Annotated in this window: 94 protein-coding genes (1 of these 94 only partly in view); 63 read left to right on the plus strand and 31 right to left on the minus strand. The window is 40.7% G+C overall.

Features of this window, described 5'->3' with window-relative positions; genetic code table 11:
* Positions 1–9: 9 nt before the first annotated feature.
* The 3 genes from egtD to R2S10_RS01360 all read left to right on the plus strand — a co-directional run bounded on the left by egtD (position 10) and on the right by R2S10_RS01360 (position 1,888).
* Positions 10–987 carry an L-histidine N(alpha)-methyltransferase gene (egtD, locus tag R2S10_RS01350; RefSeq protein ID WP_316838631.1) on the plus strand — a complete coding sequence of 326 codons (978 nt, stop codon included), beginning with the start codon at positions 10–12 and terminating at the stop codon, positions 985–987.
* A gap of 23 nt (positions 988–1,010) precedes the next feature.
* Positions 1,011–1,391: a VOC family protein gene (locus R2S10_RS01355; protein ID WP_316838632.1), complete on the plus strand. Its 381-nt coding sequence runs from the start codon at positions 1,011–1,013 to the stop codon at positions 1,389–1,391.
* A gap of 122 nt (positions 1,392–1,513) precedes the next feature.
* Positions 1,514–1,888: a hypothetical protein gene (locus tag R2S10_RS01360; RefSeq protein WP_316838633.1), complete on the plus strand. Its 375-nt coding sequence runs from the start codon at positions 1,514–1,516 to the stop codon at positions 1,886–1,888.
* A gap of 317 nt (positions 1,889–2,205) precedes the next feature.
* Here the strand turns inward: R2S10_RS01360 and R2S10_RS01365 are convergent, their stop codons facing one another.
* Both R2S10_RS01365 and R2S10_RS01370 read right to left on the minus strand, forming a co-directional pair.
* Positions 2,206–2,562: a PleD family two-component system response regulator gene (locus R2S10_RS01365; RefSeq protein ID WP_316838634.1), complete on the minus strand. Its 357-nt coding sequence runs from the start codon at positions 2,560–2,562 to the stop codon at positions 2,206–2,208.
* An 8-nt stretch (positions 2,563–2,570) separates the two neighbouring features.
* Positions 2,571–5,186: a PAS domain S-box protein gene (locus R2S10_RS01370; RefSeq protein ID WP_316838635.1), complete on the minus strand. Its 2,616-nt coding sequence runs from the start codon at positions 5,184–5,186 to the stop codon at positions 2,571–2,573.
* 291 nt (positions 5,187–5,477) lie between these two features.
* Here R2S10_RS01370 and R2S10_RS01375 point away from each other — a divergent pair, with 291 nt between their 5' ends.
* Positions 5,478–7,982, plus strand: coding sequence for a glycoside hydrolase family 2 TIM barrel-domain containing protein (locus R2S10_RS01375; protein ID WP_316838636.1), 2,505 nt, complete (start codon positions 5,478–5,480; stop codon positions 7,980–7,982).
* Between the two features lie 85 nt (positions 7,983–8,067).
* Here R2S10_RS01375 and R2S10_RS01380 read toward each other — a convergent pair whose 3' ends face one another.
* On the minus strand, positions 8,068–9,483 hold the full coding sequence (locus tag R2S10_RS01380) for an alanine/glycine:cation symporter family protein (protein WP_316838637.1): 1,416 nt from the start codon (positions 9,481–9,483) through the stop codon (positions 8,068–8,070).
* 440 nt (positions 9,484–9,923) lie between these two features.
* Between R2S10_RS01380 and R2S10_RS01385 the strand changes: the two genes are divergently transcribed.
* The 5 genes from R2S10_RS01385 (at position 9,924) to R2S10_RS01405 (ending at position 20,821) form a co-directional block, all read left to right on the plus strand.
* On the plus strand, positions 9,924–11,807 hold the full coding sequence (locus R2S10_RS01385) for a 7TM diverse intracellular signaling domain-containing protein (protein ID WP_316838638.1): 1,884 nt from the start codon (positions 9,924–9,926) through the stop codon (positions 11,805–11,807).
* 304 nt (positions 11,808–12,111) lie between these two features.
* The gene (locus R2S10_RS01390) at positions 12,112–15,198 is read left to right on the plus strand and encodes a SusC/RagA family TonB-linked outer membrane protein (protein ID WP_316838639.1); all 3,087 of its coding nucleotides are present in this window, start codon (positions 12,112–12,114) and stop codon (positions 15,196–15,198) included.
* A 12-nt stretch (positions 15,199–15,210) separates the two neighbouring features.
* Positions 15,211–17,085 carry a RagB/SusD family nutrient uptake outer membrane protein gene (locus R2S10_RS01395; protein ID WP_316838640.1) on the plus strand — a complete coding sequence of 625 codons (1,875 nt, stop codon included), beginning with the start codon at positions 15,211–15,213 and terminating at the stop codon, positions 17,083–17,085.
* Positions 17,086–17,158: 73 nt separating this feature from the next.
* Positions 17,159–19,831: a glycoside hydrolase family 2 TIM barrel-domain containing protein gene (locus R2S10_RS01400; protein WP_316838641.1), complete on the plus strand. Its 2,673-nt coding sequence runs from the start codon at positions 17,159–17,161 to the stop codon at positions 19,829–19,831.
* Positions 19,832–19,915: 84 nt separating this feature from the next.
* Complete coding sequence (locus tag R2S10_RS01405) at positions 19,916–20,821, plus strand: SMP-30/gluconolactonase/LRE family protein (RefSeq protein ID WP_316838642.1); 906 nt, start codon at positions 19,916–19,918, stop codon at positions 20,819–20,821.
* Between the two features lie 136 nt (positions 20,822–20,957).
* On the opposite strand, the gene R2S10_RS01410 is transcribed toward R2S10_RS01405, so the two are convergent.
* Both R2S10_RS01410 and R2S10_RS01415 read right to left on the minus strand, forming a co-directional pair.
* The gene (locus R2S10_RS01410) at positions 20,958–21,311 is read right to left on the minus strand and encodes a hypothetical protein (protein WP_316838643.1); all 354 of its coding nucleotides are present in this window, start codon (positions 21,309–21,311) and stop codon (positions 20,958–20,960) included.
* Positions 21,312–21,482: 171 nt separating this feature from the next.
* Positions 21,483–21,731 (minus strand): hypothetical protein, encoded by a 249-nt coding sequence (locus R2S10_RS01415; protein ID WP_316838644.1) that lies wholly within the window; start codon positions 21,729–21,731, stop codon positions 21,483–21,485.
* Positions 21,732–22,067: 336 nt separating this feature from the next.
* On the opposite strand from R2S10_RS01415, the gene R2S10_RS01420 reads away from it, so the two are divergent.
* Genes R2S10_RS01420 through R2S10_RS01430 form a run of 3 tightly spaced genes read left to right on the plus strand, consistent with a single transcriptional unit; the run spans position 22,068 to position 23,181 of the window.
* The gene (locus R2S10_RS01420; protein ID WP_316838645.1) at positions 22,068–22,538 is read left to right on the plus strand and encodes a hypothetical protein; all 471 of its coding nucleotides are present in this window, start codon (positions 22,068–22,070) and stop codon (positions 22,536–22,538) included.
* Entirely contained in the window at positions 22,528–22,728 is a 201-nt protein-coding gene (locus R2S10_RS01425; RefSeq protein WP_316838646.1) for a helix-turn-helix transcriptional regulator, read from the plus strand. The genes R2S10_RS01420 and R2S10_RS01425 overlap by 11 nt, the downstream gene beginning before the upstream one ends.
* Positions 22,729–22,788: 60 nt before the next feature.
* Positions 22,789–23,181 carry an acyl-CoA thioesterase gene (locus R2S10_RS01430; RefSeq protein WP_316838647.1) on the plus strand — a complete coding sequence of 131 codons (393 nt, stop codon included), beginning with the start codon at positions 22,789–22,791 and terminating at the stop codon, positions 23,179–23,181.
* A gap of 154 nt (positions 23,182–23,335) precedes the next feature.
* Here R2S10_RS01430 and R2S10_RS01435 read toward each other — a convergent pair whose 3' ends face one another.
* Positions 23,336–24,676 carry an amidohydrolase gene (locus R2S10_RS01435; RefSeq protein WP_316838648.1) on the minus strand — a complete coding sequence of 447 codons (1,341 nt, stop codon included), beginning with the start codon at positions 24,674–24,676 and terminating at the stop codon, positions 23,336–23,338.
* A gap of 206 nt (positions 24,677–24,882) precedes the next feature.
* Positions 24,883–25,857, minus strand: a complete 975-nt coding sequence (locus tag R2S10_RS01440; protein WP_316838649.1) for an NADP-dependent oxidoreductase — start codon at positions 25,855–25,857, stop codon at positions 24,883–24,885.
* Between the two features lie 125 nt (positions 25,858–25,982).
* Here R2S10_RS01440 and R2S10_RS01445 point away from each other — a divergent pair, with 125 nt between their 5' ends.
* On the plus strand, positions 25,983–26,333 hold the full coding sequence (locus tag R2S10_RS01445; protein WP_316838650.1) for a helix-turn-helix domain-containing protein: 351 nt from the start codon (positions 25,983–25,985) through the stop codon (positions 26,331–26,333).
* Between the two features lie 51 nt (positions 26,334–26,384).
* Here the strand turns inward: R2S10_RS01445 and R2S10_RS01450 are convergent, their stop codons facing one another.
* Entirely contained in the window at positions 26,385–28,658 is a 2,274-nt protein-coding gene (locus R2S10_RS01450) for a family 20 glycosylhydrolase (protein ID WP_316838651.1), read from the minus strand.
* A 141-nt stretch (positions 28,659–28,799) separates the two neighbouring features.
* On the opposite strand from R2S10_RS01450, the gene R2S10_RS01455 reads away from it, so the two are divergent.
* A complete protein-coding gene (locus R2S10_RS01455; RefSeq protein WP_316838652.1) occupies positions 28,800–30,350 on the plus strand; it encodes a sulfatase in 1,551 nt (516 codons plus the stop codon).
* A gap of 27 nt (positions 30,351–30,377) precedes the next feature.
* Complete coding sequence (locus tag R2S10_RS01460) at positions 30,378–32,159, plus strand: SGNH/GDSL hydrolase family protein (RefSeq protein ID WP_316838653.1); 1,782 nt, start codon at positions 30,378–30,380, stop codon at positions 32,157–32,159.
* 4 nt (positions 32,160–32,163) lie between these two features.
* Here the strand turns inward: R2S10_RS01460 and R2S10_RS01465 are convergent, their stop codons facing one another.
* Together R2S10_RS01465 and efp are read right to left on the minus strand one after the other, a co-directional pair.
* Positions 32,164–32,367, minus strand: a complete 204-nt coding sequence (locus tag R2S10_RS01465; RefSeq protein WP_316838654.1) for a hypothetical protein — start codon at positions 32,365–32,367, stop codon at positions 32,164–32,166.
* Positions 32,368–32,494: 127 nt separating this feature from the next.
* Entirely contained in the window at positions 32,495–33,055 is a 561-nt protein-coding gene (gene efp / locus R2S10_RS01470) for an elongation factor P (RefSeq protein ID WP_316838655.1), read from the minus strand.
* Positions 33,056–33,380: 325 nt separating this feature from the next.
* Here efp and R2S10_RS01475 point away from each other — a divergent pair, with 325 nt between their 5' ends.
* From R2S10_RS01475 to R2S10_RS01525, 11 genes are all read left to right on the plus strand, one after another.
* Positions 33,381–33,992 carry an RNA polymerase sigma-70 factor gene (locus R2S10_RS01475; protein ID WP_316838656.1) on the plus strand — a complete coding sequence of 204 codons (612 nt, stop codon included), beginning with the start codon at positions 33,381–33,383 and terminating at the stop codon, positions 33,990–33,992.
* A 127-nt stretch (positions 33,993–34,119) separates the two neighbouring features.
* Positions 34,120–35,307, plus strand: a complete 1,188-nt coding sequence (locus R2S10_RS01480) for a FecR family protein (RefSeq protein ID WP_316838657.1) — start codon at positions 34,120–34,122, stop codon at positions 35,305–35,307.
* 274 nt (positions 35,308–35,581) lie between these two features.
* Positions 35,582–39,142: a SusC/RagA family TonB-linked outer membrane protein gene (locus R2S10_RS01485; protein ID WP_316838658.1), complete on the plus strand. Its 3,561-nt coding sequence runs from the start codon at positions 35,582–35,584 to the stop codon at positions 39,140–39,142.
* 10 nt (positions 39,143–39,152) lie between these two features.
* Complete coding sequence (locus R2S10_RS01490) at positions 39,153–40,712, plus strand: RagB/SusD family nutrient uptake outer membrane protein (RefSeq protein WP_316838659.1); 1,560 nt, start codon at positions 39,153–39,155, stop codon at positions 40,710–40,712.
* 18 nt (positions 40,713–40,730) lie between these two features.
* Positions 40,731–41,645: a hypothetical protein gene (locus tag R2S10_RS01495; protein ID WP_316838660.1), complete on the plus strand. Its 915-nt coding sequence runs from the start codon at positions 40,731–40,733 to the stop codon at positions 41,643–41,645.
* A 39-nt stretch (positions 41,646–41,684) separates the two neighbouring features.
* Positions 41,685–42,668: a TlpA disulfide reductase family protein gene (locus R2S10_RS01500; protein WP_316838661.1), complete on the plus strand. Its 984-nt coding sequence runs from the start codon at positions 41,685–41,687 to the stop codon at positions 42,666–42,668.
* Positions 42,665–43,825, plus strand: coding sequence for a retropepsin-like aspartic protease (locus R2S10_RS01505; protein ID WP_316838662.1), 1,161 nt, complete (start codon positions 42,665–42,667; stop codon positions 43,823–43,825). The genes R2S10_RS01500 and R2S10_RS01505 overlap by 4 nt, the downstream gene beginning before the upstream one ends.
* On the plus strand, positions 43,825–44,988 hold the full coding sequence (locus tag R2S10_RS01510; protein ID WP_316838664.1) for a hypothetical protein: 1,164 nt from the start codon (positions 43,825–43,827) through the stop codon (positions 44,986–44,988). The genes R2S10_RS01505 and R2S10_RS01510 overlap by 1 nt, the downstream gene beginning before the upstream one ends.
* 91 nt (positions 44,989–45,079) lie before the next feature.
* Positions 45,080–46,819 (plus strand): S8 family serine peptidase, encoded by a 1,740-nt coding sequence (locus R2S10_RS01515; protein WP_316838665.1) that lies wholly within the window; start codon positions 45,080–45,082, stop codon positions 46,817–46,819.
* A 26-nt stretch (positions 46,820–46,845) separates the two neighbouring features.
* A complete protein-coding gene (locus tag R2S10_RS01520; RefSeq protein ID WP_316838666.1) occupies positions 46,846–48,060 on the plus strand; it encodes a thioredoxin domain-containing protein in 1,215 nt (404 codons plus the stop codon).
* 114 nt (positions 48,061–48,174) lie between these two features.
* Positions 48,175–50,235, plus strand: coding sequence for a carboxy terminal-processing peptidase (locus R2S10_RS01525; RefSeq protein WP_316838667.1), 2,061 nt, complete (start codon positions 48,175–48,177; stop codon positions 50,233–50,235).
* Here R2S10_RS01525 and R2S10_RS01530 read toward each other — a convergent pair.
* Complete coding sequence (locus R2S10_RS01530; RefSeq protein WP_316838668.1) at positions 50,228–50,392, minus strand: hypothetical protein; 165 nt, start codon at positions 50,390–50,392, stop codon at positions 50,228–50,230. The genes R2S10_RS01525 and R2S10_RS01530 overlap by 8 nt on opposite strands.
* A gap of 607 nt (positions 50,393–50,999) precedes the next feature.
* On the opposite strand from R2S10_RS01530, the gene R2S10_RS01535 reads away from it, so the two are divergent.
* Both R2S10_RS01535 and R2S10_RS01540 read left to right on the plus strand, forming a co-directional pair.
* Positions 51,000–51,971 carry an NAD(P)H-quinone oxidoreductase gene (locus R2S10_RS01535; RefSeq protein WP_316838669.1) on the plus strand — a complete coding sequence of 324 codons (972 nt, stop codon included), beginning with the start codon at positions 51,000–51,002 and terminating at the stop codon, positions 51,969–51,971.
* 84 nt (positions 51,972–52,055) lie between these two features.
* Positions 52,056–53,024 (plus strand): metallophosphoesterase family protein, encoded by a 969-nt coding sequence (locus tag R2S10_RS01540; RefSeq protein WP_316838670.1) that lies wholly within the window; start codon positions 52,056–52,058, stop codon positions 53,022–53,024.
* Positions 53,025–53,045: 21 nt separating this feature from the next.
* On the opposite strand, the gene R2S10_RS01545 is transcribed toward R2S10_RS01540, so the two are convergent.
* The 6 genes from R2S10_RS01545 to R2S10_RS01570 form a co-directional block, all read right to left on the minus strand.
* Positions 53,046–55,202: a CocE/NonD family hydrolase gene (locus R2S10_RS01545; RefSeq protein ID WP_316838671.1), complete on the minus strand. Its 2,157-nt coding sequence runs from the start codon at positions 55,200–55,202 to the stop codon at positions 53,046–53,048.
* Positions 55,203–55,603: 401 nt separating this feature from the next.
* Positions 55,604–57,007, minus strand: a complete 1,404-nt coding sequence (locus R2S10_RS01550) for a DUF3472 domain-containing protein (RefSeq protein ID WP_316838672.1) — start codon at positions 57,005–57,007, stop codon at positions 55,604–55,606.
* Positions 57,008–57,089: 82 nt separating this feature from the next.
* Positions 57,090–58,382 (minus strand): hypothetical protein, encoded by a 1,293-nt coding sequence (locus tag R2S10_RS01555; protein WP_316838673.1) that lies wholly within the window; start codon positions 58,380–58,382, stop codon positions 57,090–57,092.
* Between the two features lie 378 nt (positions 58,383–58,760).
* Entirely contained in the window at positions 58,761–59,084 is a 324-nt protein-coding gene (locus tag R2S10_RS01560) for a zf-TFIIB domain-containing protein (RefSeq protein ID WP_316838674.1), read from the minus strand.
* Between the two features lie 208 nt (positions 59,085–59,292).
* The gene (locus R2S10_RS01565; RefSeq protein WP_316838675.1) at positions 59,293–59,676 is read right to left on the minus strand and encodes a hypothetical protein; all 384 of its coding nucleotides are present in this window, start codon (positions 59,674–59,676) and stop codon (positions 59,293–59,295) included.
* Between the two features lie 10 nt (positions 59,677–59,686).
* Entirely contained in the window at positions 59,687–60,712 is a 1,026-nt protein-coding gene (locus tag R2S10_RS01570; protein ID WP_316838676.1) for a glycoside hydrolase family 43 protein, read from the minus strand.
* A 415-nt stretch (positions 60,713–61,127) separates the two neighbouring features.
* On the opposite strand from R2S10_RS01570, the gene ccsA reads away from it, so the two are divergent.
* Entirely contained in the window at positions 61,128–64,571 is a 3,444-nt protein-coding gene (ccsA, locus tag R2S10_RS01575; protein WP_316838677.1) for a cytochrome c biogenesis protein, read from the plus strand.
* A gap of 58 nt (positions 64,572–64,629) precedes the next feature.
* On the opposite strand, the gene R2S10_RS01580 is transcribed toward ccsA, so the two are convergent.
* Positions 64,630–66,105, minus strand: coding sequence for a PLP-dependent aminotransferase family protein (locus R2S10_RS01580; RefSeq protein WP_316838678.1), 1,476 nt, complete (start codon positions 66,103–66,105; stop codon positions 64,630–64,632).
* Positions 66,106–66,189: 84 nt separating this feature from the next.
* Here R2S10_RS01580 and R2S10_RS01585 point away from each other — a divergent pair, with 84 nt between their 5' ends.
* Both R2S10_RS01585 and R2S10_RS01590 read left to right on the plus strand, forming a co-directional pair.
* Positions 66,190–66,795, plus strand: a complete 606-nt coding sequence (locus R2S10_RS01585; protein WP_316838679.1) for an FMN-binding negative transcriptional regulator — start codon at positions 66,190–66,192, stop codon at positions 66,793–66,795.
* Between the two features lies 1 nt (position 66,796).
* The gene (locus R2S10_RS01590) at positions 66,797–67,837 is read left to right on the plus strand and encodes a GNAT family N-acetyltransferase (RefSeq protein ID WP_316838680.1); all 1,041 of its coding nucleotides are present in this window, start codon (positions 66,797–66,799) and stop codon (positions 67,835–67,837) included.
* A gap of 61 nt (positions 67,838–67,898) precedes the next feature.
* On the opposite strand, the gene R2S10_RS01595 is transcribed toward R2S10_RS01590, so the two are convergent.
* Positions 67,899–68,882, minus strand: a complete 984-nt coding sequence (locus R2S10_RS01595; protein ID WP_316838681.1) for an aldo/keto reductase — start codon at positions 68,880–68,882, stop codon at positions 67,899–67,901.
* A 226-nt stretch (positions 68,883–69,108) separates the two neighbouring features.
* Between R2S10_RS01595 and R2S10_RS01600 the strand changes: the two genes are divergently transcribed.
* The 6 genes from R2S10_RS01600 (at position 69,109) to R2S10_RS01625 (ending at position 80,049) form a co-directional block, all read left to right on the plus strand.
* On the plus strand, positions 69,109–69,687 hold the full coding sequence (locus R2S10_RS01600) for an RNA polymerase sigma-70 factor (protein WP_316838682.1): 579 nt from the start codon (positions 69,109–69,111) through the stop codon (positions 69,685–69,687).
* Between the two features lie 54 nt (positions 69,688–69,741).
* Entirely contained in the window at positions 69,742–70,986 is a 1,245-nt protein-coding gene (locus R2S10_RS01605; protein WP_316838683.1) for a FecR family protein, read from the plus strand.
* 440 nt (positions 70,987–71,426) lie between these two features.
* Positions 71,427–74,750: a TonB-dependent receptor gene (locus tag R2S10_RS01610; protein ID WP_316838684.1), complete on the plus strand. Its 3,324-nt coding sequence runs from the start codon at positions 71,427–71,429 to the stop codon at positions 74,748–74,750.
* A gap of 20 nt (positions 74,751–74,770) precedes the next feature.
* A complete protein-coding gene (locus R2S10_RS01615) occupies positions 74,771–76,576 on the plus strand; it encodes a RagB/SusD family nutrient uptake outer membrane protein (protein ID WP_316838686.1) in 1,806 nt (601 codons plus the stop codon).
* A 19-nt stretch (positions 76,577–76,595) separates the two neighbouring features.
* The gene (locus R2S10_RS01620) at positions 76,596–77,720 is read left to right on the plus strand and encodes a glycoside hydrolase family 76 protein (RefSeq protein ID WP_316838687.1); all 1,125 of its coding nucleotides are present in this window, start codon (positions 76,596–76,598) and stop codon (positions 77,718–77,720) included.
* A gap of 31 nt (positions 77,721–77,751) precedes the next feature.
* Positions 77,752–80,049, plus strand: coding sequence for a GH92 family glycosyl hydrolase (locus R2S10_RS01625; RefSeq protein ID WP_316838688.1), 2,298 nt, complete (start codon positions 77,752–77,754; stop codon positions 80,047–80,049).
* On the opposite strand, the gene R2S10_RS01630 is transcribed toward R2S10_RS01625, so the two are convergent.
* Complete coding sequence (locus R2S10_RS01630; RefSeq protein WP_316838689.1) at positions 80,042–80,965, minus strand: DUF6266 family protein; 924 nt, start codon at positions 80,963–80,965, stop codon at positions 80,042–80,044. The genes R2S10_RS01625 and R2S10_RS01630 overlap by 8 nt on opposite strands.
* Before the next feature lie 380 nt (positions 80,966–81,345).
* Here R2S10_RS01630 and R2S10_RS01635 point away from each other — a divergent pair, with 380 nt between their 5' ends.
* Positions 81,346–82,086, plus strand: a complete 741-nt coding sequence (locus R2S10_RS01635; RefSeq protein WP_316838690.1) for an SDR family oxidoreductase — start codon at positions 81,346–81,348, stop codon at positions 82,084–82,086.
* A gap of 16 nt (positions 82,087–82,102) precedes the next feature.
* On the opposite strand, the gene R2S10_RS01640 is transcribed toward R2S10_RS01635, so the two are convergent.
* Entirely contained in the window at positions 82,103–82,552 is a 450-nt protein-coding gene (locus R2S10_RS01640) for a GNAT family N-acetyltransferase (protein WP_316838691.1), read from the minus strand.
* Between the two features lie 276 nt (positions 82,553–82,828).
* Between R2S10_RS01640 and R2S10_RS01645 the strand changes: the two genes are divergently transcribed.
* The gene (locus R2S10_RS01645) at positions 82,829–84,481 is read left to right on the plus strand and encodes a DUF6377 domain-containing protein (RefSeq protein ID WP_316838692.1); all 1,653 of its coding nucleotides are present in this window, start codon (positions 82,829–82,831) and stop codon (positions 84,479–84,481) included.
* 170 nt (positions 84,482–84,651) lie between these two features.
* The gene (locus R2S10_RS01650) at positions 84,652–86,802 is read left to right on the plus strand and encodes a glycoside hydrolase family 97 protein (RefSeq protein WP_316838693.1); all 2,151 of its coding nucleotides are present in this window, start codon (positions 84,652–84,654) and stop codon (positions 86,800–86,802) included.
* Between the two features lie 63 nt (positions 86,803–86,865).
* Here the strand turns inward: R2S10_RS01650 and R2S10_RS01655 are convergent, their stop codons facing one another.
* Complete coding sequence (locus R2S10_RS01655; RefSeq protein WP_316838694.1) at positions 86,866–87,144, minus strand: hypothetical protein; 279 nt, start codon at positions 87,142–87,144, stop codon at positions 86,866–86,868.
* Between the two features lie 9 nt (positions 87,145–87,153).
* Positions 87,154–87,753: a sigma-70 family RNA polymerase sigma factor gene (locus tag R2S10_RS01660; RefSeq protein WP_316838695.1), complete on the minus strand. Its 600-nt coding sequence runs from the start codon at positions 87,751–87,753 to the stop codon at positions 87,154–87,156.
* Positions 87,754–87,902: 149 nt separating this feature from the next.
* Here R2S10_RS01660 and R2S10_RS01665 point away from each other — a divergent pair, with 149 nt between their 5' ends.
* The 6 genes from R2S10_RS01665 (at position 87,903) to R2S10_RS01690 (ending at position 92,741) form a co-directional block, all read left to right on the plus strand.
* A complete protein-coding gene (locus R2S10_RS01665) occupies positions 87,903–88,367 on the plus strand; it encodes a YHS domain-containing (seleno)protein (protein ID WP_316838696.1) in 465 nt (154 codons plus the stop codon).
* A 30-nt stretch (positions 88,368–88,397) separates the two neighbouring features.
* A complete protein-coding gene (locus R2S10_RS01670) occupies positions 88,398–88,841 on the plus strand; it encodes a YHS domain-containing (seleno)protein (RefSeq protein ID WP_316838697.1) in 444 nt (147 codons plus the stop codon).
* 4 nt (positions 88,842–88,845) lie between these two features.
* Positions 88,846–89,238 (plus strand): hypothetical protein, encoded by a 393-nt coding sequence (locus tag R2S10_RS01675; RefSeq protein WP_316838698.1) that lies wholly within the window; start codon positions 88,846–88,848, stop codon positions 89,236–89,238.
* An 11-nt stretch (positions 89,239–89,249) separates the two neighbouring features.
* Complete coding sequence (locus R2S10_RS01680; protein ID WP_316838699.1) at positions 89,250–89,750, plus strand: hypothetical protein; 501 nt, start codon at positions 89,250–89,252, stop codon at positions 89,748–89,750.
* Complete coding sequence (locus R2S10_RS01685) at positions 89,738–91,555, plus strand: NRDE family protein (protein WP_316838700.1); 1,818 nt, start codon at positions 89,738–89,740, stop codon at positions 91,553–91,555. Before R2S10_RS01680 ends, R2S10_RS01685 begins: the two co-directional genes overlap by 13 nt.
* Positions 91,556–91,637: 82 nt before the next feature.
* The gene (locus tag R2S10_RS01690) at positions 91,638–92,741 is read left to right on the plus strand and encodes a class I SAM-dependent methyltransferase (RefSeq protein ID WP_316838701.1); all 1,104 of its coding nucleotides are present in this window, start codon (positions 91,638–91,640) and stop codon (positions 92,739–92,741) included.
* Here the strand turns inward: R2S10_RS01690 and R2S10_RS01695 are convergent.
* Complete coding sequence (locus R2S10_RS01695) at positions 92,738–93,655, minus strand: NADP-dependent oxidoreductase (protein WP_316838702.1); 918 nt, start codon at positions 93,653–93,655, stop codon at positions 92,738–92,740. The two genes, R2S10_RS01690 and R2S10_RS01695, sit on opposite strands and share 4 nt — an antisense overlap.
* A gap of 146 nt (positions 93,656–93,801) precedes the next feature.
* Between R2S10_RS01695 and R2S10_RS01700 the strand changes: the two genes are divergently transcribed.
* The 3 genes from R2S10_RS01700 (at position 93,802) to R2S10_RS01710 (ending at position 96,711) form a co-directional block, all read left to right on the plus strand.
* Entirely contained in the window at positions 93,802–94,779 is a 978-nt protein-coding gene (locus R2S10_RS01700; protein WP_316838703.1) for a DUF1080 domain-containing protein, read from the plus strand.
* 111 nt (positions 94,780–94,890) lie between these two features.
* A complete protein-coding gene (locus R2S10_RS01705) occupies positions 94,891–95,724 on the plus strand; it encodes a DUF6929 family protein (protein ID WP_316838704.1) in 834 nt (277 codons plus the stop codon).
* Positions 95,725–95,733: 9 nt separating this feature from the next.
* Positions 95,734–96,711, plus strand: coding sequence for a Gfo/Idh/MocA family oxidoreductase (locus tag R2S10_RS01710; protein WP_316838705.1), 978 nt, complete (start codon positions 95,734–95,736; stop codon positions 96,709–96,711).
* Here R2S10_RS01710 and tatA read toward each other — a convergent pair.
* Positions 96,708–96,890, minus strand: coding sequence for a twin-arginine translocase TatA/TatE family subunit (gene tatA / locus R2S10_RS01715; RefSeq protein WP_316838706.1), 183 nt, complete (start codon positions 96,888–96,890; stop codon positions 96,708–96,710). The genes R2S10_RS01710 and tatA overlap by 4 nt on opposite strands.
* A 24-nt stretch (positions 96,891–96,914) precedes the next feature.
* The gene (locus R2S10_RS01720) at positions 96,915–97,223 is read right to left on the minus strand and encodes a twin-arginine translocase TatA/TatE family subunit (protein ID WP_316838707.1); all 309 of its coding nucleotides are present in this window, start codon (positions 97,221–97,223) and stop codon (positions 96,915–96,917) included.
* Positions 97,224–97,501: 278 nt separating this feature from the next.
* On the opposite strand from R2S10_RS01720, the gene R2S10_RS01725 reads away from it, so the two are divergent.
* A complete protein-coding gene (locus R2S10_RS01725) occupies positions 97,502–97,672 on the plus strand; it encodes a hypothetical protein (protein WP_316838708.1) in 171 nt (56 codons plus the stop codon).
* A gap of 36 nt (positions 97,673–97,708) precedes the next feature.
* Here R2S10_RS01725 and R2S10_RS01730 read toward each other — a convergent pair whose 3' ends face one another.
* Positions 97,709–98,614, minus strand: coding sequence for an AraC family transcriptional regulator (locus R2S10_RS01730; RefSeq protein WP_316838709.1), 906 nt, complete (start codon positions 98,612–98,614; stop codon positions 97,709–97,711).
* 168 nt (positions 98,615–98,782) lie between these two features.
* Here R2S10_RS01730 and R2S10_RS01735 point away from each other — a divergent pair, with 168 nt between their 5' ends.
* Positions 98,783–101,239 (plus strand): alpha/beta hydrolase family protein, encoded by a 2,457-nt coding sequence (locus tag R2S10_RS01735; protein ID WP_316838710.1) that lies wholly within the window; start codon positions 98,783–98,785, stop codon positions 101,237–101,239.
* A gap of 75 nt (positions 101,240–101,314) precedes the next feature.
* On the opposite strand, the gene R2S10_RS01740 is transcribed toward R2S10_RS01735, so the two are convergent.
* On the minus strand, positions 101,315–102,904 hold the full coding sequence (locus tag R2S10_RS01740; RefSeq protein WP_316838711.1) for a M20/M25/M40 family metallo-hydrolase: 1,590 nt from the start codon (positions 102,902–102,904) through the stop codon (positions 101,315–101,317).
* A gap of 138 nt (positions 102,905–103,042) precedes the next feature.
* Between R2S10_RS01740 and R2S10_RS01745 the strand changes: the two genes are divergently transcribed.
* The 10 genes from R2S10_RS01745 to R2S10_RS01790 all read left to right on the plus strand — a co-directional run bounded on the left by R2S10_RS01745 (position 103,043) and on the right by R2S10_RS01790 (position 110,351).
* Complete coding sequence (locus R2S10_RS01745; RefSeq protein ID WP_316838712.1) at positions 103,043–103,726, plus strand: pseudouridine synthase; 684 nt, start codon at positions 103,043–103,045, stop codon at positions 103,724–103,726.
* Positions 103,727–103,750: 24 nt separating this feature from the next.
* Entirely contained in the window at positions 103,751–104,212 is a 462-nt protein-coding gene (locus tag R2S10_RS01750; protein ID WP_316838713.1) for a DUF4268 domain-containing protein, read from the plus strand.
* A gap of 257 nt (positions 104,213–104,469) precedes the next feature.
* A complete protein-coding gene (locus R2S10_RS01755; RefSeq protein ID WP_316838714.1) occupies positions 104,470–105,120 on the plus strand; it encodes a hypothetical protein in 651 nt (216 codons plus the stop codon).
* A gap of 98 nt (positions 105,121–105,218) precedes the next feature.
* The gene (locus R2S10_RS01760; protein WP_316838715.1) at positions 105,219–105,824 is read left to right on the plus strand and encodes a hypothetical protein; all 606 of its coding nucleotides are present in this window, start codon (positions 105,219–105,221) and stop codon (positions 105,822–105,824) included.
* Positions 105,825–105,924: 100 nt separating this feature from the next.
* A complete protein-coding gene (locus R2S10_RS01765; RefSeq protein ID WP_316838716.1) occupies positions 105,925–106,269 on the plus strand; it encodes an RHS repeat-associated core domain-containing protein in 345 nt (114 codons plus the stop codon).
* Between the two features lie 121 nt (positions 106,270–106,390).
* Positions 106,391–106,558 (plus strand): hypothetical protein, encoded by a 168-nt coding sequence (locus R2S10_RS01770; RefSeq protein WP_316838717.1) that lies wholly within the window; start codon positions 106,391–106,393, stop codon positions 106,556–106,558.
* Positions 106,559–106,726: 168 nt separating this feature from the next.
* Positions 106,727–107,374: a hypothetical protein gene (locus tag R2S10_RS01775; RefSeq protein ID WP_316838718.1), complete on the plus strand. Its 648-nt coding sequence runs from the start codon at positions 106,727–106,729 to the stop codon at positions 107,372–107,374.
* Between the two features lies 1 nt (position 107,375).
* Positions 107,376–108,218, plus strand: coding sequence for an RHS repeat-associated core domain-containing protein (locus tag R2S10_RS01780; protein ID WP_316838719.1), 843 nt, complete (start codon positions 107,376–107,378; stop codon positions 108,216–108,218).
* A gap of 3 nt (positions 108,219–108,221) precedes the next feature.
* The gene (locus R2S10_RS01785) at positions 108,222–108,692 is read left to right on the plus strand and encodes a hypothetical protein (RefSeq protein ID WP_316838720.1); all 471 of its coding nucleotides are present in this window, start codon (positions 108,222–108,224) and stop codon (positions 108,690–108,692) included.
* 1,035 nt (positions 108,693–109,727) lie between these two features.
* Positions 109,728–110,351 carry a hypothetical protein gene (locus tag R2S10_RS01790; RefSeq protein WP_316838721.1) on the plus strand — a complete coding sequence of 208 codons (624 nt, stop codon included), beginning with the start codon at positions 109,728–109,730 and terminating at the stop codon, positions 110,349–110,351.
* Positions 110,352–110,402: 51 nt separating this feature from the next.
* Here the strand turns inward: R2S10_RS01790 and R2S10_RS01795 are convergent, their stop codons facing one another.
* Positions 110,403–112,739, minus strand: coding sequence for a TonB-dependent receptor (locus R2S10_RS01795; RefSeq protein WP_316838722.1), 2,337 nt, complete (start codon positions 112,737–112,739; stop codon positions 110,403–110,405).
* Between the two features lie 103 nt (positions 112,740–112,842).
* Complete coding sequence (locus R2S10_RS01800) at positions 112,843–113,631, minus strand: LuxR C-terminal-related transcriptional regulator (protein WP_316838723.1); 789 nt, start codon at positions 113,629–113,631, stop codon at positions 112,843–112,845.
* Positions 113,632–113,860: 229 nt separating this feature from the next.
* Between R2S10_RS01800 and R2S10_RS01805 the strand changes: the two genes are divergently transcribed.
* Together R2S10_RS01805 and R2S10_RS01810 are read left to right on the plus strand one after the other, a co-directional pair.
* Positions 113,861–114,658, plus strand: a complete 798-nt coding sequence (locus R2S10_RS01805; protein WP_316839868.1) for a HipA family kinase — start codon at positions 113,861–113,863, stop codon at positions 114,656–114,658.
* Positions 114,636–115,019 carry a DUF3037 domain-containing protein gene (locus R2S10_RS01810; RefSeq protein ID WP_316838724.1) on the plus strand — a complete coding sequence of 128 codons (384 nt, stop codon included), beginning with the start codon at positions 114,636–114,638 and terminating at the stop codon, positions 115,017–115,019. The genes R2S10_RS01805 and R2S10_RS01810 overlap by 23 nt, the downstream gene beginning before the upstream one ends.
* Here R2S10_RS01810 and R2S10_RS01815 read toward each other — a convergent pair whose 3' ends face one another.
* Positions 115,020–115,343 carry the 3' portion of a DUF4159 domain-containing protein gene (locus tag R2S10_RS01815; RefSeq protein WP_316838725.1) on the minus strand. 306 nt of this gene lie beyond the right edge of the window, so 324 of the gene's 630 nt are visible here — the last part of the coding sequence; the start codon falls outside the window, past its right edge; its stop codon occupies positions 115,020–115,022.

Here is a 115,343-nt window from a genome sequence, read left to right on the forward strand (position 1 = left end):
GCTATATATATGGACAAAACTAAAATAGAAGTACAAGCAATTACGACTGCCCAATTCAGGAATGATGTTTTAACCGGATTAAATGCCAGTCCGAAATATATGCAGCCTAAATACTTTTACGACCATCAGGGCGACCTGCTTTTTCAGCAGATCATGGAAATGGAGGAATACTACCTGACCAATGCGGAGATGGAGATTTTTTCCAAACAAAGCGCTGCAATTGCCGACTTGATTACTGCTGAAAACACGCCATTCGACCTGATCGAACTTGGTGCCGGAGATGCCACTAAATCTATTCATTTGTTGAAAGAGCTGAGTCAGCGTAAACAGGAATTTACTTATTTGCCAATCGATATATCTGCCAATGTGATCGCTCATCTGGAAAGTCATTTGCCGAAAGAACTGCCAGGATTGGTTATTAAAGGACTGAATGGGGACTATTTTGAGATGCTACACCAAGGCACTGCGCTTTCCAATCGGAGGAAGGTGGTGCTTTTTATGGGCGCAAATATTGGGAATATGGAGCTGGAAGAAGCCCGCGATTTTTGTAAGGAACTGAATACTTCCTTGTCAACAGGAGACCTGTTGGTGATTGGTTTTGATTTGAAGAAAAACCCTAAACAAATATTAGCAGCCTATAATGATGCAAATGGCATTACTGCTGCCTTCAACCTCAACCTGCTTCATCGCATCAACAGGGAACTGGATGCAGATTTCGACCTGCAGAGTTTTGAACATTATGCTTCCTACGACCCGGAATCCGGTGCATGTAAAAGTTACCTCATTAGTTTGAAAGACCAGTTTGTTCGAATTGGAGGAGAAAATATTGTTCAGTTTGCGGTAAATGAACCTGTTTATATGGAGATTTCACAAAAGTATGCGCTTTCGGAAATGGAAGAAATGGCCATTTCCACCGGCTTTCATTGTACCTCCCGCTTTTTTGATGAAAACAAATACTTTGTGGACGCGGTTTGGAGAGTAGATTGATTTAATTATAAAAACAATAAGCCATGTTAAGAAATTCAAAATCATTTAGCTCATTTTCGGTCGATGACCTGGATAGAGCAAGAACGTTTTATGGAGGAATATTGGGTTTGGAATTAACAGATGATCCCATGGGGATATTGGAACTGCATGTCACAGGATCTACCCCTATAGTGATCTATCCCAAGTCCAATCATGAGCCTGCAACCTTCACTATTTTAAATTTTCCCGTCCCTAATGTGGAAGAAGCAGTAGATGTATTAATAAAAAAAGGAGTACAGTTTGAACATTATAATGAAGCAGATTTTAAAACAGATGAAAAGGGAATCTTTCGTGGAGAAGGTCCTGTAATTGCCTGGTTTAAAGATCCGGCAGGGAATATCCTTTCTATCATAGAAAATAATTAATTGTGCTTTTTTATAGCAAAAAACCGGCTTTTTAGGGCTCGACAAGGCAGTGGTAAAGAGGCTTGGAAACAGATGTTGGCACGGGCTTTGTAACTGATGTGTTACAATAAACACATCAAATTATGAAAAAAGCAATTAGAATTTTCAGTTTACTTTTAATCGCTACGACGATTATGATCGCCTGTAAGAAAGACAAAGATCCAGCTTCTACGGATTTATTTGTGGGTACCTATAAAGGTGATGTTTCTTACTCAAAAGATGGTGGCGTAATTACCAGCTCCGATGGGAAAATTACGGTAAGTAAAGTAGGAGAGACTTATAATTTCTTCTTCGGTAATAACATTCCTGATATCACAGGTGTGAAATTCGAGAAATCCGGAGACAATAGTTATGTAAGTGTTGGAAATGGGTTAACAGGTATTAAGATTGATGCCAGCACCCTTAAAATGTTAGTAAGCAAGGATGGAGCCACCTGGACTGCAAATTGCACCAGGTAAGAAATTCTGAAATATTTGATAAGCCCGCCTTAATGGTGGGCTTTTTTTTTGTACTTTTTATACCAATTACGGTAATGTAAGCACTCCATTTATCTGAAAGAGAAAGGAAAATTATATTTGCTTGCTTTTCGAAAATCAGAACATCCTGGAATAGCCATCCAAACGGTCAGACCTTGGTAGTCGCGAAAAACATTGGCATGGGGCAACTGCTACCACAGCGATGAGTCATGTCAGCGTTCAGGAAAAGGAAAATTGTTCATCCGTTAAATGCATGGCATTGGTAACGGACGAACAATATCAGAAATAAGGAATGCCGGTTATTGGCTGACCAGATTTTCTATTTTCTTTAGCAAAGATTGCATATCAAAAGGCTTAGCCAGGAAATCATCAGCCCCACTGGCTAATGCCGAAGCTTTAATCTCCCTGCTTGCAGAGATCATCAGGATAGGTAGGTTTTTTGTCTTCGGATCGGATTTAAGCTGTTTGCAAATGTCCCTTCCATCTACTCCCGATAGCCAGATATCGAGTAATAAAAGATCAGGAACAGATTCCATGGCAGTCAATACCTCGGATCCCTTTAAAGTCGATTTTATTTGATAACCCATTAATTCCAGCATCATGCTGGTCGCATCTACAATTGCGGCATCATCATCCGCTATAAATATATTTTTCATGATTGTAATTAGGAATGATTGGGCCTGATTAATGGAATGGAAAAGCAAAAAGTAGAACCTTTTCCAATCACAGAATTTACCCAGATCTTTCCGCCAAGTTGTTTAATAATTTCCGAAGAAATATAAAGTCCTAGCCCCAGGCCAGGGAAAGTGTGTTCTTTAGTGCCGCTCACGCGATAAAATTGCTCAAATACCCGGTCCATTTTATCTCTGGTTAGTCCAATTCCAAAATCCTGCACACAGAGCTGAACTTCAGTATCATGGTCTTCTGTATAGATGATGATTCGGTTTGCATCCGGAGAATATTTAATTGCATTGGTGATCAAATTGATCACTACTTGTGCAATCCTTTCCCGATCTCCCGTAACCATGCGCTGAAAAGAGAGTTGATGGTTGATTTGATGACTGCCGGAAGTGAGTTGCATATCCTCAATAATTTCCAGCATCATCTGGTTAAAATCAAAGGGGATATTGTCAAATTCGAGCCTACCGGAATTGATCTTTGTTACATCTAATAAATCTCCGATTAAACTGTTGAGCCTGTTGATCTGCCCATCCATTTTCGACATTAATAGCGCGTTTTTGGTGTCTCCGGCACGATTTAACATCATCTCCAATACCTGCGCATAGGCTTTAATACTGGTAACGGGGGTTTTTAACTCATGACTGGCGACTGCAAGGAAATTGTCCTTTTGCCTTTCCAGTTCTTTTTGATCAGTGATGTCGGTATTGGTTCCGTACCATTTAATGATTTTATCCTTTGCGTCTTTTAGTGCTAAAGCCCTGACTAGCCACCAGCGATAATTACCGTATTTGTCCATCATACGGAATTCCGTTTGGTAAGGATTACCTGTTTCCAGGCTCGATTTCCATCGCTCCAATACCATCTTTAAGTCTTCAGGATGCATCAGTTTTGTCCATGCTTTTCCAAGGGAATCCGCAATGCTGACATCGCTGCGTTCATGCCAACGTTCGTTAATATAATCCAGTAAACCATTCGGCTGTGCTGTCCAAACTACTGCTGGGACGGTATTGGCCAGGAATTCCATTTCCTTAATGGCCTGCTGCAGCTCTTCCGTTTTTTTATCTACCGCTTTTTTTGCGTTCAATTCTGCTCTTAAGTCGCGGGCGATTCCAGCAATGGCTATAGGCTTGTTGCTGAGTTCCTGGCGGATGATAAATAACTGCTTATGAATCGGAATGATTTCTCCCGTAACCTGATGTACGAGATCCAGTCTTCCTGACCATTTTCCAGCGGTATAGAGTTCCGGAATGATAGTTTTGCGTATCTCATCAGCAGAAATGGCACTGTGGTATTTGTACATGTTGGCACCATCGATATGATCAGGGTCAATGCCAATTAATTTACCGCCGGCTTCATTGATGTAAATCGTATTGCCATCAAGATCACAATAATTACAGAAATCTTCAGAGATATCTACGATGGTGGCGAGTCTTTTCAGCTCTGCTTTAGCCTTGATTTCCGGGCGTAAATCCCTTGCTGTGGCGCCTCTTCCAATAACAGTGCCTGAAAATGGATCTTTGATCAGGATGTAGTTCACCTCACAAGGGATTTCCTGTTTGCTGCTGTAGTTGCGTAAATGGATGAGGCCTTGCCAACCGTTTTCTTCTGTGATTTGCGGAATAAGCGTGTTTTGAACACGGTTTAGCTCCTCGGGACTGTAGAAGTCGGCGGCAGTCATGGTACAGATATCTGTGCCATCAGGAACCCCCAGTAGTTTTCTGCCCGATTGGTTCATGTAGATCAATCGACCTTCCATATCTGCAATAGACATATGGTCGGCATTGTGTTTGATTAAAGAGAGTAATTGCTGTTCACTTAAGCTGGAAGTCACTTCTTTTGTAATATCCATTGCGGTTCCGGAAAAGCGATAAACTTCTCCATGTTGGTTGAAATAGGCCTTTCCCTTGCAATGAACCCATCTTAATATCCCTTTTGTTTCACTGATGGTACGATAGCGTAAATCATAAGGTTGAGGTTGTTTTGGATTAATTGCGGCCTGCACGCGCTGTGCTACTTTTTGCTGGTCCTCAGGATGAATACAACTGAACACCGCCTGATAAGGAATTTCGCGATGCGTATCAAATCCGAAAATCTCCTGGCACCTTTTGTCCCAAAACACAATTTCGTTCATTGGGTTCATTTCCCATGTTCCAATCTCCGCCGATTCCAGCGCAAAGCTTAGGCGTTCTTCCGTCTCCGAAATTATTTTTTTGGCGAGCAGTAGCTCAGTTACATCAATTGCAGTATGAATAATGGCCAGGGTCTTACCCTGGTTGTCTTTGATCGCTTTGTAAGTGAAGTTGAAAAAAGAAGATTTCAGCTGCCCATCTATCACCAGATCGGCTTGTTCTTGTTCCCCCTGATAGGTGATGCCAGTATCATAAACTTGTTGTAGCAGTCCGATAAAAGGTTGAGTTTTGAGTTCTGGGATGGCTTCTCCCATTTCTTTGCCAATCACCGAATGGTCTTTCCCCCATAAGTTCAGCATTTCCTGATTTGCGGCAGTTATAATGATATTTCTACTATGGTAAATGGCTGTGGCAGTAGGGTAGGCATCAATCAGCGCGTTAAATTGTTGTAAATTGTTTTCTGAATTCATTCAGGGCTTTAAATAAGATCTCTAAGATACTTTATTTGTTGTGCTTAAATACAGCAATTTCAAGAATAGAGCAAGAGGGTAGACTATACTTACCGAGTGTACTTAACAACTTATAGGTGATTTATACTGCCGTAAACTGTCTGATTTTAACTATCAATGAGATTTTTTGAATTTGCTTTATGCTGTCCGAAGGGCGAGATGAGCGTGTTTTAACATATATTTAGCCTTGATATGCTGATATCTAAATCTAAAAATTGAGCATATCGCAATGTTGAACCTTCAAATATTGATATGAAAAAGAATTATTTTGCTGTTGCTTTACTATGTTTAAGTATGGGCTACGGATCGGTTATCGCTCAGATGAGGACCGAATTGTTACTCGAAAAGGATTGGAAATTTACCAGAGCCGATCAGGTGGATTTTACCACCGTTAAATACAATGACAGTAAATGGCAAAATGTAACTGTACCCCACGATTGGGCAATTTATGGTCCTTTTAGTCCGAATAATGACAAACAACATGTCGCAATCGCTCAAGATGGGCAGAAAGAAGCTTCTGAGCATGCCGGACGTACCGGTGGCCTCCCATTTGTTGGTGTAGGCTGGTATCGGAATAAGTTCAAAGTACCAGCTTTTAATACCGGAAAAAGAGCAAGCATCATCTTTGATGGCGCAATGAGCAATGCAACGGTGTATATAAATGGTAAAAAGGTAGGCTTCTGGCCTTATGGTTACAATACCTTTCATTTTGACATCACGGAGTTTTTGCAGCCTGGGCAGGAAAATACCCTGGCGGTAAGGTTGGAGAATTTTCCCGAATCTTCCAGATGGTATCCCGGTGCTGGATTATATCGAAATGTACATGTGGTAGTAACAGAAGCGGCACATATTCCTGTTTGGGGAACGCAGTTAACTACCCCGGTGATTAATCAGGATTTTGCTAAAGTCAATATAAAAACTAAACTGGCAGGGGCAGGTCAGATTGAAGCAAATCATTTTCAGTTGTCTACAGAAATCAAAGATGCCAGTGGTAAGGTGATTGCCAATACAAAAACAACATTAACTAAATACGATCAGGGTACTTTCAATCAGGAGTTACTGGTTTTAAAGCCAGAGCTTTGGGACACGGAGAAGCCCATTCTATATACCGCGGTTTCTAAATTATATGAAGGAAATGAATTAAGAGATGAGTATACCACAACTTTTGGAATCCGCTCTATAGAAATCATTCCTAACAAAGGCTTTTTCCTGAACGGGAAAAGAACACAGTTTAAAGGGGTTTGTTTACACCATGACCTGGGACCATTAGGTGCGGCAGTAAATGATGCGGCCATTAGAAGGCAGATACGCATCATGAAAGATATGGGGGTAAATGCCATCCGGACTTCTCATAATATGCCAGCTCCGGAATTCGTGAAGGCTTGTGATGAGATGGGAATGATGCTCATGGCAGAAACATTTGACGAATGGAAGGAACCGAAACAGAAGAACGGTTACAATAAGTTTTTTGACCAATGGGCAGAAAAAGATATGGTAAACCTGATCCATCATTATAGGAATAATCCAAGTGTAGTGATGTGGTGTATTGGAAATGAGGTTCCTGAGCAAGGAATGGTTGGTGCTGCTAAAACGGCCAAATTTCTTCAGGACATCTGTTTCCGTGAAGATCCTACCCGTTTTGTAACCCAGGGAATGGATCAGCCAGGATCGGTGATCAACAACAATTTCGCAGCAACGATGCAGGTGGCAGGCTTTAATTATCGCCCTTTTGCCTATCCGGAAGCTTATAAAAAATTACCACAACAAATTATTCTGGGTACAGAAACTGCCTCTACTATTAGCTCAAGAGGGATTTATAAGTTCCCTGTAACCAGACGCGCCATGCCAATATATGAAGACCTTCAGGTCTCTTCTTATGACGTAGAACATTGCGGCTGGTCTGACCTGCCGGAAGATAATTTTATCCAGCATGAGGACCTGCCTTATGCCATTGGTGAGTTTGTATGGACAGGTTTTGATTACCTCGGAGAGCCAACGCCTTATTATACGAATTGGCCGAGTCACAGTTCCTTGTTCGGAATTGTAGACCTCGCAGGGATTCCTAAAGACCGTTTTTACTTATATAGAAGTCATTGGAATAATGCAGCCAACACGCTTCATATTCTTCCAAACTGGAATTTCAAGGATAGGGTAGGTCAAACTACACCGGTTTTTGTCTACACCAATTACCCGACAGCCGAATTGTTTATCAATGGTAAAAGTCAGGGGAAGAAAACAAAGGATACCAGCTTTACTGTGCATAACACCGGTGATAAGAAGTCTTTAGCCGATTTTGACCGTCAGAAAAGATACCGCTTAATGTGGATGGACACGAAGTATGAACCTGGAACGGTTAAGGTGATTGCTTATGATGCCAAAGGAAATGCAATGGAAGAAAAAGAAATCCATACTGCCGGAAAACCTCACCATCTGGAGCTGAAAGCAGACCGTACATCCTTAGCTGCAAATGGTAAAGACCTTTCTTTTGTACTGGTAAGCGTAGTCGATAAGGACGGAAATCTATGCTCGGAAGATACCAGAGAAATTACCTTTAAAGCTAAGGGTGTTGGGACATTCCATGCCGTAGCAAACGGAAACAGTGCCAGTCTGGAATCTTTTCAGGCGCCTAAAATGAAAGCCTTTAGCGGACAACTGACGGCAATTGTGAAATCAGATGAAAAGCAAGGAGTGATTTATTTTGAAGCTGCTGCGAAGGGGCTAAAATCTACAGTACTGAAAATTGAAGTGAAGAAGTAAAATCATTTATTCATCTTAGAAATCGATGAAATAAAAAAAAGCTGCCTGGAATTTGTTCCAGGCAGCTTTTTTTATGCTTAGCATGTTACCATTCCTGAGTATTTTCTATGCCTAATGCTTTAGCATCAAATACTGGGTCTTTACCCGCTTTACGTTGTTGCTGGTAGTCTTTAAATGCTTTTAAGGCAGGTTTTCTTAGTAAGATGATGGCAATTACATTTAACCAGGCCATCACACCAACACCTATGTCGCCCAGTGTCCAGGCGGCTTCCGCAGTTTTAATAGATCCATAGAATGTAGCAGCAAGGATCAGGATTCTTAAAGCCCACAGTGCCCATTTTCGGCCTTTCTTGTCCAGATAGCTGAGGTTGGTTTCAGCAATGTAGTAGTAAGCCATAATGGTAGTGAAAGCAAAAAATAGTAACGATACGGCAACAAAGCCACTACCCATGGAAGGGAAATGGGAATTTACTGCGTATTGAGTGTATTCTGCACCGATTTTAGCCCCCGGTAAGTTCTCTACAAGGAACCCTCCTTCGGGATTAATGACGTTGTATTTTCCGGTAAAGAGAATCATAAAAGCCGTTGCAGTACATACGAATAGGGTATCCACGTATACCGAAAAAGCTTGTACCAAACCTTGTTTCACCGGGTGACTCACCTCTGCAGCTGCCGCCGCATGTGGTGCTGTTCCCTGACCCGCTTCATTCGAATAAATCCCACGTTTTACACCCCAGGCTACTGCCATACCAAATACACCTGCAAAAGCGGGTTCCAGTTTGAATGCTGATTTTACGATCAACATAATAACCGAAGGGATTTCCTGAATGTGTAGGAACATAATGATGATGGCCATCAGGATGTATGCGCCAGCCATAAAAGGTACCACGATCTCTGCAACTCTGCCGATCCGTTTTACACCACCAAAAATGATTAATCCAAGTAAAATAGCCACTCCTGCACCAGTATAGGCAACAGGAACCTGGAAGGCATTGTGCATGCTCAATGCAATACTATTACTTTGAACACCCGGTAAAAAAAGAGCGGTACTCATGATGGTAGCGATAGCAAATACCACGGCGTACCATTTCATGCCCAATCCTTTTTCTATATAGAAGGCAGGGCCTCCACGATATTGTCCATTGTTAACTTGTTTGTAAATCTGACCCAGAGTAGCTTCAATAAAAGCAGAAGCACTTCCTAAAAAGGCAATCAGCCACATCCAGAATACTGCACCGGGACCACCCATTGCAATAGCTGTTGCCACTCCGGCAATATTTCCTGTGCCGATACGTCCCGAAATTGCAATCGCAAATGCTTGAAAAGAGCTAACCCCTTTTGCTGAACTTTGTCCTCCAAATAGGAGCCCAACCATCTCTTTGATATATCGTAACTGCACAAATCGCGTCACAACAGAAAAATAGATGCCCGTGCCCATACACAATATAATCAGTGCGTTACTCCAGACCAGGTCGTTTATCTTGGTAATAATTTCTTCCATAAGGGCGTAAAATAGCAGAAATTATTAAAATAAAGGTGATCAAAATGAAATCCGTCGCTATTTTATTCTTTAAATACTGCCCTTTTCAAAAGATTAAGTGGTAATCGTAAGCTGCGTTCTTGATGTTTTTGTTGCCAATATTTTGCTTTTATTGGTTATTGTGAGGGTTTAAATTAATATTTAATATGTTTTACAGCCATTTTTTAGGTAAATATCAAATGGCTGTACGATAATAACTTTCTTTTTGTCTGTGTTGACAACTCGAGATTTTAAAAAAAAAGAGAGGACTTTTAAGTAAAAAAAGATGGCCCTAATCCAAATACGAACACTTGATTTAAATTCTATTCCATTGGAATTTTTCCTATCATTACAGCAAAAAATCTAATCGTTGTCAATTCGCTTCATGGGCTATGAATTGATTACGCCATGCTGTAATTTATATGATGAACATTTTTCGGATTCTTTTCTCCTTCAGCTTTTTTGTACTGAGCTTTTCACAATTTAACAGTCAGGCTCAGGTTACGGTGAAAATTGACGACAAAGTACCCCATCACATTTTCAATTACGGGGAAGTTGAATTCATGAAAGATACCTCAGGAGCATTAAAGATTCAGGAGGTGATCAAAGCAGACCATAACCATCAATTCAGAAAAAATGCGATATATACGCCAAAGATTTTCAGCCTCAACTCCACCTACTGGTTTAAGATAAAGATCAAATTTACACCTCAATCAAAGGAAAACTGGGTACTTGAGTTTTTTGATCAGACGATAGACAACATCGATTTGTACAGGGCTATTGGAGATCATAAATACCAGCATTTTAGATTTGGCGCAAAATATAAATTCGATGAACGGGAATATGCGCATAAGAACTTCCTCCTTAACCTCGATAATTCCAAAGAGCGGGAGGAGACCTTTTACGTAAGAATAAAGTCCTCGCAATCGGCAAGTGTGATCATTGTGCTTAGAAATATGCGCTGGTTTGTTCATTATGCAACGGAAGAGTATATGTTTTTCGGTCTTTTCTATGGAATGATCATCGTTTTTAGTTTTTATAACCTGCTGATGTTCATCGCCATCAGGCAAAAACAGTATTTGTACTATGTGTTGTATAACCTAAGCATTGGCTTATACGAAACCTGTGTTGATGGGATTGCATTTCAATATTTATGGCCAAATCATCCGATCTGGAATCAATATGGATATGGAGTAGCCTTGTATTTAAGCAGTTTGTTTGGCTTACTTTTTACCTTGAACTTCTTGTATTTAAAGAGTAAAGCTCCAGGGCTTTATCAGACGATCATCGCCGTTATTTTGCTAAGAACATTGTTTTTTATCGCTTGTCTGTATGACCATCATTTGTTTACCTATAAGTTAGTAGAGGTTGTGCCTTTATTGATCGCCCTGGGTTCAGGGATCTATATCTGGAAGAATGGCTTTAAACCAGCCCGGTTCTTTGTGATTGGCTATTCTTTTCTGTTATTAGGTTTCGTTATTAAAGGTTTAGTCCTCCTCAATGTCTCCTGGTTGCCTTACGGCCCAATTACCCATTACAGTCTGAGTTTCTGTTTTGTAATAGAGATGCTGCTGGTTTCTTTTGCAATTGGTGATAATATCAGGGGTTTAAGACAGAAAAAGGATAGGGCTCAAAAGAGAATGATTGAACAGCTGCAAATCAATGAGAAACTAAAAGAAACTTTAAATAAGGAACTCACATCCCTTGTTGATGAGCGTACTAAGGAAGTCAGTCAGAAGGCGGCAACGATTGAGAAGCAGAATGAAGAAATCTCCCTGATGAATGCAATGCTGGAAAAGGATAACCAGGAGCTACATGAAAACATCAAAAAGGTGAGCCGGGCAAGGGTGATGTCCCTTGATGTTGATTTCGAAGAATTCAGTAAAATCTATCCTGACAGGGAAACCTGCTTTAAATACCTTTCAGAACTCAAATGGATCGATGGCTATGGCTGTAAGAAATGTCAGAACACGCAGTATCTAGCCGGTTTCCTACCTTTTAGTCGCAGGTGTACCAAATGTGGCTATGATGAGTCTGTGATCGCACATACCATCTTTCAAAATAGTAGGATTCCTATCAATAAAGCATTTTACATGCTCTTCCTGGTTTATTCTACCAAGGGTAAAATCTCCTCTCATAAATTATCTCAATTATTGCTGATCAGACAAAGTACCTGCTGGGCCTATAACAGTAAAATGCAAAAGCTCCTGGAGGAAAGAAGTAAAGAACTTAAGAATGCAGGAGAAGCGGGCTGGAGTAAACTGATCTTTGAGTCGACCTCATTTGCCGAAAAACCAACAGCATAGCCCCATTCTCTTTAATTTTCATCCTATAAATCATCTGGGTTTTTAAGAAAATCAGTCTTAATCGTGATCTGGATGATTTTTTCTTGTATTTTTTTTAATGTTTTTTTAGCGTATCAGTGCCCGTTTTATGATCTGAGCTAATTGCGTGATAATCAACGAAAATCTGTTTTTATGATTGCGTTTGAACCGTATCATGATGTTTTGTAATATATTGTTTTACAGTTAGTTACTGTAATTTTTGCTTGTTGTTATGGTTTTGTTAACCTAGTTTTAGCAAACCATTTATAAACCAAACCAAGCTAAAATGAAAAAAAGAATTACACTTCTAATGGTGTTCTTTCTAACCAGCTATGTATTTGCCTATGCACAGGACCGTACAGTAAAAGGAGTAGTGAAGGACAAACAAGGAACGCCAATGCCTGGGGTATCCGTAAAACTTAAAAATTCTAAAACAGGGTCCTCTACAGGAACAGAGGGGCAGTATTCCATAACGGTTCCCGGGAATGCCACCTTACAGTTTTCCGCTATCGGCTATACGACAGTTGAAGTCCCGGTAAACAACCGCAATCAGATCGATGTAAGCCTGCAAGAGGAAGCTCAGGGCTTATCAGAGGTAGTGGTGATTGGCTATGGCACAACGACCAGAAAAGATGCTACAGGCGCAATTTCCAGTATCAAAGCAACGCAGCTGGAAAATGAAAACCCCCAGAGTGTGGCCGATATTCTTAAAGGTAATATTGCCGGACTTTCTGTAGGTCTAAGCACCAGTGCTAAAGGTGGTGGCGACTTACTAGTAAGAGGTAAATCTACTTTAACCGCAGGAAGTTCGCCATTGATTGTATTGGATGGGGTAATCTATAATGGACAGCTTTCAGACATTAATCCGAATGATATTGAAACAGTGGATGTATTGAAGGATGCGAGTTCATTGGCGGTGTATGGTGCTAAAGCAGCCACTGGAGTAGTGGCAATTACCACTAAAAAAGGTCGTGGAGATCAACCTACCATCACCTTTAATACGAATGTTGGGATGGCTACGCTGGCCCAAAATATGCGCCCTTATACTGGCGAAGCCTTTCTGAACTGGAGAGCAGATGTGATGAGGAGTGGAGGAGCTACGGCCCCTTATTTGTATAATGATCCAAGAAACCTTCCTGCCGGCGTAACGATGGAGCAATGGCTGAACTTGAAACCAACAGATCCTGTTCCCACAGACCTTGTGGGGGTATGGTTGGGCAGATTAGGTTTGGTGGCCAATGAAAAAGCCAATTATGCAGCTGGTAAAACGGTAGACTGGTACGATGAAATTTTCAGAACCGGACTCCGTCAGGACCATACTTTGAGTATGAGCGGGAAAAAGAATGAAATCAGTTATTATATGTCTTTGGGCTATCAGAACAATGAAAACCTGATCAAAGGTGGTGAATTCAGCACGGTCAGGGCACGTTTAAACCTCGAAGGTCAGGCCGCAAAATTCATGACCATCGGAATCAATGCCCAATATGCAGACCGTGATGAGGGGGCTATTGAAGCCAATTGGGATCAATTGATCAACCTTTCCCCTTATGGCGATATGTACAATCCAGATGGTACTTTAAGAAGGATTCCAACAGACGACAATGGTTTGAATGCCAGAAATCCGTTCCTGAACATGACCTATAACAGCAGAATGAACAAGCAAAACACCTTGTTCGCAAGTGTATATACCAGGATTAAACTGCCTTTTGGTATTACCTATCAGCTAAACTTTAGTCCGGGGGTAGACATGTACCGCACCTTTGACCACAATTCTTCAAAGAATCCAAATGTAACCACGCCAGGTGGTTCTGTAACCAGATCAAATGAAACCCGTTACAACTGGCAAATTGATCATTTGCTGAAATGGAATAAAACCATTGCAGATATACATAATTTCGATGTGACCCTCCTCGCAAATGCGGAAAAATATCAAACCTGGTGGACACAAGCGGGTAATGAAGGCTTTGTGCCGAGTGATGTTTTGGGCTACCATAACCTTTCTACAGGGATCAAGCCAGTCGTAAATTCCGAAGATAAGATCTATACCGGCGATGCTTTAATGGCCAGGTTAAATTATAGCCTAATGCAACGCTATAACCTGACGCTATCTGTTCGCAGAGACGGATATTCTGTTTTCGGGGTCAATTATAAAAGAGCAACTTTCCCTGCAGCAGCCTTCGCCTGGGTCTTTACGGAAGAGTCATTCCTGAAATCATTAACCTGGTTAGACTTCGGTAAATTGCGCGTTTCCTATGGAATCAATGGAAACAGAGACCTGAGAAATCCGGACAACAATACCGTTGATCCATATGCTGCACTAGCCATTTTGGGTAGCGATAAATACCAGACTGTAGATGGAAGTGGAACCGCCTCAACGGTAAATACGCTGGCCATCACCTCAAAAATGCAGAATGCAAACTTGCAATGGGAACAAACTAAAGCATTCAATATCGGATTGGATTTCTCGGTATTGAAAGACAGAATCACGGGCTCCGTAGATTTCTATGATAAGAAAACCAACCATTTACTCGTCAAACAAACCTTGCCAAATGTAACAGGCTATAGTTATGTGTATTCCAATGTTGCAGAGATTAGTAACAAAGGAATGGACCTTAGTTTATCCACCAGAAACATCACCGATGGCAAAATCAAATGGAATACGAATTTCAACTTCTCCTTTTCAAGGAATAAGATCGTAAGCCTGGCGTTACCTGCCGATGATCCTGGAAATGGCTGGTTTATAGGAAAAGATATTGATATCATCTGGGACTATAAAGTGCTTGGCATTTGGCAGGCAAATGAAATGGAAGAAGCCGCGAAATATACCAAAGGAGCAATTAAACCCGGTGATTTTAAGCTGGAAGATGTGAATGGCGATTATAGCTACAGTGATGCGGATAAACAATTTTTAGGCTACAGAAGCCCACGCTTTATTTTTGCGCTAAGGAATGAGTTCAATATTTTCGGAAACTTTGATTTCTCTTTCCAGTTATTGTCTAACTGGGGACAGAAAAAGGAATATAATTCCGCTAAAAATCAGCCAGGAAGTGTCGGTTTCTCCCGTCAGAACTCTTATGTGTTGCCTTACTGGACGCCGGAAAATCCAATTAACGACTATGCAAGATTGGGTTCAGGAACCAGTGGGACAAGTTTTAACGTTTTTCATGACAATTCCTTTATCCGCTTAAATTCTGTCGCATTGGCCTATACCGTTCCACAAAATTTACTAAGCAAGTTGCGTGTTAAAAATGCAAAGATATATGCCAACGTAAACAATGCCGCTGTATATACCCGCGACTGGAATTACTGGGATCCTGAAAACAATGGTCCGACACCCAGATATTATACCCTGGGCTTAAATGTTTCCTTATAAGATTTTAGCAATATGAAAAAGATAAATAAAGCAATATTCCTATTGTGTACTGCTGCTTTACTGGTAGCAGATACCGGATGTAAGAAAAGTTACCTGGATGCAAATCAGCTGTCCAGTTATTCTCCGGAAAACCTGGATAATCCGAATGCCATGCGTGCCGCGTTAAATGGTGTAGCCCTGATTCTACGTAGAGAGTACTTTGGCGATTCTGCGCCTATGTTAACAGAATCTCTTTTCTCTGATGTAGCAGTAGATGGGACGACCGATAAAAGTACTCCCGCTCAGGATTTGGTCACCCGGATTACTCCGGATGCAAATCTCAATAATGATGATTTTAATAAAGTAGGTTGGTATTGGGACAATTCCTTTACCGCGATTCGTCAGGCAAATACCATCATTAGCCGTATTGATGTGCCGAAATATGCCTCAGAAGCGGAAAAGAACGCGATTTTAGGTTCAGCCTACTTCTTCCGTGCTTATTACTATTATAGATTGGTACACCAGTTTGGTGATGTGCCTTTGTTGTTGAATGATCTTGATGCCCCACGCGCGGACTTCTACTCCACAAAAAGAGAAGTGATCCTGGCTAAGATGAAAACCGACCTGGAGTTTGCGCAAACCTGGGTAACAGATAATGTGAATAAAGGAGAGGTGACCAAGGGTGCCGTTAGTCATTTACTGACGAAAGTGAACCTTGCCCTGGGTAAATTTGATGATGCAATTGCTGCTGCAACGAATGTAATTGGCGGAGGTAAATATGGCATGATGACCACCAGATTTGGTAGCACCGCCGCTGATGCAACTAAAAATGTGGTATGGGATTTACATAGAATGGACAACAAGGCCATCTCCACCAATAAAGAAGCTTTGTTCTTAGTGATCGATAGGGAAGCATTTCAGGGTTTCACACCAAATGGATCACAATTAATGCGGAATACGGTACCCGCCTGGCATTTTGCAAACCTGCGTTCCCCATCGGGATCAGGAATACAAGCGATCACAGATGCAGTAACCGCCGAAATCCCACTAACTAAGATGTATGGTCGTGGAATTGGCAGGTATCGCGGTACCCCATACAGCACAAAATACATCTGGACAGACCAAACCGATTATAGGCATGCAAAGGGGATGTGGATGGATATGACCGACCTGGTGTATAACAATCCGGCATTGAAAACATCAAAACTCCAGGCTGATAAAGATCTATATGGAAAACCTTTACAGCAGTATACAGATGCGAATATTGCAACGGTTTTTCAGAATGGAGCCTTAGATACCATTCGTCATTGGTTTGGATGGCCGCATTACAAGGTGTTCATTAACTCTACAAATGCCCTGGCCAACGATCCATATTGGTCGCCACCACGTGGTACCAATACCGATTGGTATGTGTTTAGATTGGCAGAGACTTATTTGTTAAGAGCAGAAGCCTATTATTGGAAAGGCGATCTTGGCCTGGCCATGAACGATATCAATGTGGTTAGGGCAAGAGCAAATGCGCCACTATTAACGGATATCAGCAAAATCAACATAGGCACTATTCTCGATGAGCGGGCCAGGGAATTATTCTGGGAAGAGCCAAGAAAGACGGAGCTGACCAGAATTTCCTACATTTTTGCAATGACAGGCAAGCCAGCTTATAATGGAAAAACGTATAACCTGACCGCTTTTTCTGATCAGAATTTCTTCTATGACCGGATTATGGAGAAAAATGATTTCTACAAGAATAATGTGAGAACCCTTCAAGGGGTGAATTACAGGATTGCAGCTTACCATGTATTATGGCCGGTTCCAGCAAGTGCCCAAAGGTTCAATACCCAAGGTCACATCAACCAAAATAAAGGGTATAGTGGATATGAATCCAATGTGCCTGCACTCGATCAATAGTATTTAAAATGACCAGGCAAGGCTTTCGCCTGGTCATTCTTTTCACCGATTTTTAATAGATTAAATATTGCCCATGACTTTTCTAAAGCCTTTATGCCTTTTATTGCTACTCGTTTTTTTTGCTGATCCTTCTTTTTCTAAAGACATAAATAGTAAGCCCGGTCGACAGTACATCGGTTTTAATGACCAATGGAGTTTCAGTAAAACCGCAGATAACTGGGAGAAAATTACATTACCACACACCTGGAATGCAAAAGATGTAATGGACGATACACCCGGTTATTATCGTGGAACGGGATGGTATCAAAGGGTACTGAAAACCAATGTCTCGATGAAGGGTAAAGTCCTTTCTCTTTATTTTGATGGGGTTAACCAGGAAGCCGAGGTGTATGTAAATGGTCAGCTGGCAGGTAAACATGCCGGTGGCTATACCAGATTCATCGTTCCGATCACCAGATTTTTGAAATTTAGTGCTAATTTTAAGAATGAAATAAAGGTAAAAGTGACAAACCGTTTCAATGAAGATATTGCTCCGCTAACTGCGGATTTTACTTTTTTTGGTGGTATTTATAGAAAGGTAGGTTTATTGCTAACCGATCCTGTTCATTTTTATAATGGAGATTATGGCGCCGATGGTGTCTATATCAGTACACCTCAGGTATCTGCCAAAAGTGCCAGAGTAGTTGTAAATAGTGTTTTGAAGAATACTGCTGATCAAAGTCGCAAGCTAAAATTGAACACGGCGCTTTATAACAAGGAGGGGCGATTAGTAGCTAAACAGTCAATGGTTGTCAGCTTAAAAGGAGGGGAGCAAAAGACGATGCTGATGGAACTCCCAAAGATTGATAAACCGGAATTATGGTCGCCAGATTCGCCCGTTTTATATCGCGTGGTTTCCAGTATCCTAGATGCCCACGATTCAAAGGTTCTTGATGAAGTTTCTAATGCCATTGGTTTTAGGTGGTTTAAATTTGATGCAGAAAAAGGCTTTTTCTTAAATGGCACGCCACTTAAACTCATGGGCGCTAGTCGCCATCAGGATTATGAAGGATTGGGAAATGCGGTGCCAGATGCTTTGCAAATCAGGGATGTCGAGTTGTTGAAAGCAATGGGAGGTAACTTTTTGAGGGTCGCCCATTATCCCCAGGATCCGGTAATTCTGGAAACCTGCGACCGATTAGGCATCCTGGCTTCAGTAGAAATCCCAATCGTAAATGCGATTACTGAAACTGAGGCTTTTACCGAAAACAGCAAGCAGATGCAGCGGGAAATGATTCGACAAAATTTTAACCATCCCAGTGTGGTGATGTGGGCCTATATGAATGAAGTATTGTTGCGACCAAAATTTGGGGAGGATAAAGCCCGACAAGACTTGTATTTTAAACATATCCGTGAACTGGCCGAAAGTCTGGAAGAATTGACGCGTAAAGAAGACAGTTCCAGATATACCATGATGGCATTACATGGGGATTTCGAACGTTACCATAAAGTAGGCCTGACGAAAATCCCTATGGTGATTGGTTGGAATTTATACCAGGGTTGGTATGGCGGATCATTGGATGGTTTTGCTCAGTTTCTGGATAAGCACCATCGGGAACTTCCGGATAAGCCACTGCTGATTACTGAATTTGGCGCCGATGCCGATCCAAGGATCAGGTCTTTTAAGCCTGTACGATTCGACAAAAGTGTAGAGTATGCCATTAAATTTAGTCAGGTGTATTTAAATGAAATGTTGAGCCGTCCTTTTGTAAACGGTGGAATGGTTTGGAACCTTGCGGATTTTAGTTCTGAAACCAGAGAAGAGACAATGCCACACATCAACAACAAAGGTTTGTTGACTCTGGGCCGTCAACCAAAGGATACTTATTACTTGTATCAGGCCTATTTGTTAAAACAACCTTTTCTTAGTATCGCCTCTAAAAACTGGAAAGAAAGAACAGGTATTGCAGCAGCGCCAGCTCAATCCTTTGCAGTTCAAGCCGTCCAGGTGGCCACAAATCTGAACAATGCGGAGTTGTTTTTAAATGGAAAGAGCCTGGGTGTTAAAAATGCTGTAGATCGTATTTGTACCTGGGAGGTTCCTTTTGTTGCAGGAACAAACGAGTTAAAAGTGATTAATGCAGCGCATCCCGGACTTAGTGATCAGGCAAGTATCGAATTTACCCTCATGCCTTACCTTTTCTCGGAAAGCAACAACTTTAGCTCCTTAAATGTGTTGCTGGGCTCGGAGCGTTATTTTATGGAGGAGGCAAACCATACTTTATGGTCGCCGGATCAGCCTTATCGCAAAGGATCATGGGGCTATATTGGAGGAACAGTCTTTAAGCCTGAAAACAATCGCATCAGTTATGGCTCCGACAAAAATATCCTCGGTACAGATCTGGATCCTATTTATCAAAGCCAGCGACTAGGATTGTCTGCCTATAAAATGGACGTTCCAGATGGATATTATGAGTTAAGCCTATATTTCTCAGAACTCATTGGAGGAGCGCAAAAGGACGCCTTGGCTTATAATCTGGATAATTATGTCGCTAAGGAAATCGCAGAGCAACGCATTTTTAACCTGAATGTTAACGGTAATACTTTTCTTGAAGATTTTAATATTGTCGAAGAATATGGCTACACGAGCGCAGCTCAAAAGACGATAAGACTGGAGGTGGTTGATGGAAAAGGGATTACCCTGGATTTCATTCTGGTTAAAGGAAAACCGGTTTTAAATGCGCTATCACTAAGAAAGCTATATTAAAAACCAAATAAAACCATACCTTATCCAGGTAATTGATGAACCTTTATCAAAGTGATACTAATTTGAACTATACCAATCCTTGTTATGACTACTCCTAAACTTAATTTAATCTTCCTTTTTCTATTTTGCTCTTCTTTTCTTTACGGACAGGAAATTAACCCAGGTACAGCCGGACTGTTTGTTCAGGACGAGCTTAAGCTAATCGCCAGTGATTTTGGTTTTTCAGAAGGCTGCTCTCCCGATAAACAAGGAAATGTATTCTTCACAGATCAGCCGAATGATAAAATATGGAAATACAGTACTGATGGGAAGTTGTCTGTATTTCTGGAACCATCAGGCAGAGCTAATGGTACCTATTTTGATCCGAAAGGAAATCTTGTAGCCTGTGCAGATGCAAAAGGTGAATTATGGTCGATAAATAAAAAAGGAGATGTAAAGGTATTGCTGGCTGACTATGAAGGAAAGCAATTCAATGGTCCAAACGACCTTTGGATCAATGCTAAAGGAGGGATCTATTTTACAGACCCTTACTATAAACGGGATTATTGGACCAGAACTGCTAAGGATATGAGGAGTAATGACGTGTATTATCTTCCAAAAGGGGCTAAACAGGCAAAACGTGTTGCGGATGGAATGGTCAGACCAAATGGTATAGTTGGTACTGCCGATGGGAAGCATTTGTATATCGCAGACATCGGTGCAAGCAAAACGTATCGCTATGCAATTGAAAAAAATGGTGACTTGTCTGGAAAACAATTGCTGATGGAATATGGCTCTGATGGAATGACACTGGATGAAAAAGGAAATATTTACCTGACCTCCCGCAATGGAGTCCTCATCTTCGATACCAATGGAAAAATGATCGCCAGAATTAAGCTCGTTCATGAGCCTACTAACCTCTGTTTTTCCGGGAAAGATAAAATGACATTGTTCATTACTGCACGTAAGGCGATCTATACTTTGCCAATGCAGGTTAAGGGAATCGAATAGGCTCCTTACGTTAGTTCTTAAAAGTAATTCTTATAGGTATTAAGGATGTCCTATAAATGAGGAAACCCCGGTAGCAGAAAATGCTGACCGGGGTTTTTTGTATATCATATATTATTGTAGACAAATTGATTCTTTGTTAATTGCTGTAAATGCGTTTTTCAAACTTCTTGATGCACTTCGTGCCAAGTTTCTGAACAAGTAATTGAAGGTGGTCGTGACGGCCTGTAGATGTACAGAAATAGTAATAGGCAAGGGTGGCATCGTCCAGCGCACCTTTATGGTTTTCTGCTAAGGGTTGATCACAATAGTTGGTAAACAAATCGGCAAAAGACTCCTCTAATCTGGTGTCCGATTTTAAACTGAGGTATCCTCTGGAATCTCTATAATTCATAGCAGCATTCAATTCAGCAATGAATTGATCGTATTTAAGCGAAAAATCAAAATCTGTTTGGTTCATGTTTCTAAGGTTTAGGTTTCCCGTAAATTCCATAAAGCGCTGATTTATTGAGGTGTTTCGCCGAGGAATTACAATACAATATACTGAGATTATTTTATTTTGCCTAATTATTTCAAAATCGATACATTCCTGCATTTACATGGCCTAAAGCCTTGTCCAAATGCGAAACCAGGATCAATTCAGGGATTTGATAGGATGGAGTGGCTAATTTAAGGTAAAGATGAAATCTGATTCAGCGGTATTGCCAACATAAAATTTTAGGGTAGTCGGGGGAGATTTAATCAATGGGGCAAAAGGACCTATGAGGTCTGAAAACTGCATTTTTAGTACATCCATATCTGTGTCTTCCGGTACACGAATCAATAAATCGCCACCACTACTGCGGATTTTCCAATCTTCAAATGTTGCTTCTTTTTGGAGCATCTTTTTCCATTCCTGCTGATATTTACTCATCGTTTTGTTTCCTCCTTGATTTTCATTCTATGATCTAATCCCCATTGCGCAATATGCTCAGTTGTGGAGCTTCCGTTTACCCATAGCAAAAATAAGCTTTTCAGAGATAGTTTTGCGGTTATTAAATGGGATATAAAATGAAAGCAATTGAAAATTTCAGCCTGCAATCTGTAGCAGATGCCCATCAGATTCTGGAAAAGAATAGAACTAATGGTAGAAAAATAGTGATGAATATTTCAAATTAGGACAAACAAACAAGACATAAAGTAAAGTATTCTTTACTTTATGTCTTGTTTGTTTGATATTAATCACTTATGTTTATAAAAAAAACGCTACATGAAAAGTTATCTTTTATTGCCCAGCAAATACAAGGTATTTGGCTGGATCCTGTTCTTACTGTCTTTAGGTTTATATGTTTATTGTTTTATGATTTACCCAGAAACACATGGAACTGGGAATCTGGAAATCCCTGGTTTTACGTCCAGCTATCCGCTGCGTTTTTCATGGGCAAATAACAACCTGACAAGTGCTGTATTTACAAGTGGCATATTGATAGGCTTATTAATGATTTGTTTTTCGAAGGAAAAGAATGAAGACGAATACATTTCTCTGATCAGATTAAGGTCCTGGCAATCGGCAGTGTTGATTTCTTTTGGGATTTTAATCGCCGCAAATCTATTGGTTTATGGCTTAGAATTCATGGCTTTCGCAGTCTACAATATGCTCACCATATTAATTGTATTCATCGCTAAATTCTATTATAGTTTATTTAGCTTAAGTAGAGAAAGGTTAGTGGATGAAAAATAATATGCGTGTCCTGAGGGCAATTAAAAACATTACCCAGGCAGAACTTAGCGAAATGATTCAGGTTTCCAGACAAACTATCAATACAATAGAATCCGGAAAATATGTGCCATCAACGGTATTGGCCTTAAAAATGGCAAAAATATTTGCCGTTCCTGTAGAGGAGATCTTTGAATTGGAACCCGAAGATTAACATAGGATTCTTTTATAAAAGCCATTTAAATGCTGGTAAAGATCACGATCTTTACCAGCTATGAAGGATTATGTTTTTGAAATTCAGCTGAAAGTAAGAGATTACGAATGTGACATCCAGGGTGTAGTAAATAACGCAGTATACCAGAATTATCTGGAACATGCCAGACATGAATACCTGCATTCTAAAGAGCAGTCTTTTAAAGAACTCACCGATCAAGGCATCCTTTTAATGGTATCCCGAATTGAAATGGATTTTAAAAAATCCTTAACCAGTAAGGATGTATTTGCTGTCAAACTCAGAACCGAGCGTGAAGGCTTAAAGCTGATATTTTTTCAGGATATCTTCCGCCTGGAGGATAATGCCCTATGTCTTAAAGCAAAGGTAGAAGTGATCGCTACAGTAAATGGTAAACTCAGCAGAGGAGAGGTTTTTGATAACCTTAATATTTAAATCCCAAATCCCCGCAAAATACTGTAATTAAATATTCAGCAAGGCCGCCCTTAAACGCGGCCTTGCTGCCTTTTCAGAAATCATTAATGCACTACCATATATTTTAATGGTTTTTTCTGATCTGATGGATGATAATATGGAGATCAAAAATTAATTACATGTTTTGATAAGCACATTTACCTTCATGATACAATGCCTTAATTGTGGATTCCCTGGCTACTGCTTCTGCTGAGCAGCTCGCATCTACGAAGTTGAAGTCTGCTTTGTCACCTGCTTTTGGCCATTGCTGATTGCCCTTTTCATCCAATGGCAACACGTTATTTGTGGCAATCTTCAGACATCTGGAAAGTTCCAACTCTGTAGAATAACCATAAAGCTGGGCCATTAAATTGGCTTTTTGCAACATGCTACCTGTCCCAAATGGACTCCAATGGTCTACCACACTATCAGTACCTGTCATCACAGACACGCCATGTTTGTATAAAGTAGGAATAGGCATGATCAAGCCGCCAAAAGGAATAGTCGAAATGATCCCTATTTGTGCTGCGGCCAATTGTTCGCAAGTTTCTTCCAATACTTTCCCTTGTAGTTTTCCCAATGCGAAGCAATGACTAAGGAATGTTTTCCCTTTCAATTCAGGACTTTCATTTACTTTTTTGATCAGATACTGAACGGTTTTGTAGCCGCTCTCTCCAGATTCATGTAAATGAATGTCAATACCACGTTTGTAATCCAGGGCCAGCTGCACCGTAAAATCAATAGATTTCTCGATACTGCCATCAATGGTTTGTGGATCTAATCCACCGATAAAATCAATATCCATTTGCGCCGCTTCTTTCATTAAGCCTTCCGATTTTGATTTGAAAAGCCCATGCTGAGGAAAAGCAACTATTTCCGTCCCGAAACTATCTTTTTTGTTTTCAATCGCTTTGTAGAGATTTTTTAACGAGTTCAATTGAGAAGTCGGTTCAATGTTAACATGACTTCGCGCAAAATTAGTCCCCTTAGACTGCAACAATTCAATAATCCTTTCCGCGCGGATTGTCGAAGTCTTTAACATTTCCGGTAGAATCTTTTCCTCCAATGCAATCATATCCTGCACAGACCGTTGACGCCTGGAAGTCGCTTTCCATTTGCCACCATAATAGGTTTTATCCAAATGGATGTGCATGTCCTTCATAGCAGGTAATAAGAGATATCCTTTGGCATCTATGGCTCCTTTTATATTACTATTAGGCCCGATAGACTTGATTTTCCCATCTTCAACCACCATGGAAAATAAGGCGGTTTTGGTACCTGTGACTTCAAAATCATCGCGTTCAAATCCCGTTTCGAGCAATACATTTTTAAAAGTTATTGACTTAGAAGAGGGTAGACGGTCTGGTGTTTCCATAGCATAGGTTGAATTGGGTATCGCAGTGGCGGCGATGCCATATCCTATTGCGCCCATCGTTTGTTGAATAAATTTTTTACGTGTCAGCTCTTGGTTACTCATAGTTATTGGTGAAAATTATAAAAGCAAAGTTAAGCGGTACCTGTTGATTTTAGAGGTAAAAATATTAATGGGAAGATTGTTCGTTTATAGAAATAACGTTGTTTTCTCTAGGGATTGGTAGTAGAGGAGGGAACACCCTTGGAATTGAGACATAATCCCTCCTCGGCCTATGCAAACCTATGGAAAATGCAATTGTCTGCAGCGCTTTAGTTGTCCCCGGATAGAGATGGCGTATTCAGGGTCACCACAATCTTACCCTTTGTTTTACCGGTTTCAACCGCTTGGTGTGCTTTATCCATATCCTTAAAGTCAAAGCTTTGAGAAACATGAGATTTCAGGATGCCTTTCTCCAACAAATCAGCAAGTAACTTCATATCGGTTCCACTGGATTGCACCAAATAGCCCAATAAATTAACCTGATGATCCTTGGCTTTATCTAGATCTGATTGATCGAAATTGCCGGTAGGAATACTGATGATCGTACCTCCAGGTTTTACAACGGCTATGGAACGCGTTAAGGTTTCTCCTTCAATAGTATCCAGTACAAAATCTACCTCGCTAAGTACTTCCTCAAAACGTACTGAAGTATAGTCGATATGCTCATCGGCGCCTAAACTTAGTACAAAATCTCTGTTGGCTGCCGAGGAAGTCCCGATTACAAAAGCACCAAAATGTTTAGCAATTTGTACTGCATAATGTCCTACACCACCAGATGCCGCATGAATTAACACCCGCTGACCTTTGCTGATCCTGGCCTGGTTAACCAATACTTGCCAGGCTGTTAAGGCTGCCAGAGTAGCTGCAGCGGCTTCCTGATGTGAAATTGTTCCTGGCTTTAAAGACAATTGATCCGCTGGAACGGCAACATATTCAGCATAAGCCTTTCCATGCCCAAAGAAATTCACCATCCCAAATACCTCATCACCGATTTTAAAATCAGAAACCTGGCCACCAGTTTCTGTAACCTCACCGGAAATGTCCCAGCCCAGAATCACAGGACGCTCATCGCCAAAAACCCAGTTTAAAACACCTTCATTTGCTCTGGCTTTTACATCAATTGGATTGATGCTAATGGCAGTCAGCTTTACCAGTACCTCGTTCTCTTTGATGGATGGTAGTGGTAATTCTGTATGATTAAGATTTGCAGTTGAACCTGCAGCTGTTAAAATAATTGCTTTCATAAAATTCGATTCTTTAATGAATGGTAAAGCTAGGTGATTACTATCTTTGCATCAAGTATGCACTTTTTGGTATCCTACGCACTAAATAGATACCAATCTGAATATCAGTGATAAAAAAATAAAAGATGGCAAGAAAACATACCGAAGACCCGATTTGTGCATTAGATTATGCCTTTCAGCGTATCGGCGGAAAATATAAAGGACGTATTTTATGGCACCTGCACAACCAAACCGTGCTACGCTATGGCGAGCTTCGGAAAATAATAAATGACATAACACCAAAAATGCTGACCCAATCCTTACGTGAGCTGGAGGAAGATATGCTCGTTAACCGACAAGTGTACCTCGAAGTGCCACCTAAAGTAGAATACTCCTTAACTGAAGTAGGGAAGGAACTGATCCCTTTTCTCAACCATTTAAAAGGTTGGGGAGATCAGCAGATCAAAAAAGAGAAGCTGAACCAAATAGTACTTTAATAGAAAAGGGCCGTGTAAACGGCCCTTTTCTATTAAAGTACTTGAAGTAAATTATTCATGTGTAAAATCTGCCGCAGTTACAGTTTTACGCTGACCATCTGGTCCAACATAGTCTAAAGAAAGCGTGTAACCACCGCCACCTTCAATAAACAACAATTTGAAAGGATGGTAACCTTTGCCTAAGGCAATCTGTGCCGACTTTTCAATCGCACTATGTAAACCATCATTGTCTACCAGTAATTTGTTGTTCAGGTATAAGTTACTGCCATCATCAGCACGAAGGAAAAAGGTATAAACACCTTGTTCCGCTGCATAAAAATAACCTTCATGTTTCGTTCCAAAAGTTGGCGCCTGCTCTTTTACAGGAATCTCAATTGCAGTAGTGATGGCATCAGATTTTTTATCCGCCTCATTGATCTGAGTAACGGTTTTATAAGATTTAGGATAGTAAGAGAATCTCAATCCTTTTTCAGCCTTATTAAGAGATACCCCTTTTAAGTAAGACTGCTGGTCATAATCGATCGTATAAACTTCACCCATTTTACCATTAGGACGGAAAGCCGCAATTTTTACCTGAGTAGGTTTATTGATCAGCAATTGACCATTGTACACCGCAGAATTTACATTAGGTTGAGTACCGTTAGTGGTGTAACGCAATACCGAAGTACCTAATGGGTTAATGATTTTCAAGACCGTCTGATCTACAAACACGCTTTTCGGAGAAAAACCAGTCAGGTCCGGCTGACGGTAATTGATATTCATTGCATCCAGGAAAGGATATTGTGCATTCATTCTTTTTTCAAATGAAGTCCAGTCTTTAGGGGCATTGCTCCAGGCTACTTCAGATAAGGCCTGCATTCTAGGGAATACCATGTATTCCAAACGTGCTTCCGAAGGGATGTATTCCGTCCAGATACCTGCCTGAACACCTAATACCAATTTCTCTTGCGCTTTAGTAAATCCGTAATTGTATGGATCAAAACCGTATACCTTTTTCAAAGATCCGCCATCCTGTTGTGCATCAAAATAGCAAAACTCTCCAGGCATCATGATCATGTTCAAGCCTTTTTCAGCCGCATGTTTAGGTGCTTTTGGTACCCATGCTCTCCAATACATCATGGTCGCAGTAGGAGATACCCCACCTTCCAAAATCTCATCCCAGCCGATCATCTTCTTACCTTTACTATTGAAAAAACGCTCCATACGATGTACGAAATGACTCTGCAATTCATCCACGCTTTTCAAGTTTTCGCGTTTCATCATCGCTTTGCATTCTTCTGATTTCTCCCAGCTGTCTTTTTCTACCTCATCTGCGCCTAAATGGACATACTTACTAGGGAAAAGGGCAAAGATTTCCGAGAATACATTTTCTGCAAACTCATAAGTCGTCTCCTTACATGGGCATAGCGGCTCAGAGAAGGTTTTTCCTTGCTGACTGATGCCAGAAGCCGTTAGCCATGGCATTAGCTTAGTAGCGGCCATCATATGCCCCGGCATATCCACTTCAGGGATAATCTCTACACCACGGGCAGTTGCATAGTTAATTAGGCCACGCATCTCTTCCTGGGTATAGAAACCGCCATACATGCGTTCCCCATCAATAGTTTTGAAATGTTTCTCCGGTAAATTATAATCAGGGTTGTCTTTTGCCAGCTTTAAGCAAACAGAATCCTGACCGTTCATTTTTCTCCAGGCACCTTTTGAAGTCAGCTCCGGATATTTTTTAATCTCAATTCTCCAGCCCTGATCATCGGTAAGGTGGATATGGAATTTGTTAAATTTATATAAGACCATACGGTCGATGAAAGTCCTCAGATAAGCCATATCAAAGAAATGTCTGGACACATCCAGGTGGATGCCGCGCCAGGCAAACTTCGGAGCATCTGCAATATTAACCGCAGGAACCACATAAGCAGCCGCGCCAGTTTTTAAAGCAGGGCTACCAATCAATTGCTTCAAAGTCGAAATTGCCCAAAATGCGCCTTCCGGATTTGCTGCCAAAATACTGATCTGGCTAGGTTCAACCAATAATTTATAACCTTCAGCAGCTGTAATAGAAGGATCTTTCTTGATCAGGATAAAATTAGGACGTTTAGTGGTCGTCTTTAATGCACCTGTAATTTGTTGCAGTTCTTTTGTCGCATCAGCAAAAGTAGAGCCGGCACCATTACGGATCACCGTGTTTTTGTACCAGTCGAATTTACCTGGCCTATTCTCCAGTTGCGCAGGTTTAGGGATAATTGGATAACTGGCTTCCTGCGACATTACCGTAGAAACAGTGCTGATCGATAAGAAAGAAACCAGTAAAAATCGTTTTAGGTTCATTGAAATGGGGTTGTGTGTTTTTCAAATTAACTAAAAATATCTGAGGAAAGGGAACACCAGCATGCAGATTGTCTTCAGCGTAATTGGCTATTTATTAAGTATTATCCTTTTTTTTATAAAATATCCCACTATTTTTAGAATATGAAACTTAGTCAGCCGAAACTCAACCGTTTTCTTTTAAACTCCATCCTTGTTTTTATCAGCACAACCAGCAGTATTTACGCACAGAAAAAACCGAATATCATTGTGTTTTTAGTAGATGATATGGGTTGGCAAGATACCTCACTACCATTCTGGACGCAAAAAACACCACTCAACGAACGTTACCATACCCCAAATATGGAGCGACTCGCCAAAGAAGGTGCTAAATTCACGAATGCCTATGCTACGCCAGTATGTACGCCAAGCCGGATTAGTATGATCACCGGAATGAATGCAGCACACCATAAAGTCACCAATTGGACTTCTCCACAATACAATGTTTCTTCCGATAACGCAGATGAACAGTTTGCTCCGGCAACCTGGAATTATACCGGCCTGAGTCCAAAACCAGGCATTCCTAATACCATTCATGCCACAACTTATCCGCAACTGTTAAAAGATGCCGGTTATTTCACTGTTCATGTGGGTAAGGCACATTGGGCATCGGTGGGTACGCCAGGAGCGAGCCCATACAACCTTGGCTTTATGGTCAACATAGCAGGCCATGCTGCCGGCCATCCACAAAGCTATTTCGCGCAAGATTACTACGGCAATAAGCCTGGGAAAAACAGCATGCAATCGGTACCTGACCTGGAGGAATATTACGGTTCGGAAACCTTTTTAACGGAAGCACTTACTTTGGAGGCCATAAAAACACTGGATGTACCAATACAGCATAAGCAACCATTTTACTTGAACCTCGCACATTATGCGGTGCATGATCCACTACAACCAGACCCGCGCTTCTACCAGAAATATATCGATAAAGGACTGGATCCACAGGAAGCTAAATATGCGGCTTTACTGGAAGGAATGGACAAGAGTCTCGGAGACATCATGGACTATCTAAAAGCAAAACAAGTCGACAAAAATACCATCATCATCTTTATGAGCGACAACGGCGGACTCAGTCTTACGCCACCAAGAGGAGGTGCTGCATATACACAAAACCTACCGTTAAAAGCAGGTAAGGGTTCTGTAAATGAAGGAGGTATTCGTGAGCCAATGATCGTAAAATGGCCGGGAGTGGTAAAGCCGGCAACTACAGTAAATCAATACGTCATCATCGAAGACTTTTTCCCAACAGTGTTGGAAATGGCAGGTATAAAACAGTACAAAACGATTCAGGAACTGGATGGTAAAAGCATGGTGCCGATGTTAAAGAACGTAAATTACAGCGACAACCAGCGGGCCTTAATCTGGCATAGCCCGAATAAATGGATTTCGAAAGACGGTCCCGGGATCAATTACAAATCTGCCATTAGAAAAGGGGACTGGAAATTAATTTACAATATGCGTGATGGTACCAAAGACCTCTATAACCTGAGAACAGATATCGGAGAGCTTAAAAATGAAGCTGCAGGAAACCAGGAAAAAGTAAAGGAATTGTCGGCTTTACTGGCGGATCAGTTGAGGAAATGGGAGGCCCCAATGCCAATCGTTAAAAGCACCGGGAAAGCAGTAGTCATGCCAGATCAAACCGACAATTAATACCTAAAAAAGAACCTAAACAAACAAATGAAAAAATATACATTAACCATGGTCATTATCATGACCTTATTATTCTTTAAATCTTCCCTGGCGCAGGAAAAGAAAAGCTTTAAATTCTGGAATCCTGCAACAGATAGCGGGAACGTAATTCATGGCAGAGGTTGGGCAGATGGCTACAAAAGTAATTACGATCGTCTACCTGCAGACGCAGAAAAAAAGGTTCGTCCTGCGGTATGGAACCTGGCAGAAAATAGCGCTGGTCTGAACCTGAGGTTTAAAACTGATGCAGAAGAGATTGTCGTTAAATTTACAGTAAAAGGCAGTATTCAAATGCCACATATGCCAGCTACAGGTGTCAGCGGAGTCGACCTATATGTGAAAGACCGGGATGGCAAATGGCTTTGGTGTGCCGGTAAGTTCGCATTTGGAGATACGATTCAGTACAGATTCTCTAATATTTCAGGAAAAGATGCTCATGTTAAAGACCGGGAATATAAATTATACCTGCCCCTGTACAATAGCGTTAAATGGATGGAAATTGGGCTTCCAGAACAAGCTAGCTTTACTAAAATCCCTGTGCAGCAACAGGAAAAACCAATCGTAGTGTATGGTACTTCTATAGCTCAGGGGGCCTGTGCCACGCGACCAGGATTAGCCTGGACCTCCATTTTGGGAAGAAAACTAGACCGCTCAATGGTAAACCTTGGCTTTTCAGGAAATGGGAAACTGGAGCCGGAAGTGCTGGACTTCATCACACAAATAGATGCAAAGTTGTATGTAGTAGACTGCCTCCCAAATCTGATTTCCACAGATATGAACATCAGGCTTGGTAAAAGGATAGTCAATACCATCCGTCAGATTCAACAGAAAAGACCCGGAGTTCCTATTTTGCTCACAGAACATGATGGCTTTGGGGAGGAAATGATGCAGCAAACAAGAAAAAAAGAAACCGAAGCGATCAATAGCATACTCCGAAATACAGTCGATTCCCTAACAAAATCAGGTACTAAAAACTTATACCTGCTTTCCAAAACAGAGATTGGACAAGACATTGAAAGTATGGTAGATGGGGTACATCCAAATGATATCGGCATGATGAACTATGCGAAGGCTTATGAAAAAAAGATCAACAGTATTTTTAAAGAAGAGAAAGGCCAGATTTCTACCACAATACCGGTTACTCAAAGGAGAGATGCCAGCACGTATGACTGGGAAAGCAGGCACAACCAGGTCTTAGACTATGTAGCAACACATCAACCAAAACTGGTATTCATCGGAAATTCCATCACCCATTACTGGGGAGGCCAGCCAGCCGCACCGCGCGTAAATGGAAATGATTCCTGGACAAAATACTTTGGAGATAAAAATCCAGTAAATATGGGTTTTGGATGGGACCGTATTGAAAACGTATTATGGCGTGTTCATCATGGAGAGCTGGATGGTTTTAGTGCTCAACAAATTGTGTTGATGATCGGTACCAATAATCTGGAAATCAATACGGATGAAGAGATCGTTACAGGTTTAAAGCTATTGGTAACCACCGTCAAAGCCAGACAGCCCAATTCAAAGATATTGTTAGTCGGGATTTTACCAAGAAAGGGTATGGAAAGCAGGATCGCAAAGCTGAATAAAGAAATTGTAAAGATTGGAATAGGCAAGGATTTTAAATACGTAGATGCAACAAGGATTTTCTTGAAAGGTCAAGAACGCATTGACGAATCCCTGTTTTCTGATGGTTTACACCCAAATGCGCTTGGATATGATAAATTAGGGAGATTTTTAGTCAGCAGCTTTCAAATGGGGAATTAGCACACTAATTCTCTTCAATTAAAGCACCAATCTTTTGCGCTTCCTCAGGTTCGATCAGGCCATAACTCGTCCACACTGTAACCCCTTCATTGGGTTCCGGGAAAAGGCGACCAACTTCATGTCCTTTATCAATAACCTTGAAGCTCCCATCATGTAATGGCTGAATAGTTAATATTCGGCCATTAAGATTGACATTGTACGGTTCCATGATCATCATGTTTATTAATTGATTAACAATGGATTGACTTGCTTGTTTCAATTATAATTAGATAAAAAAAACGAACAAAAAAAAGGCGGCTTAATCATTAAGCCGCCTTTTTTAGAAATGAAATTCCTTATTTCACACGCTCCACATATTCACCTGTGCGTGTATCTACTTTTAATTTATCACCTTCGTTTACGAACAATGGAACTCTGATTTCGATACCATTTTCTGTAGTTACCATTTTCTGAGCGCCAGAAGAAGTATCACCTTTAACAGCTGGTTCTGCATAAGTTACCACCAATTCTACGAAATTCGGAGCCTGAGCCATGATTGGTTCTTCGCTTTCAAAAGAAACAATAACGTTCATTCCTTCTTTTAAGAATTTTGCAGATTCACCGAATAGATCTTTAGCAACACTGAACTGCTCGAAAGACTCATTGTCCATTACTACAAAATAATCACCTTCTTCATATAAATATTGGTAGTCACTAGTCTCTACGCGGCAAATTTCAACTTGCTCATCAGTTCCTAAGCGGGCTTCCACAATTTTTCCAGTTTTAATGTTGCGAAATTTACCTAAGTAGAATGCGCCACCTTTACCTGGGGTACGGTGTAAGATTTCAATAACTGTTACCAGTTCGCCGTTAAAACGTAAAATGTTTCCTACTTTAATTTCAGATGCCTTTGCCATATAAATGTAATTGTAAAATTTGTGCCCAAATATATGTGCTTTTTTGGTTATTTATACCCTCAGTAGATAAGAAATTGTGTTTTCTTCATATCATATCAAATTATGATAAATAGACTCGCCTATAAATTGTCTTTTTCAAGGCCGGAAATGAGGACTAATTGTTGAACTCAAATCGTAAATCTCTCACTGGAATAAGCGGATGATAAGGCTGTTCCGACTTTTAGAAGCCCAAAGACAAGGGGCGCCAGCCCGCTCTCCCGGTCAAATAGATCATCAGGTTTAACCTTGTATATGGAATTATTTTTTTATTATTGGCTTCTTTATAATGCGGGGGAAGAATACAATTGTCGAAGTAGCACCACTTTTTACGGAGCTAGAATTGCTCCATTTGGTGGCAGCAGGGGATCAGCGTGCCTTTAATTCTTTGTTCGAAATGCATCAGAAACTGATCTTCAACATCGCCTATAAACTTACCCAATCCCGTTCAAAAGCGAAGGAAATCGTACAAGACGTATTTCTGAAAGTATGGATGAAAAGGGAGGAGTTACAAGAGATAGAGAACTTTGGAGCATACCTTAATAGGATCGCCAGAAACCATAGCATTGATGTGTTGAGGAAGATTGCCAGAGAAGCCCTGCGGAACGTAGAGCTGAAAGAAGCAGAAATGGAAACTGGTGTACGCAATACCGAAGACACGATTCAATACCATGAAACAGCAAGACTTCTCCAGCAGGCGCTGGAAAGCCTCTCCCCACAACAACAAAAGGTTTATCGGCTGTGCCAGGAGCAAGGATTGAAATATGAAGAAGCGGCAAAAGAACTGGGGATTTCTGAAGGCACAGTACATACTCATATGAAACTAGCTTTGAAAAATATCAGGGTATACCTTAAAAACCTGGACGCCATGTTACTGATGATGTTATTCCTTCACAAATAACCCTGGATTTCTACAGAAATAAGCCCAGGTTAAAATAATATTAAAAATAAATTATGTTTCAACTACCCCGACCAGTATGTTCGGATCGTCAAGCTATTGAAACGTTCACAAAGCGTTGCATTAAAGGATGGCTATAAACTCAGAATTTTCTCAATTGTTTGCCCGCTATATAGAGGGAAAGCTGAACCAACAGGAGTTGCTCACATTTTTTATGTTGGCTGATCAGGAGGGGATGCAAGACGAACTTACAAAGCTTGTAGAGGAGGAAATGACTGCCGGTACCCCGCGCTATAGTCTGGAACCTTCAGAAAAGCAAGAAATATTAAACTATATCTTCCAAAGCACGGACGCAACAGCGGTTGAGCCAATCCGCAGACACTATCCTTTATGGAAGAGAATTGCGATTGCCGCATCAGTATTTTTTACGCTCGGAACAGGAATGTATTTTTATTCCCGTTATTCAGTAGACCAGCAACAGCTGGTTTACCTGAAAGAAATGAAGCCAGGTAAAAATTCCGCCACCTTAACATTAGGAGATGGCAGTATCATCGCCTTAAACGATGCAGGGAAAGGCCAACTGGCAGAGCAAGCCGGAGTAAGCATTATGAAAGCTGAAAATGGAGCGCTTACCTATAAGGTACATAGCAAAACTGGAAAGAGTATGCTGAATACTTTGTCGACTGCCAAAGGAGAACAATTCAAAGTCATCTTACCTGATGGATCACAAGTCTGGTTAAACGCAGCTTCATCGATTAAATACCCTACAGTTTTTGCCAATGGGAAATCCAGAAAAGTAACCTTGAAAGGAGAGGCCTATTTTGAAGTAACCAAGGATAAAGCACATCCTTTTGTAGTGGAAACCAACCTTCAGGAAGTAGAAGTACTGGGAACGCATTTTAACATCAACAGTTATCCGGAAGAACCTGCAGTGAAAACTACCTTATTAGAGGGTGCTGTGAAAGTGACTTCATTAAAAGAAGGCGCAGCACAAAAAACGGCATTGCTAAAACCAGGATACCAGGCACAGCTTACGGCAAACGGAATAGCCATTAAAGAAGTCAACACTGCGGTAGCGGTAGACTGGACAAAGGGTAAATTCATCTTTGAGCAAGAAAGCCTGTCCTCTATACTGACCAAAATCTCCCGATGGTATAACATCGATATAGAATATCAAAACGAATCATTGAAACAAGTCACTTTTACAGGAACACTTTCCAGATCTGAACAAGTGGACAAAGTATTGTCCAAATTAGAACTGACAGACGAAGTCAAGTTTAAAATAGCCGAAGGAAAAATTATAGTAAGCCCAAAATAGAATCAACCCATAACATATCATAAACCAACCTAAACAAAGAACCATGATCAAAAATCTACCCATCGCAACTTAGCAGAGATCCTGGGGGCTATAAAAAAGCCGGACGGTGCTAGTAACACCATCCGGTAAACGTTTAAGCCAACCAGCCCGATAAATCGGGGAAAATAAAAGCTGTCTATTCTTGAATCAACTTAAACCCTGCTAAAGTATGAAATTCTATGCTTTTAACCTAGGTGTGTCCCACCTTAGGCAAGCTCACAAATTATTTTTGATAATGAAACTCATCATCATTTTAATGACTGGCTTTTTACTCCAGGCACATGCCAGCACATTTGCCCAGACGGTTAGTTATACCAAAAAGAATGCTTCGATAAAAGAAGTATTCCAACAAATCACAAAGCAAACAGGCTATGAAATTCTGTATGCGGATCAAAAAATCAACAACACCAAAAGACTGGATGTAAACTTCCAGAAAACCGGGTTAAAGACGGTTTTAGAACAGTGTTTGAATGGTTTATCCCTGACCTATGTGATGGATGAAAAAACAATTGTCATCAAGCCCATAGAGCAGTCTATGCTGGATAAAGTCTTGAATGCCATCAATCCGAACGCTGCAAAAATCGACGTCAGAGGAAAAGTGGTAGAGGAAAACGGTGGACCATTGCCAGGCGCAACAATCCTGGTTGAAGGTACTTCTAAGCGCATGCTGTCTAATGCCAATGGAGAATTTATGTTCGAGAATGTATCGGATGATGCCAAAATCAAAATCTCCTATTTGGGCTATGAACCTCGAACTCTCAGCGTAAAAAAAGAGATGGGTACCATCAAGATGGTGCCGGCAACCAATAGTTTAAAAGAAATCGGGATTGTTTCTACCGGATATCAGCAGATCGACAGGTCGAAAATGACCGGCGCTTCTGCAACCATTAAAGCCAGAGAGCTAACCATTAATGGAACGATGAGCCTGGAGCAAATGCTGCAAGGTAAACTTCCCGGCGTAGAGGTAGTCAACAACTCCGGACAAGTCGGAACCCGACAAACGGTTCGCGTAAGGGGAACTTCAACACTTCTGGGTAGCCAGGAGCCGGTATGGGTAGTAGATGGGATGATCCAGGAAGATCCATTGCCATTTAAAGCCTCGCAACTAAACAACTTTAATCAGGATCCTTCCAATGCTGATGCCCTAAAGAATTTTATCGGCAGTGCCATTTCCTGGTTAAATCCTTATGATATAGAAGATATTACCGTATTAAAAGATGCGGCTTCAACGGCAATTTATGGTGTAAAAGCAGCCAATGGTGTGATTGTGATCAATACCAAAAGAGGAAAAGCCGGACGTGCGCCATCGATCAGCTACAATACCAGTTTCTCCACGCAATCTGCGCCAAACTATGATAAAATGAACCTGATGAACTCTAAGGAAAGAGTAGATGTATCGAGAGAGATCCATCAGAGAGGATTGATTACTACCTATGGACTGGATGATATCGGCTATGCTGGTTTGCTAAAACAGTACTTGTTGAACAAGCTTTCCTATAATGATTTTAATGCCGGTGCAAAAAAACTGGAAACCAACAATACCAATTGGTTTGACCTATTGTACGACAGACCATTGAGTCAGAACCACAATGTGAGCGTAAGTGGCGGTGGCAATGAAAGTACCTATTACGGTTCCCTGGGCTATAACAACCAACGTGGAACGGCAAAAGGAAATAAGATGGACAGCTATATGGCCACCTTTAATTTTACCAGTAATGTGACCAAAAAGTTCTCCATAAATGCGCGTTTATCGGGTAACTATACCAATACAACTGCTTATTTTGGGCTTGATCCTTACCGCTACGCCAGTACCACCAGCAGGGCGATTCCAGCTTATGAGGAGGATGGTAGTTTGTCGTATTACCGACACACAAATGGATACCTGTACAATATCCTGAACGAAATGGAGCATTCCGGAAATGATAACGTTAAGTCAAATTTCAATACCGCCATTATTTTAAAATATGAACTTCCGGCAGGTTTCCGTTTGGAATCTTCTCTGGGCGCTGGGTTTACCAGTACACATGCAGAATCTTATGCTTCAGAATTGACCAACAGGATCAGTAAGCTGAGGAAATATGAGTATGGGCAATATGGCCCGATGACCAATGAATACAAGCAGTCCATTTTACCAATAGGCGGAGAGTTGGCACAGGCTGATAATCGGAATATCAATTACACCTGGAGAAATGCATTGACCTACGGACAAGTCTTCAATAAAAAACATAGTGTTTCCGGAATGTTGGGAATGGAAATGAGAAGTAACGCGTATAAAGGTACAACCAGCACCGTCTTTGGTTATTTACCGGATCGTGGAAAAGCCATCATTACGCCTTCGGCAACCATTCTTAGTACGGGAGGAGTAGCAATTGCCAATGGGATTTTTGCCAATAACTATAGCTTTGGGATCACAGATCGTACGGCGAATTACCTATCCTATTATTTAACCGGTGCCTATACTTATGATAACAGGTATGTTTTCAGTGGAAGTATCAGGGGAGATGCCTCTAACCGCTTCGGACAGGACACCCGCGAACGCTTCAACCCAATCTGGGCATTGGGCGGAAGGTGGAATGTGAGTCGCGAACGTTTCTTTGACCGCAATACCTGGCTTTCTGAGCTTAGTTTTAGAGGTAGTTATGGATACCAGGGCAATGTGGCCGAAAATTATGGACCAGACCTGATCGCGAAACTTCCGGTTGGTGGCGGAGCCCAGGTAGTGAGTCCGTATACCGGCGAATCGATTCTTAAGATCAGCTCCCTGCCTTACGCAGATTTAAGATGGGAAAAAACACAATCGGTAAACCTTGGAATGGACTTCAGTGTGTTTCAAAATAGAATCACCGGTAGTTTCGATTACTACAACAAAAACAGTAAAGACCTGATTGTGATGAAGGATGTGCCATTCGAAAATGGTGTGACTCAAATGCCAATGAATGGTGGTTCAGTACGCAATTATGGATTTGAATTGTCCTTGAGCTTTATCCCACTTCGTACTAAAACGTCCTTCTGGACCGTCTCAGTTAACAGTTCTAAAAACATCAATAAAGTATCCAATAGACTCCTGCCTAATCCAACCTGGAACAATGCTGTTTCCGGTGGTTATTTCGTAGAAGGATTCCCGGTATCTTCTTTCTGGGTATGGGATTTTAAAGGGCTGAATCCGGCAACCGGAACGCCACTGTACAACATACCGACTGCCGCTGAGGATGTGAATACCAAATTTGATGCAATCAAATTTTTGAAATATGCAGGGAAACTCAATGCCGATTTTACCGGCGGTTTCAGTACCTCTTTCCGTTATAGATCTGTCAGTATTTCGGCCAACTTATACGCTTCTTTAGGAGGACATAAATTATTGGCGCCTTTATTTGACGATGCGATCAGAGATAATGCACCAAGCGAATATATGAACTTGTCAAAAGATCTGGTCAACAGATGGAGGAAGCCGGGAGATGAAGCTTTTACCAGTATTCCATCTATACCCTTTAACGGAGTACCTTATATAACGATTCCTACTTCAACAACCCTAGTGTCTCCTTATACGCTCTATAATTTCAGCACAGCGAGATTGGTCAACGCTTCTTACCTGCGCATCAACAATGTCAGTGTTTCTTATATCCTGCCACAACAATTTGTGAAAAGAATCATGAGTAAAAGCATGACCATCGGCTATACTGTAAGTAACCTGCACACCTTTGTGAGCAAAGATTTTAAAGGAGTAGATCCTGAAGTGGCATCCGGCGGACAACCATTGCCTCAAGCCCATGTATTAAACTTGTCTGTAACCTTTTAAAGCATTAAAAATGAAACGTATACTTTATATATTAATTCCAGGGCTATTATTGGTCAATACAGGTTGTAAAAAGTTCCTGGAAGAGAAAAGTCAGGACGAAATGAGACCTTCTACGGTTCAGGATCTCAGTGGCTTAATGGCCGGAGAAGCTTATCCCTATTTCGTCAATATCACCTCTGTTTTGAATATGGTGACCGATGATGTTAATTGTGTTGGCGGACAGGGACTACCAAATTATGAGGCCGTAGTAAGGAGGGGTAAAGCACCTTTCTCCTGGTCTAAGCATATGTTTGAAGAGCTTTTAACTGCAGAAGGTGTTGCAAATTTAAGCACATTAAACTCCTGGGAAATAATTTATAACCGCATTGTAGGTTGTAATGTAGGACTCGAATATGCAGATAAAGTAACTGGTTCGGAAAAGGATAAAGCGAATCTTAAAGCCGAGGTTTTAGCCTTGAGAGCTTATTACTATTTTATGTTGGTAAACATGTATGGGAAGCCATATAATACCCAGGGACTAGATCCTGAAAAAAGTCCGGGAGTGCCTTTAAAATTAAAAATGGTGGTGACTGATGAGCTTTTCAAAAGAAACTCTGTAGCCGAAGTCTATCGCCAGATTGAAGCAGATATCCAGGCTTCCATCTCACTGTTTCAACAATATCCTCAGGATAAAGGGGTATATAAAATGAGCGAAACCGCAGGTTATGCGCTTTTATCAAGAGTATATCTGTATCAGGAAAAATGGGATCTGGCAATTGAATATGCAAATAAAGCTTTGGCTAAAAAATCAGTGCTAACGCAGTTGAGTACCTTTAATTCTACACTATATTATACGTACAATACAACCGATAATTCCCTTAATGTAAACAGGATTTACAGTCCGGCCATTAGCAAGGAAGTCATCTGGACCTATGTTCCCAACAAAAGTGTTGAAGATGATTTCCTGAAAAGTAGCCTTAGCCCGGCATATAACAGGGTAAATGTACCACCTTATGGCATTTCTCCTGAATTGATTAACCTGTACGATTCTAAAGGTTTTGAGGCTAACGAAACCTATATTGGCGATCTACGCCCCCGTATTTATTTCAATTACGCGTCCTACGTGGGGGTTACACCTCCTTCAACCTTAACTTATTTTTTCAGAGGAATTACAGGTGGGATGGGTGGCGCCGGTATTCGTGTAGCCGAACTTTACCTGAATCGCGCAGAAGCGAACATCCAAAAGTTTATCCAAACGGGTAATGATGCTTTAAGAACATCCGCATTAAACGACCTGAATACGCTGAGGCTTTCCAGGTATGACAGCAGAAAACCCTATGTACAGGTCGACATTACCGATGGAACTCAGTTGCTGAATTTCTATAAAGAAGAACGCAGAAGAGAGCTTCCTTTTGATGGACATCGCTGGTTCGACCTGCGCCGTTATGGCATGCCATCTATCTCCCATCTATATCAGGAGACTGCAGGTACCGCACAAACTTTTACCCTGAGCAAAGGCGATAACCGATATACCTGGCCAATCCCTCAGGTGGTTTTAGATAGAAACGGGGAATTAACTCAAAATCCATAAATGCTGAATACGAAAAACATGAAAAATTTCAATCAAACTTTAAGGACTGCACTGATTTTGTCTTTGAGCATCATGCTCTTTCTGACAAATGGATGCAAGAAAACAGAAGATAAACTGACTGCAACAGAATTCCCTGAACCGGGTTTTCAGTTGCCTCAGGGCAATAACGATTATGACCAGCGGATCATGGACTATTTTCAGCGTTGGGATAGTTATGTACTCTATAAATTTAGCCAGCAAGACATCAACTGGAGGATAACTGGATATGATAACTTTTACAAATCAGCACCCGCTATACCAGATTATATCAATGCGCAGCTGGATTTACTGGAAAGTACTTTCTTTAAGTATTATTCCGATGGCACCCTTAAACAATTCCTGCCTAGAAAGGTGTTTTTATGCAGTTCATTAGGAACAGGAACGACAACCATCACCCAGGTAGATACCTATCTTTTGCCCTTTGGTAATGGCAAATTTGGCGGTTACCAGAGCTTTGCCTTAAATGGTGGAAATGCAGGTGTTTCCAGTATTAATAAAGCGGTATACCGTGGAAATGTCAATTTCAGCTTTTTGAAAATGATGGATCTGGAGGGTAAAATGAAAAGATCAGATGTCTTTACCGGGATCTCTGATTATACCAATCCAATCGCTGGTACCACACAGGCCGACCGTTATAAACGTGGGTTTTTAGTCCTTCCAGTTGGGCTGCCAGAGATTTTACAAGATTGGCAGGGATTCATTCAGCTAATTGTTTCCAATCCTTATACTTACCTGACCGATCCGGCAACTACGGCTTCCGATGTAACGGCCAAAGGAATCCTTAGCCCGGTGAAAGATGCCAACGGATTGATCAAAAGAAAGTATGACGCCATGATTAGCTTTTATAAACAGCAATATGATATTGATCTACAGGCTATAGGAGACGGAAAATAGACAGAAAAAAACAGACCATTTCATTTCTTAATAAATCCAATGATGCGCAAGATATTCTTTGCCTTAGGACTCCTATTGTCCATAATTACTGCAAAAGCAGCAGATGGCCTCCTGATAAAAGGCCGCATTACGACCATAAATCCAGTGTTAATTTCGCTGAATACTTTGTCGGGCAAACTGGTTTTTAAAACCACCATCGACAAGGATCATCCCGACTTTTCTATGGGACCCGTTCAGGTAGTACCGGATTTGTATGTGCTAACCATGGGCGCCACAAAACAGGAGGTTTTCTTTAGCAATGCTGAGGTGACCATTAACGGTTATTTTGACGATAAGGATAGCAACAGCTCCAGTCTGGAGTTTTCAGGATTAGAGGAACACCTGGAAATGGCAAACTTTGCCCCAAAGCAATCCTATGATCTTAACCTGGATACTGTCGCTTTTAAGCTTTTAAAATCAAGGCAACTGAGCGCTTTAGCCTACCTGTTCAAAGCTGGTAAATATGATTTTTACCAACGTTTTCTAGTCAATATACCGGCAAATGAGCGGAATTCTGAATCCGCAAAATGGCTGGTAAAAAGAGCGGATAGCCTCAGAAATTACATCCTTGGGATTAAAGCACCGGAATTTCAATTGCCTGATCAAAAGGGGAAACTAGTCTCGTTAAAAGATTTCAAAGGAAAGATTGTAGTCCTTGATTTCTGGGCCTCCTGGTGTGTGCCTTGTAGAAGAGAAATGCATCATATGAAAACCTTTTACAAAGAATTTGAAAAAGACGTACAGTTCATCAGCATCTCGCTGGATGAAGACCCTTTGAAATATAAAAAAGCACTGGAAGAAATGCAGATTCCATGGTTAACGATATGGGATAAAAAAGGATTCAATAATTCTTCGCTCGGAAAGGCTTATGGTTTTAAATCGATCCCTTTTTGCGTGATTATAGATGCAAACGGGACAGTTTTACAAAGAGATATCAATAATGGCGAAGTACTTAAATCCGCCTTAAAAGCAATTACAAAATGATGATAATCCCCGTTAAAAGATTGCTGACCATGGCTGCTATCGGCCTGTTCAGCTTCACAAATGTACTGGCCCAAAAGACAGTAATACTACCCTATAAGGTGTTTGCAAATAAAATGATTGTAGAAGTCACTATCAATGGGAAACTTGTGCCTATGATTTTCGATACCGGTGGTAAGAATGCCATGGATTCAAAATTACAGGAAAGCCTGGGGCTTTCCGCTACGCATAGCAAGGACGTGATTGATGTAAGCCGATCCAAAAAGTCTATGGATGTGGTCACTGTAAATACCCTGGATATTGCTAAAGGAGGAATGGCATTTAAAAACGTTCCTTTTCTGGTGATTGATACGGAAATTTTTCCTTGTCTCAGGGTAAGAGGATTGATTGGGAGTGATTTGTGGCAAAACAATACCATTGAAATCGATGATCAAAAGAAAGTGATCACTATCACAGCAGGTGGTAGCACTGCCATGCTGAATAACCCTAAGGCGCTTCCATTTTTACCTAATGGAGGAGGCGCTCCGCTATTCTCCATAAAAGTTGGGGATTTTGATCAGGCAAGGGTCGTATTTGATAGTGGTGCTGATGGTTTTTTGGCCTTAAGAAAAGCAGACTATCCTAGGTTAGAAAGCCAGGGTGCATTGTTTATGATCCGTGAAGGTTCATCAGTAGGCAGTATCGGTGTAAATGGAAGAGGTCAAAATGGGAGTCGGATATTGCTCGAAATTCCGGAATTGACGATCTCTGGAGGTAAGTTTTCTAAACTGCGTATTGGCGTAGGTAGTGCCCTGGAAAGTTTGTTTGGCTATCAGCTGTTGAGCTTCGGAAAAGTAACGATCGACTATGTCCATAAGAAATTCCTGTTCGAACCTTTTCCGGAGTTTTCAAAAGAGAAGATCGAAAACACCAAAAAGTACTGGGATCTGGAGCTTCGCCCGGAGAATCAGCAAATGGTAGTCAGTAGTGTTTGGGATAGATTAAAAGGAGAAGTGGAAATGGGGGATGTAGTGACCCATATCAACGGTAAAAAAATAACCCAATTCTCTAACTGTGAGAATCTGATCAATGAGCTTCCCGAGTTAATCGGTCAGGAGAAAGCCCTTTTCCGTATACAAACAAAAACCGGAGTAAAGGACATTGAAGTAATTAAAGAGTAATGATGAAATATATATACTTCTCCCTGATCTGCTGGTTTTTTGCTTTAACAACTAAAGCGCAGGATGCTGTTGTGTTTCCATATCAGGTGATCGCCAATAAGATGGTAATCCAGATTAAACTGAATGGAAAACTGGTGCCCATGATTTTTGATACTGGAGGCCGGAACTCTATTAGTACGGCTTTAAAAACAGAATTTAATGCGCCTGTAGTTGGATCAATAGGTATTTTGGATGCCAACAGCAATAAAAAACAGATAGAGGTACTCCAGCTTGAAACAGTTGGATTCTCAGGCGGAAATGCCGGAACTGTAGCTTCTAATATCCTGTTTAAAAACCCGCGTTTTTTGGTTTTAGATAGCGAAATATTTCCTTGTATTGGTGTACAGGGCTATATCGGAAGCGACCTTTTACAGGACTGCACAGTTGATATTGACGATCAAAAGAAAGAAATCAGGATCACTAAAGGAGGACGTTCTTCCTTAATGTCCGACAGACAAGTTCTTCCTTTCGTAGATGATGCCAAAGGGATTCCGATTGTTTCTGTCAATGTTGGAAAATATGATGAAATCCGGATGATGTTTGATACGGGTTCTGATGCTTTTCTAAGCCTTAAAAACGACGCTTACGAAAGATTGAAAACTGATGGCCTGGTACAGGTGCTTAGAGAAGGTGAAGGCGGTGGAAGCATCGGCGTAAACGGTAGAGGCGGAGCCGGAAAACAAATTATGGTACAAGTTCCGGAATTGCTGATCGGCTCATTTATGTTTACGAACGCAAGGGCAAAAGTGGGCAATCCACCGGAAACATTGTTAGGCTATCAATCCCTGAAATATGGAAAAGTAACCATCGACTATGTCAATAAACTATTCCTGTTCAGCCCTTTTTCCTCAGAAAAAGTAGACCTGATTGATGCCAAACACAACTGGAACCTGGAAATCTATGTTCATGACGGACAATATCTGGTAGCTACCGTATGGGGTAAATTAATTGGCCAGGTGGCTGTTGGAGATGTACTCACCCATATCAACGGTAAAGCGATCAAAGCCATCCCATTTTGCGAAAGCCTGACCAGCGGTCTGCCCATTTTAAAAGAGAATACCAAACTCGTGTTTACCCTTAAAACCCATTCCGGAGTTAAAAACATAACCGTATTGAAAGATTAAAAATCAACCACTTAATGAGGTTTTCTGGCTGCCAGATCCCGGATCTGCTCCTGAAATACCTTTCATTAAATAAACCATTGAGAAAGAAAACATGAAAAAACAAACATTAATATTGGCACTGTGCCTACAGGGAGCAGTTTTGGCCGGAAATGCCCAGCTGGTTAAAAAAGCAACCACAGAAAAGAAAACAGAAGACTGGTACAACCTTTCTTTTGAAAAGGATGGTGTCTATGGAATCGGCGTAAACCAGGCCTATGAATTTCTCAAAGGAAAACCTTTGAAAAAGAAACCAATTGTTGCGGTAATCGGTTTTGGAATGGATGCAGCGCATGAAGATTTAAAAAATGCCTCCTGGACCAATCCAAATGAAAAAGAAGACGGGATCGATAATGATGGTAACGGTTATATCGATGATATCCATGGCTGGAATTTCTTAGGGAATGCCAAAGGAGAAATGATCGAAAAGACTAACCAGGAAGGTGACCGTGAATATTTTCGTTTGAGAGGTTTATATGAAGGGATTTTCTTCAATGGAACAGATTATATTAAGTTTAATGAGCTGTCCCAGAAATTGATTAAAGTTCCGGCACCAAAAGACCTGAAGGAATATACCTTTTTCAGGTATCGCCTCAATAAAGAGTCTCGTCTGGCTCAGGAAGCGGCTAGTATTCATTCCTCCAGGATTGTGAAATATATGATCGTTAATGAAATTGAGCCGGCCATGAAGAAAATAAACCCTGACCTGACCAAGATCAAGCAAGCGGACGTTTCTAAGTTTGACGTCAAAACTGATGGAAAGGTCGATACCTTAAAGTTGATGTCCAGGTTTTTCTTTTTAATGACTTTTGGGGTTAATAATTCTTATGCAGCCAAAAATCATACAGATTCGATGAATTTTGTACAGGCTAGAGACCTTACCCTGAACCCTAAAAGACAGCCGAATGAAGCGTTTGAGAGGTTACTTGCAGAAACTATTGATGCAAGGAAAATCACAGGCGATGACTGGACCAATATCAGCGATAAAAATTACGGAAATAACAAGCTATATAGTAACGGATCTTTTTCCGGCACGATGGTTTCAGGAATTATTGCTGCCGATAGAAGTAACGGTATAGGGGTAAATGGCATTATGCCGGAAGCACAACTGATGTCTTTGCGTGCCTATCCAAAAGAAGGCGAACCTTATTATAAAGATATCGCATTGGCGATTCGCTATGCGGTAGATCAAAAAGCAGATGTGATCCAGTTAGGTATGTCAAACACCATTTACCCGGCTTATGAGGTGAAATGGGTGAACGATGCCTTATTGTATGCCGAAGAAAAAGGAGTTTTAGTAGTCTCTTCGGTATGGAATTTATCGGATAACCTGTCTGAAAAGAAATATTATCCTAATTCAAATGTGAATGGTAAGGTGCTAAATAATTTCATCACCGTGGCCGCTTCCGATAAAGAAGGTCTGCCATTGAAAGATGCCAATTTCTCTCCAAAAGAACTGGATCTATTTGCACCGGGCCAAAATATTAGCACTACTTATATGGGCGGAACTTACCGCATGGGCGCAAGTCCATTGTTTGCCGCTGCCAACGTAACCGGTACTGCCGCTTTAATTAAAGCATATTATCCAGAAATTACCGCCGCACAATTGCGCAAGCTGATTGTGGGCAATGTGACCGACAGAGCTAACGTAGAGGTTGAAAAACAAGTTAAAACTGGTGGTAAACTTAAAACAGACCTGTATCTTTTTTCACAACTATGTGTTTCAGGAGGTATTTTAAACGCTTATAAAGCAGTTGTTGCTGCAGATCAATTGAGTAAAACCAATGGTAAATAATTTAAAGAATTCAGCAAAAAGAAAACATGATGAAAAAGATTAAATTAGGACACTCAATTGCTTTGAGCTTGCTCATGCTTTGTGCTAGCAGTACCGCTTTCGCGCAAGCGGATTTAAATCAGGAAATTTTACCCTATCAGGAACGTGAGGGTTATATGATCATCAGAGCTAATGTGGGCGGAACAGAAGGGGATTTTCTCCTGGATTCCAGAGGAGCAGTAGGCTTAACAGAAGCTGCTGCCGCGAAGCGCCAGGTAAAAATTTCGAACAACCTGGATACTTATTCCAGACCTGGGTACCAATTGTCTGGTAAAGGAAGAGCCATTGGTTTCTTTATCGGCAATGTGGTGTATAGCAAGGACATCAGCGTAGTGGTTTTTAAAACAAATCCACTTTTAGAAAAGCTTAAAGTAGATGGGGTTATTGGTTTTAATGCCTTTACAGGTGCAGTGATCACGCTGAATACCAAACTGAAAACAATGACGCTTTCCTCGCCATATCGCCCGGAGTATATGAAATTGATCAACAGGCAAGAGGCCAAATTGAAAACCGGCGGACTATTCATGGACATTCTGGTAAATGGCAAAACGGTTAAAGCGCTTGCCGATTTCTATCAGGATCAGCCATTGGTATTAACAGCAGCGGATTTCGAAGTAGTACAATCTGCTAAGACTGCAGAATTGAAACTGGCAAACCAGAATTTCAAAAAGATTCCGGTGGTTAAAGCAGCCGGAGATCAGGCATTTTCTGTGTTAGGGAAATCAATCTTAAAACAGGGCATGATCTCTTTTGATATTGAGCGTGGTAAATACTATTTCCAGCCCTTTAATAATGGAGAAGATCAGACCGTTCCAGTGATTAAAAAAGAAACTATTTCAGTGATACCAGGGAAAATTAACCCGGTAGACCGTGCTTATTTTCTAAAGCATATTTATGATTATAAAGCCGGTAAAGACTGGAAAGCGATTGGTGATAAACCTGTGGTCATAGATTTCTGGGCTACCTGGTGTGGCCCTTGTCTGAAACTGATGCCGGTCATGGAAGAACTGGCCGCAAAGTATAAAGATCAGGTTGTTTTTTACAAGGTAAATGTGGATAAAGAAGGAGAATTACGTCAGGTGTTTAATGCAGATGCAATCCCTTTATTGATTTTTGGTAGTGTCAATAATGGCGCGGTTAGAGAGGTAGGTGGAGATACGAAGGAGAAAATCGAAGCTAAAATTCAGCAGATGTTGAAGTAAAACCATCCGGTTTAAATGAAGAATGTTTTTTAGTTAATATAATTTAGAGGGTTTTGTCGGATGACAGCCCTCTTTATGATGTAAAGATTTTTATCCTCAAAATACCCAATCCAAATGAATTTAAATCAATTATATAAACGCCGGTTTCTCTTGGCCATCAGTGGGGTATGCCTATCTTTTTCTGTGCATGGTCAGGCTATTGAGTTAGTTGCGGAAAGGTTGCACTTTCAGCCATTGTCAAATTATCCGGCAGTTACAAAAACGATTGCTGCAACGATTGCCAATTATCATTACCAGAAAGTGACTATTGATGATGCTTTATCCACCAGGATATTTGATCAGTATCTGACAAAGTTGGATAAGTCTCATGCCTTGTTTCTGGCCTCCGACCTTCAGGAATTTGAGCAATACCGTTACCTTTTAGATGATGCCTTACTTTCTGGCGATCTAAGCGCTGCTTTTGAAATGTTTAATGTGTATGCCGCGCGACTAGACCATAGAATTGATGCTGCATTAACGGAGTTATCTAAAGTACAGCCCTTACATTCCAAAGAGGTTTATCAGTTCTCCAGAGAGCAACTGCCCTGGTTTAAATCCAGCGGAGAGGCTGATGCTTACTGGAACCAGCGTATCCGTTATGAACTCATCAGGCTAAGAGCTGATGGCAGAGAGAACCAGAAAGCTTATGAGTTATTGGGAAAACGTTATGAGAAGTTAAAGACTAGTTTAGAAGGGCTGAAAAGTGAAAATGTACTGGAGTTATTTCTGAATGCTTTTACGGAAACTATTGATCCACATACTACTTATTTTTCTCCGGCAAAGGCGCAGGATTTTAATGTCATGATGAATAAATCACTGGAAGGAATCGGGATTACCTTTAGTTTCCAGGATGAACTACCGGTGATCATGTCCGTTATCAAAGGTGGTCCAGCGGATAAAACTAAGAAAATTATGCCCAACGACCGGATTCTGGCGATTGCACAAGGCGAAAGTGCAGAATTTGAAGAAGTAACCGGTTGGACACAGGAGGAGGTGCTGAGAAATATGCGAGGTTTAAAAGGATCTCTTTTGCGTGTTAAAATATTACCGGCAGGAGCAGATCTGAGTTCCAGTCCATTGGTGGTTAGTATCATCAGAGATAAGGTGGTGATGGAAGATCAGAAGGTGAAATCTGAGCTGAAATTGGTAAAGCAAGGCGGGAAAACGCAAAAGATAGGTGTCATCAGCATTCCTGATTTTTACTTTGATGTTACTGCTTTTAGTAAGGGCGAGAAAGATTATGCTTCCACTTCCGGAGATGTGAAAAAAGCGCTGGAGCTGCTGAAAAGTCAGGGGATAGATGGGCTGATGATCGATTTAAGAAATAATGGCGGTGGTTCTTTAAAAGAAGCAATCGACCTGAGCGGTTTATTTATCAAATACGGACCAGTAGTGCAGGTGCGGGATTCAAAAAACAAGGTGCTTGTCCATTCGGATCAGGATAGCCTAGTGGCTTATAGCGGTCCACTAACGATTTTAACAAACCGATTAAGTGCTTCCGCTTCGGAGATTTTTACAGCAGCAATGCAGGATTATGGGCGTGCAGTAATTATCGGGGGACAGACCTTTGGTAAAGGTACAGTTCAGGGGGTCTATGGTCTTGATCAGCTGATGAAAAGCGAAGAGAAAAATTTAGGTTCCCTAAAGCTGACTAATGCCAAATTTTACCGCATCAATGGGGCAAGTACACAGCATCGTGGCGTAAGTCCAGACATCAGTTTTCCTTCTAAATACAGCGCATTGAAAGTTGGAGAAAGTACTTTAAAGAATGTACTCCCTTATGATGAGATTGCAGCCAGTAATTTCATTCCGCTTGCGCAATTAAAAATGATCAATCAGCAATTGGAAAAACATCACCAACAGCGCATGCAGACCAATCAGGAGTTTTCCTTTTTGAAAGAAGACATTCAAAAGTCACAGTATGCAGCCGCAAACTCCTCCATTCAGCTGGATTTGAAAGCCTTTCTTGAGGCAAGAAAAAACCAGCAAATACAGGATTTGAAACGCATAAATCAGCGAAGAAAAAGTTTGGGATTGAAGACAGTAACTGCAAATGATCCGGTAAATGGGATGGAGGTAGATTACGTAAAGGAGGAGAGTTTACAGATTACAGCGGAGTTGATCCGTATCATTTAGCTTCTACTAATGTCGCAGCATATGGGTTTTGGTTTTCAATTGAAAGTTCTAAACCTAGAAGCTGCTGACATTCTTCGTAATCTTCAATAGTTACGGCGTTATCCAATGCCATCTGAAGCAAAGATAACCTGATTTGTTGTTGAACTGTATCTTCCATTTTCGGTAGTTGAAAGGTGAGTTGAAAAATTTTGCGCGTTTACATTATAGTAATGGAAGGGCTTAAAAATTTTTGTATAGATTTACATAACACATTAAGAGCGAAGTTGTTTGGTGTAATTGAAAATTGATACATCTTAGTCGTTTTTATTTGTTTTTCCAGCACTATAAGGGGTAGTATTTATTTTTAAGTCAACTAATAAAGAAAATATCTATCTTTATATAGAAAATGATGTTTCTTTTTAGTGTCTAATGAAAAGCGCCTGTTTCTGCCTGAAACCTATGGCCATTAAAAAAAGCAGCGCGGAATTTGTGTGCAATTCCTCCTGATTTACTGGCATACAAAACAGGCTTTTTGCCGCTATCTGTTTTGCTCTTGTTTTGCTTTCCTTTTGCTCTTGTTTTGCTCGGATTTTGCGAAAGCAAAAGCTCAGCAAAACAAGAGCAGCTCTATACTAGGAAAGAATTCTGCAAGTATTCTCTGTTTGTACGGTTAATTAATAGTTAATTCCCTTTGTCGCTGGGCAAGCTTTTCATTTTTATTTCCAATTCGAGTCATAAAAGCAAACTAATTCAATTTTGGCAGGATAAATGAGGCCTGCAGGAACATGAAAGCAATTGTAATTACTTCATTTGGTGCAGCAGATGTTTTGAAAATAGAAGAAAGAGAAAAACCGGTCATCAATGACGACGAAGTGTTGATCAGGGTAAAAGCCGCCGGGGTAAATCGCCCGGATGTATTCCAGAGAAAAGGCAGTTATCCACCACCTCCGGATGCGCCCCAGGATATTCCAGGTTTAGAAGTTGCCGGTATAGTCGAAGTATTGGGGGCAAATGTGAAACAATGGAAAATTAAGGATAAGGTCTGTGCACTGGTAGCCGGCGGAGGATATGCTGAGTATGTAAAAGTCAACGCAGGACACTGTTTACCGGTCCCAGAGGGCTTAACTTTCCTTGAAGCAGCAGGGTTGCCAGAAACGGTTTTTACGGTCTGGAGCAACGTGTTTCAACGTGCGGCTTTAAAGCTTGATGAAAAGTTTTTGATACATGGTGGAAGTAGTGGGATTGGAACTACCGCCATCCAACTTGCAAAATACATAGGTGCAGAAGTGGTGGTCACTGTTGGCTCCGATGAAAAAGGACAGTATTGTCTGGAATTAGGCGCAGACAGCTTTATCAATTACAAAAGCCAGGATTTTGAAATTGAATTGAAAGACAAACCTGTTGACGTCGTGTTAGATATGATCGGCGGTGATTATTTTCAAAAGAACATCGAAGTTCTAAAACCGGATGGAAGATTGGTGTACATCAATGCCATGGAAGGGAATACCGTTTCGCTTAACATTATGCAAATGATGCGGAAAAGACTCAGCATTACCGGTAGCACTTTAAGAAATCGCGAAGCAGCATTTAAAACGGCATTGACCCAGGATATTTTAGAAAAGGTTTGGCCCATTTTTGCTGCAGGGCAATATAAATCAACAGTTTTTAAAGTCTTCCCAATGGAACAAGCAAGTAAGGCACATGAACTGATGGAAAGTAGCCAGCATTTGGGTAAAATCATTCTGGAAATGAACTAAACTTTTGTTTAGTATTTATATATTTGAGGATAGAGGAACTCGATGGATTAGGCCATTGAGCTTTCACTCAGATCATGCAGCTATATGGATAGAAAAGAATTTCTCACAAAATCGGGTCTTGCCGGAGGTACCCTGCTGTTTGCAAAATTTCCGGAACTAAATCCAGTCAGTAAAAAGGTCAGATTTGGAATGATCACAGATTTACACCATGATATTATGCATGATAGCATAGATCGCTTGTCGGCTTTTATCAAAGAAATGAACACAGATAGACCGGATTTTATCATCCAGGGAGGCGATTTTTGTGTTCCTAAAATGGGTAATTCTGCTTTGATGGAGGTCTGGAATAAGTTTAATGGACCTAAATACCACGTGATCGGAAACCACGATACAGATGGTGGATATACAAGGGAGCAGGTGGTTGATTTTTGGAGTGCTAAAGGGAAGTATTATTCATTTGATCTGAATGGTTTTCATTTTGTGGTACTGGATGGGAATGAACACAATCAAAGTGCAGACCGCCCGAAAGGATATGCGCGCTACATTTCTTCGGTACAGCTGGATTGGCTGAAAAAAGACCTGAATGACACGGCTTTACCTACGGTTGTTTTTTGTCACCAGGGCTTAGATAATGATTCCGGTGGTTTAGAAAACGGAACACTTCTAAGGTATACGATGGAACAGGCAAATCAAAAATCAGGACAACAAAAAGTAGTTCTGGTCATCAGCGGACACCACCATCAGGATTATTACAACCACATTAACGACATCCATTATGTGCAGATCAATAGTGCTTCCTATAGTTGGTTAGGGGAGGAATATCAGGAAAGCCGATATACAGAAGAGGTGGATAAGGCCCATCCATACATTAAATATACGGCGCCTTATAAAGAGCCAATTTGGGCAATGATTGAGCTGGAAGGAAAGGGTAAGATCACCATAAAAGGGAAGAAAACGGTCTTTGTAGGCTCTTCCCCGGAAAAATTGGGCGTTAAAATGGAAGGATATATTTATCCGATTGTCCCTCATATTTCAGATAGAAAATTGGGCTAGTCAATGATTCCTATCAAAAGATTATCTTTTGATAGGAATTTGAATGGCACTACTACCCAGCCATTGTACCTTCAATGGGCTGATCGCATCCAGAATACTTTCATCTGATACTGCTTTATCCGTCCCATAATTCACCTGAAAATTCGGGTTTTTGATCAGTTCCAGGGAGAGCATTAATTTGCTGCCTTTATGGAGTCTTTTACTGATGAATTTTCCGGTAATAGGGATGGATTCCAGCTTTCCTGGTTTTAATAAGTTCCTCTTACTTCTATCTTTAGCATAACTCGCACGGTGCAAAGAAGCAGATAACCTAAAAAATTTGCCATCAGCTTGTTGCTCGTATAAGCCCACAACAATGTCCAGGTCTCTTTTATTAATTACTACCTGCAGTGTAGCACTGAACTGCCCATTAAGCGTCACCTCTTCTTTGAGCGCTTCGGAAATGAAAATCAGACTCCCCTTGGTGTCAATGGTATCAGTCAATAAATTGTAGTCGGGTACTTTGGTAGAGATCTCCCGACTGGAGAAATCCATTTCCTGCGCCAGTTTTCCTGTAGTTTTCTTAGTAGTCAATTGATAGTATTTGCCCTTTTTCTCCTCAGAGAAGTAGAACTGAAGTACGTCATCGTTCATTTTTTCCAGGGAAGGAGCATGCCCCCATAAACTGGTATCCATAGTCTGATAATTCACTTTGTCTTTTAACAAGGCAGGTTTAAGCCCATCTTTTAAGACATAATCAAACCATTGAAAAGCCAGCTGATTGATGTTGATCTTTGCCACACTATCGAGGTTATAGCCATATAAAGTAGGGGACATGACGCCTTGTGCGCCACCATGGTCATATGGTCCAATCAATAAATAATGATTTGGAGCGGAATTCCATTGGTGGTGCTGCTTGAAATAATAAAGCGCGCCATCCTGATCTGAATCGAAATATCCGGTTATAGTTAATACAGGGATGTTGATTGCCGCAAATTCCTTTTGATAAGGGATCATCTTTTGCCAGTATTGATCATAAGAAGGGTGTTTAGCCCATTTTTGAAACACGGAATTTGGTCGGCCTTCTAAGCTATCCAGATTTTTAAAGGCCTTGCCGCTAAGAAACCATTTATTGTTTAAGGAAGTCCATAGGTCGGTATTTCCGAATTCATCCCAGTCGCTCAGTTTATTATTGGTTACCAGGTGCGCCCAGCGTAAAGAATAGGTAGTTAATATCCCATTTGTAGTCGGAAAGTCAATGCCGGGTGCTGCCGCTGCCTGTGGCACAATCGTTTTTAAAGCAGGATGGAGCTTTTTAGTTGCTGCCCACTGACTAAATCCAAGATAGCTACCACCAATCATTCCCACTTTTCCATTGCACCATTCTTGTTTACTGATCCAGTCAATCGCATCATAAGTATCTTCGGCATCATGTTCCCAGGGTGCAATTTCCGCTTCAGAAACATACTTTCCTCTGGTATTTAAGACCATACCTACATAACCTTTGTCGGCTATTCTCCTGGCCATGGCCACCTGATCAGTACTTGCATAAATATTACCCACCAATACTACCGGCTGACTTTCCTGGGCAGCTCTGCTGCGTACGATTACCGCTGCCAGTTTTACACCATCACGCATAGTGATCATAACGCTATCCTGAATGATCAGCCTGGAATGATCTTTAGCGTTGATCATTTCTTTTCCAGGATTCAAAAAAGGGCGATATACCTGCTGCTGCAGGTAGGCTTGCGAGAATACAATTGCCTGATCCAAACTTACACTATCACTGGGCTTAGCCTGAACCACCGCTAAGGCTTTTTGCCAGGCGGCATCCAGACTTTCCTGGCTATTGGAGAAAGGTTCTATCGCATAATTATAGGTCATTCCTTTAAAGTTTTCCAGGGAAATAGGAAAGGACCATTTGAAAATTTCTGCTGCTGAACGGGAATCACCTTCCTGATTCATTATTTTGATGTGGTTGTAGGTATCATAAAGGAAAAATATTCCCTTTGTTTGATCAGTAGGGATTCCGCCGATTTTAGCAATTTCGACCCTCATGGAATCTATACTCTGCAGACTCTTTTGATACTGTCCGGCTATGCTCTGTAAGGCGAATTTATAACCATAATACTCCCCATCTCGCTGCGCTTGTGGAGCCATATTGGCATGGACAAGTAGCGTTTTGGCTAGATCAGGCATATACCTCCCTAAAGACACCGGATCTTCAGTTATTTTTTTCGGTAAATAAACAAGCTGGGCTTTAACTGGAATAGCGCAGGAACAACATAAAATAAGTGTAAGGACAGTTTGGTTGAGGCAGGTTAATTTCAAAGGTTGGGGTTTAAGGTTCTTGCCTGTAAAATATGGAAATATTTTTAATATAATGGAATTATCTATTTGTAAATAGGAGATGGTTTACGAATGATTATGGTTAATTGTTGATTTTGAAAAATTATTGTTTCTTAGGATTGCGTTTGGTGTATCATTTGATAAATGATAAAAGCCTTTTTGGATTCTGACCAACGCAAAAAGTCCCACATTGCTGTGGGACTTCTCAAATGACAAAGAACATTTGTCATTTTCAGGAATAAAATCCTTACTTATTTCTTGGTTTTAAAATCCTTATTGTTCGTTTCTTCGTTTTTCAATGCGGTAGCGACTCTTTCTTCAAAAGGTTTCAAATTAAGCTCAATCTGCTTTTGGGCAACAGGAATTTCATTTGCTGTTTTCAAAGTAGGCGTATATCCACCAGAAGACATATAAAACATATCCGGGTATTTTGCAGAAACACCTTGTTCATAGTCTATCCGCTGACCAGGTTTACCATCCGTGTTAGAGAACCTCACTTTATTCAGGTTCACCCATTTTCCAGTTTGGTCTTCCTGTCCCCAGGCATTATAGTAATAAGCTTCTCTGCGAATTTGTCCATTGGTATAACCGAAATTCTCCAGGAATGAATAGAATCCATCAAACATGCGCTGTTCTTTTGGTGCCCTCCAGGTGGCCACATATTTCCAGTCTTCACCTTCCAGTTTATACCAGGCGGATAAAACCACGGAGTTGTTGTCTTGTTTCAAGACATTCATCAGAAACTTAACTGGTTCATTACTTTTCCAGTTGGCTGTTTTTACATAGGATTGTCCGCCGGTACCCTCACCACCAAAAGTATTCACTGTAGTCGACTTGTCTTTGTCTACAAATGACACATAATCATGGGCAGTAATGGTTTTGTCGTTCTCCGCATCTTTGCTGTCCCATACCGAGAAAAGTACCCTGCGTTCTGTTTCAGAATTCGTTTGTATGCCCATATATCCACGGTAAAAACCTAAACTCATATAATAGGTAGCCAATGGATCAGCACCTTTAGGTACCATGATTTCCTGATAAATCCAGTTGTAAGATTTAGTGGTAGGCTGGGTACTGCTGAAGCTTAAATGTACAGAAGGAGAGGACTGATAATCGGTCTGGTTCACCTGTCCGCCGTCCTGTAATGATTTGAAAGTAAGTGCCTTGATTTTTATGGCCGATTGTGGATCCGTAATTGGTTTCAATTCATATCGGAAATAGCCGGTTTCTGGTACGGTAATATTGGCTGCAAACAAGGAGGTCTGCTGCCCTGTGCCATTAAAACTCAACTTTTTACGAATGGTTTTGAATCCATTCATCGGGCTGCTCGGCGTAATGATCAATTCAAAGCCCAGCTTTTTACCATTGTCAACAGTCTGGTCGAAGTAAAAATCATACTGACCTGGTTTTTGATAAAGGTACCAGACCACGCTTTTACTTTTATCGCTCCAGCGGGAAACGATGCCTTTGTCTTCAGGGTAACCAACCGGCACAGAAACACCGCGGTCATTGGGATGATAAGGTTCAATGTAAGCTTTGTTCGCAGGAACAGTAAAGACCTCCTTGAAGTTTTTACTCTGCGCAAAGCCAGAAAATCCGGCCGCAATCAATAGGAAAGCAGCAAGACTGGTTTTAGAATTTAGTGAATTTGGTTTCATTGTGTGTTTAGTTGTTTAATCAAATAACCCGATTAAAAAGGTAATTCTTGTTCTTTATGTTTGCACAAACGTTTGCGAAGTTTTATGCGTTCGTTACCGAAGGTTTAAGGGGAGCCGCATCTGGAATACGCGTTTGTCCGAATAAATCTTCTACAATTGGAGGAGCCATCTCTAACCTTGGCTTTTCTTCATTGCTTTTTTCTTCTTTTGACTTGCTGACTTTGGTTTTCTCAGCCTTGCTTTTAATTGGCTTTGGTTTTTCTTCGGAAGCTTTGTCGCTTTCCTCTGATTTTTCTCCTACTTTTTCTTCGGTTTTTTCTTTTGCTGCTTTAACAGGTTCTGCTTTAAAAGAGGAAACCTCAGTGGTGCTGGACCCACCATCAATAGCAGCGGCTGTTTTGGCTAGATCTTCAATAATGTCTTTGCCTAACATGCCTTCTGAGCCTTTGGTTGAAGCTTTTTCTGTTATACTCGAAATGCTTTCTTTTTCTTTCTGCTGCAGTTGGGCTTGTGCCAGTTCTGCTTTTAACGCTGCGATTAGACTTTGCTGCTCCTGAACCAAGTTTTCCTGTGCTTTGACTAAGAGTTCCTGTTCTTTTACCAGATCTTGCTGCTCTTTGGCTAAGTTTTTTTGCTCTTCCAGCTGGCTTTCCCTGCTCAGGAGATAGGACTGTAATCCATGGATAAATTCAGCCATTTCATCCGCACCATTACTAAGGTTCTGTAGGGTTTTTGAGAACTCATTCAGGATCGATGCGTCCATTTTATCCTTATAGCGTGCTAAATGGTCAATTTCGGCCCATCCTTCTTCAAAAATACTACGTACCTGTACTGCAACCTTGTATTCTTTTTTACTTGGTGCCGTTTTAATGACATAATCTATAGATCTATAGCCATCTGTTTCTGTTTTTAGACTAAGGCCTTTATCGGTAAATGGGCTAGTACTTGATATCGCGTCTGCTGCGCTAACATTTGCCGTAACATTGCCGATCAATACAAATTGATCAAGGATACTTTCATGAATCTTTGCCCAGTCCGATTTGAAAAGAGAAATGATTCGAATGCTGATCAGGTTCTCTATCAGTTCTTCATAATTGCTGAGATTCAGGATCGTATTTGGATGCTGTTGCTGATAGTCAGCAAGTTTTTCCATCAATTCTTCTGAATTAATAAGCTGGTACTTGATGGCATGTACCGCATTAAATTTGAAAAGGATTTTGACAACTCCGGTGCCAATTTCATCATAGGCAGCTCTTTTTGATTCAAAATCTGCACTGATGTTTAACAGTTCTTCGTAATTAGGGTTCCTGGCTTTAAAATCTGCTGAACCTAAGTGCCGGGCACTTAAAGTAGCAGCTTGTGGGATCATACTCATTTATAAATGGTTTTAGTTTTTTTGACACATTTCAATGGAAGGATATCGAATTGAGAAGCGTCGGTTTTTGGTTGTTTTAAATATGGTTCTTCTATTTCAAAATTAGTCTTTTTGGGCAAATTTGAAACAGGTTTAGGGCTTTTGACAGCGGATTTTACCCGCTTTTTGCTGTTGAAAGTTGAAACTTATTGATACACTGGTTGCTGCGTTTTCATTTCTTAAATGAAAAATGAAAAACTGTAATGAAAATTGTGAATTGAACAAAGTCAAATGAAAAACCCCATTCCGAAGAATAGGGTTTAGTACTCGAGTATCAATATGGAGTACTACTAACATTTCAATCTATTATAATGCTTAAAAGCAATAGCTCAGCTCGGATTAAAAGTCAAATAGATCCTCTAAAAAGGATTTCTTTTTTTTAGGGTAGCCATGTGAGTTGTTGCCATAACCATGTTGCTGACGTTGATCCTGACCGCGTTGGTCCTGGCCACGGTAACCTTCCTGACGGTACTTCTGATCCTGATGCTCCGATCTGTAAGGAGTGCTTTCCTGATTAGGACTTCCTTTATCCTGGTCGTAGGCCAGTAGTTTATCTAACTCACCTCTATCCAACCAAATCCCGCGGCATTTTGGACAATAGTCAATTTCTACATTATTTCTAACGGTCATTAATAGCGTTTCCTGGCAATTTGGGCAATTCATAATTAGTGTTTTTTTTGTGAATACTGTTTAATGTTATTTTCATCAACAAAATGATGAGGTACAATAGATTAAGGAACAAGCAATTTCAGCATGATTCTACATGGGAAAGCCTGATCAATAGATAAGAATTTGATCATTGAAATCATGGGCATCAAATGATCTTATAAATCAATGGATACCATCATCGTCAATGGATTAGGAATGAAATCTAAAAGGGGGTTAACCTGAAGAGAAAAGAATATTCGCCATGTGGAGGCCAGCTCCATGGCAATACTGCAATTTTTGTTGCAGTCTGTGAGACTATCGGATGAGCAGTACCAGGGTGATTGCTCAGACGAGGTTGGAAATACTTCGCCTTTTTAACTGCAGAAGTATAGCCCATATCCATGGGAACATCTTCCAGCAGCTCGCCTTGAAAATAAGCACTGGACAAGAAAGCAGTATTCTCATTAGAGAAATCAGCAGAAAAAGCTTGTTGTACACAGCATAAGCTCCATACAAAAATAAGCATGGCGAGGAGGCCTTTTCTTGAACTGATTTTCTTTTCCAATGGTGTTTTCGCTGTAATATTATCCTCGCCAATATATAACAACAATTTTGAATTAACGCAAGGATTTAGGAGAAACCCCTTCCTTAGTCATCACAACAGGTTTAATAAAGCCATCTTTATCAAAATACATCTTGTCAATACAGGTTTCTCTCGCATTTCCATTAGTCTGGTCTAAAGGTCTCCTGTGGTAAACGATATACCAGTCATTGGTTTTTTCATTTCCGATCACAGAATGATGTCCAGCTCCATTAGCGATGGTTGCATCCTGCTGCAGAATGGTACCCACTCTTTTGAATGGCCCCATTGGAGAATCTGCAATCGCATAAGCTACCCTATAATCCGGGCCTGTCCATCCGCCTTCCGACCACATGAAGTAGTACTTGTTGTTTTTCATGAACATAAAAGGACCTTCAACATATTTATCAGGCGTGATTTCTTTAAAAGTGCTGCCATCTGCCAAAGGTAAAAAACCAGTAAAATCATCATTTAACCTGGCAATATTGCAATGTTTCCAACCCCCATAAATCAGGTAATATTTGCCATCTTTATCTTTGAAAACAAATTGATCTATCGGTTGCGCTCCATTGTGGAATTTGTCTACCAAAGGTTTACCGATATGGTCTTTAAAAGGTCCAGCTGGAGATTTAGCAACCGCTACACCGATTCCACCAAACTCCTGATCACTTTGGATATCATTCGCTCCGAAAAACAAGAAGTATTGGTCTTTTTTCTTAACGATAGAGGGTGCCCAGATCGCTTTCTTTGCCCATTTGACACCTGCAGTATCCATTATGCTCGGGTGCTTTGTCCAGTTTACCAAATCAGGGGAGGAGAAGGCATCAAAAAACACCTGCTTTTCATAAGGCGCGGAAAAAGTAGGGTACACCCAATACTTGTTGTCAAATATGACGCCTTCCGGATCAGCATACCAGCCTTTGAAAATTGGATTCCCGGAAAGCCTGGTCGATTTTTTTGCCTGAGCAGCTAGCTTTTTTGTTTGTGCAGGTAGTTTTTTTGTTTGTGCAGTTACGTCATTTACTATGGAGAGTAACAATACTGCTAGAAGTAATTTCTTCATTTTTGGTTAAGGTTAGATTTGGTTTTTGGCCCCCAATAATTCGATCAGCTTTCTCAACTTCAATCTATCCTCTCAAAGGATGACTAGTTTAGCGTAATAAATCGACGTAAATAGGGTGTAAAAACAATTTAGCAATTTTCTTAAATAAGTAAAACTTATAAATTTCTGTTGAGGAGAAAGCACTAATCAACAAATCAAAGTCGCAACCGCCTGCTGAATTTCTTTTATATGTAACAAAACCCATGAAATAAAACCCATTTAACAGAAAATCCTATTGAGTTTCGTCTTTTTTTTGCCATAAAATAATTAACCCTCATTTTTCTAAAACTCTCGGGTCATCTTTGTCGGAATTGATAAGGAACAGCTCCTTATGCCGGTGGACAAGCCGGTGCAAAAGAAAAAGAAAAACACACGAATGATTACAAGGTTAGGCAAAATTCTCTTTTCCACCCGAACGATGGGTGCGATGTTATTGTTGTACGCTTTCTCCATGGCCATGGCCACCTTTGTTGAAAATGATTATGGGACGGCAGTCGCCAAAGCATTAATTTACAATTGCTGGTGGTTTGAACTGGTGATGGTGATTTTAGTACTCAACTTTATTGGTAATATCGGCAGATACCAATTGACTCAACGAAAAAAATGGCCACTATTGGTGTTTCACCTTGCATTTGTGATCATCTTTATCGGAGGTTACATCACCAGATATGTGAGTTTTGAAGGATCAATGCACATCAGAGAAGGAGAATCTACCGACGAAATCATATCCGATGCGACCTTCTTTAAAATGCAGATTGGAAAAGATGATCAGGCATTAGCCTATGATGATCAATCTGCAATCCTAATCGGTAACCGCATTCCAAGCTATTTGAAACCTTTTAAAAAGACCTTCAAAGGAGAATATGACTACCAGGGGCAACGTGTTAAAGTCAAAGTGATCGACTTTTATGCAAGAGCGCAAGACTCTTTAGTCCGCACAGCTACCGGAAAACCTACTTTACATCTTGTAGTTTCTGAAAATGAAAAGAGAGTAAATAAATACATTCCTTCGGGAACAGTGCAACTCATCGCAAATATGTTGGTGAGCTATAATAAAGAAACACCGGGCGCAATCAATATTTCTGATGCAAATGGTGCCCTGCAAATTGCAAGTCCTTTTGAAGGTAATTATATGATCATGGCTACTCAGCAAAAGAACACGATACCTGCTGAAAGCCCTGCACAACCCTTCAATTTAAGAAGCTTGTACACTTTCGGCAGACTAGGATTCGTTGTTCCGGAAGCACCAATTCCAGGTCATATCATATATTTTGAAGGTGATAAAACTAAAAATGAACACGATCTGGACCTGGTTAAAGTAGAAGTAACCACCGCAAATTCTGTAGATACCGTTTCCTTCTACGGTGGAAAAGGAATCACCAATTTCCAACACCAAAGTGAAATTGGCGGACTAAGAATCTCAATGGCTTATGGTTCTAAAATCTATAAAACCCCGTTTTCGATTAAATTGGTAGACTTTAAAATGGAGAAATATCCAGGAAGTAACAGCCCCGCTTCTTACTCTTCTGATGTGTTAATTCAGGACGCTGGACAAGATACCCCCTACAAAATATACATGAATCACGTATTGGATAAAGCTGGATACCGCTTGTTCCAGGCCAGTTTTGATGACGATGAAAAAGGAACTGTCCTTTCTGTAAATCATGATGAACTGGGTACTAATGTTACTTATATCGGTTATACCTTATTATTCCTGGGCATGTTCGTTACTTTATTCTGGAAAGGAACTCATTTCTCTAAACTAAATGAACAATTGAGAACCATTTCTAAATCAGCAAAATCAAAGTCTCTTTTACTGGCGCTTTTATTCCTTCCTTTAGGGGCAGCGTTTAGTCAAAAGATCGATATGCACGGCAAGAACGGGTCGACAGCCATCCCTGGATTGGTAAAACCTCAGGCACAAATGCCTGCAGCTGATGGTCATAATCATGCGCCTGGCGATGGGCACGACCACTCGGCAGATGACGGACACAACCATGCTCCTGGCGATGGACATGATCACTCGGCAGATGATGGTCACAACCATGCACCTGGTGATGGACACGACCATTCCGCAGATCCAACCGCTACTGCTGCTCAGGCACACAACCATGCACAACCTACTAAAGCCGAAATGCAAATGTTGCTTTCTGCAAAATCTGTTGATCCGGTACAGTTTGCTGCAGGTATAAAAATCGACCTGGCACACGCCGATAAATTCGGTCATTTGCCAGTTCAAAATATCGACGGAAGGGTAGAGCCAATCAATACCATGGCCCTGGAAATCCTGAGAAAACTACACCGTAAAGACCGTTTCCATAGCTTAAATGCCAACCAGTTTTTCCTCTCTGTTTCTACTACACCTTTCATTTGGGTGAATGTTCCCCTGATTAAAATCGGTGCAAAAGGTGGCCCAGGCTTGTTAAAAGCAGTTAAAGCAAACGAAGATGGTTATACCTCCATGATCAACCTGCTAAAAGTAGGTGAAGATGGAACACTTCAGTTTATACTAAAAGACGATTATTCAAAAGCTTTTGCCAAGAAACCAGCAGAGCAAAATAACTACGATAAAGAGATTATCGACCTGAATGATAAATTACAGGCGATGCAATCCTTAATCAACGGACAATATTTACGCATCTTTCCTATCGCTGGTGATGCGAACAATACCTGGATCGCAATGCCTTCTGCAGTCCCAGGATCTGCATTGGTTGGGGAATTAAACCCAATTGATCGCTATGCGAAAAGCATCAAAGACGGTCAGCAAACTGGTGACTGGACAGCAGCAAATTCGGCATTGGATAAGATCAGAGATATTCAATTGAAATTCGGTAAAGAGGTGATGCCTTCAGACACGAAAGTGTTCTGGGAAGTGAGCTATAATTCATGGAATATCTTCCTGAACCTGATGATTACTTATGCCATGTTAGGCGCGGTAATTCTTGGTTTGGCTTTCTTTAAATTGTTTAAGAACTCCAAAATGTTGGATAAACTCGTGACTTTCGTCTTGATTTTAATCAGCATCGCAGCATTCCTACAAGGATTTGGATTAGCTACAAGATGGTATATATCCGGTCACGAGCCATGGAGTAATGGTTATGAAGCCGTATTATTTATCAGTTGGATTGGTGTCCTTTCCGGCTTGGGGATGTATAGAAATAGTAACGCATTTATCCCTGCAGCAGGCTGTTTAATTGCTGTGATTTTAATGGGATTTGCACACGGTGGATCACAAATGAATCCACAGATTACACCACTGGTTCCAGTACTTAAATCTTACTGGTTGATGATTCACGTAGCCATCATTACCTCAAGTTATGGTTTCTTCGGACTTAGTGCACTGATGGGAACAGTGGTCTTAATTTTATACATCATTGACAACAATAAGATCTCAGCGAAAGTGAAATCTTCGATCACAGAATTAACGATTGTGAACGAGATGTCCTTAACAGTTGGTCTGTTTTTACTTACTGTAGGTACCTTCTTAGGCGGTATCTGGGCTAATGAAAGCTGGGGCCGTTACTGGAGCTGGGACCCTAAAGAAACTTGGGCATTTATCTCCGTGATCATTTACGCTTTCGTATTACACGTGCGTTTGATCCCAGGTTTAAGAACCAAATACTTATTCAATTTATTGTCGCTGTTGAGTTTCTCAACGATTATCATGACGTATTTTGGCGTAAATTACTACTTAACCGGACTGCATTCTTATGCACAGGGTGATCCTGTTCCGATTCCTTCATGGGTATATGTAACAGTAGGGGTGATTTTTGTATTGGCCTTTATCTCTTACAGAAGATTTAAAATGCGCAATAAATAATTCCGCATTGAACAATTCATATTTTAGGCTAACCGTAATCCGGTTAGCCTTTTTTGTTTTAGATTAGTCTTTTTATAATTTCCACGCTCTTTGCTAAATCTGCAGGGGAGGAAGAGGCAAAGCCTAAGCGAATTCCATTGGTATGGTATTCAGGGTACTGGTGCCCTTTGCCGTCAGGTAGGTATAAACCATGTTTTAAAGCTTTTTTTGCCAATACGACCAGATTTATGGAAGGATCAAATTCCGTCCATACCGACATGCCGCCTTCGGGCATCCTAAATTTCAAAGCATGCTTTAATTCTGTTTGTAATAAGCTGCAAAAATAGTCGCGCCTTTCTTCATATACCGAAAGTGTTTTTCGCAGGTAACGGGCTATGGTGCCATCATTCAACAAATCAGCCATTGCATTATCCAGCACATGATCGCCCTGCCTGTCCAGTAAGAGGCGGACTTTAGCGAGGTGTTGGATCACGTTTTCAGCAGCTACCAAATAGCCCATACGAAAGGCCGGGGAAAAGCTTTTGCTGAAAGAACCACAATAAATGACCATCCCATTTTCATCCGCACTGGCCAGGGGCAAAAGCGGACGGTGCTTGAAATGGAAATCAAAATCATAGTCGTCTTCGAAAATGATAAAGCCATACTCATTTGCCAACCTGAGCAATTCCAATCGCCGGTCTATTCTTAAAGCGACGGTGGTGGGGTATTGATGGTGTGGCGTCACATAAACCATTCTCACTTTTTGCTGCTTACAGATTTTGCGAAGTTCATCCACTATCATCCCATGTTCATCAATAGGAATTCCAATCAGTTTAGCCCCTGCATGCAGGAAGTTATGTTCAGCCCTTCTCCATCCGGGAACTTCAGCAGCCACCACATCTCCAGGGCTAATCAAGGCATTGCAAACGAGATTAATGCCCATTAGCGTGCCTCTTACGGAAAGGATGTTCTCCGCAGTTGTTTTTAGTCCCCTTGTAGTATTGAGGTATTCCGATAAGGCTTGTCGGTAAGCATATGGGCCAGCAGGATTCCCGTAACTGCCAAATTTGGGGTACAATCCACTTCTGCTGAGCTGGTTCCGATAGGCCCGGTAAAACTCTTTTAATGGCGCAAGTCTGGGGTCAGGATAGCCATCGTCTAAATGTAATTCGGCTGCTGGTATTTCTAAAGTACCGGTTGGGTAATCGCTGGAAGGGACGAGGAAACCTGCAAGTTTCGAAGAGCTGGGGGTCATTTCCTTTAATCTCTCTGCCTGGTGTTCTGCCACATGACTGGAAATGAAAGTGCCACGACCTACCGCAGTTTCAAGCCAACCCTGCATATGCAATTCTTCGTAAGCTTTAGAAGCTGTAATCCTGTTGATTTTTAACAGATTGGCCAGATCGCGACTGCCGGGTAACTTCTGACCTGAACGTAGTTTTCCCGTCCTGATCATCAACAATAAAGCATCTGCCAATTGGAGGTATACAGCCCGTTCAGCAGAACGATCAAATGATAAGTTGGCAAATAATGGATTGACAATTGGACTACTCATTATCTTGTAATTGGACTACAAAGATAATCCAATTGTCTGCTATTTTTGTTTTACCTAATAATTCATTTTTAATAGATAAACGCAATGTATACACCTAAGCAATTCGAGTTTGAGCATGAAGCGGAAAAGATAGCCTTCATGAAGCAATACAGTTTCGCTACGATAGTGACCACTAAAGCGGGCCTGCCCATCGCTACTCAACTTCCTTTTATAATCTCGGAAAATGATGGTAAGCTGATCTTGACAGCACATTTTGCCTTGGCTAACGAGCAGAATCGTTACCTTGAAGAAAATACTAATCTGGTCATTTTCTCTACGCCTCATGCCTATATTTCTCCTGTTCATTATGATAAGTTGGAAAGTGTACCCACCTGGGATTATGTAGCAGTACATGCTTATGGAAAAGGAAAAATCGTTCATGAAGAAGATGCGAAAATGAAAGCTTTGGAACATATGATCCTGTTTTATGAACCCGCTTATCTGGATCAATGGAGCAAGCTGTCGGAGAAATATAAAAAAGGAATGGTCAAAGGAATTGTGGTATTTGACCTGGAAGTAACCGATTTACAGGCACAGAAGAAAGTGAGTCAGAATAAAAATGAAACTGAGCGAAAAAGAATAGCGGATTATTTATCGCAAAGCGAGGTCAGTTCAGAAAAGGCAATAGCAGACTATATCAGAGAAATATAATATGGAGCAAATCAAAATTATTAAAGCGTCCATTGAGGATCTTAAAATCCTACAGGCAGTCGGGCGTGAAACTTTTTCCGAAACTTTTGCAGGTAGTAATACCGAAGAAGATATGAGGAAGTACCTGGAAGAAAACTTCAGTGAACAAAAGATGAAAACGGAACTTGCTGATCCAAATTCCATGTTCTTTATAGCCTGGGAAAATCAAAATTCTCTAGGTTATTTAAAAGTAAACACGGGGAAAGCACAAACTGAACTGCAAGATGATACTGCTCTTGAGATTGAGCGTATTTATGTGAAAAGTAGTCACCATGGTAAAATGGTTGGCCAATTGCTTTATAACAAGGCACTGGAAATGGCACAACTTCATGGCAAATGCTACCTATGGCTGGGCGTATGGGAAGGAAATCCACGTGCCATACGCTTTTATGAAAAGAATGGATTTGTCGCTTTTGATCAACACATTTTTATGATGGGGAATGACGAGCAAACAGACATCATGATGAAAAAGGAATTGACACCTCAGGAGAACTTTAATCTCCAACCAGTATTGGAAAATGAAAAAATCATACTCCTTCCTTTAAAAGAAGAGGATTTTGAAAGCCTATATGTCCTGGCCTCAGATCCTAAAGTATGGGAACAGCATCCCAACAAGGATCGTTGGAAGAAGGAAGTTTTCCAGAATTTTTTTGAGGGTGCAATGCAGAGTGGAGGTGCCTTTAAAATTGTCGACAAAACCAGCAATGAAGTGATGGGAAGTACCCGGTTTTATGATTATGACGGAGTAGAAAGTAAGATCTTTATCGGCTATACTTTCTATGGAAGGACTTATTGGGGGACCGGAATCAATCCTGCAGTTAAGAAAATGATGCTGGATTATGCCTTTCAGTTTGTGTCAAAAGTCCAGTTCCATATCGGAGCAACAAATACCCGTTCTCAGATCGCTATCGGACGTATTGGGGCAGTAAAAATCGCGGAAGAAGAGGTGACTTATTTTGGCGAAACGCCAAAGTTTAACTTTGTCTATGAGATCAGTCAGTAAGATAAAAAGGCATGGCAAATCCGCGCCATGCCTTTTATTTTAAACAGGATGTTAAGCTGTCTTAGATTTTATTCAACTCATTGTTGATGAAGCTCAATTCTTCTGCAGTTAAATCGAAGCTCATCGCTTTTGCATTGGCAATTGCCTGTTCTGCATTTCTAGCACCAGCCAATACAATGGTAATCCCTTTTTGTAAGGTTGTCCAACGTAAAGCCAATTGTGCCAGACTCGCGTTTTTCTCTGCTGCAATTGGAGAGATGCTTTCCAGGAATACTTTTACTTTTTCCAGGTCAAACTGACCGAAATAACCGTTTCTATGGTCATCACTTTTCAGCTTTTCCTCCTGGAAATATTTACCGGAAAGTAAGCCTCTTTCCATCGGACTGTACACAATGATCCCAATATTGTTTTCCAAAGTATAAGGAACAAGGTCCTTTTCAATGCCGCGGTTCAGCATGCTATAAGCCACTTGATTTGCAGCCGGAACAAAGGTGTTTCCTGCTTCTTTCAATTGATCTAAGCTATAATTCGAAACTGCTGCAGCACGAACTTTTCCCTGCTGAATTAAGCTTTCCATTGCTTCCATGGTTTCATCAATAGGGGTAGTCGCATCTGGCCAGTGTTGCTGGATTAAATCGATGTAATCTGTATCCAGACGTTTCAGACTTTCTTCAACTTCCTTGATAATGTTCGCTTTTGAGGATAATTTATAGATTGGAACATTCTTTCCATCTACAGGGATATCGAAGAAATGTTCTCCTTTACCTTGATTGCTGCCATCCCAAACTAGACCGAATTTGGTCAGGATCTGAACTTTCGTTCTGTCTTTTCCTTTCAAGGCTTGTCCGATCAATTCTTCACTTAAACCGAAACCGTAAAAAGGAGCAGTATCTAAGGTGGTTACGCCATGATCTAAAGAAGCATGGATCGCTTCAATAGAATCTTTTTGCTCATTTCCACCCCACATCGTACCACCAATTGCAAATGCACCATATGTAATCGTCGATAATTCTAACGCTGTATTTCCTAATTTTCTATATTCCATTTTGTTGTTAATTATTGAAAGCACAAAAATCCTCAAAATTGAACTATCCTCAAAATAACATAACTTCTAGTCTTGTATCATTTAAATGATAGTAAAAGGAGTAATTTCAGACAATGTGTAGTCCTAAAAGGGCTCAGATTAAATACAAATTATATTTGCAGGTTCAGTACATAGCTTTATATTAGCCGCTATAAAGGAATACCAATCGACCATGATTATAGGTGAAATGAAGTCAGATTCAACGGAGAATGAACCAGGAAATGCTCCGGAGCTATTGTTACAGCTCCTTCATGAATCCTATTATGACCGTTTACTCTATTATGCATGGACCATCATTCATGATAAGGAAACTTCCAGAGATCTAGTTCAGGAAGCTTTTATATGTTATTGGAATCAAAAAGAACAGGTATCCCCGCATTTAACTCAGATCCGAAACTTTCTTTATGTGAATGTGAAGAACGCCTGTTTGAAACATTTAAGACATGATAAAGTGGTCGGTAAATATATGGGATTGCAAGATCCTGATCCTGTAGAAGAAGCTTCCGCATTGAATAAAATGATTCAGGCAGAAACCATCGGCGAGATCTATGCGGCCATTGCTACGCTTCCTGAAGGATGCAGGCGGATTTCTAAAATGGGCTACCTCGAAGGACTGAAAAATCAGGAGATCGCAGATGAGCTGGGCATTTCCATCAATACCGTTAAAACTCAGAAAAAACGTGCCCTACAGTTATTGAGGCTGAAATTAAGTCCGGAATCTTTCCTGGCACTGACCTTCCTTTTTCAGCACTTTAAAAATAATTAAAATAAAACAACAGATGCTTTCACCCGGAAATCATTTCAAGGGATCATTATAGATATGCAGGACAATTCCCCTTTATTAAACCGTGCTGAACAAATGCTTCGCTACCTCTCTGATGAACTCAGAACAGAGGAAGAGGAGGAGTTTAGGTTATGGTTGAAAGCTAATCCAGAACAGCAACAGTTTGTAGCGCGTTTGTCGAGGGAGCAAGGAATGGAAGCAGAATTGCAGTTTATGAGTACGACGGATCAGGAGCAAGCCTGGACAGCATTACAAGCGCAACTGGGTATACCACAGCAGGAAAAATCGCTGTCCAAGGTTTTCCACTTATGGAAACGAATGCTTGCTGTTGCCGCGGTGTTTCTGATCCTGATGTCAACAGGTTTTTATTTCTATAGCAAGTTTAATGATCAACCTGAATTGAGCATTCATGACCTGGCAAAAGAGGACATTAAAGCGGGTGGCAATAAAGCATACCTCACCCTGTCTAATGGAAAAAAGATTGTATTAACAGATCTTGAAAACGGAAAGGTAGCAGAACAGTCAGGAATGAGCATTACCAAAATGGCGGATGGGAAACTCTTGTACGAGCTGAAAGAAAGTGAAGAAGACAGCCAGAAGAATAATGGAGAAATCTTATACAATACCATTTCGACACCTGCTGGTGGACAATATCAGGTCATCCTGCCAGATGGTAGCCGGGTATGGCTAAATGCTGCATCTTCATTAAAGTATGCTACCTCAATGGCAAAGCAGCTCAAGGAAAGAAGGGTAGAGCTTACCGGTGAAGCTTATTTTGAAGTCTCCAAAACTGAAAATGGAAAACAGAAAAAGCCATTTATTGTAGCATCAGGAAATCAGGAAGTGGAAGTATTGGGAACGCATTTTAACATCAATAGCTACGAGCCGAACCAGACTGCAACCACCTTATTAGAAGGTAAAGTCAAAGTAAACCGCCCCGGTGTTTTCGAAAAAGTCATTGCCCCGGGAGAACAGAGTCTGGTTGGCAAGGGGATTGAAGTCCACAGTGTAGATACCACCACGGTTATTGCCTGGAAAAACGGGCTGTTCAAATTTGAAAATGCCAACATCTATACCGTGATGAATCAGTTTTCCAGGTGGTATAATTTCGAAGTCGCCTATGAAGGAAAAGTGCCTGTCAACAGATTTAATGGAGAAATATATAGAAACCTCAACGCTTCAAAAGCATTGAAAATATTGAGCTATGCAAAGATCAAATTCCGTGTAGAAGTTGATAAGAATGAACCGGAAAGAAAGAGGATTGTCATCACTAGCAACTAGTAAATAAGGATAACAATAAAACGAAGCAAAGCAATAAAACGAACCACAACGATTCCACAAATAGCCATTTAGGCAAAGCATTAACCGAGCAAATAATTTTTAACCAAATAAACTTAAATGAACATGAAAAGACAGACATTGTGGGATAGCTGAGCGAAGCTATAGGGTCTCAAAAGAAAAAACCAGACAATGATTCGAGCCATTGCCTGGCGATAGATTTGAGTTAACCCATCCGATGATTACATCGGAAAAAAAAACTGAATAATTTCCGTATTAACCCAAACCAACCAAATGTAAGAAACGGTATTGAGATTACATCGCAGCACTGTGACCAAAATTCTCTGCTATCTTCTCATTTGGGCAACTTAAGCTAAATGAAAATAATTGCTTTTAATCCCGGTCTGTCCATTTTTCGGAGAGTCCCTAAACTGCTATTGATAATGAAATTGACCACTTTCATCCTCATGATAGCCCTGGTACAGGCAAGCGCCACTGTCACCGCACAGCGCGTTACGCTGAAAGAAAATAATAAACCACTTTCAACGGTACTAAAAGAAATAAAGAGACAAACAGGATATGTATTCTTTAGCAGCGACTTTGATCCGGCCAAAGAAAACCTGTCCGTAAAAGTAACAAACGCTTCATTAGATGATGCCTTGGAAGCTTGTTTTAAAGGCCTGTCTATTAATTATGTCCTGGTTGATAAAACGATTTTCTTGACCAGAAAGACTGATTCCTTTGATCAAAAGAAAGAGATTGTTTTGAGAGGAATTGTGCTGGATGAGAAAGGACAAAGTATCCCCGGTGTTGGTGTAAAAGTAAAAGGCAGTATGGTCTCTACCTCCACAGATGTGAATGGTGGCTTTAGCATTACTGTTCCTGGAACAGGGTCCATATTGCTGATCACCTATATCGGATATGAAACACAGGAAGTGCCTATTACTTCCGATAAAAACTTAAGCATCACACTTAAACCCAGCGAAAAAGCATTGGAGGAAGTTGCAGTAGTCGGTTTTGGAACGCAAAGAAAGGTTTCCCTGATTGGTGCGCAATCGACGATCAGCTCTAAAGAACTGAAGCAACCCGTGGCGAGTGTAACGCAATCCCTGGCCGGACGTATTGCCGGTGTAGTTGGCGTACAAAGAAGCGGTGAACCCGGTAGAAGTACCGCCGATATCTGGATCAGAGGGATTTCTACTTTTGGAGGAAACAAAAGCAATCCTTTAATCCTGGTAGATGGAGTGGAACGCTCTATTGACAACATCGATCCGGAAGATATCGAATCTTTTACCGTACTGAAAGATGCCTCAGGTACCGCAGTATATGGGGTTAGAGGTGCCAACGGGGTGGTTTTAGTGCAAACAAAGACAGGTAAAGTAGGGAAAAACACGATCCTGTTCGATTACAATGAAGGGGTCAGCACTTTTACGAAAAGACCGGAAATGGCAGAAGGAATCACCTATATGAATATGGCCAATGAAGCCAGTGTAGGTAGAGGGGGGATTGTACAGTATACGCCGGACTATATCAGCAAAACGGCTTCGAAGGTTGATCCATTACTTTACCCAAATGTCAACTGGATGGACGAAATCCTGAACAAATACAGCAATAACAGACGTGCCAACCTGAATGCAAGTGGTGGGGTAGACAAAGCACAATATTATGTGTCTTTAGCTTATTTCAATGAAAGTGGTTTCCTAAAAACCAACGACCTGAAACAGTACAATTCCTCATTGGATTATAACAGGTATAACTTTACGAGTAACTTAAACCTGAAACTGACTAAGACCACCAAGTTAGACCTTGGATTGCAGGGCTATGCTTCTACAGGAAATTATCCTGGGGAAAGCACACAAGACATCTTCGGTACAGCGATGGACGTTTCTCCGGTCATCTATCCGGTCATGTATCCTGGTAATTTCATCCCAGGAAAAGCCTCTAACGGCGGACAAAGAAATCCATACGCGGATTTAACCAGAAGAGGGTATCGCACGGAGTTCAAAAATCAGTTGTATAGCAACCTGCGGTTAACCCAGGATTTAGGAATGATCACGCCCGGCTTAACCGCAACCGGTATGTTTTCTTTTGACTCCTATAATGAGAACTTTATCAAAAGATCAAAAAGAGAAAGCACTTATTTTCCGGAAAACCTGCCAGGAACGAACTCTCCATATCGTCCAGATGGGACCTTAAATCTAAAAGAAACCTTCGCCAGCGGTGGTAACTATTTAAGCTTTAACCCAGATCGCAATGGAAATAGAAAAACCTATACGGAAGCAGCTTTAAACTACGACCGTGCCTATGGTAAACACAGGGTCGGTGCCCTGCTATTGGGATATGCCAGTGATGGAACGGAGCCTTTTGCAGGTGATTTTACCTCTTCTATTCCTAAACGTATGCTGGGATTAGCTGCCCGTGCCACCTATTCCTATGACGACCGTTACTTTGCGGAATTCAATTTTGGGTACAATGGTTCGGAGCTTTTTGCCCCTCAAAAACGTTATGGCGCCTTTCCTGCTTTCGGAATCGGCTGGATTCCATCAAATGAGAAGTTCTGGGAGCCGATTAAAAATACCATCTCCTTCCTGAAATTCAGATACTCTGATGGGGTTACCGGTATCGGTGAAATCAACGGAAGAAGATTTGCTTACTTAACACTCGTTTCGGAAAATGATGATGGTTATCAGTTCGGAAAGAACTTTACCGGTTATAGAGGAATCAATGTAACCGATTATGGCGTAGACATCACCTGGGCAGAATCAAGAAAACAAGATCTGGGAATGGAAATCCGTACCCTAAATGATAACCTACACATCATCGTAGATATTTTCAAAGAACACCGCACCGGAATCTTCCTGCAACGTGGATCTATTCCAGGATTTATTGGCTTAACCAACTCTCCATGGGGAAATCTTGGAATAGTTGACAATAAAGGGATCGATGCCACTGTAGAATACAATATTAATTTAGGTCAGGTGGATCTGGGCTTAAGAGGTACCATTACTTATAACCAGGATAAACTAATGAGAGATGATCGTCCCGTACAACCTTATCCATGGATGAACCGTATTGGTGATAATGTGCTATCCCGCTATGGTTATGTCGCAGAAAAGTTGTTTGATAACCAGGCAGAGATTGATGCAAGTGCAGTTCCGGGATCGAAAGCAAGTATTCTTCCGGGAGATATCAAATACAGCGATTTAAATGGAGATGGCGTGATCAATGATTACGATAAAACCAGAATCGGAAGAGGCGATGTACCCAACCTGATTTATGGTTTTGGTTTCAATGTTTCCTACAAAGGTTTTGCAATCAGTACGCTATTCCAGGCATTAGGAAATGCGGATGTGATGCTGGGCGGTAATGGTATCATTCCTTTTAACGGAGGAGATAGCAATGTGTTTAGTAACATCAGCGACAGATGGACTCCTGAAAATCCTTCACAAGAGGTGTTCTATCCTAGATTAGCTTACGGCGAAGCGCAGAACATCAACAACTCATTAGAAAGTTCATGGTGGGTAAAAGAGGTCAATTTCCTTCGTTTAAAAAGCGCTCAGATCAGCTATAACCTTCCTAAAAGCTTCAGCTCGAAATTAAAACTGGGCAATGTAGCAGTATATGCAATCGGTACCAACCTGTTGACATTTAGCAAGTTTAAATTATGGGATCCTGAACTGAATACCAATACAAATAGAGGCAGGGCAAATGGGACAAGGTACCCGATGACCGCAAATGTATCCCTTGGATTAAATGTTAAGTTTTAACTCGTCTGATCAATAGAAATATGAAAAAGTTTATCTATATCTCATTAATAGCATGTTTGACGGTATCGTCTTCATGTAAAAAATTCCTCGACCAGGTGCCTAACGACAGGTTAACCTTGGAAGAGACCTTTACCAATAGGGCTACCGCAGAGAAATTCCTGGCCAACGTTTACAACAATGTACCAGATGAATTTGGACAAAGAAATCCTGGTGGCAGCAAAAATGCAGGACTTTGGACAGGTGGTTCAGATGAAGCCGATTTTGTATGGGGCTTTGTGCAAAGCAATGCCATGAACATTGGAAGCTGGGATGCCAATACCGGTTTTGTAGGTGATTTCTGGAAGAATTATTACCGCGGAATCCGTTCTGCAAGTTTCTTTATGGCCAATGTAGATAAGGTGTCTAACGACATGAGTCCGGAGTTGAAAGTGCAATATAAAGCGGAAGCAAGAGCATTGAGAGCCATGTTTTACTTTTACATTATGCGCCTGTATGGGCCGGTAATTCTGCTTGGCGAAACAGTGACTCCGCCAGATGCACCAGCAGATCAAATCCAGTTGCCAAGAAACTCATTTGATGAATGTGTGGATTATGTGACTAGCGAATTGGATAAAGCAGCTTTAGACCTGCCTGTACTTCCTGTAAACGACGATAACTATGGTCGGATTACAAAAGGTGTTGCCCTTGCTTTTAAAGCGCAAACTCAATTGCTGGCCGCAAGCCCTTTATACAATGGAAATACAGACCTGGCAAACTTGAAAAATAAGGATGGAAAACAACTCGTTAGTCAGTCGGTAGACCTTAATAAATGGAAAAAAGCAGCAGATACCTATAAGGCTTTCATCAATCAGTTTGCACCTGGAACTTATAGCTTATTCAAAAAGAATGATGCTGCAGGGAATTATGACCCCTATTTATCTTGTCGCGATCTGTTCTTGAACGATTGGAATTCGGAAGTGATTTTTGCCCGTGTCCAGACTTCTATCAGGTCCAGACAATACGAATTAACACCGTATCACAATGGTAAGAACTCGGATTCTAAGGGTTCAGGTGGTTTAGCTGCGACCCAAAATCAGGTAGATGCGTTCTTTACTGCCAATGGCAGAAGCATCAATGATGCACAGTCAGGTTATGTGAATTCAGGTTTCGCCAGTACTGCTACAAAATATACCAAAGCAGGGATTTATAATCCTTGGGTAAACAGGGAGCCACGCTTCTATGTGAACATTACTTTCAATGGAAGTACCTGGTTGAATACCGCCAATGGAGAGATCATTACTGAACTTTACAATACCGGAAATTCTGGAAAAGCAACGGGTGGTGGCGATTATTCCACAACTGGTTATATAGTACGTAAAGCAATGGGCCTTGGTAAATGGGGGGTAGACAATCGTACCAACATTTTATACCGATTAGGGAATGTCTATTTAGACTATGCTGAAGCTTTAAATGAAGCTGAACCAGGCAATGGAGATGTACTGAAGTACCTCAATCTGATCAGAGAACGTGCTGGTATCCCACAATATGGTACAGGAAGCCTTGACTTTCCTGCAGGTCAGGCAGAGATGCGTGAAGCCATCAGGAAAGAACGTCGCGTGGAGCTGGCTTTTGAAAACGTAAGGTACTTCGATACCAGACGCTGGAAAATTGCTGAACAAACGGATAATGGGCCAATCTATGGTTTGAACATCACCTCAGATCTTCCTGCATTCTTAAATGTAGTGCCTTTTGAAACCAGAGTATTTACTAAGAAACATTATTTGTGGCCTATTCCTGCAAACGATGTGAATGTAGATAAGGAATTGATCCAAAACCCAGGATGGTAGTATTATTTAAATTCTAATCATGAAGACATTTTTAAAAGCGATGAGTTTAGTCCTGTTGCTGTCGGGCTGCGGGAAAAAAACGGAAGGGCCGGTATTGCCTTCCCCTATATTGACACAACCAAAAACATTTAGCCTGATAGATGCTAATAATGCATTTGACGCGTTTAATGCTGTTTTCTATGATACCAGCAGGAAATTGTACTATAGTAAAAGCGATCGGAAAGAGCTTGCGGTAGGTTGGCCGCAAGCGGTTTTCTGGGACATTTCCATGGCGGCCTATAAAAGAAGTAAAAGTGCTGCGCATTTAAAACTCGTTAATGATATTTATGAGGGTGGCGCTGCCGAATACTCTAATTTTGACTGGAAAAAGGTGAAAGAAGTGAATGATTTCATTTATGACGACATGATGTGGTGGATCATTTCTTTAGCACGTGGGTATGAGCTGACGAAGGACCAGAAACACCTGGATGCAGCAACTGCCGGTTTTAAATATGTATGGGATAATTCTTATGATCCTGTAGGTGGTGGTATGCGATGGAGCTGGAAAGTGGAAGGGAAAAATGCCTGCATCAACTACCCAACGGTAATTGCCGCGATGACCCTTTTCAATATCACCAAAAATCCAGACTATCTGAATAAGGCAAAGAACATCTATGCCTGGTCGAAGACCAACCTTTTTCAAGCTTCAACAGGAAGGGTAGCCGATCATAAAGTAGGGAATAACCCTCCGGGATTTGAAGATTATACTTATAACCAGGGGACTTTTATCGGTTCAGCGGTGATGCTTTACAAGGCAACAAATGATCCGGCTTTTTTAGCTGAGGCGAAGCTCGCGGCAGATTATACGAAAAATAAAATGTCGGATGCTAAAGGAGTATTACCTGCAGAAGGAGAGTGGAACGAGCAAGGGGTGCTGAAAGCGATTTTTGCACAGTATATGCAAATGCTCATTGTGGATGCCGGACAATCACAATATAGTGACTGGCTGCATACTAACATCAATCTGGCCTGGGTAAACCGCGATCAGAAAAGAACACTAATGTTTAGAGATTATAAAATCGCCTGCCCGACTGGTGTCATCCAATCTTATGAAGCCAGTAGTGGAGTTGCATTTATGCAATTGTTTGACCCGGTTACAAAATAATTTCGCATTGTTATGATAAAGATTTAAAAGAATGATAAAATTTAAAGTAAGTATCGCTTTCCTTTTATGCTGCTGCTTCAGTACCTATGCCCAGGAAAAGAACCCGGTTCAATATGTAAATACCTTGCAGGGCACCAATTCCAAACACGAGCTAACCAGGGGGAATACCTATCCAACTACTGCATTGCCTTTCGCCATGCATACCTGGATCCCTCAAACCGGGAGAAATGGGGATGGTTGGAAATATCAGTACGAAAAGGAATACATCAGAGGCTTTCAACAGGCACACCAATGTAGCTCCTGGAGCCGGGATTATGCGGTTTTCTCTTTTATGCCGGTGATTGGCGAACTCAAAGTCGCGGAAAATGAACGTGAAGCGAAGTTCAGTCATGCGAATGAAATCGGGAAACCAAATTATTACAAAGTGCAGTTCGACAATAAGATCAGTACAGAAATCTCCCCTTCAGAACGTGGCGCGCATATTAGATTTAGCTATCCCAAAGGGCAAAAGAGTTATCTTGTACTAGATGGTTATACACACCTGAGCGCGGTTAAGATTTACCCTAAAGAACGTAAAATCACTGGATATGTGAATAACGGAGAGGGCTTTAAACCTACTTTCAGGAATTTCTTTACTGTCTATTTCGACCAGCCTTTTAAAGCTTTCGGAACCTGGGAGAATCGAAAAAATACAATCCAGGCCAATGCATTGGAAGCCGAGGGTGAAGGGAAAGGTGCTTACCTGGAATTTGCTGCTGGAACTACGGTACAGGTTAAGGTGGCTTCTTCCTACATCAGTCTGGAGCAGGCCGAACTTAACCTCAGCAGAGAGTTGGGGAAAGACAAAAAGCTAGAGCAAACCAAGGAAAATGCCGCTAAAGTATGGAACGAAACACTGGGTAAAATTCAGGTAGAAGGTGGTTCGGAAGAAGATATCAAAACTTTCTACTCCTGTATGTTCAGGGCAAACCTTTTCTCCAGGAAATATTATGAGCTGGACAAAAACGGCCAGCCTTATTATTTTAGTCCTTATGATGGAAAAGTACATCAAGGTTATATGTTTACGGATACGGGCTTTTGGGATACTTTCAGAGCGCAATTTCCACTAAATACACTGATGCATCCCGAAATGCATGGGCGGTATATGCAGGCTTTACTGGATGCCTATGAGCAGTGTGGCTGGTTACCTTCCTGGTCTTTCCCTAGTGAGGCTGGAAGTATGATTGGCAACCATGCCATCTCTTTATTAACGGATGCCTGGGTGAAAGGGATCCGTACTTTTGACCCGGAGCTTGCATTAAAAGCTTATTTGCACGAGGCTACGAATAAAGGACCATGGGGACCGGCAAACGGTCGTGATGGCTGGAAAGAGTATTACCAGTTGGGCTATGTTCCCTATACCAAACTGAGAGAAGCAACGGCAAAAACAATGGAATATGCTTACGATGATTTTTGCGGCTATAACCTGGCAAAAATGACTGGAAATAAGTTCTATGAAGATATTTTCGCCAGACAGATGTACAACTATAAAAATGTATATGATCCTTCTACTAAATTTATGAGAGGTAGAGATGAAAATGGGAATTGGAAGCCGAATTTTGACCCAGTAGAATGGGGTGGACCTTACACGGAAGGAAATGCCTGGCATTGGCAATGGTCGGTATTTCAGGACATACAGGGTTTGATTGATTTGATGGGTGGAAAAGAGAATTTTACGGCTAAACTGGATTCAGTATTTACTGAGCCAAATCGTGTAAACGTAGGAAGCTATGGCGGTATGATCCATGAAATGACGGAAATGGTGATGGCCAATATGGGACAATATGCACATGGCAACCAGCCAATTCAACACATGCCTTACCTGTATAATTACGCGGCTCAGCCCTGGAAATCTCAATACCATGCCAGAAACATCATGAGCAAATTGTACAATTCTACAGAAAATGGCTATCCTGGTGATGAAGATCAGGGACAGACTTCTTCCTGGTATGTGCTGAGTGCGATGGGCTTTTACAGCGTTACGCCGGGTACAGACGAATATATTCTAGGGAGTCCGATGTTCAAAAAGATTACCCTGAATTTAGAAAATGGGAAAAAGTTTGTGATTGATGCCTCGAACAATAGCAATGAAAATGTATACATCAAAACGGCCAGATTAAATGGCAAAGCGTATTCAGCCAACTTCATCAGACATAGCGACCTCACACAAGGTGGCGTTCTAAAATTGGAAATGACTAATAAACCCGAATTAACCCGGGGAATAAAACCTGAAGATCAGCCTTTTTCTTTGAGTAAATCAAATCAGGAACAACAGCTCAAAGCTAAATAATACTGCTGATCGGGCTGTATTTTATTGAAATACTAGCCGACCATATGGGCGGTAAATAATGATAAGGTTGAGTCGATGCCGTTTTTCTGGGTATTGGCTCAACCTGCCTATTTAAGGGACTATCTTGGCCATCAGAACTTTGGCAATAAACAAAACTGACTGCTGTTGTTTCCGCAGAGATAATCTGCTTGATCTTAGGCAGAATGTCTTTTTTACTTGTTTTAGCCTGTTTTTCTATGGGTTCTGATTTTTCTATTTCAGGTTCAGCGATCTTCTCTTTTTTAGCAATACTTCCTGCATGTACACTGTCTGATATGGCTGAACCATCGGCCTTGATAAAGGAAATATAGGCCTCTATTCTTGAATTGACAAGGCTTGGGTCAATTTGTAGGGTATGTTTCCCATCTTCTCTATGGGATGCACTGAGGCAATGAGTTTGTTGGGTATTACCAGGGAAACAAATTTGCAACATGGCCCGATCTTTTCTGTTTTCCCATGGGAGGTCATCTGGTACGTCCCAGGTAAATTCAATTGCTGTGCCTATGAGCTGGATTTGCGGATTTTCTGCTTTTAAAAGCGTTCCCATGCTCAGCATGGCTTTGGAATAATCCATTTCAGCATTAGGATATTCGCCCATTACAGCGTGTTTTTTATTGTAAGAAACTGCTTCATTGTAGTAGTTTCTGTCCGTTCCAAGTACTTTTAGCTTAAAACCCAGTTTGATGAAACTGGTAATTGGGTGTAAAAAATCGTTCACAATCTTCATGCGATCGCAGTTGATCTTTCTGGCAGGGCTTAGGGGCTTGCCAGAGTGTCCGATCGTTCTGATCACGTTTTTGCCGTTCAGTATATAGCCAACTAAATTGCCTACCCGGCCATTAAATCCACCAAATAATCCGTTTTTTAAACTTCCCATAGCCTTGTTATTAATTGGTAAGCAGTGTGTTATGAATGGTAAGGTAGTTAATAAGTTCGACATTCGATATAGATGAGTTCGATATAAGCTCTAAATCTTTAAATATTAAATCCGTAGTCTGGACATCCTCAAATAGTGTTTAATAGGTCATTTAGACCTATTAAGGATTAATCAACCATTAATAGATGATGAAGAAGAGATCTGGAAGAATAATGCTCAGCTAGAACTCATTCTGGTCTTATCTCGAGAGCAGAGTTAGCTTTTGAATCCTGGAAAACAATAAATTTATTAGCATCTTAGAATTTAGTAAGTAATCCTGTAATATCTGTCCTTTTCAAAGCTTGTCTTTAGCTGACCTTTGAATCATTGATTATAAAAACATGAAAACACTAAAAGATAAAGTAATTCTGGTAACTGGTGCTTCAAGAGGGATAGGGGCAAGCATTGCACATAAATTAGCGGCTGCGGGGGCTAAGGTAATTGTCAATTATGCCGGAGGTAAAGAAGCGGCCGCGCAAACCGTAAATGAGATTCTGGAACAAGGTGGGACAGCAATTGCCTTGCAGGCAGATGTTAGCAATGCTGCTGCGGTTAAATCGCTGTTTGATCAGGCAATTGAGCATTACGGTCGGGTTGATGTGTTGGTGAATAATGCGGGCATTATGATTACCAAATTGCTAAAGGATACTACTGATGAAGATTTTTCAAAGCAATTTGATGTCAATGTAAAAGGAACCTTCAATACCATGCGGGAAGCGGCTACACGTTTAGAGGACAATGGAAGTATCATCAACTTTTCTACCTCTGTAAATCGCATTATGCTACCTGGCTATAGTACTTATGTAGCCACTAAAGCTGCTGTAGAGCAGTTAACCCGCGTGTTTTCTAAGGAAATTGGCGCTAGAGGGATCAATGTAAACTCCATTTCTCCCGGTCCAACCAATACTGAATTATTTACAAATGGCAAACCTAAGGAGCTCATAGACCGCCTGGCTTCCCTATCTGCTTTTAACCGTATTGCTGAACCGGAAGATATCGCTCAAGTAGTGGTGTTTCTTGCCAGTGATGAAGCGAAATGGATCACTGCACAGAATATTGGCGTGAATGGTGGTATGGCTTAAAAAAGACTAAGGTACTTTAGCTCTTTTTCCACCAATTGTAATAATTATGATCCTGATCTAGTTCAAATCCGCATTTAGGGTATAGCTGGTTTCCGATGTCGTTTGTTTTTTCCGTCTCCAATAATAGTCCACAGGCTTCTGTTTCCTCGCAATATGCTTTGCAGCGGTCTATTAGTGCAATGGATAAACCAAGGCCTCGGAAATCCGGATCCACAAATAAATCACTCAATAGCCATTGGCGTTGCAATGCTTTATAGTGGAATAATGGATACAGTTGTGCAAATCCAACAAACTTTCCCTCGGCCTTAATTAGGAAAGTTACACTCTCATCATTTGTAATTCTTTCTTTAAGGAAGCTTTTTCCTTTTTCTACATCAGTGGCTTGTCTGTAAAAGACGCGGTATTGGTCAAATAGTTCAGCAAATTCATTCAGGTGTGATAGTGTTGCGATTTCAATTTTATTCATGCTTGAGAAATTAATTATGTTTAATATTCGCAAAACTGCCATATTCCAGGAGCATTAAAGGGGGCCAGTTTTGATAAATATTAAGAACCAGATTAGGAACGGTCAAACACCTGACTAGCCTACATACTGAGTCTTGGTTTGGAGTCCTTAATTTTATAAAGCGTTGAGGACTGATCGTCATTTTTCGTTTTGGAGCGGTATTAAAGGTTGGTTTCTTAGCGGATTTTGGATAGTTTTGACATTGTTAGCCTTGCTGACCATTTAACCTGGAATCTTTTGAACCTGCTGAAACACGTTTTTCTACTCATTTTCTTTACTACGGCTATGATTTCTACTGCGGCTACTGCTGCACAGGATTCCAAACTGGACAGCCTGTTGAGGGTGTTGGATGATGCCATTCAGCACCGGAAAATCTATGCAGACAGGAGGGAGGCCGAAATTTCCAAACTAAAACAGCTACTGTCTAAAGCTAATATTTACGCCATTAACACTAAACTTTACCAGGAATATAAACCTTATCAGAGTGATTCTGCGATAAAATACGTCAGTTCCAACCTGGAAATTGCCAGGAGCCTGCAAGATCCCTCAAAAATTGCGGAATCTAAATTGCAACTCGCGGCACTTTATTCAATCGCAGGAATGTCTATGGATGCTGCAAGCTTGCTGAGGAGTTTGCGCTCAGATCAATTGACAGCAGAATTGAAAATTGGTTACTATCAGGCCTATAAAGATCTCTATAGCAATCTGGCAGCCTATCATAATGTCAATACCAACTTATATCGTAAATATAACGCTGCCTATAGAGATTCCTTATTACAGTTATTATCGCCATCTTCCAGAAATTATAAGGGGGTTTATGCCGAAAAGTTAAGCACTGCCGGACAATATAAAGCAGCAGAAAAGCTTTTATTGGAACTCTTATCAGGAGTGAAAACCAAAAATCATGAGTATGCGATTTGGAGTTCTGCTTTAGGCAATGTCTATAAAAAAGAAGGTGATACCTTGCTTCAACAGCAGTATTTTGCCTTGTCGGCCATTTCAGATCTACAGAATGCAATCAAAGAGAATACCTCTTTACAGGCATTGGCCATCTCGCTCTATGAAACCGGGGATTTAGACCGTTCTTACGCCTATATCAAATGCTCTATGGAGGATGCGATTTTCTGTAATGCGCCTTTGCGCAGCATTGTTATCGCTAAGATTTTCCCAATCATTGATATAGCCCATCAGACGAAAGAGAAAGAACAGAGAAGCCAATTGCTCCTGCTATTAGGCTTGATTAGTGTACTTTCCATAGGTTTAATTGCAGCAGTGATTTATGTGATCAGGCAGATGAAGAAACTCGAAAAGAGCCGTCTGGAATTACAGGAAGTAAATCAGCTGTTGAAACGCTTAAACGAGGATCTACAAGAGGTAAACCAGCAACTAAATGAGAGTAATAGTCAGCTTAGAGAGGCCAACCGCATTAAAGAAGAGTACATCGGAAACTTTCTTGACCTATGTTCTAACTACATCAATAAACTCGAAGATTATCGAAAATCGCTCAATAAGAAAGCAACGACAGGCAATGTAGAAGCTCTTTTGAAAATGCTGAAGTCCACAGATATGATGACGACAGAGTTGAAAGCACTCTATAAAAACTTTGACGATACCTTCTTACACCTCTATCCAGATTTCGTTACTGCCTTTAACAATTTACTGATCCCGGAGGAACGCTTTGAGCTTAAACCAGGGGAATTAAATACCGAATTAAGGATTTTCGCTTTACTGAGATTAGGCATTGAGGACAGTGCAAAGATTGCGGCCTTCCTACGGTGTTCTATGAGTACCATTTACAATTACCGCACAAAAGTGAGGAATAAAACCTTGGTTCCAAGAGAAGATTTCGAAGATTATGTCAAAAAAATAGGGACGATCTCTACATTTTAAGGGGTGAAATTATCTGTTAGTTGATTGGTTTTTAGTTAGATAGCTTAAATTTGGTTCTACATTTTTAAGAAGCTCCGGTTTTTCAAAGGAATTCGCGGTTACTTTTGAATCGGCAGCTATAGTCCATTTGGACATGCCCACCAAATTTAAAATAACCCCGTATTACAGGTATGAGCCACTATCAATTCCGCAATCCTATCCGTATAACCAACATCTCTAAGTTAATTCTGATGATCTGTTTTTGTTATGCGACAACTTCCGCTGCAAATGCACAGGAGTTAAAATCTCCCGATAACAACCTGACTTTAAAGTTTAGTCTAGGCGATGCAGGTACGCCTGTATACCAACTTACTTATAAAGGTAAAAGCGTAATCAAGCCCAGCACAATTGGACTACAACTAAAAAATGCGCCGGATCTTTTGAATGGTTTTCAAATCTCCGATACCAAACAAAGTACTTTTGATGAAAGCTGGACTCCGGTTTGGGGAGAGCTGAAAACCATCCGCAACAATTACAATGAACTTGCAGTTACCCTTAAACAACCTGCCAGCGACCGCTTTATCCGCGTACGCTTTCGCCTCTTCAATGATGGTTTAGGTTTCAGATATGAGTTTCCTGAACAGAAGAACCTGAACTATTTCACGATAAAAGAAGAAAAAACACAATTCGCTTTAGCTGGAGACCATAAAGCATTCTGGCTTCCTGGTGATTACGATACGCAGGAATACAGCACCGTGACTTCTGATCTTTCTGAAGTTCGTGGCAAAATGAAAGCAGCAGTAACACCAAACGTATCTCAAAAGACATTTTCAGAAACAGGTTTGCAAACGCCTTTAATGATGAAAAGCAAAGATGGACTGTATATCAATATCCATGAGGCAGCTTTGATCAACTATTCAACGATGTCTTTAGAGTTGAATGATGAAAATATGGTGCTGGAATCTGTGTTGACACCGGATGCGATTGGCGATAAAGGCTATATGCAGGCGCCTACGCAATCGCCTTGGCGTACCATTATTGTAAGTGATAAAGCTGGTGATATTTTGATGTCTAAAACGATCTTAAACTTAAATGAGCCTACTAAATTCAAAGATACCGAATGGATTAAACCGATCAAATACGTAGGTGTTTGGTGGGAAATGATTACAGGAAAGAGTACCTGGGCTTACAATGATCTGGACAATGTACAGCTTGGCGTAACCGATTACAGCAAAACAAAACCGAATGGCAAGCATGCGGCAAATACAAAACGCGTTAAAGAATACATCGATTTTGCTGCAGAAAATGGTCTGGATGCTGTATTGGTAGAAGGATGGAATGAAGGCTGGGAAGATTGGTTTGGAAAAACTAAAGACTATGTGTTCGACTTCGTTACTCCTTATCCTGATTTCGATGTGAAAGAATTGCATCGCTATGCAGCAAGTAAAAACGTAAAGATCATCATGCACCATGAAACCTCGTCCTCTGTACGTAATTATGAGCGTCATCTGGATACAGCGTACAAGTTTATGGTAGATAATGGTTACAACGCAGTAAAAAGCGGCTACGTTGGAAATATCATCCCAAGAGGGGAGCATCATTACGGACAATGGTTGGTGAACCATTATCAATACGCCTTAGAGAAAGCGGCCGAGTATAAAATTATGCTGAATGCACATGAAGCAGTCAGACCTACAGGATTGAGTCGTACTTTCCCGAATTTACTGGCCAACGAATCTGCAAGAGGGACAGAATATGAAGCCTTTGGAGGAAACAATGCAGATCATACTACGATTTTGCCTTTCACCAGATTAATGGGTGGTCCGATGGATTATACCCCAGGGATCTTCGAAACTAAAATCAGTGCTTATAATCCGGAAAACAATTCATTTGTACACAGCACGCTTGCCCGTCAGCTGGCGCTATATGTAACGATGTACAGTCCATTGCAAATGGCAGCGGATTTACCGGAAACTTACAACAAGTTCAAAGATGCTTTTCAATTTATTAAGGATGTAGCCGTTGATTGGGACGATACGAAAGTACTCGAAGCAGAGCCGGGAGATTACATCACTTTCGCCAGAAAAGCCAAAGGAACGAACAACTGGTTTGTAGGTAGCACCTGCGATGAAAATGGAAGAATTTCTAAGGTCAATCTGGATTTTCTGGATGCCAATAAAAAATATATAGCGACGATATACGCGGATGCAAAAGATGCTCATTATGAGAGAAATCCACAGGCTTATGTGATCAAAAAAGTTAAGGTTTCTAAAGGAACGAAATTAACGCAGTATTGCGCTCCAGGTGGAGGATATGCGATCAGCATAATCGAAGTAAAATAATTCAGGAACCCTACATTTACCTAATGTGAAAGGTCACCCGTTTTAATTAACGGGGGCCTTTTTTTATGGGATCTTATTCCATTTCTGAGCTATTTTTTGTTGTAAAGAAGCTTTAAAATCTTCATTCATGGAGAGCGGTTTCTTTTGATTCTCCTGAAAACCATGTTGGATCATTTTATTGATCAGCAAGCTCTGCTGCTGAAATCTTCTACAGATGGAACAACCAGCTAAATGTAGTTTTAACAAGATGTTTTCCTGCTTTGTTAATGGGCTAAGCGTTTTTTTCTCGATTAAGAAAGTGGCCTTGCGACAATTGTAAAGAATTTTTATAAATGTGTTCATAGCGAAGTTTTAGATCCAATACTTTTGAAGGCAGGCCCGTAAGCTGAGTTTTGTGCGGTGGATAATCACCCAGAAATTAGAAGGGCTGACTTTTAATTTTGTACAAATTACTGCGGTTTCCTCTTCATCAAGGTGTTTCATAGAAAAGACGGCAAACCACAGTTCAGGCAGCTTTTTCATACAGGATTCCAGGGTTTGATGAAACTCCTTGTTTTGCATGGGTTCTTGTTGCAAGGCGCGGAATTCTTTAGGCTCATGCTCCTGTTTCCAATGTCCATCATCATTATTGAAATACGCAGTTTGCAGGTCTTCCTGTTCTAATGCCTGGGTTTTTGCAGCTAATCCTGAAGATTTCTTACGGTAAAGGTCAATGATCTTGTTTTTTAAAATACTGGTCAGCCAGGTTTTTTCTGTACTTCTTCCTTCAAAATTACTGGTTTTTTCTAAGGCAGAAAGAAAGGTCTCCTGTACCAGATCCTGAGCTTCTATCGGGTCATTTACCCTCAGAATTGCATAATTGTAGAGATAGTCTGCATAATTGGCCGTCCAAGCCATAGGATGAAGGGCATATTGCTGTTCTGGAACCAGGATTCGTTTTTCACTGTGCATACATACGGTTTATAAGAATTGAATATACTGCTGTATTGGATTAGTCGAACGAGCTAGCTAAACCTTACAAGAATTCTTGAAAATAAATCAAATCTTTTGTAAGGTTTCGTCTTTTCCTCCGACAAAGTAGGTAAAAGAACCTCAATTTTATGAAGAATCTGTTTGTTTATTTAAGTCTGTTTTTTGCTATAGTCAGCACTGCATCAGGACAAAGCACTGCCGATCGTAAATCCTTTAACCTGGATAAGTCCGGCCTCGCCATTGAAGGATATGATCCGGTGGCCTATTTTAATTCCGGTAAAGCGAAAGAAGGTAAAAAAGAAATCAATAGCGTCCTGGGTGGAGTAACTTATCGTTTCAGCTCTATGGCAAACAGGGAGCAATTTAAAGCAAACCCTGCCAAATACCAACCTCAATATGGCGGTTGGTGTGCCTATGCGATGGGCAAAGATGGCGAAAAGGTTTCGGTAGATCCGGAAACATTCAAGGTATTAAACGGAAAACTATACCTGTTCTATAATAGGTTCTTTACCAATACACTGAAAGACTGGAATAAAAACGAAGCTAATCTGAAAGCTAAAGCAGATCAGAACTGGTCAAAAATCAACCCTTAATCAAGAATCATTCACACAAAACATTATTTTATGAAAACGTTATTATTTGCCGTCCTGCTTTGCGGGTTTATCAGCACAGCCGCCCAGGCCCAGAAATCAGAAATATTTGCCCCTTCAGGCAAAGCAATTAAAGGCTTTGACCCGGTTGCCTTTTTCACAGAAGGGATGGCAGTTAAAGGACAGGACAGCCTTTCATATGACTGGAAAGGTGCCAAATGGATGTTTGCAACGCGAAAAAACATGGAACAGTTTAAATCGGAGCCGACGCGATTTGCCCCTCAGTATGGAGGATATTGTGCCTATGGAACCAGTGGCGGATATAAAGCGCCAACGCAAACAGAAACCTGGACCATCGTTAACGATAAACTCTATTTCAATTACAATAAAAAAGTAAAGGAAAACTGGACAAAAGATCAATCTGCTTTAATAGAAAAGGCAGACATTTTATGGCCACAGATTAAGGAAAAACCCTAGCCCTATGACGATTCAACAGAAAAATATAGGAGTTTGGGTCCTAAGACTGATCGCTGCGGGGATCATGTTACAAACCCTGTTTTTTAAGTTCAGTGCTGCACCAGAATCTATTTATATATTTTCTGTACTTGGAATGGAGCCCTGGGGAAGGATAGGTACAGGGCTAATGGAATTAATTGCCTCCATCCTGATATTAGTTCCCCGGACTACCGGGAAGGGTGCTTTATTAGGGATTGGATTGATGATTGGCGCCATATTCTTTCATTTGACCAGCCTGGGGATTGTAGTCCAGAATGACCATGGAATGCTATTTCTTATGGCCCTCATCGTTTTTCTTTCCTGTTCGGTTTTGCTGTACCTGTCATTTGAGAAAATCACGAAGCTTTTTAAAATCTAAATGGTCATGTTATGTATTTAAAAGAACCTATTAACAGACTGTTTGATCAGTTAAGTCTAGTATTGGCCGAATTGTCGGATGAGCAATACAAGGAGAAAATACCCGCTATGTCTGGGGCAACTATTGGTCAGCATATCAGGCACATCATAGAGATTTATACAGAACTCTATAAAGGATACGACTATGGGACGGTTAATTATGATAGGCGAAAAAGAGACCCTCAATTAGAGTCAGATAGGGCATTGGCAGTCCTGAGAATAGATGAAATTGAGGATTTGTTGGTCCAGCCAGATAAGCAACTTTTACACTTGGCTAACTATAGCTTAACAGAAACAGAGGGAATCGCGGTGCATAGCAGTTATTTCAGAGAACTAGTCTATAACCTGGAACACACTGTACATCATATGGCCTTGATACGAATTGCAGTAAGTAGTATTTCAACTATTCGCTTACCGGAGGATTTTGGCCTGGCCATTTCTACTTTAAAATATCGACAAACATGTGTACAGTAACTTTTCTGCCCACATCTGATGGCTTTTATCTGAGTTCCAATAGGGATGAACACGACAGTAGAGGGCTTGCCGAATCGCCCAAAAAGTATCAGATCAATGGTTCTGAACTGGTATTTCCAAAAGATCCTGATAAAGGAGGTACTTGGTTTGCCCAGAAAGGAAACGGAGATCTGGCTGTCCTGTTAAATGGGGCATTTGTTAACCATGTCAAACAAGCTCCATATGCTAAAAGTCGCGGCCTGCTGTTGCTGGAAATTCTGAGTCAGCATGAACCAGATCTTTACTTTGAGCAGGCAGACCTAATTCGTGTGGAGCCATTTACTCTGATTGTTTTTACGAAAGGTTTGCTTTTTGAATACCGTTGGGATGGATTGGAAAAACATTGTGCATTACCTGATCCATCTATACCACACCTTTGGTCTTCTGCCACATTGTATGAGGAGCAGGCACAGAAAACGCGCCAGCAATGGTTCAGACAATGGCAGGAATCTGTAGGTCAATTGTCAATTGAAAAGGTTCTGGACCTTCATCGTTTTGGAGGAACAGGGGATTCGAACAATGATTTGGTCATCAAACGTTCAGCTCAGTTGATGAGTACAGTGAGTATAACCAGTGTGTTTTGGAGGCCAGGACAGTCGAGGATGGTGTATGTGGATTTGAAAGCTGAAATAGCCGATTCAGATAGAGCTATATCCAGTCTGACCATTGATCATAAGCAAGATGATCAGGCTCAGCTTAAAGCCGGTTTATGGATGGGATGGGCTTCGAGACTGAAACGACTTAGGATTAGGCTACTGAATTGGGAGTATTGGCCCCTGGAAATAGTTTACCTGCCTGTATTGCCTTATTGGTTCTGGTTAAGTTTAAAAGCCCGTTCTTTGTTTTTCTTTAGTGCAGCAAATCCATCAATTCGGAATGCTGGCTTTGCAATGTGCCGGAAAAGCAGCATTTATGACCTGATGTCTGAAAAGCATTATCCAAAAACGCTACTTTGTAAGTCCTCAATATCTATAGCTGCATTAACCAATGGGCTTCAGGCTAAAGGGCTTAATTTCCCCTTGATGGCTAAGCCAGATATGGGGGAGCGGGGAGTAAAAGTTGAGCTGTTGCGTAGTTTAGCAGAGGTTTGTGCATACCTCGAACGCGCCAAGTTTGATTTTTTAATTCAGGAGTATATCGACTTTGAGCAGGAGCTGGGAGTCTTTTATTATCGGATCCCAGGTGAAAGCAGGGGACATATTTCTGGGATTGTAGGTAAAGAGTTTTTAGGGCTTACCGGGGATGGAACTTCAACGATTGAAATGCTTTTAATTCAGGAGGATCGCTATTTTCTGCAATTAGATGCTATAAGAGCAATTTACGGTAAGTTGTTGAAAATGGTTTTGCCAGCAGGGAGCTATTATCGGCTGCTGCCATATGGCAACCACAGCAGAGGGGCAAAATTTATTGACCTTAGTTGTAAAGTGAATGAAGAATTATTAGACACGATTAATCAAGTCTGTCTGGGTATGCCAGACTTTTATTATGGCCGGTTAGACCTGAAGTTTAACAGTTGGGAGGAACTGAATAAGGGAAGGAATTTCTCAGTAATTGAAGTCAATGGGGCAGCAAGCGAGCCAACGCATATTTATGACCCCAAACATTCCATCTTTTTCGCCTGGAAGGAAATCATCCGGCACTGGCGCATACTTTATCAGATTAGTCAGATAAATGCGAAGTCTAAAGCCTTGGAATTGATGGACGCCAGACAAGGGATGAAAATGATTTTGGAGCATAAGCGTTATTCAAAAATTCTTCTGGGCTAATTTGGGGACAGCAATAGAAATAAAGCTTTGGAAAGAAACTACACTTCCGCTGGACTGTTTATTAGGTGATAGCTATAAACTCATGTCAGATCTTATCCAGGTGATCAAATCGAAAATCAGGAAGGATGGTAAAATTTCCTTCCATGATTATATGGAGATGTGTCTTTACCATCCGGAGTTTGGCTATTATACCTCTCCGGGAGTTAAAATTGGTAAGCAAGGCGATTTTTATACCAGTCCCTATTTGGGAAATGCTGTAGGGGAGATGATCGCAAGAAAAATGGAAGAACTCTGGCGTAATATGGGAAAAAAGCCCTTTACCATCCTGGAATATGGTGCTGGTACGGGTAAATTGACTGAAGATATACTCTCTGCTCTTCAAGTTCAGGAAGAAATGTATCAAGACCTTCGTTACTGCATCATCGAAAGAAGTCCGGTGATGGTTGGTCTGGGAAAAGCAAGATTCAAAGAAAAACCAAAACTCCAGGGGAAAGTAGAATGGCTGAAAGAAATTTCCGAGATCAAAAACTTTAGCGGGTGCGTGTTGTCAAATGAGTTGCTGGATAATTTTCCAATTCATCGTGTGGTGATGCAAGCGGGGTTAATGGAAGTTTTTGTGGATCAGGATAATGGTTTTAAGGAGGTATTAAAACCTGCATCTCCAGCCTTAACCGACTACTTTTCGGCATTAGGTGTTGTGCTTCCGGAAGGCTTTCAGACCGAGATTAACCTTCAAGCCATCTCCTGGATTAAGGAGGTTGCCGATGCGTTGAAGGAAGGATATGTCATGACCATTGATTATGGAGATCTGAGTAATGAAATGTATAAAAGCAGCAGGGCGGATGGAACGTTATGCTGTTATAAGAACCATAGCGTTAACGATGATTACTATGCTTTTATCGGCAAACAGGATATAACTGCTCATGTAAATTTCTCAGCTTTAAGTTATTGGGGGCAATTACAAGGCTTAAGAGAGGTTTTTTTCTCTAGTCAGGGGGGATTTTTACTCGAAATGGGTTTCAATGACTGGGCCTTAAAAACCTACTCTGGGGAAAAAGATATCGCATTGGCCGCGCAAAAAATAGCGATGCTCAGACATGCTTTAATCACCGATATGGGCTGTAAATTCAAGATACTAATTCAGGAAAAGGGTATAGCACATCCGGGTATGCTCCTGGACTCTTAAAAATTCAATACGATCTTGCCATTTAATCCGCCTGCAGAGACCAGATCCTGAGCTTCTGCTGCTTCGGTGATGTTCATGACCTTGGCAATTTGTACTTTGATTTTATTCGAATCTACCAGCCTTTTTCCAAAATCCAGCTTTTTATGGTCTCCAACAGCACTGATAAATTGTGCATGGATTCCATGTTTTTCGGCGAGTTCTTTAGACGTCGGCATAACAATACTTAGTAGTTTTCCTCCTTTTTTAACCAATGGATAAGATTTTAGCTGTGTTTCTCCGCCCACCAGGTCAACCACCATATCCAGTTGATCTGCATGTTTAGTAAAGTCCTGCGATTTGTAATCGATCACTTCATCGGCGCCTAAAGAACGGATGAGGTCCAGGCCAGTGCCGGAAGCGGTAGCAATAACGTAGGCCCCCAATGCTTTGGCCAGTTGTAAAACGATGGTTCCTACGCCACCTGCAGCGCCATGGATCAAGATCCTTTGCTCAGGATGTAAATTCCCTGCTTCTACCAAGATGCTGTAAGCTGTATTTAGGGGGACTGCGAGTGCAGCAGCCTCATTTAGACTCACATGATCGGGGATGAGCGAAACGGTGGCTTCGTTGATACATACATATTCCGCATAAGTTCCATGCGATGCTGTCGCAAAAACCAGGTCGCCAACTTTAATGCGGCTAACGGCTGAACCTATTTCCTCTACCATACCAGAAGCATCTGTTCCGGGAATGAAAGGGAAGCTGATGGGTACGAAATCCTTCATAGCCCCAGACCGGTTTTTAATGTCAAATGGGTTGATGGTGGTGGCCACCACTTTAATCAGCACCTCATGCGCTTTAGGACTAGGTGTAGCAATTTCCTTTAATTGTAATACGGAGGAATCTCCATAAGCATTGAATTGAATGGCTTTCATAAAACTGGATTAAGGTTAGCTCAAAATACGAATTTATCAGGGGATGTTCTCAATTCTTTTCCCCGTATCTTTTGGCGAAAAGCGAATAAATCCTATCTTACCTGCTAGAACCTTTTATTAACCAATCTAAACCTAATTTCGTTACGATGAACAAGAAACTTTTTGTAATGGCGGTAACTGGCTTACTCAGCTGTGGATCAGCTGAATCGCTATTTGCAGCTCCGAAACTCAGCAATGTTAACGCAGTACAAGATATACCTGGAAAAGACCTGATCGGCCGATGGGACATTACCGTTGATGAAAACGGAAAGTCCTTGCCATCCTGGCTAGAAGTTAAATTATCCGGTAACCGCATATTGGTGGGCTACTTTGTAGGATCTTCCGGTAGTGCCCGCCCGATATCAAGAGTACATTTTGAGAATGGTAAATTCAGCTTTAAGATTCCACCACAATGGGAAAGTGGCGATCAGGATTTTGTGATTGAAGGAGAGTTGAAAGGTTCTGAAATTCAAGGAACCATGCAGACCAGTGAAGGTAAAAAATACAACTGGAAAGGCGTAAAAGCACCTTATTTGAAAAGAACAAGTCCGGTAGTATGGGGGAAACCTATTCAATTGTTCAATGGAAAAGACCTGAGCGGATGGAAAGCTTTAGGGAAGAATCAATGGGTAGTTAAGGATGGCGTACTCAGCAGTCCGCAGTCCGGTGCCAATCTCATCTCTGACCAGAAGTTTGAAGATTTTAAATTACATGTAGAGTTTAAATATAAGAAAGGGAGCAATAGCGGCGTGTATTTAAGAGGTCGTTATGAAGTGCAGATAGAAGACAGTCCGAAAGATGCGCATCCTTCAAGTGTATATTATAGTGGTGTTTACGGATTTTTACCGCCGAGTGAAATTGCGGCTTTAGGACCTGATCAATGGCAAACTTACGACATCACTTTAGTTGGTAGAATGGTGACTGTAGTGGCAAATGGTAAAACGGTGATCAGCAACCAGGAGATTCCAGGGATTACCGGTGGTGCATTGGATAGCAATGAAGGCGAGCCGGGACCAATCTATTTCCAGGGAGATCACGGACCTATTGAATTCAGAAAAATTATAATTACGCCAGCGAAAAAGTAAATTATCTCTGGATATGATCGGTTATCAGAGGGCTTCTGGCTTTTTGATAACCGATTTTAAATACGCCTGATTCCCCGCTAATTTTTTATAAAGAATTAGCATATTGCAGCCATGTACAGATTTACACTTGAACTGCTGTTTCAGATCATAGGAATTGGTTCCGCCTCCGGTTTATTATTGAAAAACGACCAGTTGAATCTCATTAGTGACAATGGAACTTACCTGTATGCTTATGAAATGAAATCTTCTCATTTGACACGGCATCCTTTAAGTACCGTTCCTTCGGAAAACATCGTAAAAAAACTTAAGCCTGATTTTGAAGCAATGACTGCCTATGGGGAGGTATTGTATATTTTTGGCTCCGGCTCTACGGAGAAGCGGAATCAGCTGGTAAAGGTAAATGCTGACAGTAAAAAGGTGATTTCTACGCTTAATCTTTCCGTTTTATACCAAAAGATGCAAAAGGTAGCGGGAATCAATTCCGAAAACTTCAATATAGAAGGGGTGGTTTTTACTGGTAAGGATTGGTATTTCTTTAACCGTGGTAATGGTGGTGCCGGCAAAAATGGCGTATTCAAAGTGCAGGGCACTGATCTTTCTACAGCTGGGAAAATCAGCTTTAAAGAGATCCTATTGCCTAAAATAAAAGGGGTTGCAACCGGTTTTACAGATGCCTTGGCGCTGGATGGCAAGCTTTACTTTTTAGCCGCTGCAGAAGACAGCAATTCCACTTATCAGGATGGTGCTGTTTTTGGAACCATCATAGGCTGCATAGACATTAAAAAAATGAAGCTGGACTTTAGTCAGCAAATTACTGATCAACATAAGTTTGAAGGGCTGACCTTAAAGCAGCATACGAAGGAGCAGATTAGCTTTCTTTTATGCGAAGACAATGACTCAGATCAATTAAAGGCAGATATTTATCAATTGACGCTGAAAAGATAAACAACGAAAATGAAAAGTATCAAATGGGGAATAATTGGTTGCGGAGATGTAACTGAACTGAAAAGCGGACCTGCTTTTAATAAAGTGCCAAATTCATCATTGCAGGCAGTAATGCGTAGAGATGGAGAAAAAGCGAAGGACTATGCATTACGTCATGGGGTGCCAACATGGTATGATGATGCACAGCAACTCATCGATGATCCGGAAGTCAATGCAATATACATTGCCACGCCCCCGGCACAGCATGAAGCTTACTCCTTAATGGCTTTTGCGGCAGGGAAACCGGTGTATGTAGAAAAGCCGATGACGCTAAACGCGGAATCAGCGATCAGGATGAAAGATGCGGCGCTAAGTACGGGCATCAAACTGAGTATTGCACATTATAGAAGGGAGCAACCGCTCTTTTTAAAAATCAAGGAATTATTGGAAGAAGAGGAAATAGGGCTTGTACGATTGGTTCAACTTAAAATGTTCCAACCAGCGCTTTCCAATCAAATGACAGACCCTGCGACTAATTGGCGCTTAGATCCTGCGATCTCTGGTGGTGGTTTGTTTCATGATTTAGCACCTCATCAGTTGGATCTGATGGTTTTCTTTTTTGGAGAATGGCTTTCTGCATCTGGATTGGCCATTAACCAATCAGGAATTGGCATAGCAGACGATTTGGTAAGCGGTCAGATTGCATTTAAAAATGGTGTGGTATTCAATGGCAGCTGGTGTTTTACCGTGTCTGAACAAGATAAAACAGACCTTTGCGAAATTATTGGATCAGCAGGGAAGATTAGCTTCCAGGTATTTGGGCATCAAGTAACGGTAACAAAAGATGGCCAGGCTAAAGTTTATGATTTTAAACCGCTACAGCACGTACAACAACCAATGATTGAAAAGGTAACGGCTTATTTTTTAGGCCTGGCCGAAAACCCATGTTCTGCAGAAGAAGCCATATTATCTATGCAGTTGATGGATCGTTTTACAGAGAAGCCTTAATGCTTCTCTGTCTCTGATGGGTCTACACCGTCTTTTCCATCTTTAAATTCACGAATTCCTTTTCCTAGTCCACCTAGTAATTCAGGGATTTTTTTGCCACCAAAAAGAAGGAGCACTACAACCAGGATGACCAGGATTTCCTGCGCGCCTAAAGCCGCAAGTATGGGAGTATGTAACATCGTTTGTTTATTTTAGGGTTTGGATTAAACTACTATATTTTCTTTAAGTTCAGTTTCGGACGCTGCTGCTTTGAATTCATTTTCAACTGCTTTTTCCGCTGGATAGGTTGTTCTTACTGTTGGAGCGTTTATTTCTTCTTCCAGACCAGCAAGATTGATGTTTTTGTGGATCTCTCTTTTCACACCTTCTGAAGCATCTTTAAACTCACGAATACCTTTGCCAAGACCTTTTGCCAGTTCAGGGAGTTTTTTGCCACCAAATAATAGTAAAACTACCACAAGAATGAGCATGATCTCTCCACTGCCCATGTTTAAGAATTCCAATAATACCATGAATTTAAATTTAAAGGTTTTAGCAAAGCTAATGGGCGGAGATTAAAGCCGGATTAAAACGGAATTAAAATGTGATTGGATTTTTTTTGGCCAAATTTGCATTCCTTTTCTAGTTAATAATGGGGAATCTCTGAGGCTTTTAATAGCCATATCTAAGGAATTAACTAATTTATTAGTGTTATTTGATAAATAATTTTATTTTTGGGTATAAATTAAATTTTAAATAAATCTATTCTTATTTTTTCGCTCTCATGGATCATATATTGGAACAGCCTATAATGTTTAAGAACTTAGAAATTGCAAATTTATCTATCGGTGACACGCTTATCAATTTAGGCGAGGTCCTGGAAATCTCAGAAAATGAAGATTGTTATTCTTTGGTTATTGCCAGAAGAGGCCAGCGACAAGTCTGGACTTTTGGAAAAGAGGAAGAGGTGTACGTTTCTTAAGGCTTACATTTCATAAATCAAAGAAAATAACGGGACTTAACTCTGGTGCTTAAATGCAGCCGGCGTAAGCCCGGTATTCTTTTTAAAGTAATTATTGAAATGTGCAGGATAGTCAAAACCCAGACAATATCCAATTTCTGCTACATCCCAGTCTGTTTGCTTCAATAAGGTTTTCGCCTCTGCAACTACCCTGTTACTGATCATCTGCGTAGTGGTTTTACCGGTATGTGATTTGATTACATAGTTGAGGTGGTTCACATGGATGTTGAGCTGCTCGGCAAAATCTGAGGCACTCTTAACCTTTAAAGGATTTGCCGGAGAATCAACTGGAAATTGTCGCTCTAGTAATTCCAGAAATCTAGGTGTAATGCGGTCTGAACTGTCGGTAAGGGCAGGAGTCAGGCTAGCCGACTGGATTTTAATCCCCTCATGAATGATCAGTTTTAAGATGTTTCTGATGACATCAAACTTATATTCATAATCACTCTTTAATTCATCGATCAATTGCAGGAAATATCCGTTAAGGCGTTGATAGGCATCCTCCGTTAAGAAACAACATGGAGAAAGTGCGGGATTAAATAGGGGGCATAACCTTTCCAGTCCTTTTTTTAAGTCCGGGGAGATAAAGGAATCATTGAATAAACAATAATAACCTTTCTGCTCTTCTGAGATCGATTCCCAGGAATAAGGGAGCATAGGATTGGATAAAATTAATGCCGGTCTGTCAATTTCAATTACCTCATTCGCCATATGGAGTCGGCCCTGCCCAACGTTCAGGAATATTTTATAATGGTCCCTTCTGTTGTATGGACTTACCTTACTGCAATAACTGCGCTCCTTAACATTAAAATGGCTTGGATTTCCAGAGAAGTTTAACAATTCTTCGGGAATGGTCTGATTGGTTCTTTTATAGAACTGATCAATGGTTTCAACAGTTTGCATCGTTAAGGTATTTATCGAATTTGGGCTATTTTAATAAAGGAGCCGATTGAATATTTCAAAGAATAAATATAGGGTAATTTGTGTTTCCCTTCTCAAAATATTCCTTAAATAGGTAACTTTTACGCGATAGTGTAGCAAGGCTTCTTTAAGAATGCCATTTTTGTATAGATGAAACAGACCGAAAACTATAAACCTATGACTAAAACCTTACTCAGTTTAATACTGGTGGCGGGCTTAAGTTCTCCAGGATTTGCTCAGGAGAACCTGACTTACCAATTGCCTCCAAAAAGTATTGTTGACCTTGTGGATGCCCCAGGTAGTCCAACGGTGCGATTTAATAAAAGTGGCAGCCTGATGTTGCTGCTTTCATCTCCTGGATATGCCTCCATTGAACAGGTCGCGCAACCTGTTATCGGATTGGCAGGAATCAGGATTAATCCGGCCAATAACTCTACGGAAGGAGAGGTCTCTGGTATATATAATGGCCTGACGATTAAAGACCTGAAAACGGGAAAAGAAAGTAAGGTAGCCGGTTTGCCGGAAAAAATGAGAATGACCAATATCAGCTGGAATGCAGATGGGAATTTCTTCGCCTTTAGCAATAACACTTTAAATGGGGTGGAACTATGGCTGGTGGATGTTCAGAACCTGAAAGCGAACAGGCTAACCAATGGTTTGTTGAATGATGCTTATGGTACCACTTTGCAATGGCACCCGGATGGGAAGCGCATCCTTGCTCAGTTTATTCTGCCAACACGTGGGGCTAAACCCATAGAAAATATAGTGCCTACCGGACCTGTTGTTCAGGAAAATATGGGCGTAGTAACCCCTTCAAGGACTTATCAGAACCTGCTTAAAAATACTTATGATCAAAGTCTGATGGCTTATTATTTGAGTTCAGAATTGCAGGAGGTAGATTTGAATGGTCAGACCACAAAAATTGCAGGTCCTGCAATTTACCGTAAAGCGGCTTATTCCCCTGATGGGAAATACCTGATGGTACAAACCATTGAAACACCATATTCTTATCTGGTACCTATTTATTATTTCCCTTTCCAAACTACGATTCTGGATACACAAGGGAAAACAGTTAAAGCCCTATATCATGCGCCATTGGCAGAGAAATTGCCTACTGGTTTTGATGCGGTAGCGATGGGCCCACGTGCTTACGAATGGAGAAGCGATGCGCCTGCTACTATCATTTGGGCAGAAGCGCAGGATAAAGGTGATCCAAACTTAAAATCGGAAGTGCGTGATGCTTTATATATGCTCAAAGCACCATTTTCAGGCAATTCTGTAAAGCTGTATAGTATGGCTTTAAGGTATAGTGGGGTAGAATGGGGCAATCAAAATTATGCCATTCTAAAAGAGCAATGGAAAAAAGACCGGAGTTCAAAAATGACCCTGATCAATCCGGAAAGCGGAAAAATAGTCAAGGTGATTTCGACAAGGTCTTCGGAGGATACTTATGCTGATCCTGGAGATTTTCTCTATGGAAAAGGGCCTTTCTCTGAAAAGGTGTTGTTGTTTGATAAAGCTGCAGCAGGAGTGGTTTTTACCAAAGGAGCTGGTGCCTCTCCACAAGGTGATCGCCCTTTCATTTTAAAATGGAACCTGATCTCCAATAAACAGGATACTTTGTTTAAGTCTAAAGCGCCTTATTATGAGGAACCAGTGTTTTTTAACAATACAGGGAAGGTTTATATTTCCAGAGAATCTACAGAAGAAACACCTAATATTTTTGCGGTAGACCTGAAAAACAAGTCTGAACAGGCTTTAACCAGTTTCTCTGATCCATATCCGAGCTTAAAAGGGGTGCAAAAGACCTTGCTTTCTTATCCACGTAAGGACGGGATTAAGCTGTCTGCTACTTTATATGTACCTAAAGATTTTAAGAAAGAAAACGGACCATTGCCAGTATTGATCTGGGCTTACCCACGTGAGTTTAAAAGTCTGGCAGCAGCCGGACAGGTTAAAGGTTCGCCATATCGTTTCACCAGGTTAGCTTTCCGTTCGCCTGTATTCTGGGTAACCAGAGGGTATGCGGTATTGGATCAGGCAGACATGCCGATTGTTGGAGAAGGAAAAGAAGAGCCTAATGATACTTTCCTGGAGCAGATTGAAGACAATGCAACTTCTTTGATCAATTATGTAGTGGATATGGGCGTTGCTGATAGGGCTAGAATTGCAGTAGGAGGTCACTCTTATGGTGCATTCATGACGGCCAACTTATTGGCGCATACCAATCTTTTTGCTGCTGGAATTGCGAGAAGTGGTGCTTACAACCGTACTTTAACTCCTTTTGGTTTCCAGGTGGAAGCACGTACGTATTGGGAGGCCATGGATGTTTACAACAAAATGTCGCCTTTCAATTATGCCAACAAAATCAAAACACCATTATTGATGACTCATGGTATTGACGATGAAAACTCAGGTACTTTCCCGATTCAGAGTGAGCGTTTGTATAGCGCGATCAAAGGGCATGGAGGTACAGTTAGATTAGTTTTACTGCCTAAAGAATTCCATGGCTACAGAAGCAGGGAATCTATCCTTCATACCTTCTGGGAGCAGGACCAATGGTTGGAAAAATACGTAAAGAATAAAAAATCAAGCGCGAGCAAATAGTAAGCCTGATGATCAACAAAAAATGCCTCCTGGTTCTTAGATCAGGAGGCATTTTTTGTTTATAGGTGCTGAATATTAGTTTACACCGCCTTTTCTTGTTGGCTTAACTTGTGGAGGCCATACGCCTGGTTCTCCTGTTCTTGGGTTGATCGGTAAAATGCTTTTCTCTCTGGACGTTGTTTCCGGATCTTCGCTCGCCATATAGGCCAGGATAGCCGTTAATATCGCATTGCTTCTTACATCATCAAAAACTACCTTATCATAAGTATCTCTATTGGTATGCCAGGTATAAGTACCATAAGACCAGCTATTAGAGCTTAAAGAAAAAGCAGGGGCTCCAGCCGCCACAAAAGAGGCGAAATCTGAACCTCCGCCACCTGGTGTACCAGGGAAAGTAGTTGCGATTTGTTTTCTGATCTCTTCCGGTACAGCGGATAACCATTTGCCTAAATAGCCATAAGAATTTAAGAAGCCTTGTCCGGCAAGGTTAACCACGCGGCCTGTTCCATTGTCCTGGTTAAATACTACCTGAATGTTTTTAACGATTTCCGGATGGTCTTCTACGAAGGCCCTTGATCCGTTTAAGCCTTGCTCTTCACTACCCCAATGACCCACGAGGATCGTTCTTTTTGGATTAGGATAGATTTTCTTCAGGATTCTGATTGCTTCCATCATGGTAATGGTTCCGGTACCGTTATCTGTTGCACCTGTACCACCATCCCAGGAGTCAAAATGCGCAGAAAGGATCACATATTCATTTGGTTTTTCTGTGCCTTTGATTTCGGCAATGGTATTGAACGTAGGCACCATTCCCAACTCTTTAGAGCCAACGTTTACACTGATTTTAGGCTTAGATCCTGATTCAGTAAGACGGTACAATAGGCCGTAATCTTCTAAAGAGATGTCGATTGAAGGGATTTTGGTGGTATTGGCACCGAATATTTTGTTGACACCAAAGCCAGAAGACCAGTTGCTGGTGACCACACCTAATGCTCCTGCACTTTCAAATGCCAGTGCTAATGCTTTCAGGTTTAGTCCGGTTTTACTGATTCTTGATCTCCATGCATTGGTTTGCAGGGTTCTGTCCTTTTTCATTTTCTCAAAAGATTCCGGAGTAGCAAATTCCTGCCAGTTGTAGTCTGGTCTGCCGGTAGGTTGATTCATAGAAAACATTACGAATTTACCTTTAACGCTTGGCAACCAGCTTTTAAAAGAAACAGAATCGGGTAGGTCAGGGTAGATGATCATTTCTCCAACCACTGCTTTTCCTTTCGTACTTGGACTCCAGGCCAATTGCATTCCTTCCAGGGATTTTACGCGTGGATAAACCATGTCTATATGAGAAATGCCACGTTCCCAACCGCGCCATTCTCCCCATTGTTCATTTTTTGCGGGGATGCCCCAGCTTGTATATTTGGCGATTGCCCAATCGTTTGCTTGTTTCATTTGAGGGGAACCGACTAATCTGGGGCCTACCATATCTAACAGCTCATGGGCAAGTTTTTCCAGCTGAGAGTTTTCAGTCGCTTCCTTGACGATCAGGTCGATAGTTTCCTTTTTAGTTTGGGCATAGCTGACATTTCCTGTGATCAGCATGGCCATAAAAAACACTTTGGTTGCCCTTTTTAATCCGGTTATGGAAGGGTTTGTTGGTTTGGTTTTCATGAATTCTTTACTTTTATGTAATGGAAGTATTGGTAAGGGAAGGTAAGGAAAATGCTTCCAACCTGTCAAAAAGGAACAAACTTGATACAATCCGTCCATTTTAAAAAATCAAAAGGTTATCTTCGCGGAAAAAAATAAATGCTGGAAATTGTATATCAGGACGATCATCTGATTGCCATCAATAAGCCTCATGGTTTATTGGTACACCGTTCTTCTATTGCTAGTGATGCCACAGAATTTGCGCTGCAAATGCTAAGGGATCAGATAAATAAGTATGTTAGCCCTGTACATCGTTTAGATCGTAAGACCAGTGGTTTACTGCTTTTTGCTTTTGATAAAGAAACGGAAATCGCGATGCATCAGCAATTTCAAAATGCACAGGTAGAAAAGAAATACCTGGCGATTTTGAGAGGTTATGCGCCAGATAGCGAGGAGATTGATTACCCATTGGCCAAAGAAAACGGCAATATGCAAGAGGCATTTACCGCTTTTGTAACGCTACAGCGTGCAGAGCTGGAAGTTGCTTTAGGGAAACATCCTACTTCCAGGTATTCATTGGTAGAAGCTACACCTACTACCGGAAGGATGCACCAGTTGCGCAGACATTTTGCACATATCTTTTACCCGATTATCGGAGATCGTAAGCATGGTTGTAACAAACAAAACAAGTTTTTCAAAGAGCAATGGGAGATGACGACGATGTTGTTACACGCTTCAGAATTGAAATTCGAACATCCGGTGACTAAAGAAACCATTCATTTGAAAGCGAACGTTCAGGACGAGTTTAAGAGAGTGATGGACCTGATGAACTTTACGCTTTAATTACCTTCATTTAAAACCAATACCATGTTTTCAAAAGATCAGGCTGCACAGTTAAAACAGTCTTTCTGGACGACCTTCGGTCAATATATAGCGCCCCATCAATCTGCTGAGGGGATGCGGATCAATTGGGTGAATTATAAAACAGGCATCAAGTATTTGAATTTCAAGATGCATGTAGATAAGAAATCCGCTTATATCGCGATAGAAATGTCGCACCCTGATCCGGGAATGCAAGAGCTGATTTTTGAGGAATTCCTTTCTTTTAAGACGATGTTGCAGAATAGTCTGGAAGAGGACTGGGATTGGGAACTACATACTACGGATGAAAATTATAAAACCGTGAGCAGGATTGTAAAACACCTTCCTGATGTGAGTATTTTTAAAGAAACAGACTGGCCAAAGCTGATTTCTTTTTTGAAGCCAAGATTGATTGCACTGGACGAGTTTTGGTGTGATGCAAAGGATGGTTTCGATACGTTTAAATAGGGGATAGCTTTGTCTCTGTAAATTTGCTCTTTTTTATAAAGGAGTTGAAGATGGTTATCTAATTATTTATGAATACATTAGAGTAGTGTTTTATTACTAATTATGATTTTCTATTTAATGCTCTCAAAAATAAACACCTGATATCAGGTGTTTTGAATAGTTTTATTCAGTTTCAGCTGTCTATTTCCTTTGGAATGTTAAATGATGTCAATTTGTGATAATCCATGGATAATTGCAGTCATCATTTTCGAAATTTTATGAAACTAGCTCGTCTTACTTTGATGTTATTCTCAATGTTGTTTTTTACTGGTTGTAGTCAAGCTCAAAATGGGTCGAATTTTGACCTGGATTTTGAAGAATGTAAAAAAAACTTCAATAAAGAATTAATCGATCATTTCCCAGAAAAGATGGATTACTCTGATCATTCAGATTATACCTGCAAAACCAATAAGAAGAAGAATAATGTTGGATTACTATTGTATCAATATGGAGTTAGTTTGGAAAGGATAAAGTTAATTGAAGACAATGCAAAAAGTAAAGCCATTTCAGCATACAATTCATCGGATTCATGTTTATTAATTGTTAATCGTTTTGAGACTAGAGAAACGCTTGAAAATAATGACATCCCGGAAGTATTAAGTAAGCATTTGCTTAACAGAAGTTGTTATGAAGGCAAGTTTCCCCTTCCAAATTTTGTTGACTATGAAAACTATAATATTAATACTGAAACTAAATTGGATAATGGATTCGATCTGTATGTTATTGAGGCTAAGTCAAATTACAACTTTGGGTATAGCGAGTTAGAGTCGAACTCACAAATGCCCGAAAAATGGAAGAATGGATATACAAAAGGTGTTGCAATAAATAAGAAAAAAAATACTGTGATCTATTGGGGGATTATCTGGTGAGATAATTAAAACTCAAATTGCAGTACGTTGTAGGAAACAAGATTCTATGATTTGGAGAAGGGATAAAAGTAATTTTTAGAAGACTAACTAAGGATATTATGTTGTTTAAAGTTAAATTTTCAGTTTTAATATTTTTTTTTGGATTTGCTTTGATTTTGTGTAATCCAAATGACAGAAATAATTTAGTGAGCCATTCTAAAAAAAAAGTGGTTTATAACAAAGTTAAATTAGAAAAATATGATATACCTTTTGATTCACTATTAGAAAAAATAAATATTAAAATAAATGGGAGTTGGGATCCTCCTGTCCGTATGGATGGAAACAAAGATTTCATGGTACTTTATAATGCTCCAGACAAATATTATGATGATTTTTTGAGAGTTATGAAAAACAAAAATTATCAAGAGAGTAAGAAAATGATATGCGTTTTTGCTGCTCAAAAATTAAATTTTGAGAAGTATCTTGATTTTGCAAATTATTGTTTGGCAATGTTTGAAAAGGATAATCTGAGTGAAGATATCCTGTTTTTTGTTTTGTTTCCTAATGGTTGGAATACAAGACTTCGGTTTGCTGAAAAATATGATGATCCACGTGTTCATGAGCTATTTAAAAAAGTATTAAATAAAAAGGATATTTCGGATAGGTCTAAAATTAGCTTAAATCATATTTATACGGGAGCCACATGGACGTCTGGTCCGAAATAGTACCACAAATTATAGTTACGAGTATGCGCTAGGTGATCATCTTGGAAATGCACGATTGTACTTTAATATAGAATCCGATACCGCGCGGAAAATACAGGAGATGGATTACTATCCATTTAGACTAGGCATCCAACGGAATGTTGTTGGTACGGAGAATAAATACCAGTATAATGGTAAGGAGAAGCAAGATCAGGAAAAGATGTACGATTATGGGGCTAGATTCTATGACCCGGTGATAGGGAGATGGAATGTAATTGATCCTCTGGCAGAGGTAAACAGGCGTTGGTCTCCTTATCGATATGCTTATAATAACCCGATCAGATATATCGATGCCGATGGAATGATCGAACGAGATCCGGCAACTGGCAATATAATCTTTACTTCGTCAGGAAATAGCTTCACAAGAGATGCCATAAATGCTAGTGGAACTTACTCGTTGACATAGCAGATTGGGACAATACGCACTGATAAAAAAACGGATGTCTTCGTTGATAAGTTAAGTGGTATTAAATTTACAGGTAAAGACGGGAAGATTACGCTCGTAGATATAGAAAACTCAACGAGGTTTGACCCTTGGAGATGGTGAATTCGTTATTGATGCAGAAGCCGCTGGTAAAATTTTAAAGGATGAATATACAGATTTAGGGATAGCAGATAAAGGTTCATCGGGTATAGAAGTTCCAGATCATGATGTGATGACAGTGGGAGGAAGTAAAATTGGGGATGTTTGGTAACCTTTTCACTCAGCTACATCTAAATCCGAGGGCTATACATCAAAAGACGATATAGGCACTGTAAGAAAAAAAAAAACCGACAAGAAGCAACGAATTATGTGAAGTATGAGAAAGGAACAGAGGGATTCAATCAAATTATGGATTATTTAAGAAGATATTTCAAAAAAAATGAAAAAGAATAATTTAAATTTAACGACAACTATTGCTTTGGTTGCATTCCTTTGCTTTTTTGGTTGTTCTAATGCGTTTGTCAACGGGCAACTTCAATTAAAATATCTGTCTCTTTCTGATCCTGTTAAACAAAATCAAACATGCGAAAGACATATAGAAGTTCTGTATAAGAGAAATTCATCTACAGAATTTACTCCAGATGATCGAGTTATACTTGATAAATTGGGATTGAATAGAAAAGATCGAATAAAAGTCTTTCATGAGTATTTGAACTTTTATGGAGACACTTGCGTTAGTAACAAATACTTTTCAAACATTTACGGGCGAAGTCAGAATAGAGCTGAGATGGTGAAAAAGAATATAAGATATCCCGTAGAAGTTGAAGCTCTATATTCTATAACAACTATGTTGTTTAAAGGGAGTGTAATTGTCTCTCCGGTTCTAATAAATCAGCAAACGGGAAAAGTGTGTAATTTCAACCGGAATGATATAGATATAGTTTATAAAATATACAAAGAATGGCTTAAAAAAATGGAGAAGAGGAATTTCTCTAAATTATCTTGGCCATTAGAAAATGGCAATTATAAGTGGTTGGGTGAGGATGCTGTTGATGATATTGAAAGTCTCTTGAAAGAATCTTTGTAGATTGAAGCTGTTTGATTACGGCGCTAGGTTCTATGACCCGGTGATAGGGCGCTGGAATGTAATTGATCCTATGTCATCGATTATTCCAGGCTATACACCTTATAATTATTGCTATAATAATCCCATAAACGCAATTGATCCAGATGGAATGTTAGCAACATATAATTGGAAGACGGGTAATTATGAAGATGATGGCGAAATTGTAAGTTGGAGTACTGTTCAACAACAGATAACTGAGAGAAGAATGGGAACAACCTACTCATTTAAATCGGGTAATGGAGGTGTAAACCCAGTAGTTAACGAAAAAAAGGGCAATAAGAATAATATATTTTACTATAATGGTTCTAGCTTTCAAGCGAACAGTTTACAGACACTAAAAGGAAGAGATGATGCTGATGATAGAATTGGCGCATTTGGCTCAATTGTTACCTTAGGTGATTCTGAAATTGGACAGATCTTGGGGCAAGCAAGTTATATTTTCTATGATCTATATAAAAATGATATAGAGGGTACAATAATGAAAGAATCGGTAGGTGGAACATTGGATTACAAGAATGCAGCATATCAAATGTTAAAGATAGATCGTTCAGCTTTGATTCAAATTAGTGGTAAAGTATACAATGCAAATGAAGCAGGTAATCTTCTATGGGGGATGGTGTTGGAGTATCATAGTTCATTAATTGATCCTAACTGGTTGGCTGAAAAGGGGACTAGAGGTAGAAATGATGAACCTTGGGAGCAAAGGGCCATTTCAGCGGGTCGTGCAATAGCGAGAAAGTATATGAAGGCTAATGAGAATTTTAAAAATAGAGTACTTGAAGAACGTTTGCACAATAGACAATAATTTATGAAAAGAAATCTGTTATTATTAATTAGTGTAGCTTGCCTACTTATATCTTGTAAGACTGAAAACAAAAGACATGAAGAGTTTTTTAAGCAAAATTTTGCTTCCTTGGATTCTATAAGAATCTATATTGAGGGGGAAATAAAAACGAAAAAATTTGATGATAATGAAGTTGGTATTTTGTTTACATCTGAACCACAATATAGTAAATATAAAAATCTCATTTTTGACCGTACTTTAGTCTTAAAAATGAATGCATTGAAAATTAAGCAGATACGATGTGTTACAGAACAGAAGGACGAATGTGGAATATTTGATGTTATTTATATTCAGTTAATAGCAAACAAAATACCGGATGATAAAGTCGTGTATTACGTTTATGACAGATGCGATAAGTTTAAAGATTTTGAAAATCAAAAAATCTATCAAAAGAAGTTACGGAAAAATTGGGGGATATTGATTGATCGAACTTAAAGTTTTATTAAGTATTAGATTACGAGGCAAGATTCTATGACCCGGTGATTGGAAGGTGAAGTATCCTGGATCCGCTTTCTGTGCAGATGCTGTGGCATTCTCCATATGATTATTCTTTTAACAATCTGATAAGATTTATAAATTAAGACGAAATTATTGATAAAATAGGAGATGGCTTATTTGACGTTAGATTTGTGATTGCAGATGATTCCCTTTCATTAGAAGAAGTTAATATGTATAATGGATTATTATCTTTGTTGCTTTTGATGAGTTAAGATTTTATAGCTGAACCGTTCATCATTGGGGGCTGATATTTTTACAACTTTATGTTAGATTTGGTGATAAAATCATGCAAGCATAGGAGCTTCTGAGAAGCATTAATTTAGAATGACACAGTTCATGAAACCCTCCCCAATTTTAGAATCGCTTAAGCAACCGTTTTTACAAGTCATTTTTTATGTGCTTATTTATGAAGTAATCATCATGAATTTTATATCTGAAGGATTTATTAAGATGAACTTAGCGTTAGGAATTACAGCAATATATTTATTCTATTTGTATGTGATTTTAAGTTTGGTATTGTTCTTAATGACTTATCTTCTAAAAATGAATCGATTTATAAATTCTGTAATATTAATTATCTTTTTTTTTGTTATATCTTTTTACAGTGTAAAGGACTCCCAGTCATTCGCGTTATTAATTTGGGCTAACGTTGCAGTAAGTACCTTTGTGTCATATTTTATTATAAGTAAATTTAATCAAAAATAAGGGGAGAGGCTTAAGTGTTGTCTGTCAATATGATTGATGACCCACTGAAAGGATTAGGGAATCAGATTGAAGAATTAATTAAGGAAAAAAACGGAGTTAGGTTTTCTTATGATGTTTTAAAGCAAGTAGAAAACTTGCGAAGATACTTCAAAAGGAAAAAGATAGAATTCAAAATACTTTTGTACATTTCCCTCTAATCATCCATTCTGAGTTCCGCCTGGTCAAGCGTATCAGCTTTATAAATGGGGTTTAAATCAGGCATAAATTATGGAATTAAAAAAAATACTACTGTGGGCTGGTGGAGTTGTGTTGATGCTGTGGGCAATTGGAAAATGCAATGAGTCGAACGGGATTGGTATCGATCAGCTAACAGCTGCTACATCAACATCAAAACAGAAGGACTCAAATCCACAGTACTCGAAGGCATCCAAAGAGTTGTCTTTGGTTGATACAGCGGATGCAACACCTGAATATAAGTGGCTATATTACGATGATGAGGATAAGATGACTTCTAAAAAGGATTATTATGCCGAATTAATTGCAAATGAGGAATTGGAATTTGGTTTTCCTTATAACGGCGGTTCAGTTGCCACCTTGATTCTGAGAAAGAAAAGAGATGAAAATCATGTAATCTTACAAATATCAAAGGGACAATTTATTCATAATTATTCGGGAGCTTCGGTAAAAGTAAGATTTGGGGATTCAAAAGCTAATGTTTATTCTATTTCTAGACCTGCTGATCATAGTTCTGATGTTGTTTTTATAGACAATACGGCTAGGTTTATATCAAATTTGAAGAAGCATAAAAAATTGTTAATCGAGGCAGAATTCTATAAAGAAGGATCAAGACAAATGGCTTTTGATATCGAAGGATTTAAATGGGATCATTAACTAAGTAATATGAGTAAATAATATCAAATCTGGACGATAAATAAGACCGCATTAAAACTCTAATTTGTAACTGAGGTTAGGGATGAAAATGGCCTCCCTTCGCAAATCGACCTCCTGTGTCTGGTAGTTAAAACTAAATGCTGAGAATTCTTTATACATCGTGGCATTGATCAGCTTCAAGGCAATCTCATAACCTCTTCTTTTCCCGTTTTTACGGTAGCTCGCGCTTAAATGGGAAGTAAATGCAGCAGGTAATTGAAGAGAAAAGGCCTCTTTTTCTTTGAAAATAGCGTCTTGCGCTAGAAAAGAAGCAGGCTGATCTATTGGGCTGTAATGGTCTCCACCTTGGTAATTCAACCGTATATTCAAGCCAATTACGTTTTGTTTTAATCGACCGGTTTGCCATTCTTTTCCTGCTAAAACATTCACACTGAAGTTCCGATTGTATCTGGTAGACCTCCAGATTTGGTCTCCGCCACGATATCGGGAGCTAAATACTGAGCCGCTTAGCATATAGTAGTACCCTTTGGATAAATACCTTTCCAAGCTCAGGTCTATTCCATAGTTTTCTCCCTGCCCGGTATTCTCTAGTTTTTCTTTGAAAAACCAATCGTTTTGGATATTAATCAACGATAAAGAGCTGTCTTTTACAACAGGTATATTGAATAGTTTTTGATAATAGGCTTCTAGTTTTAAATGGGTGGTTTCAGATAGATTGAGGTCGTATCCAGCTACCAAATGATGTGCCTTGCTAAAGTCGAGCGATTTATTGATTGCTCCATTCCAGTATTGTTCATTTCTGATGAAATAATAATTGAGTCGTTCTAGTCTGCTGTGCAAGCCATAGGCTATGCTCAATGCCTGCTTTTGGTTCAATTTGTATTTTATACCAACTCTGGGTTCAATCGTATAATGTTGGTTTAAGCTAAACCATTGTACGTTTAGTCCAAGATTCATAGTCCAGCTGTCTGTAAAGTTAAAGGTAGAATTGCTATAAGCGGCAAGTAGCGCAGCATTCCCGTTCTGGTCAACAATAGTATGCAAGGGCGCTCCTGGTTGAAGGGCTTCTTTCAACAGGATGTCGTAGCTTAAACCAGTTGCTTGAAAACCGGTTCTGTTGCTATGGATAGGGCTGATTTTTGTATTCAGGAAGGAGGAAAGCACTATGGAATTGTTCTGTTGTTTGATTCTGTCTTTCGGCAGTAATAGCTGCGCGCTGTTTAAACGTTCGGTATGTAGGTTGATGCCGTTAAAAGTGCTGGCTAAAGTGGTTTTTGTGTATTGCATGGGGTTTAAGAACAGCTTGTGACTGAGTCCGATGGCACCCATATATTGCTTTACATCCTGATCTTCCATATCGCTATCATATTTCCGCTCTTCTGGTTTTGATTTCGGCTCCCCACCTGAACGATCGATTAAGCCGATTCCCCAAAGGGAAAAAGTACCAGAGCGTGGTGTCGGGAAGTTCAGCTTAAAGGAAAGATCCTGGTATTTTATACCTCCTGCATTGTCGGGGAGTAAGCCGCCAAGTAGGGCAAGGGTAGAGTAGCGGTAATTAAAAAGATAGGAAGATTTACTTTTTTGTTTAAATGGACCTTCCAGGGAAGCGTCGATGCCGATAATGCCCAATTGAACTGTACCTTCTCTTTTTTCGGAATTCCCATTTCTGAGTTGGAGATCAAAAACTCCAGAAAGTGCATTGTTATATTCTGCAGGGAAGGCTCCTGAAAAGAAGTCGGAATTACCCAGTACCTGGATGCTGAGCGCTGTTAATCCGCCACCACCAAAAGCACCCAGATCAGCAAAATGATTGGGATTTGGGATTTCCACACCTTCCAGTTTCCATTGTAATGCCTGTGGACTGTTGCCTCGAACCACGATGGCATTGTTGCCAATATTACTGGAAACCCCTGCAAAAGAAGCAACCAGTCTGGCGGGATCATCAAAACCTCCTGCATATCGCCTTGCTTCCTCTGGACTGAGCATCCTTGCGCTAACCGTAGCGGTAGGATTCAAGGCTTGTTGTTTGTTCAGCTGAGGAGTGATCGTAATTTCATCTAAAGCCTGTACGTTTTCTTTCATCGGAATCGTTAGGAATACTTCTTTTGAAGAGGATACCTGAACTTCTTTTACCTGGCTTGGTTCGTAGCCTGTTAAAGAAACCTGTATGGTATATCGACCAATGGGCACATTCCTGAGTTCGAAGTTGCCCATTTCATCAGTGATACCGGCGTACTTGCTATTTAGAATAGAGACCGTTACAAATGGCAGGGCGGCACTCGAAGCCCGGTCAATTACAGTTCCACGGATCTTTTGTAGGGGTTGTTGCGCAAGAGCATACCAGGAGTAAATGAGGAGCGGAAGTAAAAGCGTGATAAATCTGAGCATAACAAATGATGGTTTAAGGAAAGTATAAAGCTCTCTTTAAAGCACGATCACTACAATACTGATTTATCAGTACAAGGCGCTGAAATTTACTGATTTATAGGACTTACACCAATCCGAGTTTGGAGGCATACACCACTGCTTCCATGGAGTTGTTGACCCCTAGTTTTTGTAGTATCCTTTGTCTGTGGGTATTTACCGTATGTACGCTAATGTCAAGTTGACCGGAGATTTCCTTGCTCAACAAGCCGTCCCTTACCATTTTCAGGATTTGTCTCTCCCTGTTGGTTAAAGTTGCATCTATTTCCTCCTGTTCATTAGCCGTTTCTTTTTGAACCGGAATGATCTTACCCGTTCGGAAATTGAGGAGTTGACTTTTAAAATCTGCCTCCAGGTTCTGATCCGGAGAGAAATCTATGATGCTAAAAGCCAGCCATAGGTTCCCATTTACATCTAATTCCAGAATCTGATGTTGTTCTACCACCCGGACATATTCGTCGGCTGCATTTAAAATCCTGTACTCATTGATTAATTTGTAATTGTGCTTTTCATCGCTGGAGAACTCATAGAACAGCTTGATGAGCATGATCCCGTTTTTGGAAAGTTCAAGATAATCCTCCGGATGAATCTTGGAGTCCAGTAACTTCTGCTGCCCATCTGCCAGATGCTCATGATGATAGCCTAATAAATAGCTAAAGTTGGAAGAGTAGAAAGCATGTTCTTTTTTGAAAAAATCAAATACACTAATCCCGCTGTTTCCGAGACTGGCTAAACTTTGAAGCATAGGCTTATGTTGCTCCAGGATGTTATAGTCTAAGCTTTCCGGAATAAATTGTTGTCGGTTTAAGAGTTCAAAATAGGTATGATCCAGGTTTTTTCGGTTGAGTTCTTCCATCTGTTAAGATTAAAAATTAGCGTTATTGTTCAACATTACCGTTGATTCATTAAACTAATGTAATTGTTTTTTTATTGATTTTAATTAGCCCTTGCTCAGGAAGATACCTGCGCTTGGACCGGGAGGGAGGACTATTATCGCAGGCCTGACTAAGGGAATGGACTTCGCCATTACCAGAAATGCTTATCTTTGGCTTAAACCGGAGCTTTTGCTCCTAAATTATTCAGGTGTGAAGAATATCCAGCCAGAACTTAGAACTGTTAATGTGACCAGATACGTTACCCCTTTACGCGAAGGGGGATCGATGCCTGCAATCGCTGAAGCAGATGACGACTTTTTATATGTACTTAAATTTCGTGGCGCCGGACAAGGTCTGCGGGCACTCATTGCCGAATTAATTGGTGGCGAGATTGCACGTACGCTTGGTTTACGGATGCCCGAATTGGTTTTTGCACAATTAGAGAAAGATTTCGGACGAATTGAACCGGATGAAGAGATTCAGGATTTACTGCGGACGAGTGTTGGGCTTAATCTGGCCCTGCATTACCTTTCCGGTGCAATTACTTTTGATCCATTGGTAAATCAGGTGGACGAAAAAACGGCCTCGCAGATTGTTTGGTTGGATGCTTTCCTAACCAATATGGACCGCACTGCCCGAAATACCAATATGTTGATCTGGCATAAAGAATTATGGTTGATCGACCATGGCGCTGCTTTGTACTTCCATCATGCTATGGAAAACTGGGAGGAACAGGCGGTAAGACCATTTACGCTGATTAAGGATCATGTGCTATTGAGCCAGGCTTCGGAATTGGAGGAGGTAGATGCGATGTTTAAAGCCATACTTACACCAGAAAAAATCAGAGCCATTGTTTCCTTAATTCCAGACGACTGGTTGATCAGGGATAATAATTTTGAATCTATAGCAGCACACCGCGAAGTATATTCCAATTTTCTGGAATTACGCCTCGCAAATACAGGGATTTTTGTAAAAGAAGCACAGAATGCAAGAGAAGCACTTATTTGAGTATGCCGTGATCCGCGTCGTACCAAGGGTAGAACGGGAAGAATTTCTTAATGTGGGGATCATACTGTATTGTTCCAAACAAAAGTTTTTACAAACATCATTTGAACTGAATGAGGAGCGTCTTGCTGCCTTTGCCTGTAAACTGGATCCACAGGAACTGGCTGATCATTTGCACTCATTTGAGCTGATCAGCAAAGGTGGTAAAGCGGGAGGGACGATTGGTCAGCTGGACATGGCTTCGCGCTTTCGCTGGTTAACCGCAACGCGTAGTACGGTGGTACAAACCTCTAAAACTCATCCTGGTTTATGTCTGGATGCCGGAGAAACTTTGAAAAAATTATACGAACAGCTGGTGCTATAACTAGCTGTTGATACCCATGGCGTAAAGAATGATGTTTACGCCAAATTTGGTATTGTCTTCTGCCAGAAATCGCTTGTTCCTGAAATCATAATCCCATTCGCAGCCATAGTCTTTATTGCTGTACAACACCCCAATCCGGTTGTTTACGGTGATCGCTTTCAGGTAATCATGCACCAAATCATCTCCCCAGCCATTCAATTCAAATGAAGTGGTAGGTGGGCCGTTTTCAAAGTTGAAAAAGGAATGATAGATTTTATGCTGGTTGGAGATCTTTTTTAAAGCAGTTGCACCAAACAGATTGCTCATTTGTGTTTCAAATGATTT

This window comes from Pedobacter gandavensis (assembly GCF_032678745.1).
Classification (GTDB): domain Bacteria; phylum Bacteroidota; class Bacteroidia; order Sphingobacteriales; family Sphingobacteriaceae; genus Pedobacter; species Pedobacter gandavensis_C.

Excerpts from the sequence above, each read along its gene's own strand:
- R2S10_RS01430 (WP_316838647.1), top strand. The coding sequence starts at position 22,789 with ATGAAGGATTATGTTTTTGAAATTCAGCTGAAAGTAAGAGATTACGAA.
- R2S10_RS01370 (WP_316838635.1), bottom strand. The coding sequence starts at position 5,186 with ATGAATTCAGAAAACAATTTACAACAATTTAACGCGCTGATTGATGCC.
- R2S10_RS01450 (WP_316838651.1), bottom strand. The coding sequence starts at position 28,658 with ATGAACCTAAAACGATTTTTACTGGTTTCTTTCTTATCGATCAGCACT.
- R2S10_RS01800 (WP_316838723.1), bottom strand. The coding sequence starts at position 113,631 with ATGGAAGAACTCAACCGAAAAAACCTGGATCATACCTATTTTGAACTC.
- R2S10_RS01525 (WP_316838667.1), top strand. The coding sequence starts at position 48,175 with ATGAATTTAAATCAATTATATAAACGCCGGTTTCTCTTGGCCATCAGT.
- R2S10_RS01445 (WP_316838650.1), top strand. The coding sequence starts at position 25,983 with ATGGCAAGAAAACATACCGAAGACCCGATTTGTGCATTAGATTATGCC.
- R2S10_RS01745 (WP_316838712.1), top strand. The coding sequence starts at position 103,043 with ATGCTGGAAATTGTATATCAGGACGATCATCTGATTGCCATCAATAAG.
- R2S10_RS01465 (WP_316838654.1), bottom strand. The coding sequence starts at position 32,367 with ATGGAACCGTACAATGTCAATCTTAATGGCCGAATATTAACTATTCAG.
- R2S10_RS01585 (WP_316838679.1), top strand. The coding sequence starts at position 66,190 with ATGTATACACCTAAGCAATTCGAGTTTGAGCATGAAGCGGAAAAGATA.
- R2S10_RS01420 (WP_316838645.1), top strand. The coding sequence starts at position 22,068 with ATGAAAAGTTATCTTTTATTGCCCAGCAAATACAAGGTATTTGGCTGG.
- R2S10_RS01790 (WP_316838721.1), top strand. The coding sequence starts at position 109,728 with ATGGAATTAAAAAAAATACTACTGTGGGCTGGTGGAGTTGTGTTGATG.
- R2S10_RS01775 (WP_316838718.1), top strand. The coding sequence starts at position 106,727 with ATGAAAAAGAATAATTTAAATTTAACGACAACTATTGCTTTGGTTGCA.
- R2S10_RS01410 (WP_316838643.1), bottom strand. The coding sequence starts at position 21,311 with ATGGAATTTACGGGAAACCTAAACCTTAGAAACATGAACCAAACAGAT.
- R2S10_RS01705 (WP_316838704.1), top strand. The coding sequence starts at position 94,891 with ATGTACAGATTTACACTTGAACTGCTGTTTCAGATCATAGGAATTGGT.
- R2S10_RS01440 (WP_316838649.1), bottom strand. The coding sequence starts at position 25,857 with ATGAAAGCAATTATTTTAACAGCTGCAGGTTCAACTGCAAATCTTAAT.
- R2S10_RS01615 (WP_316838686.1), top strand. The coding sequence starts at position 74,771 with ATGAAAAAGTTTATCTATATCTCATTAATAGCATGTTTGACGGTATCG.
- R2S10_RS01385 (WP_316838638.1), top strand. The coding sequence starts at position 9,924 with ATGATGAACATTTTTCGGATTCTTTTCTCCTTCAGCTTTTTTGTACTG.
- R2S10_RS01685 (WP_316838700.1), top strand. The coding sequence starts at position 89,738 with ATGTGTACAGTAACTTTTCTGCCCACATCTGATGGCTTTTATCTGAGT.
- R2S10_RS01415 (WP_316838644.1), bottom strand. The coding sequence starts at position 21,731 with ATGAGTAAATATCAGCAGGAATGGAAAAAGATGCTCCAAAAAGAAGCA.
- R2S10_RS01730 (WP_316838709.1), bottom strand. The coding sequence starts at position 98,614 with ATGCAAACTGTTGAAACCATTGATCAGTTCTATAAAAGAACCAATCAG.
- R2S10_RS01725 (WP_316838708.1), top strand. The coding sequence starts at position 97,502 with ATGTTTAAGAACTTAGAAATTGCAAATTTATCTATCGGTGACACGCTT.
- R2S10_RS01405 (WP_316838642.1), top strand. The coding sequence starts at position 19,916 with ATGACTACTCCTAAACTTAATTTAATCTTCCTTTTTCTATTTTGCTCT.
- R2S10_RS01750 (WP_316838713.1), top strand. The coding sequence starts at position 103,751 with ATGTTTTCAAAAGATCAGGCTGCACAGTTAAAACAGTCTTTCTGGACG.
- R2S10_RS01660 (WP_316838695.1), bottom strand. The coding sequence starts at position 87,753 with ATGCACAGTGAAAAACGAATCCTGGTTCCAGAACAGCAATATGCCCTT.
- R2S10_RS01690 (WP_316838701.1), top strand. The coding sequence starts at position 91,638 with ATGTCAGATCTTATCCAGGTGATCAAATCGAAAATCAGGAAGGATGGT.
- R2S10_RS01760 (WP_316838715.1), top strand. The coding sequence starts at position 105,219 with ATGTTGTTTAAAGTTAAATTTTCAGTTTTAATATTTTTTTTTGGATTT.
- R2S10_RS01515 (WP_316838665.1), top strand. The coding sequence starts at position 45,080 with ATGAAAAAACAAACATTAATATTGGCACTGTGCCTACAGGGAGCAGTT.
- R2S10_RS01630 (WP_316838689.1), bottom strand. The coding sequence starts at position 80,965 with ATGGGAAGTTTAAAAAACGGATTATTTGGTGGATTTAATGGCCGGGTA.
- R2S10_RS01675 (WP_316838698.1), top strand. The coding sequence starts at position 88,846 with ATGACGATTCAACAGAAAAATATAGGAGTTTGGGTCCTAAGACTGATC.
- R2S10_RS01520 (WP_316838666.1), top strand. The coding sequence starts at position 46,846 with ATGATGAAAAAGATTAAATTAGGACACTCAATTGCTTTGAGCTTGCTC.
- R2S10_RS01390 (WP_316838639.1), top strand. The coding sequence starts at position 12,112 with ATGAAAAAAAGAATTACACTTCTAATGGTGTTCTTTCTAACCAGCTAT.
- R2S10_RS01550 (WP_316838672.1), bottom strand. The coding sequence starts at position 57,007 with ATGAAACCAAATTCACTAAATTCTAAAACCAGTCTTGCTGCTTTCCTA.
- R2S10_RS01720 (WP_316838707.1), bottom strand. The coding sequence starts at position 97,223 with ATGGTATTATTGGAATTCTTAAACATGGGCAGTGGAGAGATCATGCTC.
- R2S10_RS01765 (WP_316838716.1), top strand. The coding sequence starts at position 105,925 with ATGGATTACTATCCATTTAGACTAGGCATCCAACGGAATGTTGTTGGT.
- R2S10_RS01360 (WP_316838633.1), top strand. The coding sequence starts at position 1,514 with ATGAAAAAAGCAATTAGAATTTTCAGTTTACTTTTAATCGCTACGACG.
- R2S10_RS01640 (WP_316838691.1), bottom strand. The coding sequence starts at position 82,552 with ATGAATAAAATTGAAATCGCAACACTATCACACCTGAATGAATTTGCT.
- R2S10_RS01380 (WP_316838637.1), bottom strand. The coding sequence starts at position 9,483 with ATGGAAGAAATTATTACCAAGATAAACGACCTGGTCTGGAGTAACGCA.
- R2S10_RS01665 (WP_316838696.1), top strand. The coding sequence starts at position 87,903 with ATGAAGAATCTGTTTGTTTATTTAAGTCTGTTTTTTGCTATAGTCAGC.
- R2S10_RS01475 (WP_316838656.1), top strand. The coding sequence starts at position 33,381 with ATGCGGGGGAAGAATACAATTGTCGAAGTAGCACCACTTTTTACGGAG.
- R2S10_RS01365 (WP_316838634.1), bottom strand. The coding sequence starts at position 2,562 with ATGAAAAATATATTTATAGCGGATGATGATGCCGCAATTGTAGATGCG.
- R2S10_RS01500 (WP_316838661.1), top strand. The coding sequence starts at position 41,685 with ATGATGCGCAAGATATTCTTTGCCTTAGGACTCCTATTGTCCATAATT.
- R2S10_RS01680 (WP_316838699.1), top strand. The coding sequence starts at position 89,250 with ATGTATTTAAAAGAACCTATTAACAGACTGTTTGATCAGTTAAGTCTA.
- R2S10_RS01505 (WP_316838662.1), top strand. The coding sequence starts at position 42,665 with ATGATGATAATCCCCGTTAAAAGATTGCTGACCATGGCTGCTATCGGC.
- R2S10_RS01400 (WP_316838641.1), top strand. The coding sequence starts at position 17,159 with ATGACTTTTCTAAAGCCTTTATGCCTTTTATTGCTACTCGTTTTTTTT.
- R2S10_RS01590 (WP_316838680.1), top strand. The coding sequence starts at position 66,797 with ATGGAGCAAATCAAAATTATTAAAGCGTCCATTGAGGATCTTAAAATC.
- R2S10_RS01455 (WP_316838652.1), top strand. The coding sequence starts at position 28,800 with ATGAAACTTAGTCAGCCGAAACTCAACCGTTTTCTTTTAAACTCCATC.
- R2S10_RS01535 (WP_316838669.1), top strand. The coding sequence starts at position 51,000 with ATGAAAGCAATTGTAATTACTTCATTTGGTGCAGCAGATGTTTTGAAA.
- R2S10_RS01625 (WP_316838688.1), top strand. The coding sequence starts at position 77,752 with ATGATAAAATTTAAAGTAAGTATCGCTTTCCTTTTATGCTGCTGCTTC.
- R2S10_RS01540 (WP_316838670.1), top strand. The coding sequence starts at position 52,056 with ATGGATAGAAAAGAATTTCTCACAAAATCGGGTCTTGCCGGAGGTACC.
- R2S10_RS01510 (WP_316838664.1), top strand. The coding sequence starts at position 43,825 with ATGATGAAATATATATACTTCTCCCTGATCTGCTGGTTTTTTGCTTTA.
- R2S10_RS01670 (WP_316838697.1), top strand. The coding sequence starts at position 88,398 with ATGAAAACGTTATTATTTGCCGTCCTGCTTTGCGGGTTTATCAGCACA.
- R2S10_RS01610 (WP_316838684.1), top strand. The coding sequence starts at position 71,427 with ATGAAATTGACCACTTTCATCCTCATGATAGCCCTGGTACAGGCAAGC.
- tatA (WP_316838706.1), bottom strand. The coding sequence starts at position 96,890 with ATGTTACATACTCCCATACTTGCGGCTTTAGGCGCGCAGGAAATCCTG.
- R2S10_RS01555 (WP_316838673.1), bottom strand. The coding sequence starts at position 58,382 with ATGAGTATGATCCCACAAGCTGCTACTTTAAGTGCCCGGCACTTAGGT.
- R2S10_RS01740 (WP_316838711.1), bottom strand. The coding sequence starts at position 102,904 with ATGAAAACCAAACCAACAAACCCTTCCATAACCGGATTAAAAAGGGCA.
- R2S10_RS01755 (WP_316838714.1), top strand. The coding sequence starts at position 104,470 with ATGAAACTAGCTCGTCTTACTTTGATGTTATTCTCAATGTTGTTTTTT.
- R2S10_RS01425 (WP_316838646.1), top strand. The coding sequence starts at position 22,528 with ATGAAAAATAATATGCGTGTCCTGAGGGCAATTAAAAACATTACCCAG.
- R2S10_RS01480 (WP_316838657.1), top strand. The coding sequence starts at position 34,120 with ATGGCTATAAACTCAGAATTTTCTCAATTGTTTGCCCGCTATATAGAG.
- R2S10_RS01355 (WP_316838632.1), top strand. The coding sequence starts at position 1,011 with ATGTTAAGAAATTCAAAATCATTTAGCTCATTTTCGGTCGATGACCTG.
- R2S10_RS01570 (WP_316838676.1), bottom strand. The coding sequence starts at position 60,712 with ATGAAGAAATTACTTCTAGCAGTATTGTTACTCTCCATAGTAAATGAC.
- R2S10_RS01650 (WP_316838693.1), top strand. The coding sequence starts at position 84,652 with ATGAGCCACTATCAATTCCGCAATCCTATCCGTATAACCAACATCTCT.
- R2S10_RS01795 (WP_316838722.1), bottom strand. The coding sequence starts at position 112,739 with ATGCTCAGATTTATCACGCTTTTACTTCCGCTCCTCATTTACTCCTGG.
- R2S10_RS01545 (WP_316838671.1), bottom strand. The coding sequence starts at position 55,202 with ATGCCTGATCTAGCCAAAACGCTACTTGTCCATGCCAATATGGCTCCA.
- R2S10_RS01620 (WP_316838687.1), top strand. The coding sequence starts at position 76,596 with ATGAAGACATTTTTAAAAGCGATGAGTTTAGTCCTGTTGCTGTCGGGC.
- R2S10_RS01395 (WP_316838640.1), top strand. The coding sequence starts at position 15,211 with ATGAAAAAGATAAATAAAGCAATATTCCTATTGTGTACTGCTGCTTTA.
- R2S10_RS01600 (WP_316838682.1), top strand. The coding sequence starts at position 69,109 with ATGAAGTCAGATTCAACGGAGAATGAACCAGGAAATGCTCCGGAGCTA.
- R2S10_RS01785 (WP_316838720.1), top strand. The coding sequence starts at position 108,222 with ATGAAAAGAAATCTGTTATTATTAATTAGTGTAGCTTGCCTACTTATA.
- ccsA (WP_316838677.1), top strand. The coding sequence starts at position 61,128 with ATGATTACAAGGTTAGGCAAAATTCTCTTTTCCACCCGAACGATGGGT.
- R2S10_RS01655 (WP_316838694.1), bottom strand. The coding sequence starts at position 87,144 with ATGAACACATTTATAAAAATTCTTTACAATTGTCGCAAGGCCACTTTC.
- R2S10_RS01580 (WP_316838678.1), bottom strand. The coding sequence starts at position 66,105 with ATGAGTAGTCCAATTGTCAATCCATTATTTGCCAACTTATCATTTGAT.
- R2S10_RS01495 (WP_316838660.1), top strand. The coding sequence starts at position 40,731 with ATGAAAAATTTCAATCAAACTTTAAGGACTGCACTGATTTTGTCTTTG.
- egtD (WP_316838631.1), top strand. The coding sequence starts at position 10 with ATGGACAAAACTAAAATAGAAGTACAAGCAATTACGACTGCCCAATTC.
- R2S10_RS01435 (WP_316838648.1), bottom strand. The coding sequence starts at position 24,676 with ATGAGTAACCAAGAGCTGACACGTAAAAAATTTATTCAACAAACGATG.
- efp (WP_316838655.1), bottom strand. The coding sequence starts at position 33,055 with ATGGCAAAGGCATCTGAAATTAAAGTAGGAAACATTTTACGTTTTAAC.
- R2S10_RS01605 (WP_316838683.1), top strand. The coding sequence starts at position 69,742 with ATGCAGGACAATTCCCCTTTATTAAACCGTGCTGAACAAATGCTTCGC.
- R2S10_RS01485 (WP_316838658.1), top strand. The coding sequence starts at position 35,582 with ATGAAACTCATCATCATTTTAATGACTGGCTTTTTACTCCAGGCACAT.
- R2S10_RS01710 (WP_316838705.1), top strand. The coding sequence starts at position 95,734 with ATGAAAAGTATCAAATGGGGAATAATTGGTTGCGGAGATGTAACTGAA.
- R2S10_RS01810 (WP_316838724.1), top strand. The coding sequence starts at position 114,636 with ATGCAAGAGAAGCACTTATTTGAGTATGCCGTGATCCGCGTCGTACCA.
- R2S10_RS01460 (WP_316838653.1), top strand. The coding sequence starts at position 30,378 with ATGAAAAAATATACATTAACCATGGTCATTATCATGACCTTATTATTC.
- R2S10_RS01700 (WP_316838703.1), top strand. The coding sequence starts at position 93,802 with ATGAACAAGAAACTTTTTGTAATGGCGGTAACTGGCTTACTCAGCTGT.
- R2S10_RS01490 (WP_316838659.1), top strand. The coding sequence starts at position 39,153 with ATGAAACGTATACTTTATATATTAATTCCAGGGCTATTATTGGTCAAT.
- R2S10_RS01530 (WP_316838668.1), bottom strand. The coding sequence starts at position 50,392 with ATGGAAGATACAGTTCAACAACAAATCAGGTTATCTTTGCTTCAGATG.
- R2S10_RS01375 (WP_316838636.1), top strand. The coding sequence starts at position 5,478 with ATGAAAAAGAATTATTTTGCTGTTGCTTTACTATGTTTAAGTATGGGC.
- R2S10_RS01595 (WP_316838681.1), bottom strand. The coding sequence starts at position 68,882 with ATGGAATATAGAAAATTAGGAAATACAGCGTTAGAATTATCGACGATT.
- R2S10_RS01635 (WP_316838690.1), top strand. The coding sequence starts at position 81,346 with ATGAAAACACTAAAAGATAAAGTAATTCTGGTAACTGGTGCTTCAAGA.
- R2S10_RS01735 (WP_316838710.1), top strand. The coding sequence starts at position 98,783 with ATGAAACAGACCGAAAACTATAAACCTATGACTAAAACCTTACTCAGT.
- R2S10_RS01695 (WP_316838702.1), bottom strand. The coding sequence starts at position 93,655 with ATGAAAGCCATTCAATTCAATGCTTATGGAGATTCCTCCGTATTACAA.
- R2S10_RS01560 (WP_316838674.1), bottom strand. The coding sequence starts at position 59,084 with ATGAATTGCCCAAATTGCCAGGAAACGCTATTAATGACCGTTAGAAAT.